The following is a 110,658-nucleotide window of genomic DNA, read 5'->3' on the forward strand; positions in this document are numbered from 1 at the left end:
CACCATCAACGCACTCGAAGCCGACGGCAACCGCGTCATCATCAACCGCCACAGCGGCACCGCCCTCACAGACGCCACCGTCATCGCCGTGCGACCCGGCCCCGAATTCACCAAGTGGGTCTGGGACGCCCAACGCGACGACCGCATCCAAGTCCCCGCCGGACGCACCTACTTCGTCGACGTCGAATAACGGACTGCAGAGGAATCGGGGCGCCCCGCGAGGGGCGCCCCTTTTTCGGTGTGGTGCTTCTGCTCTCGAATAGCACTGCACCGCGTACAGATTCGGCCAACCGTCGCTCAATTCCTGCCAGCGGAAATGAACGGCGGGATCGGCAGGTTTCACCCGTCAGATCAGTCAAGATCGACCACCACGCCAGAGGGGACAGGACAATGAAGACCTTCGTCACCACCGCCACCGTCGCCGCCGCTGCCGGCTTCTCCGCCGCCATCTTCGGCCTTGCCGCTCCCGCCGCTGCAGCCCCGTCGGGCTCCGGCGATGCCCACGCCACCATCAGCCAACTGGAAGCCGACGGCAACCGCGTCATCGTCACCCGCCACGGCAACACCGCCCTCAAGGACGCCACCGTGGTCGGAGTCCGGCCCGGCCCGGAGTTCACCAAGTGGGTCTGGGACGCTCAGCGTGACGACCGCATCCAGGTCCCCGCCGGACGCACCTACTACGTCACCATCAAGTAGCGCCACCGACCCGGAGAGGGGCGCCCCACTCGGGGCGCCCCTTTCTGGTTTTACAGGCCGCTGTCCCGCAGCACCGCGCACAACGCGGAAACCGCTGGAGCGAAGGCATGTTCGGCCGGTGCAGAGAATCCGACGATGAGCCCGTCGGTGGGTGCGGCGCCGGCGGCGGGGTGCCGCATGATCGACAGGCCTTCGAGCGCGATACCCGCCTGCGCAGCTCGACGCATGACTTCGGGTTCAGCACCGTCGGGCAGGCCCACCACCAGGTTGACACCGGCCGACAAGCCGGCCACCGACACATCGAATTCGGCGAGCGCCGACACCAACGCATCCCGACGGCGACGGTACCGCAGTCGCATGCGGCGGATGTGACGGTCGTAATGGCCTGCAGACAGGAACTCGGCGAAGGTCAGCTGACTGATCACATTGACGTAGAACTGTTGTCCGCCCGCAGTTTCCAGTACGGGTTCGATCAACTGATCCGGCAGGACCATCCAACCCAGTCGCAGCGCCGGCGACAAACTCTTACTGGTCGAACCGAGGTAAGCCACCTGCGACGGTGACAGCGCCTGCAGGGCGCCGACCGGTTGGCGGTCGTATCGGAACTCGCCATCGTAGTCGTCATCGAGGATGAATTTCCCTGTGCGTTGCGCCCATTCGATGACTGCGGTGCGGCGGGCGGGATGCAGTGCCATTCCGAGAGGCTGGTGATGTGCGGGCGTCAGGAGTGCCGCAGACACGTCGAGGGCGTCCAGTTCGGACACGCGGGCGCCGTGCTCGTCGACTTCGATGGGGATCGTCGGAATGCCGTAAGCGGCGATCGCATCCCGGAACAGGTGCAGCCCGAATGCTTCGAGCACAATCGGGCCGCCCAGCACACGCGCCAACAACTCCACGGCATGCCGTACTCCGGCGCAGATGACGATCGACTCCGGCGACGCACGCACTCCGCGGGCCCGCGCCAGGTACTCGGCCAGGGCCGCGCGTAGTTCGGGCCGGCCTCGCGGATCGCTGAGGTGCAATGCCTCGTTCGGTGCGGTCGTCAGGGCGCGCCGGGTGGCCGCTACCCACTGGGTGCGGGGGAACTGCGAGACGTCCGGGGAGCCGGGCATCAGGTTGTGTGCCGGTCGGATCCCCGAACCGCGCGGGCGGACCGGCGATGCGGAGCGCGCGACGTTGACGACCCAGGTGCCCGCGCCCTGCCTGGAACCCAGCCATCCCTCCGCGACCAGGTCCGCATACGCGTCGGCGACGGTGTTGCGGGCCAGTCCGAGGTCGGCCGACAGGGTGCGTGACGGCGGGAGCCGGGTTCCAGGCGGTAGGCGACCCGACCGGACGGCGTCCCGTAGCGCGTTGACCAGGGCGTCCTTCGCGCCGCGGGTACCCGGGGCCAGGGTCGGTGCCAGGTCGAGATGAAGGTCCCAGCTACCCGGATTGGCCCATGAATCCACTCGTATATTGAACCATCGTTGCGGGACATTCGGGATTACCGTCGGTCATATGACACAGACACTCAGCGAACCCAGATTCAAGATGTACAAGGCCTCGCCGGAGCTCTACCAGGCGATGATGGCGCTGGAGACGGCATCGCGGAAGGACCTCGAACCGGACCTCGCCGAACTGATCAAAACCCGTGCGTCGCAGATCAATCGGTGCGCGCTATGCCTGGACATGCACATTCGCGACGCCCGCAAGCACGGGGTCGACGAGCAGAAGCTCGATCTGCTTCCTGCCTGGGAGGAAGCAGGCGACATCTTCACCCCGCGGGAGCAGGCGGCGCTCGCACTCACCGAGGCGATTACGGTACTGGGGCACGGCGGCGTCACCGACGAGGTCTACCGGCGGGCAGTCGCCGAGTTCAGCGAGCGGGAACTCGGCCAGGTGGTCGCGATGGCGGTGACGATCAACGCGTGGAACCGCATCAACGCTTTCGCGCAGACTCCGCCGCCCAAGCGCGACAACCAAGTGCCATAGGACCCTAGCTGCCGGACCGGCCGGCGCTGACGATTGAGGCATGGACGCTTCAATCACATCCGACGCACCGGTCACCGAGCTGACCGAGTCCGAGAGTTGGCAGTTGCTGGGCGGCGTGTCACTGGGCCGACTGGTCACCACGGTCAACGGTTGGACCGAGATCTTCCCGGTCAACTTCGTCGTGCAGGACAAGACGATTCTGTTCCGCACTGCCGAGGGCACCAAGCTGCTGACCACCGTGCTCAATGAGAACGTGTTGTTCGAAGCCGACGACCACAGCCTCGTCGAGGGATGGAGTGTGGTGGTTCGCGGCAGGGCCAAGCTGGTCGCCGGCTCGAACGACACCGTCAAAGCTCAGCGGGCCGGGCTCTACCCGTGGGTCGCCACACCGAAGTCGAGGTTCGTCCGGATCACACCGCAGTCGTTGACCGGCCGGCGATTCGTGTTCGGACCCGAGCCCGACTCCGACGGCTTGAGCAGCTGACCCTCGTCACACCCAGTAGGGCACGCGGGCGCGGTACTGGCGCATTGCGAAAGCGGCGAATGTCCAGCCGATGAGCGTCAGCGCGATCACGACCAGCCAGTGCCGCAGTTCCTGCTCGGCACCCAGCAGCGGTGCGCGCACGATGTCCAGGTAGTGCAGCAGCGGGTTGAGCTCGACGATCTTGGCCCAGCCGCCCGCACCTTGGGCCTGCAGGGTGGACTCGTTCCAAATGATGGGCGTCATGAAAAACAGCAACTGGACCAGGCTGGCCAGTAACGGGCTGATGTCGCGGTAGCGGGTGGCCAGAATGCCGAAACACAAAGCCACCCAGACACAGTTGGCCGCGATCAACGCAAGCGCCGGGATGAACGTCAGGTCCGCCCAACTCCACGGTTTGGGGTAGATGATCGCGATGATGACGAAGATGATGATGTTGTGCGCGAACAACAGCATCTGCCGCCAAACCAGACGGTAGACGTGCACCGACAGCGGTGTCGGTAGCTGTTTGATCAGGCCCTCGTTGGCGACGAAGACGTCGGCGCCCTCCAGGATCGACGCGTTGATCAGGTTCCAGACGATCAGCCCGAGTGTGACGTAGGGAAGGTGTTCGGACAGTTCGAGTTTGAACAACATCGAGTACAGGCCACCCATGGCGACCGCGGTGGTGCCGGTGGCGATGGTGATCCAGAACGGGCCGAGCACCGAACGGCGGTACCGCTGCTTGATGTCCTGCCAGCCCAGGTGTAGCCACAGTTCCCGTTTGCCGTAGCCGTCGACCAGATCGCGCCACGCCCGCGCGAAGGTCCGGGACTGCGCCGCGGCGTCCATGATCGTCATCTTTTGGTCCCGAACCTTTCGCGGCGGCCCAACCGCCGCAACCTCATCCACTCCCGCAGGCCAGCGGGGTCACGTCTGGTGATCAGGAAGTACCAACCGAAGCGCAGCCATTCCTGGGGGAGCAGCTTGCGCATGCCCGGCTGGGACTGCAGGTATCCGCGGTTGCGGTAGGTGTAGAACCGCTTGGCCTCGTTGTCGGGGTACTGCGTGTGCATCCGCCCGCCGAGGATGGGGCGGAACTCGTCGCCACCCTGCGGATGGAGGTACACCGCGGTCAAGCACGTCCCGAAAGGCAGCCCGCTGCGCTGCAGTCGGCGATGGATCTCGGTCTCGTCGCCGCGCATGAACAGTCGCAAGTCGGGCACCCCGACCGCCTCCAGCGTCTCCGCGCGGAACAACGCGCCGTTGAACAGGTGCGAGATACCCGGCATGAAGTCGGGAAGCGTGGCGTCGGTCCGCAGTTCGCTGACATGGCGACGCCACACCAGGCCGCGGCGCAACGGGAACGCCAGCCGGTCGGGATCGTCGAGATCGCAGATCATCGGCGACACCTCAGCCAACCCGTGTTTCTCCGCGCAGTCCAGCAGGGTCGCCAGAACCTCGGAGTCCTGGGGCCGTCCGTCGTCGTCGGCGAGCCAGACCCAGTCGGCGCCGAGTGCGAGCGCATGCAGGATGCCGAGCGCGAAACCACCTGCGCCACCGAGGTTGCGGCGCGAACCGAGGTAGGTGGTCGGCAACGGCTGGCCGGTCACCAGATCCCGCACCCGTCCGTCCCCGTCGTCGGAGAAGTCGTTGTCGACGACGATCAGATGGTCGGGACGACGGCTCTGCGCGGAGATCGCGTCCAACGACTTGGCCAGCTCGTCGGGGCGGCGGTGGGTGACGACGACCGTGCAGATGCGCTCAGGTGCCACATGGTCTTCGCGCAAGCGCTCATCTGCCACATGGTCTTCGCGCAAGCGCTCATCCACGCGCCGTCTCCTCGAGTACCTCGCGAACGTGCCGAGCCGCGTCCTCACCCTCGTAGGCGCGCACGACGTCCTCGATGCCACCCTCCATCTTGATGGTGCCGTGGTCGATCCACATGGCCGTGTTGCACAGCCGAGCCAGGAACTCGTTGGAATGGCTTGCGAACACCAGGATCCCGGACCGGGCGACCAGATCCGACAGTCTGCTCTGCGCCTTCTTCAGGAACTCCGCGTCCACCGCGCCGATGCCCTCGTCGAGCAGCAGGATCTCGGGATCGATACTGGTGACCACACCCATGGCGAGCCGGACGCGCATACCCGTGGAGTAGGTGCGCAGCGGCATCGACAGGTAGTCGCCCAGTTCGGTGAACTCGGCGATCTCGTCGATCTTGCCCAGCATCTGCTTGCGGGTCTGCCCCAGGAACAGTCCGCGGATGAGGATGTTCTCGAATCCGGAGATCTCCGGGTCCATGCCGACGCCGAGGTCGAAGACGGGTGCGACGCGGCCCCGTACCGTGGCCACGCCGCGCGTCGGCTCGTAGATGCCCGAGAGCAGACGCAGCAGGGTCGACTTCCCGGCCCCGTTGTGGCCGACCAACCCGACGCGGTCGCCCATCTTCAGGGACATGGTGATGTCGCGGAGCGCCTCGATGACCACGACGTTGGACTCGTTGCGTCCGATGGCCCCGCCGGCCTTGCCGAGGAAGGCCTTCTTCAACGACCGCGTCTTGGCGTCGAAGATCGGGAACTCGACCCACGCGTTGCGGGTCTCGATGAAGGGTTCGGAAGGACCGCCCACGCCCGGTCTCACAAATACTGGCCGGTGCCGGGGTGGCCCGGGGTTCCGCGTTGGCCGGGCATGCCCGCGCCGGGTGGCAGCGCACCTTGGCGCATCTGCTCGAGTTGTTGACGCGCGGCCATCTGCTGGGCGAACAACGCGGTCTGGATGCCGTGGAAGAGGCCCTCGAGCCATCCGACGAGCTGAGCTTGGGCGATGCGCAGCTCGGCGTCCGACGGCACGGTTTCGTCGGTGAACGGCAGTGTCAGACGTTCGAGTTCCTCGCGCAGTTCGGGGGCCAGCCCTTCTTCGAGCTCGGTGATGCTGGTGCGGTGGATGTCGCGCAACCGGCCGCGGCTGGCCTCGTCGAGCGGGGCGGCCCGGACTTCCTCCAGGAGCTGTTTGATCATGGTGCCGATCCGCATCACCTTGGCCGGCTGTTCGACGAGGTCGGTCAGCGAGCGGTTGTCCGACCCGGCCTCATCGGCGCCGTCACCGCCGATGATCTCGATGTTGTCGTCATCGGTGTTGCTAGTCATGGTCCTAGAGTGCCTCAGTATCCGGTGATCTCTGCGATCGGCCCGCCTGCCGCGTTCGGTCGGTCAGGTCGCCCCGGGGTTCGCCCCGTCATATTCTGCCGTCGCCGCCCCGGATCGCCGCAACGAGCCTGGCGTGAATCGGGCGCCGACGACCTGGGTGGATCGAGGGCGGGGCGATGAGCAGCAACAATACGCCGAGTAGCGCACCGGAGCGTCGGAGCGCTGGAGTAGTATGGCTGCCCAGATGACCCGGTCCGGGCAGGACTGGCTCCCGACAGCGACGTCAGGGCCTCGCGATTCTGCCGGTAATCGGAAGGTTCAACAGCATTCCTCAACGCACTAAGGTGGGCTGACATGGCATACGACGTCGCCCGGGTGCGAGGTCTGCACCCGTCGTTGGGCGATGGCTGGGTGCACCTGGACGCCCAGAACGGCATGTTGCTGCCGGACACGGTCGCGCGTGCGGTGTCCACGGCGTTCCGGGGATCGATGCCGACCGTGGACAGCCCTCATCCGGGCTCACGCCGCAGCTCGGCGGTACTCGCGGCCGCACGCCAGGCCATCGCGGACCTCGTCCACGCCGACCCCGCCGGGGTGGTGCTCGGCGCCGACCGGGCGCTGCTGCTGACCGCGCTGGCCGACGCCGCGTCCACCCGGGTCGGTCTCGGCTACGAGCTGGTCGTGAGCCGACTGGACGACGAAGCCAACATCGCTCCGTGGTTGCGCGCAGCCAACCGGTTCGGCGCGAAGGTGAAGTGGGCCGAGGTCGACATCGAGACCGGCGAACTGCCCACTTGGCAGTGGGAGGACCTGATCACGCGGCCCACCCGACTGGTCGCCGTGGCATCGGCGTCGTCGACGTTGGGCACCGTGACCGACCTCCGCGAGGTCACCAAGCTCGTCCACGAGGTCGGTGGACTGGTGATCGTCGACCACTCGGCTGCCGCGCCGTACCGGCTCTTCGATCTCGAGGACATCGACGCCGACGTCGTGGCGGTCAACACGTTGGCCTGGGGCGGGCCGCCCATCGGTGCGCTGGCCTTCAAGGATCCGTCCCTGCTCGACGTGCTCGGCTCGATCTCCCTGAACCCGGATGCCACAGGGCCGGCGCGGCTGGAGGTCGGTGCACACCAGTTCGGTCTTCTCGGCGGGGTGGTCGCCAGCGTCGAATATCTTGCCGCCCTGGATGATTCGGCACAGGGCTCGCGTCGCGAGCGGCTGGAGATCTCGATGCGTTCGGCGGGACGCTACCTCGAGGTGGTCTTCGACTATCTGCTCAGCTCGCTGCGTTCTCTGCCCACGGTGGTGGTGATCGGTGACCCCGAGGTTCGTATCCCGCTCGTCAGCTTCGTGGTCGAAAACGTGCCCGCCGATCGAGTGGTGCAGCGATTGGCCGACAACGGCATCCTGGCCATTCCGAACGCGAACTCACGCGTCCTGGATCTCATCGGCGTCAACGACATCGGCGGTGCGGTGACCATCGGTCTGGCGCACTACACCACCACCGCCGAGGTGGATCAGCTGGTGCGGGCGCTGGCCTCGCTGGGCTGACCTTCCGTCAATGATCAACGCGGAGAAGGATTTTGCCCGACACATCGCCTGAGTCGAGCAGTTCGTGGGCGGCTTGCGCCTCGGAGACGGGGAACTCGGCTCCGATCACCGGACGCACCTGACCGTCGCTGATCATCGGCCACACCCGATCCCGCACCTCGGCCACGATGCCGGCTTTCCCGGCCTCCCCGTCGAGTGGGCGCGCACGCAGCGCGGTGGCGAACACGCCGCCGCGCTTGGCCAGCAGCTTGGCGATGTTGAGTTCCGCCTTGGCGCCGCCCTGCATTCCGATGATCACCAGTCGGCCGTCATGAGCCAGGGCGTCGACGTTGCGGGCCAGATAGGCGGCGCCGATGATGTCGAGGATCACATCGGCGCCGCCGTGCTCGCGCACGACGTCGACGAAGTCCTCGTTGTGGTAGTCGATGGTGATCTCGGCGCCGAGTTCGGCGCACAGATCGAGTTTGTTGCGCGATCCCGCGGTGACCGCGACGCGACAGCCCAGAGCGCGGGCGACCTGGATCGCGTGGGTGCCGATACCGCTTGCGCCACCGTGCAACAGGACCAGTTGCGGGGCGCGCAGTCCCGCCGTCATCACCAGGTTCGACCACACCGTGCACGCCACCTCGGGCAGTCCGGCCGCGTGGTCGAGGTCAACACCGTCGGGCACGGGAAGAACCTGCCCGGCAGGCACACACACGTACTCGGCGTAACCGCCGCCGGCGAGCAGGGCGCAGACCTCCTGTCCCGGTGACCAGTCGGTGACACCGTCCCCGGTGGCCGCGATGGTTCCGGAAACCTCGAGGCCGATGATCTCGCTGGCGCCCGGCGGCGGCGGATACTTCCCGGCGGCTTGCATCAGGTCGGCCCGGTTCACCCCGGCGGAACTGACCCTGATCAACACCTCCCCGGCCCCCGGTGACACGTCGGGTACCGTCTGCCAGCTAAGTCGGCCGCCGTCGGCCACGATCGCGTGCATTCTTCAGACGCTACTACGCAGGAAAAAGTCCGGCCGAATCTGTCGTCAGCAATTACTCTGGGCCTACTATGTGCTGGTTAGGGGGTAATTATGGGGGGGACCATCGCGGGGCGAACCGCCAGTGACACGCCGGGACTCGACATCGCCGAGCAGAAGGCGTGGCAGAACTTCTTGGACGCGGCTCTGCGGCTGTACGCCACGATGAATCGGTCGTTGACCGATCAGCATGGGCTCACGCTCAACGATGTGCGTCTACTCGACCTTCTCGCGAAGTCGGTCACGGGTTCGGCCCGGATGGGGGATCTGGCCGAATCCCTGATGTCACTGCCGAGCCGGGTGACGAGGCAGATCCATCGCTTGGAGGTGCAGAAGCTGGTGGTGCGCGGCGCCAGCCCCGACGACGGGCGGGGGGTGCTGGCCAGCATCACGCCCGAGGGCCGGGCTGCGCTGGAGACAGCGCTGGAAACCTATGGTGCCGCGGTGCGGGCGCACTTTCTCGGACCGCTGTCACGCCCGCAGGTGGTCGCGATGGGGGAGAACTGTCGCCGAATCAGCGCCGGCCTGAAGTCCGGGGGTCCGACCCCGAAGCTGGGCCGCGTCTAGACTGTCCCGCGGTGGCGTGGCAGAGCGGCCTAATGCACTCGCCTTGAAAGCGAGAGACGGCTAACACCGTCCGGGGGTTCAAATCCCTCCGCCACCGCCACATGAATAGCTTCGAGTCGGGCTGGGGGGACCGGAACGAGCGATGGTTGAGTTTCTGCCGTAGAACTACTCCCCGGTGAAGTTCGGCGGCCGCTTCTCGAACATCGCCTTGATGCCCTCGGTGAGGTCGTTCGACGGCAGGAACGCCGAGTTCCAGGCAGCCACGTAGCGCAGGCTCGCGGCGACCGCCGCGGTGCGCTGCTCGTCGAGTACGTCCTTGATGCCGTGCACGGTGTGCGGCGGGTTGGCCGCGATCTCTGCCGCGGTGGCGCGCGCGGCGGTCAGGGATGCCTCGGCGTCCGGGTAGACGTCGTTGACCAGGCCGATCTTCTCCGCGCGGGCGGCGTCGATGTCCTTACCGGTCAGCGCCAGCTCGCGCAGATGGCCGTCGGTCAGGATGTACGGCAGCCGGGCGAGCGAGCCGACATCGGCGACGATGGCGAGCTTGACCTCACGCACCGAGAACTTCGCGTCGGCGCTGGCGTAGCGGATGTCCACTGCCGAGATCAGGTCGACGCCGCCGCCGATGCACCAGCCGTGCACCGAGGCGATGGTCGGGGTGCGGCAGTCGGCGACCGCGCTGATCGAGTGCTGCATCGTCTTGAGGCGCTTGTGGAAGTCGGCACGCGGCTTGGACGAGGTTCCCTCCCGCATCGCCGATCCGAGGGTGTCGCCCATCGCGGCCACATCCAGGCCGTAGCTGAAGTTGCGGCCCGAGCCGGTCAGCACGATCGCGCGCACGTCCGGATTCGCGTCGAGCTCCTCGAACACCACCGGCAGTTCCGCCCAGAAGGCCGGGCCCATCGCATTTCCCTTGCCGGGGCCGATCAGCGTCACCTCGGCGATGTGATCGGAGACGTCGACGGTGACCGATTCGTAAGTGCTGCTCATGCTCGAAAGGCTAACCACTCAGCCCGGCGGGGACCCCAGCAGGACCTCACTGACTTTCGCGTTGGGCATCAGCTGGCAGCCGGTGTCGGCGAGGATCTCCTCGATGAAGGAGCCGTCGTCACCGAACACCGTGCCGTTCTCCTCGATGATCGCCCGCACGACGGCGCGTTTGGTGGCGTCGTCGAGGTCGATGAATTCCTTGCAGGTCATCGACGTGGAATTCGCGGGGGCGGGCACTTCCGGCAGATCCGGTCCGCCGGTGGGCAGGGGGATGTTCGGGATCGTGAAGTCCGGGAGTCCCGGTATCGACGGGCTGTCCGGGATGCCGGGTCCGGGCGCCGAGGTCAGGGGCGGGCCCGGCTGGGTCGTCTGCGCGACCGCGCCGTCGGTGGTGCGGGTGCACGCGGTGGTCAGACCGAGCGCGAGCGTCAGACCGAGTAGTGCCGCCGCGGTGACCCGTGCGTGCGAAGTCATCCCGTCACGATAGGCGGCTATCGCCGTTCCAGATAGAAGTACAGGTGACGAGGCATGGCGATGGTCATGCGGCTCCGATCCAGCGCCGCGCGAACTCGAGGAAGACGTCGTTCTCCTGCGGGCTGGCGACCGTGACGCGGACGCCATCCTCCCCGTAGGGCCGCACGATGACGCGGTTGTTCGCTGCGTCGGCGGCGAACTGTTGGGCGCGTCCGACCAGCGGCAGCCAGACGAAGTTGGCCTGTGACGGCGGCAGGTCGTACCCGGCGTCACGCAGAGCCGCCGAGACACGACCGCGTTCGGCGACCACGGCGTCGGTGCGCTCGAGCAGTTCGTCGGCGGCGTCCAGACACGCGATCGCGGCCGCCTGCGACACGCTGGTCGCGGTGAACGGTACGTAGACCTTCGACAGCGCCGAGACGATCTCCGGATCCGCCACCGCGTAGCCGATCCGCAGGCCGGCCAACCCGTAGGCCTTGGAGAACGTGCGCAGCACAACGACATTCGGATGTGCGCGGACCAACCCGAAACTGTCGGGCACCAGTCCGTCGCGGATGTACTCGATGTAGGCCTCGTCGAGGACGACCAGGATGTGCGGTGGCACCGCCTCGACGAAGCGGGCCAACGCGTCCGGGTCGACGACCGTGCTGGTCGGGTTGTTGGGGTTGCACACGAAGATCAGCCGCGTGCGTTCGGTGACCGCGGCCAGCATCGCGTCCAGGTCGAAGGTGTGGTCGGTCAGCGGGACCTGGACCGGCGTCGCCCCGGCGGTGCGGACCTGCAGCGGATAGATCTCGAAGCTGCGCCAGCCGAACAGCACCTCGTCGCCGACGGTGCTGGTGATCTGGATGAGCTGCTGACACAGGCTGACCGACCCGCAACCGACCGAGATGTGCTCGGGTGCGAACCCGACGTGCTTGGCCAGACGCTCCTTGAGCTCGACGTACCCGTTGTCCGGGTAGCGGTTGATCCCCTCGATCGCCTGCTCGATCGCGGCCCGCACGCTGGGCAGCGGACCGTGCACGGTTTCGTTGCTGGCGATCTTGATGGCGCCCGGCACGGTCTTGCCCGGCGCGTAGGCGGGGAGGTCGGCCAGTTCGGGACGTAGACGTGCGGACACCCGGACAGTTTAGGGCTGCGGTGGAGGTGCTTTGCTTCCCGAGGCAGGGGCTGTGTACGCTCTTGGCTCGGCGGTAAACGTCAGGAGGCGTGCCAGAGCGGCCGAATGGGGCTCACTGCTAATGAGTTGTCCACCTCAAAGTGGACCGGAGGTTCAAATCCTCTCGCCTCCGCGCGAAGCCGCCGGCTTCGGCCGGTGGTGGACAACTGAAGAACTGAACATGCGCCCGTAGCTCAACGGATAGAGCATCTGACTACGGATCAGAAGGTTAGGGGTTCGAATCCCTTCGGGCGCGCTTTCTACCAGCGACAACGACCCCTGCGGCGCAAGCAACACGCCCGGTAGCCGCTACTTTCCCGACACATTCACTCGCGGACGCCGGTGTACTCATCCAACACCGAACGGACATCCGGCCCCTCGGTGTGACGTTGCAGATAGTGCTTCTCCGTCGTCGCCAACTTCGCGTGCGACAACTGCTGCTGCGCCTTCTCCGGCCCGAGCGCGTCCCGGACAACCGTCGCTACAGCCCGCCGGAACGTGTGCGGAGTGATCGTCTCCCGGAGATCCTCGGGGAGTGCGGCTCGCAGCGACCGGCGCATGTTGGCCAGCGACACCCACCCTCCGTCGCGATTGGCGAAAACCGGACCCTCCCCGGCCGCGTGGTTCTTCAGTTCCTCCAAGGCATCCACGCCGATGCGGGGCAGCACCACCGTGTGCTCCGGGGCGTCACCCTTCCGGCGGTCCTGGCGATGCAGCGGCTTCCCCACGATTCGGCCATGGTCGATCAACGTGCCCCGAATCGTCACCGTCGGGGCATCGCCGCCCAGGTCGCAATCAGACCACCGCAGCGCCAACACCTCGTTCGGTCGCGCTCCGGTCGCCACCAACAGATCGACGAACGCCGGGAGGAGCCGCCCAGGCCGCGGGCCCGGTCCCTCGCGGTCGGCATACCTTCGCACCGCCTGGCGGACACGCGCCAAGTCATCCGGGTTGATCTTTCGCACGACGTGCTTGGCAGCCGCCTTGGTCGGTTTGGTCTCCCGAATCGGGTTGACCGGTATGACCCCGAATCGAACCGCCATCGAGAACATCCCCAGGAGAATCATCCGCAGGCGCTTCGCCTGTGTCGTGGCGCCCATCGCCTGCACGTGACGGTGAGCCCTGGTCGTGTCCACCTCGCGGATGCGCAACGCCCCCAGGTGATTCAGGCCGTGCTTCGCCCAGACCTGACGGTACTGATCGGCCGTCTGAGACGACACACCGTCCTCAGCGGCCTTCGCCACAATCCACACGTCGAATAGTTCCGCCAACGTGGTCCTGTCCGTGACCTCTTGCTTCGTGACAGGTGGTCGACGGTCCTTCAAATGTCGCTGCAACAGCCGGCGGGCGTCCTCGGCGGACTTGTCGCTAGATCGCTCCACGCGCCGTCGTTTTCCATCCAAATCACGGAAGTACGTTGCTGCATAGAACTTTCCGTTGTTGAAACGCTCCGTGATCCGGCCGTGTTCACCCGGCTGCATACGCTGCCTAGGCATTCGATTCCATCTCGGCGATCTCCTTGGCCAGTTCCCGAATGCGTTGGTTGTATACCTCGATCAGTTTGCTATCACTGGGATCGTCGGCCTCAATTAAGGTGCGCATGGTCATCGACGCATCAAAATGCTCGCGTGATCGTCGCAGCAGGCGCGTATTCTTCTCCGCGAGTTCGGAGTTGGCCCGCTCGATGTCGGTCAATTTCGCTGATTCGAGCCTCCAGTCAATATTCGCCGAGAACCATTCCACAGCTATCATTTCTGGCACTTCAACGCCCGGAAGTAACTCGACCATCTTCGCGTACGGGCCGGGGTATACCAGTGCCACCGGAGATGTGTTCAGCGCCGCCGCAATCACCAACAACTCGACAATGTCAAGGCTCTGCTTCCGGCCGCTCTCATAGTTGGCGATCTGCGCCCTGGTGATCGGGTAGTTCAACTCGGCCGTGCGGTCTGCGAGCCATTGCGCGGACCTCTTGCCGCGAGCCTTCCTGATCGCCGCCGCGATCCGGCGATGCGTCTCTCCGCTCCATTGTGTCATGGGGACACAGGATACTTTGGTATTGCGTCAGTGGGAATCAACGGGTATATATTGACTCGGTACGACACGGATTCACTCGAATGAGTGCAGCCACGACACAACCAGAAAGGACGACTGTGAACGATTGGAGAGCTGTCGCAACGAAGCTCAGCGTCGGTAGAAGCACGGTGTTTGCCCTCTGGGCATCCGGGGAGTTGGCCTCGGTGCGGATCAAGTCGCGCCGGTTCTCCACCGATAAGCAGATCGCTGAATACATCAGTCGGTTAGAGGGAGCGGCCTGATGCGGGTGTTGCCGCAGCAGGAGCACTGCGACTTGGGGTTGGTCGACGACGACCGCACCCCGGATATGCGAAAGGCCCCGGTTGCAGCCGAGGCCTCTCGTGTTCAGAACCACCCACGTAGTCACCACAACCACACCGAGGAGTTCTAGAACCATGATGACAGACAACCGGTACCCCGTCGACAGCACGTACTACCCGTGCTGCAACGCGATCGGTCGCCACGCCCCTGACTGCTCGACGGTGCAGGCCGCGAACGCACCACAGATCCTCAACGATGCGGTCAACAGGATTGACGTGATCCGGGCCGACGCCAACACCGTCCTGCATTCCATCACCAAGTCCGCGCCTCTGTTCGCCACCGTCGATCTGGTGGTCGGACTCGGGCATCTGCGGCAGGCCGCGCTCTTGCTCGACGGGGTGGCCGACGCGCTCGAGTCTGAGGCAGTGCGGCGATGAGTGATCGACTGATGCAAGCACTGTGCTGTGTGTGCGGAAACCTGCGGACGTGCCGGCGGCCCAGAAACTACCGGCGGGAAAATTACTGGCTGTCGGGGCCAATTGACCGCGACTGGCACCGCGAGACGGGCGACCTGAAGTGCGCCGAGTGCGGCAGGGTGACATCCCACGCGATCCTTCACCCGGAACAAGACTCGTTCCGGGACCACGCCGAGCGCATCACCAACATCGCGTTGGGGATGGGCGATCCTGTCGCCCCACGTGTCTGCGAGGAAATTCGAATGCGATACCGCCAAAACGATTTTCCGAAGAACCCACTGATGAATCACCGTTGGTGGAAGTCAGTGGAGAACGAGGCGCGGGCGGCCGGCCAGAAGCGGTTCCCGGCGATGTGCGGCGAACTCGTCGACATGCCCGAGCAGGTGCGGGAGAACGGCAGAGACATCACCGAGATGGAGGCGCCCACCCACCTGACCGACCCGAAGCGGGCCGACTGGGATTGGTTGGACGTCGAAACCGGACTGACCTGGACCTACTACGGCGAATGCGTGAACTGCCTCCGCGTGCGCAATACCTGGCTACTGGAGCAGCGCCGCAAGAACGTCGCGGCCCAGCTGATCAAGATCGCAGCCGTCATCGACGAAGTCGACGGCAACGTAATCGAGCAACTCGCCGAAATGGTGGCGGCTGCGATTCCCGGTGGCAGCCAGCAATGATCCGCAACAACAGCGAGGAGGCCCGCCCCAACACGGGGGCGGGCAGTTCCCGCGCAGTCACGTTCTACCCCGTCTATCAGATGCTTTCGCCTCTGCTCGGAGACCCTGGTCTGATCCCGGGCACTCCGGTGTGGTGCCAGCTCGACGACACCGACCCGGCCAAGTGGCAGGCGGTGCTGTGGGCCGCAGTGTGGTGGGCGCTGAACGAGGACTGCCGGCAGGACGCCATTTCCGAGGCAGGCGCGGATATATCGGCCGCCGAAGACTGGTCCGCGGTCGCCCGACAGGTGCAGCGGCGCCGCCAGATCGACGCACTCCGGGAGGCATCGTGAGCAACGACCACTGGGGGCCGGCGGAGGAGTTCTTCCTCGACTCCGACAGCCCGCAATTGGAGAAGATCTATTTGTGGGCGCGTGCCCGCTACGCCGCGCCGTGGGCGGTGTTCTTCGCCGTCCTGCTGCGGGTGGCGGCCAGCGTGGGGCCTCACGTGCAACTGCCGGGAGTGATCGGTGGGCGCGCGTCGCTGAACTTGCTGTGTGCGTTCGTCTCTCCGTCCGGGGGCGGCAAGGGCATATCCGACAAGGTAGGCAGACTCGCTTGGCCCGTGCCGATCCTCGAGCTTCCCATCGGCAGCGGTGAAGGCATTGCCGAAACGTTCACCCTGCGCGGCAAGGAGTCCGAGGACAACGAACGCGTCACCGCAGCGATATTTAACTGCTCGGAGATCGACATTCTCACCGGGCTGGATTCACGACAAGGGTCCACGACCCTGGGCACGCTCAAAGCGTTCGCCATGGGCGAGCAATTCGGGTCAACCAACGCATCGAAGGCCAACAGCCGCAATGTCCCCGCGCATTCTTACCGCGGATGCTTGTCGGTCGGTGCCCAGCCGGGCCACACCGGGGTCATCTTCAACGACACGAGCGGAGGAACGCCGCAGCGGTTCTTGTGGGCGCTCACCATCGACCCGCACATGCCCGCCGACGCTGTGCGAGACCCCGACCCGCTCGACACGACGATGCCAACGTGGGAGCCCGGACCCGACGGCGTCGTCGAGATCGTCTACGGCCACGAGGAGATCACCGAGACGATCATCGCGGCGCACCTGGCCCGCCAGCGCGGGGAAGCTGACGCCCTCGACGGACACGCCATGTTGACCCGCTGCAAAGTCGCAGCAGTGCTGGCGATCATGCACGGCAGGTCCGTTGTCGGCGAATGGGACTGGCAGCGCTCGGGCGACGTGATGGCGGTGTCCAACAGCACCCGCGATTGGATACTCGCCGAGGCTCAGAAAGCGGCGCGGGCAAAGGTACGTGCCCGGGCTCTCGACCGGGCAGCCGGTGAGGAGTTCTACGACGCCAGCCGCCTGGAAACCGTGAAGCGCAGCCTGCTGCGGATGCTCGAACGCGACGGTGAACAAGCCGGCGGTGATCTACGGCGCCGTCTCGGAAAGCGAGAGAAGAGGGAGCTGTTCGACCAGGCCGTTGGTTTGCTGGAAGCTGAAGGTTTGGTATCTGTCCGCTCCGGCGAGCATGGCAGTGTCAGATACCGGATCGGGTCACCCGTGACCACAGAGGTCACCCCCCGAAAGTCCAGTTCAGAAGGGGTGACCAGCCCGGTCACCCGTGACCAACCTGCCACTGTCACAGACCTGGATTCCCGCAGGTCGCATGAGACTGAGCGTCCGAAGCTGTCATGTCAGAAGTGGCTGAACCAACACATCGAACAACTTGTCCAGCAAGGCCACACCACTGTCGAGTCGTTTGCTGTCATCGAAGCCGGACAGGCCAAGGGCTACACCAAAGGCTCAATCCACCAAGCCGTGAGCGCCCACCCAGACATGCGCACTGTCTCCCGGAAACGCGGCCGCGCGATCTGGTCGATCACCCCCGAACACAAACCACCGCGGTATGAATCCGCGGCGGCCTGGCTCGACAAATGGCTCGACCAGCAAGAGACCAACACCGTCACCCCCGACGACGCCAAGAGAGCCGGAACCGCGGCCGGCCACCCCTGGGACTCCGTGCGCCGCGCCGCCGGGCTATCCACACGCATCGAGTCCATCCCTGCCCACGGCGACTCGAAGACCGAACGGGTCTGGCGCATCACAGGCACAGAAGACGTCGGAGCGTGATGTGGTGGTGTGGAAAAACTTCGGAGAGAGATTCAAGCCTGGGCCGGGGTCTAGAACGGGCACATCGTCCGCGCCTTCGACCCGCCCCGGGGGGCGGATCACGCATCGCGCAAGTCAAAGGCCCAGGTGGGACCGCCAATGCGGAACCGTGTCCCTCCCCCGAGGTGTGCTGCACGGATATAACAATGGATAGCCGCTTTGAACTGCGGAAACGGTTTCCGTATGTGTGCACCAAGAAAGGACTCGTACCCATGACCAGTCAATCTCCCAGCGATCTCGTTCAGCAGGGTCGCGCCATCCGACTTCTGCTCGCCACTCTCGACGGCGATGAGGACCGGGCGGACGCCGTGCTCGATGAGGACGCCACGATCAGTCCCCGCACCCGCGCACTGACTAAAGACAATGCAGTCGAGCTTGCGAAGCGGCTCGAAGCTGATAGCGGCCGGGATGCGGCGCGCGAGGCTTTGGAGCGCGCACTGCTGGGGATCCAATCTGACCAGGAAGAACATCGTGACCCGATCGGCCACACATGGTTCGTATCTGTCTTCGCCGAACCGGCCGAGGGTGATGGGGAGTTCCGGCCCGACGATGACCGGTAGTGTCAACATCGCTTGCCGTTTCGGCAAAACGGGCGTTACGCTGAATACCAGCTCGGTATCTGCGAGACGCCGGGAGCCTCAGGGCAGGCCAACCCGCGCTATCCCGGTCACCATGCGAGACCGCAATTCTGCGTGCGCATAGAAGGTGATCCGTTGTCTACCATCCTGTTTCGCTCCGCCGAACTCACACCCGGTAAGGGCCGCACGGTGTACGGCACCGTCGTCCCGTACGGTCAGATCGCCGAAGTCAGCGACGGCGGCCGCCCCTATCGGGAACGGTTTGAGTTCGGGGCGTTCGACCGCTCGATCCGTGAACGCGGCAACAAGGTGAGGCTGTTCGACAGCCACAACACCCGACGGCTGCCCCTCGGCCGCGCTACCGAACTCCAGGAACACCAGGAGGGTTTGCACGCGGCGTTCGAGATCGCTGCCACCCGAGACGGAGACGACGCCCTGGAGCTGGTGCGCTCCGGCACCGTGGACGCCTTCAGCATCGGGTTCCGCGGCATCCGGGAACGCCTCGACGGTGATGTCGTGGTGCGCACCGAAGTCGCGCTGATGGAAGTCAGCCTCGTCGGGCTGCCTGCCTACGCCGGTGCTGCTGTCGCCGGAGTGCGGTCGCAATCCCTTGTCATCCCCCGGTCAGTCGCTGAAGCGCGGCTGTCCCTTCTCGATTGGTGAACCCATGACTGATACCGACATCTCCACGTTGACCCTTGAGCAGACCCGTGCCGCTGCGCGGGAACTGCTCGACTCCACCACCGGCGACCTCGCCGGAGCCGACGCCGAACGATTCCAGGAGTTGCAGCGCCACGCTGAGCAACTGCGCGACGGTGCGCAGCAGCGCGCCACCGCGGCCCGCGACATGGTCCAGCGGTTCGCCTCCGGGGAACTGCGCACCGAGCGGGGCAGCAGCGACGCCACCGTCGACGACCAGGACCGCCCGCCCGCCCTGCAGCAGCGCGATACCGCGATGCGGGTGCTGGAGCGCACCGTCAAGGACGAACGCCTCGACGCCCGCGGCGCCGAACTCGTCGAGGACTTGATGAGCACCGGCCCGGTGATCTCGCAGACCTGGACGCAGCGCTGGGCCGCCGCTACCGGCAGCGAGCACTACGAACGTGCCTTCGCCAAGAAGCTCGCCGACCCCGACAACGGTCAGCTCACCTGGACCGCCGAGGAAGCCGACGCCTGGCGAGCGGTGTCCGCGGTCCAGGCCGAGCAGCGCGCAATGTCGTTGACCGACAGCGCCGGCGGATTCATGGTCCCGCTGACCCTCGATCCGGCGGTGCTGCTCACCTCCAACGGCAGCATCAACCCGCTGCGCCAGATCGCCCGCGTAGTGCAGACCGCCACCGATGCATGGTCTGGTGTCACCAGTGCGGGTGTGACCGCTGAGTGGACCGCTGAGGCCGCCGAGGTGGCCGACGCCAGCCCCACCCTGGCGAGCCCGTCGATCCCGGTGCACAAGGGTGATGCGTTCGTGCCGTTCAGCTTCGAAGTCCAGGGCGACGCGGTGAACTTCCTCGGGGAGCTGTCCAAGCTCCTCGTCGACGGAGCCGAACAGCTCAACGCCACGGCCTACACCACCGGTTCGGGCAGCGGCCAGCCGAAGGGCATCATCACCGCCCTCGTCGCGGCCGCCGGCACCGTCCCGCTGGTCAGCCCCGCCACCGCCGAGACGCTGGCTGCGGGCGACGTGTACGCGGTGCAGAACGCGCTGCCGCCGCGGTTCCAACCCAACGCACAATGGTGCGCCCACCTGGCCATCATCAACACCCTTCGCCAGTTCGAGACCACCAACGGCGCACTGAAGTTCCCCACACTGCAGGACAACCCGCCCCGCCTGCTCGGCCGCACCATGAACGAGCTGTCCAACATGGACGGCACGATCAACGCCTCCGCGACGGAGAACAACTACCCGCTGCTCTACGGCGACTTCGCCCGCGGCATGGTCATCGTCGACCGTGTCGGCTCCACCCTGGAACTGGTGCCGCACCTGTTCGGCGCCAACCGCCGGCCCACCGGTCAGCGCGGCGCGCTTCTGTGGTTCCGCACCGGCGCCGACGTCGTCATCCCCAACGCGTTCCGCCTGCTGTCCATCCCGACCACGGCCTGACCAGGAGGGGTGGGGTGTCCCGCGCAACGGGCGCCCCACCCCGAGACCCCTGCCCAGGCATGCGCGCACCGTCTCAACCCCGAGGGGTTTTTTCGGGCCACTAGTTTTGCGAGTCGACTCCCCACAGCACGCGACGCAGTCGCTTCCTCCAGCCCTGCCGAGGCCTATGTTGTGGCTCGGCAGACCAGATCGAGGCCGCAGCGCTGTGGTAGGCATGGTGCGTTTCGTAAGCAAGCAGGCCGTGGATGCCCTCGGGACGATGCCGATCGAGGAACTCTTTTAGGTCCTTGTCTGACGCGCCAGCCGCCAGCATCTCGGTGATCTCTCGGTGGAAAAGAAGTGGCATCCCCCCGACGTGATCGACTCGTTGACCGAGCCACAGTCTGCGATAAACACGCAGATCCGGTGGCGGAGGCGTTAGATCGCTGAACCAGGAGGTCGCCCCAGCCGGGAAACGCCACGCTGATCGCCGTGACGAGCGAGTCGCCTTACGGCCTACGGCCGTGGCGGACCCTCGGACCACGAGATTGCGGTTACCGCGATGGGCGCGAGTTTGGGACCCTGCGAGCGCGGGCCATAGGTGATAAGCGGCTGTGACGTTGGCACCCACCTCGATCCGGTGCGGGGATTGTGAATCGAAATTGCTTTCAGTGTCGGTGTCGGGGTCCTGAAAGCTCGCGGGGATTATGGTGGAGCGCCCAAGTCGCCACCACTTGAGTCGTCCGAGATCGAAGGAGATGTTCTCGACCGATACCGGTGTGCGCCCGATGTTCGTGACTCGAACCAGGCCGTATTCAATGCCGTAGTAGAGGCCGTCGTGTCGTTTCCTTAAGTCGGCGAAGGTCGGTGTCCGTCGGCCGGGGCCTCGTAGAGTGACGGTCATTCCGAAGTCCGTGAGGTAGCAGAACGCGATCTCGACTTTCAAGCGTGACCCCTGGAGCTTGTAGAGCGTCAGTTGCCATACGAGGCCGAAGAGGGTGACTGTCGCGCTGCAGATGGATACGACGAGGGCGGCAATCGCGAGCGGGTCCGGGCCTTGTGGATCGGGGGGCACGAAGGTCACGTTAGGGCCGGCCGATGACGTCGCCCGGGAATGTCGGCGGCGCGTTTCATGCCGTTGCGGTCCTCGCCAAGCGAGAAGTTCGCCTCAATCGGCCGGCCCGCATCGCGAGCTGACACCCTGGTCCAGGGTGGTCAACTCTCCACTTTCCCGATACAAACGCCGCCAGCTTTGCCCGGACGATGATGGACAACGGCAGCCCGGCGAAGACCATCGCCACTGCTAGAAGCCAATTTCTGCGAATGATCTCGTACCTCAGCGGACGGCTGGCTCACGCCAGAAGGTTAGGGGTTCGAATCCCTTCGGGCGCGCTTTTCATCGGCGATATTCGTGCGCGAGGCCAGGGTGCCGCGCCGATACGATTTCCGGGTGACGTCGGAGCCCCTGCGGCAGGCCCAGGAAAGTATGCGGTCCAAGGACTACCCGGGCGCCGCGGCCGCCGCGTCGGCGGCGCTGTCCACCGAACCCACCAACGAGCACGCCATGCGTCTGTACACGCTGGCGTTGCACGGGCTCGGTCGGGCAGACGAAGCCCTGTCGATGGCGTGGCAGACGGTCGGCGCGCACCCGCAGTCGTATCTCGCGCAGTACACCTATGCCAGCCTGCTGCACGAATCGGGTCAGGCCCAGCAGGCACTGGTGGTGGTCAACGAAGCACTCCGGCTGAACCCCGCATCGGCGGACTCGCTGGTGCTGCTCGGCGACATCCACCGCTCCCTGGGCAGCGCCCCGGCCGCCGAGGCGGCCTATCAGGCAGCGCTACAGCAGGAGCCGACCCACGCTGTGGCCGTCCACAACCTGTCCGTGAGCCGGTTGCGCTGGGGCACGCTGACCGAGGCGGTGCGCGGCCTGCTCGAGGTGGGTCGGTTGAATCCGGCGCTGGCGCCGTTGGCTCTGCAGAACCTCGCCCTCGCGGTGACGCGGGTGCTGCGGATGACGACGGCGGGGGTGATACTTCTCGCGGTCGCGCTCATCGTGGTGTCGGCCGCACACGATGACGGCTGGCCGACGCTGATTCCCAGGATCGCCGTGGCCGCGCTGAGTGTTCCGCTGGTGGTCGGGATCGCGTGGGTGGTGCGCACCGTGCCCGGTCCGACATTGAAGACGATCCTGGCGCAACGCTTCTCGCTGTTACTGCGTCTCGGCTTCGTAAGCCTCGCGGTAGTGGTCGGACTGGTGACCGCGGCGCTCGGACCGAACCCCGTCTCCGACGTGGCCGGGCCGCTGCTCCTGCTCGGTATGGTGGGGCTGACCGTGCTGGGGTGGATCCGGAACGGCTGAAGGTCGGCGGGGAGCCTGCGGTCGCTCAGGCTCCGATATCAGCCTTCTCCTGATGGACCCGTCGGGAGTCCGTCCGTCAGTCGCCTATCAAGGTCGTCGTAAGACATTGTGAGCAGCCAGTTTGTCCACGAAATACCGCCTGCGCCCGTGACGAAGTAGGTGTCAGGACTGTTTCGTAGCTGGTACTTCGCATGTCTCTCGTCGATCGGGACCTTCTCCTCCACATCGGGGCTCATTCCCGCGTCGCGAAAAGTCCACGAGATCGGGTCGAGACGGCATTCGATCCGGAGGAAGTCGCCGATGTTGTAGATGATGTAATTGCCGGCCTCCCGAACGGACGAGAAGGTTGTATCCACACCTTCAGTCGGCGTGTTTTGGTGTTCTGTCGAGACGTTCAACACCGCGTACCGTTCGTCCACATCCTTCGAAATCGCGAAGCCGTACCAGTCGGGATGAGGGTGACCCCGCCGGAAGTGCAACGTGTCCGCGTCAAGATCAGGGCTGTCCCACGGTGGCACGCCGGCCCTCATGTAGATGTCTCTCCAGCGGCTGTAGCGAGCGAGAAGCTCGACTACGTCGGGATGGTCCGACAACGAGGCCATGCAATCACCAACTCGTCACTACTGAACACCGAAAAGCGGTGATCCATCGGGACTTTCATAGGACCGTCGGATATCTGAAAGCGAGGATTCGAGCAGGTGGGACAGGCGGACGAACGTACTGATGCTGCCTACCTCACCGAGGGCACGTGCAGCGAGTTCACCTGAGGGGTAGAACAATTCCCAGTACCCTTCTTGATCGCCCGGAGCAATCGCATATCCAGGCGCAAGTTCATCGAGACCCTTCAAGGGTCGCAACCTCTGCAGCTGGTTCTTTGACCGGTACCGGTAACCGAATAGCCCCATCAGATGGCGTTCCATAGAGCGCATCGATGTCGCGTGCAACTCGAACTGTTCTGCCGAAGCCCGCTGTGCGGACGTGAGGGTAAGACCACCGTCCGGCGCGACTCGTATGTAGTAGCGCACCTCGCCGCCAGGTTTCGACGCAAATAGTGCTGCGCCGGTGACACTGTCGGGAGTGACGGTGTAGCCGGACGCGCGCGCCCAGTCCGCGAGGTGGTCAGAAATCGGTACCGCAGTCACCCGATAATGATGCTGCAAAGACCGCCTGCGCTCTAGCCCCATCGTGACATCAGGGGCGAACCGGATCTGCTTGTGAAGGACTCTTCGAGTTCCCTTACCGTCATCCGGAGAAAATGAGACAGCGGAACCAAAGTCAGTAGGCTCAGGGTTTCTTCACGTGCGACCGCGACCGGTCCAGCATCAACGCAGCTCAGCGTCCTGAATTGGTCGGCTGACATCGCGCTGACGGTGAAACCCTCGGCTAAGTCGCAGGGCTGGTGGGGGATTCGCAAGGAGGGCAGACCGAGATCGTCGCGAATGATGATGCCCAATGCGGCGAACAGATGCCGCTCGAGCGTATCCATCGTCTTGGCGCGCAGCTTGAATCGCGGCTTCCCTACACGACTCGCCTGGTCCAGCTCGAACCAGTCATCTTGGCGCTGACGAACGTAGTATCGGTGCTCTCCCCCAGCCGAGTACAGCAGGGCGCCAACAGCATCAGCAGTAGCGGCATAGCCCGCGCGCCGTGCCCAAGACACAAGATCCATCGACAGGTGGGGAGTTGTCATCCGATTAAGTCTTGTCCTGAATTCCGAAAAGTGGTGACCCGTCTTCACTCTCATAGGATCGTCGGATAACCGAAAGGGAGGATTCGAGTAGGTGGGACAGACGAACGAATGTGCTGATGCTGGATAACTTGCCGTGCGCCCGCGCAATAAGCGCACCTGATCGGTCGCGCAGCTCGAAGGACCCCTCTGGGTCTCCCGCAACGATTGTGTATCCGGGCGCAAGGTCATCCTGGGTCCGGAAGGTTGGCAACCTCTGCAATTGGTGCCCTGATCGGTAGAGCCGGCCGAACCACGCCATCAGATGGCGCTCCATCACTGACATCGATGTCGCGTGCAACTCAAACTGTTCTGCCGAAGCCCGTTGTGCGGACGTGAGGGTAAAACCACCGTCCGGCGCAGCTCGTAGGTAGTACCGCACTTCACCTCCGGGCCCGGAGGAGAACAGCGCCGCGCCAGTGCTGCTGTTAGGCGTTAGGGCAAAACCGTTCACGCGCGACCATTCCGCGAGCTGGTCGGAAATTGGTGGCGCAGTCATTGCGACAGCTGATTCTCGACACCGCGGACATTCGCCAGGCGCGAGGTGTCGACGATGATCTCGTAGGTTCCGGGCTCGATCAGTCCCGCGCCGACGCGTTGGGCCTCTATTGGGTCGTCGGTGAGGAGCAGTACCTCGGCAGTTGTGCCTGACGTTCGTATGAGGCGAACGGGTACCTGGTCCAGGTCTGCGGTGAAGACTCGTTCGAACACTTCGGTTTCAGACGCCGGAACTGTTGCCGACCATACGCCGCGGTGTACCTGTTCGAACCCGCCGGGGTCCTGCTCGGCTATGGCGGTCAGCATGACGGAGTCGCCAATGGTGTCGGCGAAGAACTCATTGCCGCGCCAACGCGCTAGCGTGCCGACCATCGGACTGGGCCGACGCCATTGTTTGGCATTGGCCCAACCGCGGGCAGCACCTTCGTAACGTGAAAGGCACTTCTGTTCGCCATCGGCGCGAATACGCCAGTACTCGGCGCCGTAGGTATACCGAGTGCGGCTCATACTCCATATCTGCGCCAGGGAGTCACCGCGCAGGAAGCCATTCGGAAAGGTGGGCCACGGACGCGGCGCATCGGTCGGTGCGTTGAAAGTGGCCAGTCGGGGTTGCTCGAAGCGGACGACGTCGACGAAATGCGGTGCCGCATCGACGCCGTAAGCGGCAAGAAGCTGAGCCGGTGTGTTCAAGGTGGCCACGGCAGAGGCCTCCGTGACGTAACCCCCCACCTGATCGTCGCCCGTATCGACGATGGCGGTAGCCACCGCTGTGGTGAGCAACTTCTGCAGAACCAGGCGCTCATTCATGAGTAATCTCTCCTACTGAAGCTGTCCGAAGTCCTGTGGCGAAAACCCCGCGGTGCCAGAGGGGGAAGGGGCCATCCGCGGACTGGTCTGGGTCACTTGTCTCACGTCTCCTCAACACGGATGTCTTCGAGCTCCTCAGGGGCGAAGATGCCGGACCATCCCATGTACTGGTCGCCCTTCATTCCGAGTTCTCGCGCGACACTCGGGGGACCGATGAACTCCACCACTACTCGACCGTCAGGCAGCTGCTGTTCCAGCGACACAGTGTGCCCACGAAGCCTTGCTCGTGCGCGCACGCAGATGATGCCGTCGATTGTTGATCGCGGTACTTTCACCCACGGTCTGCGGTGTCCGAAGCCGCTCGGTGAGTCACCAGAGGCAAAGCTGTCCGGAATGTCGTCTGTGGGTTCGGCGCGTAGCGCCACCCATTCATCGGAGCTGAATGCGATCGGATAGCGCTTGCCGCGATACTCGGCGATCGCCCCAGTAATTGGCATTTCGGTCATCAGTTTCCCTGCGGAATCCATTCGCTGTTCCGCAGAACCGCGACCAGCCGTTGGGTCCCATCGTCGAGGACCTCCCACATCTCAGCGCCCTCCCGCATCGTGATTTGATCGGCGATATATTCCGGAATGACATCGTCACCCGACTTCGTGAAACCGTTACCGGTAAATGGATCCTCCCACGCGTCGAAGGCCCCATCACCTCCCATATTGGAGTTGCGTGGCACCGTATACGAGGCTCCCTCCTCATCAGCCTGAAACCGAATGAGGTGGGTGCCTGGGTCATGCCGCCCGAAGTGGGAATCTGAATAGTCGAGGCGCAGGGCGTCGTGGAGGCCTGCCGGTGTCGAAAGATGCGAAGTGTCTCCGGCCACGGTAACGGATCCACGTACCCGCTCCGGATCTATACCACTCCCCATCAGATAGTCGTCCGCACGGCTTTGAACAAAATTGCCGTCAGCATCGAAAAAGCCGGGAGGGATTACCTTCTGCATGACGGTGTCCCTAGTCGGTGCCGGCAACTCGTCGCGCACCGCGTTGATCAGTTGACGTTCCTCGGGTGTGAGGGTGTCGATAGGTTTGTTGATCAGATCGATGAATTCACTCTTGCTGACACCGTGGGCGGCGAGCGCGTGGTCGACACGTTGGTTGTCGGGGAGCTGTTCCGGCGCGAACGACGCTGTGTGCGAACTACCGTCCATCATCGAGTAGACACGCGACATGTCCTCGGGTGGCTCGTCGCTGAAGTCTGGTGTGCGAGCGCCTCCATCGGAGGACCCGGGTTCCACAGGTCCTGGGTGATGACCGCTGGGGCCTCCGCTGCTGGGGTGGTCGCCCCCTCCAGGCGGGATGGATCCGGGCCGGTCGGCAGGGGGAGAGGCTTGACCGTTCGACGAGTTCGCAGTGGGGGCTGGGGCTTCGGGCGTCCGTGACGGTTCTGGCCGCGGCGCCGATGTGTCAGATCCGCGACCGGGTGGCTCGACCGGTGCGCGTTGCCCGGACCCGGCTTCAGGGCTCGGCCGTGACGGCCCCGCGCCCGGCGAGGACGGAGCGGGTTCTCCAACGCGTCCCGGGCCGGCGCCGGTGGGTGCATCCGGCCGGGGCGACGGTGGGACCGCGCCCGGCCGGACGGGTGGGATCTCCGGAAGTCGGGGTGGCGCACCGACATTGGGGGTACCGCGCGTCCAGGCGCCCACCTCCGACAGCTGCGGCAACCGTCCCTCGTCCAGCACGCGGCGGGACAGAGTCAGACCCTTGGCGATACTGCCCGTCTTCGACAAGGCGCCACCCGGGACGAACAGCGATCCGATGTTGAAGGCGGCTTCGCCCGCAGCCCGGCCGGGGTGATCGCTCGACCACTTGTCCCACGCCACGAATTCCTTGCCCATGTTGGCCAGCACGCCCGGCAACGTCGAGGGATCCCGCGCCACCGACACCGCGAGCTCGGCCATGCCCTTCCACGTGTCGAAATCGGCCAGCGCCACCAGGCCCGACACCGTGTTGATCAGCCCGGTGGTCAAGCCGACGGAGAAGTCGGTACGCACTTGCACTGCGTCGGCGAGGAAGCCGCCCACACCCTCACCGAAATGTTCGACCAGGATGGGACGAATCCACTTCTGGAAGGCGGTGGCCGCATCGCCGATCACGATGACGAGCTCTTCGAGGAGCCCGACGATGCCTTTGACCTGCTGCTGGAAATTCTCGAGCACGGTGCCGACGTCGCGGGCCACCTCGCGCAGGATGTCGTCGCCCTCGCCGGTGAGCAATCCCGTCACGGTGTCCCACAGACCGCCGAACGACAGTCGGTCCAGGAGCCGTCGGATGGCCTCCTGGGTCTCCTGCACATCGGTGGCGAAATCCGAAACCGATTGGGCTACCGAGGAAGCCACCTCCGCCAGTGCCGAGATGGCCTGCCCGAGGCTGTCGAGAGCGGACAGGATGGTGGCACGCTCGGGAATCGACTGAGCTCCGACGGCGGTCTTGACCCCGGTCAACTGCGGTTCGATCGCGGCGAAGCCGGTGGAGAAGTTGCGCCACTGGGTGGCGGTCAGCCGCATCAGCGCGGCGTTGCCCGACGGCCAGGTCATCGCCGCGCCGGCCAAGAGTCCCACTCCGGGCAGCATCCGCAACAGTGGCTGAACCAGGTGCCACTTCGCCGGTGGTGGAACCGTCGACCCGTTGGGGCCTATCGGCACGTGGGCCGGCGCCGCCTTGTCGGGTTCACCGCTGACCCCGCCGGAGGGGCCCGGCCCGCCGATCGTGGATGCGGCATCGGCGTTCTTGTAGTTGTATCCCGTTGCCTCCAAAAGAAGTCCGACGGCACTGAACGCGTTCGCCGCGTCGGCGATGGCGTTGGTGAACTCCTGGGCTTGACGGCCGTATTTCATGCCGAAGTTCAGGCCGGCCGGGTCCACGCCGGAGGCGATGCCCCCGCCGAGTGCCGCACCCAGCGCGTCGGAGAGCATCCGCAGCTGCGAACCCATCGATCCCATGTGTTGACCGGCCGCGACCAACGCGTCCGGTTCAACCTCGATGCGCATGTGTGATCAGGCCTGCCACATCTGGCCGTTCTTGTCGACCGCGTCCGAATAGTTCCGTTCAGCGGCCTGGGCAATCTGCTGCAACGCCGTCAGTGCAGCCTGCATCTGCTCGGCGCCCTCCTGCCATTGCTGCTGCGCCTGCGCTTGGGCGTCGGATCCTGCGCCGCCCCACGAGGAGCGCAGAACGGCCATGGCCTGCTCGACGTCTTCGAGGCATGCGGACACCTCCTGCCCGAACTCCTCCATATGCCTGATCGCCCCGCGCAGCTGCGCGAAGTCCACCACCAGCATGGCCATCGCGTCCTACTCCGCCCGCGGTGATTCGTCGGCGGGCGGCCTCTGGGCGTCGCCGGGCGCGGACTCGGCGGCTGATTGCGTGGCCTGCGCGACCACCTCACCCGCCGCCTGAACCGCCTGCTGCGCTGCGCCGGACGCGATCTGGGCGGCCTGTGCCGCACCGTCGGCCACTTGGCCCGGTAGCTGGTCCACCGGTGAGCTGCTCGGCTGCGACGGTTCGAGGCCCATCTGGTCGGCCAGAGTGGACTCGTGCGTAACGGGTGCCTGGCCACCGGCGCCCGGGGGAGGGGGGCTACCGCCGGAGCCAACACCCGAACCCTCCACCTGCATCGTGGAGTCCAGCATCTGGCCGGACTGCTCGTCGGTCTTCGCGTACTCCTTGCCCGCGATGGTCAGCAGCTCGGACATGGTCTGCAGGCCGCGAATCACCTGGCCTGCCCCGCCGTGCCATTGATCCCACGCCGTGCCGTATGCGGTGGCGGCGTCGCCCTTCCACCCCGAACCCAGTAGCTGACGCGTCTCCAGGTCCACCGCAGACAGCCCGTCCTGCAGCCGTTGCCCAGCCTCCCGCAAGCGCTCGGAGGCGGTGAACATCTCCGACACCACGACTTCAACCGAGCGTCCCGTCACGCCACCACCCTATTTCCGGTGAGCGGGGGTCCCGTGCACCAATTGGGCCGGACGCTCACCCCTACTCTGGAGAGCGTGCGCCTTCTGCTGATCGCCGACACGCACCTGCCCAAGCGTGCGAAGGACCTGCCCGCGCAGGTCTGGGCCGAGGTCGACCGAGCGGATGTGGTCATCCATGCCGGTGACTGGGTCGAGCCCGACCTGCTCGACGCACTGGAGTCCCGAGCCAAGCGCCTGATCGCCTGCTGGGGGAACAACGACGGTCCCGAGCTGCGCCGCCGGCTGCCCGAACGTGCCGACGTCGAGCTGGACGGGTTGCGGTTCACCGTCGTACACGAGACCGGGGCAGCCGCCGGCCGCGACGCCCGGATGGCGCGCGAGTACCCCGACACCGATGTGCTGGTGTTCGGCCACAGCCACATCCCCTGGGACACCACGGCGGAGACCGGACTGCGTCTGCTCAATCCGGGATCCCCGACCGATCGGCGCCGTCAGCCGTACTGCACGTACATGACCGCGACGCTGCGCGCCGGCACCCTGCGCGACGTCGAGCTGCACCGGTTGAAGCGGCGCTCCTAAGGCCGACTGACCTTCTCGTGGTGCGCGCCGCACACGAACAGCGCCAGTCGCGCCGGCGTGTCACCGCCGTTGTGCCAGCGATGCCGGGTGCCGTTCTGCACCACGGTGTCGCCCGGGTGCAAAGTCACCGTGGCGCCGTCGTCGAGTTCGAGGACCACGGTGCCCTCGATCACGACCTCGAAATCAACGGTGTCGGTGGTGTGCATGCCCGGATCTTCCGGTTCCATGTAACCGAGCAGTCCGGGCAGCTGTGTCTCGGTCTCGGAGACCACATCCTCGGCCTCGAGCTGCGACAGATCCGGCGTCGCAGAACCCCGTGGCGGAATGGTGAACATCGAGAAGCGGAAACCCCCCACGGGCGGGAAATAGGTGTGCCACTGCGGCATCGACCCGTCGTCGGGGAAGCGCGGGGCTTCGTCCCCGCCCCACAGCATCGTGAACTCGTAACCGCCCAGGAGGGCGGGCTTGCGCGGGCTGACCTTCTCGTCGCTGGCGAACACTGACTTCCCGGACTCATCGTGTCCGGTGACGACTCGGCGAACATCCATGGACCAAGTCAAGCACCGCGAGGGCGGCTCGCGTGGCACTCTCAGCGATATGGATAGCAAGCCCGCCGCCCCGACCATCGAAGCCGCACACCGGCAGCATCTGGCGACGCTGCCGTTCGACGACACCCGCGATTTCACCGACGCCGAGCGAGGCTTCGTCGCCGCCTTGGACCCGTGCGTGATCAGGGCTGCCGACGGACGCGTGGTGTGGGACAACGACGTCTACGCCTTCCTGGACGGGGACGCGCCGCCGACCGTGCACCCGAGCCTGTGGCGGCAATCGAAGCTGGTTGCGAAACAGGGACTCTACGAGGTGGTCAGGGCGAACGATGCGGGCATCTATCAGGTGCGCGGTTTCGATCTGTCGAACATCACCTTCGTCGAAGGGGACACCGGCATCATCGTGATCGACCCGTTGGTCTCCACGGAGGTGGCCGCGGCCGCGTTGGCGCTGTATCGCCGACATCGCGGGAATCGTGCGGTCACCGCAGTGATCTATACCCACAGCCACGTCGACCACTTCGGCGGCGTGCTGGGAGTGACGACGCAAGCCGACGTCGACGCCGGCAAGGTCGCAGTGCTCGCGCCCGAGGGCTTCACCGAACACGCCGTGCAGGAGAACATCTACGCCGGTACCGCCATGACGCGCCGCGCCGGCTACATGTACGGCACGGTGCTCGAGCGTGGCCCGCAGGGCCAGGTCGGTTGCGGTCTCGGCCAGACCCCGTCGACGGGGGAAGTGGCGATCATCGTGCCCACGATCGACATCCGCACCACCGGGGAGACCCACACCATCGACGGGGTCGAGATCGAGTTCCAGATGGCCCCGGGAACCGAGGCCCCGGCCGAAATGCACTTCTATTTCCGGCGTTTCCGCGCGTTGTGCATGGCCGAGAACGCCACGCACAATCTTCACAACCTGCTGACGCTGCGGGGCGCGCTGGTACGCGACCCGCACGGCTGGGCCGGCTACCTCACCGAGGCGATCGAGACGTTTGCCGACCGCGCCGACGTGGTGTTCGCCTCGCACCACTGGCCCACCTGGGGACGCGAACGCATCGTGGAATTCCTGTCGTTGCAACGGGATCTGTATGCCTACCTGCACGACCAGACCTTGCGTCAACTCAACCAGGGCTACACCGGAATCGAGATCGCCGAGAACTTCGCGATGCCGCCGGCCCTGGAACGAGCGTGGCATACACGCGGGTACTACGGCTCAGTCAGCCACAACGTCAAAGCCGTCTATCAGCGCTACATGGGCTGGTTCGACGGGAATCCCGCCCGGTTGTGGCCGCACCCGCCCGAGGCGATCGGACCACGCTACGTCGAGGCGATGGGCGGTATCGACCGTGTCGTCGAGCTGGCGCAGCAGGCCTTCGATGACGGTGACTTCCGCTGGGCTGCAACGTTGTTGGACCACGCGATGTTCACCGACGAGAACCACACGGCTGCCCGCGCACTGTACGCCGACACCCTCGAACAACTCGCCTACGGCGCGGAGACCGCGACGTGGCGCAACTTCTTCCTGGCCGGAGCCACCGAGTTGCGCGACGGCAACTTCGGCACCCCGGCGCAGACGAACTCGACCTCGATGGTCGGTCAGCTGACACCCGAGCAGATGTTCGACGTGCTGGCCATCAGCGTGAACGGCCCGCGCGCCTGGGATCTCGACCTGGCGGTCGACGTCACGTTCGCGGACTCCGGTCGGAACTTCCGCTTGACGCTGCGCAACGGCGTGCTGGTCTACCGTGAGGCCGCGGCGGAGGCCTCGACCGCGCAGACCACGCTCCGTCTGCAAAACAAGCTGCGTCTTCTCGCGCTGGCACTCGGCGACACCATGTCGGACGGACTCGACATCGACGGTGACGCAGGCGTTCTCACGGCGCTGCTGTCGGTGCTGGACCGCCCCAACCCCGACTTCAACATCGTCACCCCCTGAGCTACACGCTGCCTCCGTCGGCACGCACGATCGATCCCGACGTGAAACTCGACGCATCGGACATCAAAAACAATGCAGCCCCGATGATCTCGTGGGGTTCGCCGGCGCGCTTCAACGCGCTGCCGCCGAACGCCTCCGCGGTGTCGAAGTTCCACGCCTTGCTGATGTCGGTCAGGAACGGCCCCGGCATCAGTGTGTTGACCCGCACCGTCGGTCCGTAAGCCTGCGCCAAAGCCTCGGTCATCACGTTCAGCCCGGCTTTGGCCGCCGCGTACGGGATGAACGACGGATCCGGACGCAGCGATCCGTGGGTGCTGACGTTGATGATCGAGCCACCACCGTCGGCGACCATGCGCTCACCGACCAGCACCGACAACCGGAACGGGCCCTTGAGGTTCAGGTTCACCACCGAGTCGAACAACTTCTCGGTCACCGAACTCAACGAGTCGTACACCGGCGACATGCCGGCGTTGTTCACCAACACATCCACCCGGCCGAACCGCTCGTAAGCCGCGTCGACCAGCCCGTCGAGCTCGTCCCAGCGCCCCACGTGCACCTGGTGCGCCAGCGCCGCACGGCCGGTCTCGGCGGCGATCTCCTCGGCCGTGGCCACACACGCGTCGTACTTACGGCTAGCGACCACGACGTCGGCTCCGCAGCGTGCGGCCGCGAAGGCCATCTCGCGGCCCAGGCCGCGGCTGCCCCCGGTGACCAGCACCACGCGGTCGGTCAGGTCGAACAGGGAATCGGCAAATCCACCCACGCGCCCTATGGTGGCACGGTGCAACTGCTTCTGGTCCGACATGCGCTGCCGCTGCGCAGCGAGCCCGGTCAGGGCTCCGATCCCCGCCTGTCCCCCGAGGGCATCGAGCAAGCCCAGCGGCTGCCCGACGCGCTGTCCCGGTTCCCCATCACCCGCCTCGTCAGCAGCCCGCAGGTGCGCGCGATCGAGACGGCGCAGCCGCTGGCCGAGAAGCTGGGGCTGCAGGTCGAGGTCGACGACAGGCTCGCCGAGTACGACCGCGACCTTTCGCACTACATCCCGATCGAGCAGATCGCCGCCGAGCGGCCCGACGAGATGGCGCGGCTGATCAGCGGGCGTCTGCCCAGCGGCGTCGACGAAGCAGAATTCCTGGGCCGGGTCCGCGCCGCCGTCGACGACGTCGTCGCCGCTGCCGACCACGACGACACCGTCGCGCTGTTCAGCCACGGCGGCGTCATCAACGTGCTGCTGCACCAGATCCTCGGCACCGAGCGGCTGTTGTCGTTCAACGTGGACTATGCGTCGGTGACGCGGGTGTTGTCGTCGCGCAGCGGACGGCTGGCCGTGGCCGGGGTCAACGGCATCGAACACGTATGGGACTTACTGCCCCGAACCAGGCGGTGGTAGACACTTCCTCGTGAGCGACCTCGACGGACTCGACCTGACCGCCCTGGACCGACACCTGCGTGAGGTCGGCGTGCCCCGCACCGGCGACCTGCGCGCCGAGCTGATCTCCGGCGGACGGTCCAACCTCACCTTCCTGGTCGGCGACGACGCGTCGCAATGGGTGCTGCGGCGTCCGCCGCTGCACGGTCTCACCCCCTCGGCGCACGACATGGCCCGCGAGTACCGCGTCGTCGCCGCACTTGCCGACACCGCGGTGCCGGTCGCCCGCGCGGTGACGATGCGCAACGACGATTCCGTGCTCGGCGCACCGTTCCAGATGGTCGAGTACGTCGCGGGCCGGGTCGTGCGCCACACCGACCAGCTCGAGGCGCTCGGCGACGAGAAGACCATCCACCGCTGCGTCGACGCGCTGATCCAGGTGCTCGCCGACCTGCATGCCATCGACCCCGACGCCGTCGGCCTCGGCGACTTCGGCAAACCCACCGGCTACCTGGAGCGCCAGGTACGGCGCTGGGGCTCGCAGTGGGAACTGGTCCAGCGCCCCGACGACACCCGCGACGCCGATGTCAGGAAACTGCACGCACTGCTCGGCGAGAAGCTGCCCCCGCAGAGTCGCGCCTCGATCGTGCACGGGGACTACCGCATCGACAACACGATCCTCGACAACGACGACCCCACCAAGGTGATCGCGGTGCTGGACTGGGAGATGTCCACGCTGGGTGATCCCCTCAGCGACGCCGCGTTGATGTGCGTGTACCGGCACCCGATGTTCAACCTGGTCCACAACGACGCCGCGTGGGCGTCGCCGCTGATCCCGGACGCCGACGGGCTGGCCCAGAAGTACTCGCAGGCCGCCGGGCAACCCCTGGACCACTGGGACTTCTACATGGCGCTGGCGTACTTCAAGCTCGCGATCATCGCGGCGGGCATCGCCTACCGCGCGCGGGAGGGTGGCGTCACCGACGACACCGACAAGGTCGACGACGCCGTCGGTCCGCTGGTCGCAGCGGGGCTGCAACAGCTGTCATGACACGTCGCGGTGCAACCGCCACGCGACAGCCGTGAGGTAGAGCCACAACACCCCGCCGCCGATCCACACGGGCGCGTAGTTGAAGGTGCCGACCGTCGACGGCGCACTGGCACTCATGTAAACCGCCACCGCCAACACCGCTGCGGCCGCACCCCACGACCACCGCGCCCAGCCCGACCGGCGGACGGAACGGAAGTAGCGGGCGAAGGCCAGACAGGCGCACGTCACCGCAAAGAAGCCGGTCGAGCTTGCCACCGCGTGCACCTGAGCCGACGTGCTGGCCGAATGGAACCCCGGGGAGTCCGCCCGGGCGCCGGGTGGGAATCCGAACATCGGATCCGTGGGGAACAGACCCACGACCACCCCCGCCAGCAGTCCGTACAGACCCAGGCAGACGGCACCGATCCGGCCGCTTCTGTGGGAACCGATCACCCGCCACACCCCGGCGGCGAACGCCGTCACTAGCAGCCCGCTGACAATGAAGTTCGCGGTCTGGATCCAGCCCTGGTCACCGAGGGCCAGCTGGGAGTTGGCGTGCCGGGTCAGGTCGAATCCGGGTCGGGTCAGCGCCGCGCCCAAGGAAACGGACGTCAGCAGGGCACCCGCCAGCATTCCTGCTGCCAACAGGATTCTCGTGACGCGCAACGCGCTACGAGTGCGCCCGCAGGTTCTTCTTCGCGGCGCGCCGCAGTTGGAACATCCGCACGGCGCCGACGGCCACGGTGATCAGACCGCCGGCGACGGCGGCGAACAGGATCGCAACACCCAGCGGCAGGCTCCAGTGCCAGCCCAAAAACGCGAACTCCGTCGACTCGGTGTTCTGCGCGATGAAGATCAGCAGAACGATCAGGATGAGGAAGCCGAGCGTCAGCGCCGTCCAGAGCGCGGCGGCGCGTGTGCGATGTACCGCCGACTGCGGTGGCGGAGCGCTACCTGCAGGGGGAGTGGCCGGGACGTCGAACGACGACGGTTCCGGCACCGACGCGGACGGATCGCTGGTCATTGCTCCATCATTGCCCGATCCGGCTTCGAATGAAACCATTTCGGGTCTGGCGTAAGGTCGGCCGATGGGTCGCACCCGACGAACCAATTCTGTCGTCGTAGCTGTTCTCGCCGTGATCTCGGTGATGCTCGCCGCCTGCGGAAGTTCCAATCCGCTCGGCGGCGGCGAGATCTCCGGTGACCTGAAGTCCATCAAGGTCGGCTCAGCGGACTTCACCGAGTCGAAGATCCTCGCCGAGATCTACGCCCAGGCGCTCGAAGCCAACGGCTTCACCATCTCCCGTCAGTTCGGCATCGGCAGCCGCGAGACTTACATTCCTGCGGTGCAGGACCACTCCATCGATCTGATCCCGGAGTACACCGGAAACCTGCTGCAGTACTTCGACGCCGACAGTGCCGCCACGACTCCCGACGAGGTGCTGCTCGGTCTGGTCAAGGCGTTGCCGGGTTCGCTGTCCATCACCTACCCGTCACCGGCCGAGGACAAGGACACCCTGGCCGTCTCACAGGAGACCGCGCAGCGCTGGAACCTGAGGACCATCGGTGACCTCGCTGCGCGCTCACCGGAGGTGAAAATCGGTGCGCCCTCGGAGTTCCAGACCCGACAGACCGGTCTGGTCGGTCTGAAACAGAAGTACGGACTGGACATCGCGCCCGCCAACTTCATCGCGATCAGCGACGGCGGCGGGCCGGCGACGGTCAAGGCCCTCACCGACGGAACCGTCACCGCCGCCAATATTTTCAGTACGTCACCGGCGATCGAGCAGAGCAACCTGGTGGTGCTCGAAGATCCCGAGAACGCGTTCCTCGCCGCGAACGTCGTCCCACTGGTCGCGTCGCAGAAGATGTCCGACCAGCTCAAGATCGTGCTCGACGCGGTCAACGCGAAATTGACCACCGAAGCGCTGATCGAGATGAACACCTCCGTCGAGGGCAACCGCGGCATCGATCCCGACGAGGCCGCCCGAAAGTGGATCGTCGACAACGGATTCGACCAGCCGGTAGGGGAGTGAACATGATCACCTTCGACCACGTGACCAAGCGCTACCCCGACGGGACGGTGGCCGTCGACGACCTGTCTCTGGAAGTCCCCGAAGGCGCTCTCACGGTGTTCGTCGGGCCGTCGGGGTGCGGCAAGACCACATCGATGCGGATGATCAACCGGATGATCGACCCGACGTCGGGCACGCTGACCGTCGACGGCCGCGACGTCACCAAGGTCGACCCGGTGAAGCTGCGGCTCGGGATCGGCTACGTCATCCAGAGCGCCGGGCTGATGCCGCATATGCGCGTCGTCGACAACGTCGCCACCGTCCCGGTCCTGCGGGGCGAATCACGGCGCAGTGCGCGCAGATCGGCGCTCGCGGTGATGGAACGCGTCGGTCTGGACCCCACGCTGGCCGACCGGTACCCGGCCCAGCTGTCCGGCGGGCAGCAGCAGCGCGTCGGGGTCGCCCGCGCGCTGGCGGCCGACCCGCCGATCCTGCTGATGGACGAGCCCTTCAGCGCGGTCGACCCGGTGGTGCGCGAGGAACTGCAGACCGAGATCCTGCGCCTGCACTCCGAACTGCGCAAGACGATCGTGTTCGTCACCCACGACATCGACGAGGCGATCAAGCTGGGCGAGCGGGTCGCGGTGTTCGGCCGCGGAGGGGTGCTGCTCCAGTACGACGCCCCGGCGCGGCTGCTGTCCAACCCCGCCGACGACGCGGTCGCCGGGTTCGTCGGCGCCGACCGCGGCTACCGAGGCTTGCAGTTCTTCGGTGCGACCGGTCTCCCGCTCCACGACATCCACCACGTCCGAGAGAGCGAAATCGACTCGCTGGCAATGGGTCCCGAAGACTGGGTGCTGGTCACCCGCCCCGACGGCACCCCGTACGCCTGGATCAACGCCGACGGCGTCACGCTGTACCGCGGCGGGAGTTCCCTCTACGACAGCACCATCGCGGGCGGTTCCTTGTTCCGGCCCGACGGGACACTGCGGCAGGCGATGGACGCCGCGTTGTCCTCACCGTCCGGCCTGGGCGTCGCCGTCGACACCGACGGCCAGATCCTCGGCGGGGTCCGCGCCGAGGACGTGCTCGACGCGCTGGACCGGCAGCGCGCAACCCAACGAGCCGGGAGCTGAACCGGTGCGCTACCTGGTCACCCACCTCGACGACGCGTGGGCGTTGACGGTGATCCACCTGCGGCTGTCACTGATCCCGATCGTCCTTGGTCTGCTCATCGCGGTCCCCCTCGGCGCGCTGGTGCAGCGCACCACCGTGCTGCGGCGCATGACGACGATCACCGCCAGCATCGTCTTCACGATTCCGTCGCTGGCGTTGTTCGTGGTGCTGCCGCTGATCATCCCGACCCGAATCCTCGACGAGGCCAACGTGATCGTCGCGCTGACCCTCTACACGGTCGCGCTGCTGGTGCGCGCGGTACCCGAAGCGCTCGACGCGGTGTCCCCGGCGGTGATCGACGCGGCCACCGCCGTCGGCTACCGGCCACTGACGCGAATGCTGAAAGTCGAGCTCCCGCTGGCAATTCCGGTGCTGATCGCGAGCCTGCGGGTGGTCGCCGTCACCAACATCTCGATGGTTGCCGTCGGGTCGGTCATCGGCATCGGCGGGCTGGGCACGTGGTTCACCGAGGGCTACCAGGCCAACAAGAGCGACCAGATCGTCGCCGGCATCATCGCGATCTTCGTGCTGGCCATCATGATCGATACGTTGATCATGCTCATCGGCAAGCTGCTCACGCCGTGGACCAGGGCGGGCAGCAGTCCCAAGACCGCGGCAGGAGCACCGGCGTGAACTTCCTGCAGGACGCCCTGTCGTTCATCTTCACCGCGGCCAACTGGGGCGGGCCGGCCGGACTGGGTGCCCGCGTGGTCGAACACCTCGAGTACACCGGCATCGCCGTGTTCTTCTCGGCCCTGATCGCCGTGCCCCTGGGCATGGTCATCGGGCACACCGGACGGGGCACGCTGCTCGTCGTCACCGGAGTCAACGCGTTGCGCGCGCTGCCCACGCTGGGGGTGCTGTTGCTCGGGGTGCTGCTCTGGGGACTCGGACTGCTGGGGCCCACGGTGGCGCTGATGTTGCTCGGCATCCCGCCGCTGTTGGCCGGCACGTACTCGGGCATCGCGAACGTGGACCGCACCGTCGTCGACGCGGCCCGATCGATGGGGATGACCGAGCGCCGCATCCTGCTGCGGGTCGAGACGCCGATCGCCATGCCGCTGATCCTCGGCGGGCTGCGCACCGCAACGCTGCAGGTCGTCGCCACCGCGACGGTGGCGGCCTACGCCAGCCTGGGCGGCCTGGGCCGCTACCTGATCGACGGCATCAAGATCCGCGAGTTCCACGTGGCACTGGTGGGTGCCTTGATGGTGACCGCGCTGGCGCTGCTTCTCGATGCGGCTCTCGCGTTTGCGGTCTGGCTGTCGGTCCCGGGTACCGGCCGCTTCGGTCGGCTGCGTCGCATGCCGCAGCCGTTTCTCGGAGACGAGGTGCGACTGGACGCCTCGGAACCACCGTCGGGTGGATCCCGCCGCGCAGGCCCGAGGGCGTCGCCTACGGTAGAGGCATGAGTGAAGCCGATCGCTCTGGCGAACGCGAGGTGCAACGATCCGTTTTGACCTGGCGTGCCCACGACGAGCCCCGGATGGAGTCGACCCGGGTGCAACTGTCAGGCAGGCGCATCAAGGCCTACGGCCGCGTCGTCAACGCCGCCACCTCGACCCACCCCGCGTTCAGCGCGTCCTACGACCTGGTCACCGACGAGAACGGCGCCACGAAACGACTGTCGCTGACCGTGACGCTGGCCGAGCGGGAACGCCAACTCTCCATCGCCCGCGACGAGGAGAACATGTGGCTGGTGCAGGAGCACGCCGGCCAGACGCGCAGGTCGGACTTCGACGGCGCACTCGACGTCGATGTGCTGCTGAGTCCGTTCTTCAACTCGCTGCCGATCCGTCGCCTGGGCCTGCACGCCGGCGGGGCGTCGGCGGTCACGCTTCCCGTCGTCTACGTGCGTGTGCTGCCGGAACTGACGGTCGAGGTCGCCAACATGAGTTATTCGCCGGGGGCCGACGGGATCGATCTGCGCTCACCGGCGGCCGAGACCACCATCACAGTGGATTCCGAGGGCTTCATCCTCGACTATCCCGGGTTGGCAGAGCGAATCTGATCACCCCGCCCGCGCGGCCCGCGGCGGCCAGTTCGTCGCGCCACCCCTCTTCGCCGATCACCACGGTGACGATGTCGGGCCGGTCGAACCGCTCGTAGCGAATGCGCGCCGCGTGCCCCATCTCCACCAACTCGGCGACCGACCGGTGGTTGGCCAGGTGATCGCGGGCGTCGGTGAGCAACCGCAGCGTCTCGTCCAGCACGGGTAACAGCTGTGCGGCGTTGGCTTCGCACATGGCGCGCACCAGGTCCGGGGCGGTGGCCGCGACCCGGGTGCCGTCGCGGAACGAGCCGGCCGCCAACGCGAAGGCCAGCGGCACCTCTCCGGCAGTGACGGCCAGCGCCTCGGCGAGCAGATGGGGCAGGTGCGAGATGGTGGCCGCGGCGGTGTCGTGTTCGTCGGAGCGGGCCGGGACGACGACGGCTCCGCAGTCCAGAGCGAGCGTCATCACCTCCGCCCAGACTCCGGCGTCGACGTGGTCGTCGACGGCGACCACCCACGCCGCGTGGTGGAACAGACCGGCGTCACCGGCGGCCCAGCCCGAGTGCGCGGTCCCGGCCATCGGGTGCCCGCCGACGAACCGGTCCAGCAGCCCCACCTCGGCGACCTCGTCGAGCACCGCGCCCTTGACGCTGGTCACGTCGGTCAGCGGACAGTGCGGCGCGACGGCACTGATGTGACGCAGCATCGACGGCAGCGCCGGGACCGGCACCGCGAGCACGATCAGCGCATTCGTCTCGGCTGCCCGGCGGAGGGCCTCGTCGAGGTCGGCGGTCGCGTCGAACCCGTCGGCGCGGGCACCTTCGACACCTTCGATCGATCGGTTGTACCCGAACACCTCACGCCCGGCCCGCTGGGCCGCGCGCATCAGGGAGCCGCCGATCAGGCCCAGCCCCACCACGCATACCGGTGTCTTCGCCACGGTTTCCAGGTTGGCACACCGAGGACCGTCGGTGGAGGTCAGGAGGGGCGGACGCGCTGGTCAACGCCGTGACTCAGGACTACGGTTAGCTGCCATGGGAGCGCAGCGTGCACAGGCGCAGGAGCAGGCGGTGGACGTGCCTGACGGCTTCGGTGTGGCGGTCGTCCGCGAGGACGGCAAGTGGCGATGCAGCCCGATGCGGTCGGCGGCACTGACCAGCCTGAAGGCAGCCGAAACCGAACTTTGCGAATTGCGCAGCGCCGGAGCCGTTTTCGGGATCCTCGACATCGACGACGAGTTCTTCGTCATCGTGCGGCCGGCGCCGCGCGGTACGCGGCTGCTGCTGTCGGATGCGACGGCCGCACTGGACTACGACATCGCCGCCGAGGTGCTCGAACGGCTCGACGCCGACATCGACGACGACGAACTCGACGACTCCGACCCGTTCGAAGAGGGTGACCTCGGGGTGCTCTCCGACATCGGCCTGCCCGAGCCGGTGCTGTCGGTGATCCTGTCCGAGACCGATCTGTACGCCGACGAGCAGGTCGGACGGATCGCCCGCGAGATGGGCTTCGCCGACGAGCTGTCGGCGGTCCTGGACCGTCTGGACCGGTGAACCAGGAGTCGGTGAGTTCTGCCGACGAGGACCTGATCCGCGCGGCCCTGCAGGCGGCTTCGGCCGCTGGTGAGCGCGACGTGCCGATCGGGGCCGTCGTCGTCGCCGCGGACGGCACCGAGTTGGCGCGGGCAGCCAACGCACGCGAGGCGCTCGGCGACCCGACCGCACATGCGGAGATCCTGGCCTTGCGCGCGGCGGCCGCGGTGCTCGGAGACGGCTGGCGACTCGAGGACGCCACGCTGGCGGTGACCGTCGAGCCGTGCACCATGTGCGCCGGCGCGCTGGTCATGGCCCGGATCGGACGCTTGGTGTTCGGCGCCTGGGAGCCCAAGACCGGCGCGGTCGGTTCACTGTGGGATGTGGTGCGCGACCGGCGGTTGACGCATCGCCCGCAGGTGCGCGGCGGCGTGCTGGCCGACGAGTGCGCGCGCCCGCTGGAGGAGTTCTTCGCCCGGCAGCGTTGAGGTTGCTCGCCACCCTCGCCGAGTGTGCGCGCAGGGCGGGATTCGGGCCGATTTTCCGCCAACGATGCACGCTCGGCGAGCGCGCGGTTTGCGTCAGGTCGCCTGTGCTCGCAGAGTGTGCGCCTGTGGCGGTGACCCTCGCCGAGTGTGCGCTCAGGGCGGGATTCGGGCCGATTTTCCGCCGAGGATGCACGCTCGGCGAGAGCGGTTTGGGAACGCGGCGGTGCCCTTCGCCGAGTGTGCGCTCAGGGCGGGATTGCGGCCGATTTTCCGCCGAGGATGCACGCTCGGCGAGAGCGCGGTTTGGGAACGCGGCGGGTGGGTCGGTAAGCTGCCACACGGTGGCGTGTCCGAGCGGCCTAAGGAGCACGCCTCGAAAGCGTGTGACGGGTAACCCCCGTCCGAGGGTTCAAATCCCTCCGCCACCGCCATATGCAATCAGCCTGTCACCTTCGCGGATGACAGGCTGATCTGCTGTTGCGGCCTACTTCTTGAACGCGTCTTTGACCTTCTCGCCGGCGTCCTTGAGGCTGGACTTGGCCTGGTCGAACTTGCCTTCGTTCTCGGTGTCCTTGTCGCCGGTGAGCTTGCCGACACCTTCCTTGGCCTTGCCGCCGAGGTCGTCGATCTTGTTGCTGGCTTTGTCGTCTGCACCCATGGACGTTTCCTTCCGTCGTGCGTATGGCCCAGTTCGAGCCTCGGGAGGCTGGATACCTTCGCACTCGATTCTCGAAACGCATGGCAGGGTTACCGCATGCCGACCGAGCTCACCGCCGCCGACGCCGCCGCGCTGCTCGGCAGCTCCGACACTCTCGGGCTCCCGCTGGGCCCTGGTCAGCCACCCGCGTTGCTGCGCGCGCTCGGCGACCGCACCGATTGGACCGACCTGCGGGTCTACGGCGCACTGCTCGCGGTTGGGACGGAGCTGTTCACCCGTCCCGGGGTGCGCTACCTCTCCGGGTTCTACGGTCCGTTGGAACGGATGCTGCGCGACGCCGGGGCCGACATCGACTTCGTGCCCGCCGACTTCCGCCGTTTGGGCCCGTTGATGCAGCAGCAGTCACCGCGCGTCATGGTGACGGTGGCGACACCGCCGGACGCCGACGGCTGGTGCTCGCTGTCGCTGCACGCCGGCGGCACGGAAACCGAGCTGCACCGCGCCGGCGCCGACCCGGACAGGTTGCTCGTCGTCGAGGTGTCCGAGGCGTTCCCCCGCACGTTCGGGTGGGGCGAGCACCGGCACGCGCTGCACCTCGACGAGATCGACGTCCTGGTCCGCTCCGAGGACGCACCGCTGGCGCTGCCGTCCCCGCCGCCCACCGATGTCGACATCCAAATCGCCCGCCACGCCGTCGGTTTCATCCCGAGCGGCGCAACCCTGCAGACCGGAATCGGGTCCATCCCGAGTCAGATCGTGACGCTGTTGGCCGACGGGGACGGCGGTGACTACGGCCTGCACAGTGAGATGTTCACCGACGGATGCATGCAGCTGCACCGCGCCGGAAAGGTCACCAACACCGGCAAAGGACAGTACGACGCGGTGAGCATCACCACGTTCGCGTTCGGCTCGACGGAGCTCTACGCGTGGCTGGACGGCAACCATGACGTCGCGTTCCTGCCCGTCGAAATCGTGAACTCCCCGGAAGCCATCGCCGCGAACCACACCATGGTGTCGATCAACGGGGCGCTCGCGGTGGACATCTACGGGCAGGTGGTTGCCGACACCATCGACGGCAGCCAGTACAGCGGCATCGGTGGCGCCGAGGACTTCGTCGCCGGCGCCGGCCTGGAGCTCAGCGACCGATCGCTGATCTGCCTGCCTGCCACCTACGGGCAAGGGGACCAACTGAAGTCGCGGATCGTGCCGCATTTCGTGGCAGGCACGATCATCACCACACCGCGCCACCAGGTCGACGTCGTCGTCACCGAATACGGCGCCGCCGAACTGGAGGGCAAGACGACGCGGCAGCGGGGGCACGCGCTGGCCGAGATCGCGCACCCGAAGTTCCGCGACGAACTGCGCGCCGCGGCCGAGGCGACCTGACCCAGCGAACGCTCAGCTGATCCGCCGACGCGCGGCATCCAACGCGACCTCGGCATCCGTCCACGTCCGCCGGACGATCTCGGCGACGGGCTCCAGACCGGTGATGCGCGCCGACACCTGACCGGTGTTGGCGACGCTGGCGTCGAGGTCGCCTTCGAAGTACAGGTCGGTGATGCGGCCCAGCAGTTCGGCGCGCTCACCCCGATCGCTGAGCGTTGCGGCCAGCCCGGTGCGCAGTACCCGCATCGTCGGATTGCCTGGCACGCTGAGCATCACCGTGCCCGCATCGTCGGCGGCGACGATCGCGTCCTTGAAGTTCGTGTGCACCGCGGCCTCGACGCTGGCCAGCATGCGGGTGCCCATCTGCACGCCCTCGGCGCCCAGTACCACCGCCGCCGCGCATGAGCGAGCGTCGCACATCCCGCCGGCGCAGATGATCGGCAGGTCCACCCGCTCGGCCACCAGCGGCAGCAGCACCATCGTCGACGCGCCGAGTGCGGACTTGAAGCCGCCGCCCTCCACGCCCTCGACCACCAGCGCGTCCACTCCGGCGTCCGCGGCCTTCATGGCCGCCTTCAACGACCCCACCACGTGGACCACCGTCATCCCGGCATCGTGCAGCCGTGACGTGAACAGCGCGGGGTCGCCCGCCGAGGTGAAGACGTGGCGCACCCCGGCGGAGACCAACACGTCCACGATCGACGGATCACGTTTCCAGCCCTGGATCATCAGGTTCGCCGCGACCGGGCGATCGGTGAGGGTGCGGACCCGCACGAGGTCCTCGCGTCCCTGCGGGGTCAGCGTCTCGATCATCCCGAGCCCGCCGCCCTCGGACACCGCCGCAGCAAGTTCGGCTCGGGCGATGTAGGTCATCGGCGCCTGCACCACCGGGTAGCGGACGCCGAGCAATTCCTGAATGCGGTTGGTCACGCGGCCCATCCTGCTACGGTCCGGGCGTGTATCGGGTGATTCAGTGGGGCACGGGCGCGGTCGGCACCGAGATGATCACCACGATCTTGGACCGTCGGACCGATCTGCAGCTGGTCGGCGCCAAGGTCTACTCCGCAGACAAGGACGGCGCCGACGTCGGCGTCCTGGTCGGGCGCGAGCCGATCGGGGTCGCTGCGACCACCGATGCCGATGCATTGCTCGCCCTCGACGCCGATTGCGTGCTCTACACGCCTCGCATCGCACGCCTCGACGAGGTGTGCGCGATCCTCGCGAGCGGGAAAAACGTTGCCACTACCGCATTCCTGTTCCATCCGCGCAGGCTGGCCACCGCGGATGCGCAACGGTTGCAGCAGGCGTGCGAGGCCGGCAACAGCTCGGTGCACGGCAGCGGGCTCAACCCCGGAAACCTCTCTGCCGTACTGCCTCTCGCGCTGTCGGGGATGAGCCGCACCATCGAGAAAATCACCTTGCAGGAGCGTGCGGACTGGTCGGTGTACGAAAGCACCGCAATCACCTTCGACAACATGGGGTTCGGACGCCCGGTGGACCAGATCACACCCACCGCAACCGAATTCCTGGCCTTCAACAGCGGGCTGTTCACCGAACAGGTGTGGTTCATCGGCGACGAACTGGGCGCCGACCTGGACGAAGTGACGGCAACGGTGGAAGCCATACCCGCGCAACGGGATCACCAGATCTTCGACAACTTGCTGCCGGCCGGTATGACCGCGGGGCAACGCTGGCGCTGGATCGGGCTGCGCCAGAGCCGACCGCTGGTCGAGATCGAGACCCTGTGGACCGTCGGCGGCGAGTATCCCGCGCACTGGCCGACACCGCAGCACGGCTGGACGTTGACCATCGAGGGCGACCCGTCGATGCGCACCCACTTCATCTCGCTGGCGAGCTTCACCCGTGCCGCCGACATGGCCGAGCACGTCCGCTCCGCCAACGTCGCGACTGCGATGCAGGTGCTCAACGCGGTGCCGGCGGTGTGCGAGGCCGCACCGGGTTTCGCGACGGCGGCGTCGCTGCCGTTGATCCGGAACGCCGCGGCGTTCGCGGGTCAGCGGTAGAACGTACCGGTGTGATCGGCCGTCCACACCCCGTCGATGCACGCGAGCACGTAACCGTCGGGCGTCTGGGCCGCGGTCGACGGCTGGTCGCACGCGGAGCGCAGGGTGCGCACCCCGACCAACGGCGACCACGCGATCCACTTGCTGCGCGAACTGCACTGCAGGGTGTTGCCCGAGGCGTCGACGCCGAAGTTGAAGCGCGTCGACTGGTTGCAGCGCTCACCGGCCTGCACACCGCGTTTGACGTAGGGCACGCAGTCCAGACCGTCACACACGGTCGGCGTCGCCGACGCCGACGGCAAACCCGAACCGAACACGACCGACGGCGCGGTCAGCAGCGCACCGGCCAGCGCGGCCGCGGCGATCAACTTCATGATCCCCAGCCTAGGGTGATCCCGCGCAGCGTAAGGTCACATCCCATGAAGTCGCTGGTGGCGGTTCTATCTGCGGGGATGCTGTCTGCGGGCGCGCTGGCGTCGGCGCCCACGGCCGGCGCCGACGAGGTCGCGTACCTGGTCAACGTGCACGTGCGTCCGGGCTACAACTTCCCCAACGCCGACGCCGCACTCGGCTACGGGCGCACCGTCTGCGACCGGGTGGCCGCGCAGATGCCCTACGGCCAACTGGTCGACCAGGTGAAGGCCGACTTCCACAGCACCGACTACTACCAGGGCGCGTACCTGATCAATCAGGCCGTCAACGAGCTGTGCCCGGCGCAGATCTGGCAGCTGCGGCAGTCGGCCGCGGGCTACGTCCCCGCCTGATCCCGCGCTACGGGCAGGTCACCTCGATCTCGAACGGCTTGTTCACCGGCTGCATCGGGTTGGCCATGTCCATCCCGGTGGCGGTGCCGGAGATCTTGTAGGTGTTGCCGTCCTTCTCCACGGAGGCCTCGCCCTGGCCGGCGTCCCTGGCGTAGCCGAGGTTCATGCCGTCGACGTTGCCCAGCGCGACGGACACGACGGTGGGCGGATCACCCTCGGTGAGCACGGCGCCCATTCCGCCGCTGGGGTCGCCGATGGCGAGATTGATGTTGCCGCCCATCGTGGCGCAGGTGACGGTGCCGGTCACTTCGCGGTCCTGGCCGTCGATGGTGACGGTGCTCTTGCCTTCGGCGGAGGCGGCTGACGAGGTCTCGCCGGTGGTTTCTGATTTGTCGCCGTCGGAGGAACAGCCCGACAGTCCGGCGACAAGGATCGCTGCGCCGCCGACGGCGACGAGGACGGAACGCTTCACCTGGGTCTCCTTTGGTTGCGTGGCCCGTCGGGGGCGACGGGCCATCCACTGCAACATGCTGCGCCGATTTCGCGTGAACGGGGCATTTCTCAGGGAATCGTGATCAAGAGTTTGTCAACAGGCGATCTTGATCTGGAAGGACGCCGACGACCGGAAGCTCGGGTTGTCGGTCTGGAATCCGTCGGCGGTCCCGGTGATCTCGTAGGTGCGGTCGGTCAGTGTCGCCGACGCTTCGCCGCCCAGCCCGTCGTTGTAGCTGCCGGTGAATCCACCCAGGTCAGAGATGCTGACCTCCCGGACGATCAGTTCCTCGCGACTGTCGATGAGCACCGAGGTCCCCGACTCGTCGCTGCCCGTGCTGATCGACATCAACGACCCGGCGGGCTCGCACCGCACCGACTCGGTCGTCCCCGCGTCCTGGCCGTCGACCGTCACCTGCGCGGTGCCCGCCACCAGCGCGCCCGGCGGCGGGTTGTATTCCGGCGGCGGCGACGAACATCCGGCGAGGGCCAGCACGGCTGCGCCGGTCGATACGGCGGAAACCAGTCGAGATTTCACAGTGCAAGAATCTACGACGTGGCCGCCCCCGATATCCGTCATCCGTTTTTTCGGGTGGAGGCCGAACTTCCGGGACGCCAGGGCCGCACCGGGGTCATCCACACCCCGCACGGCGACATCCGCACCCCGGCGTTCATCGCCGTCGGCACCCAGGCCACCGTCAAAGCGGTACTGCCCGAGACGATGCAGCAACTCGGCGCGCAGGCGGTCCTGGCCAACGCCTACCACCTGTACCTGCAGCCGGGGCCCGACATCGTCGACGAAGCCGGGGGACTCGGCGCATTCATGAACTGGCCGGGCCCGACGTTCACCGACAGCGGCGGCTTCCAGGTGATGTCGCTGGGCGTCGGATTCAAGAAGGTGCTGGCGATGGACACCGACCGCCTGCAGGCCGACGACATCATCGCCGCGGGCAAGGAGCGGTTGGCCCATGTCGACGAGGACGGGGTGACGTTCCGTTCGCACCTCAACGGCTCGAAACACCGGTTCACCCCCGAGGTCTCCATCGGCATCCAGCACCAGCTGGGTGCCGACATCATCTTCGCGTTCGACGAACTGACGACGCTGGTCAACACCCGCGGCTATCAGGAGCGTTCGGTCGAGCGCACCCACCGGTGGGCGGTGCGCTGCCTGGCCGAGCACCGCCGGCTCTCCGAGGTGCGGTCGCACAAGCCGCCGCAGGCACTGTTCGGCGTGGTGCAGGGCGCACAGTACGAAGACCTGCGCCGCCAGGCCGCGCGCGACCTCGCGGCACTGGACTTCGACGGGTTCGGTATCGGCGGCGCGCTGGAGAAGCAGAACCTGGCGACGATCGTCGGCTGGGTGACCAGCGAGCTGCCCGACGACAAACCGCGTCACCTCCTGGGCATCAGCGAACCCGACGACCTGTTCGCCGCCGTCGCGGCCGGTGCAGACACTTTCGACTGTGTGTCACCGTCGCGGGTGGCGCGCAACGCCGCGGTGTACTCCGTCCACGGCCGCTACAACATCACCGGCTCGCGCTACCGCCGCGACTTCACCCCGATCGACGCCGAGTGCGACTGCTACACCTGCGCCCACTACACCCGGGCATACCTGCACCATCTGTTCAAGGCCAAGGAGATCCTGGCCTCGACGCTGTGCACGATCCACAACGAGCGGTTCATCATCCGGCTGGTCGACCAGATCCGCGAATCCATCCCGGAAGGGCGCTTCGACGATCTGCGCGAGCACGTCCTGGGGCGCTACTACGCGTCGCGGGCACAATCGGGGGTATGACGACCGCCGCGGATCCACAGTCGCTTCTGGTGACCCTGCTCGACCCGGCGCACCGGGCCGACCCCTACCCGATCTACCGACAGATCCGCGAGCACGGCCCCCTGCAGCTGCCCGAGCTCAACCTCACCGTGTTCACCTCCTACGCCGACTGCGATCAGGTGCTGCGCCACCCGGCGTCGGCCAGCGACCGCATGAAGTCGACGGTCACCCAGCGGATGGTCGCCGAAGGCGGTGAAGCCCGCCCCATCGGCACCCCAGGATTTCTGTTCCTGGACCCGCCCGACCACACCCGCCTGCGGGGACTGGTGAGCAAGGCCTTCGTCCCGAAGGTCGTCAGGAACCTCGAACCCGACATCGTGACGCTGGTCGACGACCTGCTCGACAGGGCCGAGGCGACGTTCGACGTCATCTCCGGGCTGGCCTATCCGCTCCCGGTGGCGGTCATCTGCCGCCTGCTCGGGGTACCGCTGGAGGACGAGCCCCAATTCAGCGACGCGTCAGGGCTTCTCGCGCAGTCGCTGGACCCGTTCATCACGGTGACGGGCGCAGCGGGCGATGGGTACGAGGATCGGGTCGCGGCCGGCCTGTGGTTGCGGGAGTATCTGCGCGCGCTGATCGCCGAACGTCGCCGCGATCCGGGCCAGGATCTGATGTCGGCGCTGGTCGGAGTCGAAGAGGCCGGTGACCAACTCAGCGAGGACGAGATCGTGGCGACCTGCACCCTGCTGCTGGTCGCGGGCCACGAGACGACGGTCAACCTGATCGCCAACGCAGCCTTGGCGCTGTTGCGCGAACCGACGCAGTGGCAGGCGCTGGGTGCCGATCCCGGCCGCGCGGCCGCGGTGATCGAGGAGACGCTGCGCCACGACCCGCCGGTGCAGCTGGTGGGGCGGGTCGCCGCCGAGGACATGACGATCGGCGGCGTCGAGGTGCCGAAGGGGGACAACATGCTGTTGTTGCTCGCCGCCGCGCACCGCGACCCGGCCGCCGCCGAGGACCCGGACCGGTTCGACCCCGACCGTGCGACCGTCCGTCATCTCGGCTTCGGCAAGGGCCCGCACTTCTGCCTCGGCGCGCCGCTGGCCCGGCTGGAAGCCACGGTGGCGCTGACCGCGTTGACGCGACGCTTCCCGAACGCAGCGCTGGCCGCGGAGCCCGGCTACAAGCCGAATGTCACGCTGCGGGGGATGTCGGAGTTGTCGATAAATCTTCGATGACGGCCAGGGCCGCGCGTTCGCCGGCTTCCACTGCGCCTTCCATGTAGGCGCTCCAGCGCGTGGCGGTGTCGGTGGACGCCCAGTGGATCGGCCCGATCGGCGCGGCCAGCGTGTGGCCGAAGGTGGTCCACACCAGCGGACCGAGGTTGGCGTTGTAGCAGCCGCGGGTCCACTGCCGCTGCGACCATTCGCCGTCGACGTAGCCCTGCGGCCGCGCGGCGCGATCACCGAAGTGCCGCACCAACTCGGCCGTCAGCGCCGCGCGCCGGTCGTCCGGCGGCAGCCGCCCGTAGGTGCGGGCCTGCTCGCCTTCGAGGAACAGCAGCAGCACGCCGTGGTCGTCGCCCGGCACGCAGCTGTCGTTGGACATGCGCGCAGGACCGACGCCGGAGATCAGCTGACCGTTGAGACCGTCTGCGCGCCAGAAGGGTTCGTCGTAGACGAAGAACGCTTTCATCGCCGACGCGTTCGGCGTGCGTTGGGTCAGCTGGTCGCGGTCACCGGGTAGCGGCGGGTCGTACATGATGCGTCCCGCCAGGGTCGGGGAGATCGCCACGATCACCCGCCGGGCCCGCGCCTCGCGCCCGCCGCGGCAGGTCACCGTCGCGCTGTCGCGGGTGTAGCTGATGGTCTGCACCGGCGCGTCGAGCACGAGATGCTCGGACATCTGCGCGGCCAGCCGGTTGGTGATCTCGCCGGTCCCGCCGACGAACCGGGTGGTCTGCGCTCCGCCTTCGGATTCGGCGAACAACTCGGCGGACACACCGCAGGTCTGCAGCGTGAACAGCAGATGCAGGAACGACACCTCGACGGTCGGGACCGCCAGGATGCCGACGGTGCAGATCTCCAGCAGCTCCCGCGCCACCGGCGCCAGTCCCTGGGCGTCGTACCAGGCGCCGGCGGTGATCGCGTCCCATTCGGCGGCGCGCGGCGCCGTCCACGGCGCCTCGGGCGCCACGGTGGCCGCCAGCTCGTCGAGGCGGTGCAGCACCGTCTGCAGTCCGGCGAGTTCGTCAGCGAACCGCTCGTGAAAGTCCTTCTGCCGCAACACACTCGACCCGCAGAGCTCATAGGACGTCTCTCCGTCGTCGAACTGCGGATAGGTGGCGACGCCGAGTTCGGCGGCCAGCGCGAACATCCGGTGGTGGGTGTCACCGATCCACTGCGCGCCGAGTTCGACGGGTAGTCCCGGCAGCACCTCCTCGGTGAGGATGCGTCCGCCGACCCGGTTGTCGGCTTCGAGTATCAGCGGCGTCAGGCCGGCCCGAGCCACGGTGCGGGCTGCGATCAGTCCGGAAAGCCCTGCGCCGACGACGACGACATCGGCCTCCTGGCGTGGCATGGCTCAAACGATCTCACGGCGATCCGCTCATCGGGGTCGGTATATCCACGCCGAGCGCGGCAACCGTCCCGGGTCGAACTCCGTCAGCATGTCCTCGGGTGTGCGCGCGGTGTAGCCGAGCGATTCGGCGATCTGTGCCAGCGCCGCATCCACCCCGATCTCGGCGAGCGTCACCGCGCCGTCTCGTTTGGCCAGCCGCGCACCGTCGGCGTTGAGCACCAGCGGCACGTGCGCGTACACGGGTGGGCGGTGGCCGAGCCACTCGGCAAGATAGGACTGCCGGGGTGACGACGACAGCAGGTCGTCGCCGCGAACCACCTGGTCGATGCCGGAGGCGGCGTCGTCGACCACGACGGCGAGGTTGTAGGCCGGTACGCCGTCACCGCGCCGCACCACGAAATCGTCGACCACGCCGGTGTACTCGCCGTGCAGGACGTCGTGCACCGTGTAGGACGTCACGTCGGTGCGCAGCCGAAGGGCCGGGGGCCGTCCCGTCTGTTCCCGGCGGGCGGCGCGCTCGGCCGCGGTGAGGTCGCGGCAGGTGCCGGGGTAGGCGCCCTCCGGGGCGTGCGGTGCGCGCGGCGCCGTCGCGATGTCCTTTCTGCTGCAATAGCATTCGAACAACCGGCCGTCGGCGGCGAGCTGGTCGACGACGGTGTCGTAGCGCTCGCGCTGCGTGCTCTGCCGCTCGGTGGGGCCGTCCCAGGTGATCCCCAACGCGGCCAGGTCGGCGAGTTGACGGTCGGCGATGTCGGTGTCGGTGCGGTCGTCGAGATCCTCCACGCGCATCAGGAACCGGCGACCTGTGGAGCGGGCGAAGAGCCACGCCAACAACGCGGTGCGCAGGTTGCCGATGTGCAGATCGGCCGACGGGCTCGGCGCGAACCGGCCCGCACCCGCGGGACTCGTCACGACCGTCAGATTAGCCGTGGGCCAGACTGAGGGGGATGTCCGGGATGCCAGCCGACCACCACCGCTTCGCGCGCGCGGCGCTGCCCGCCTATGCGCGCGCGGCCGACGCGCCGCTGCGGCTGCTCAGCCTGTCGGAGAACGCCACCTACCTCGTCGACGACGGGGAGCCCCTGGTGCTGCGGGTGCACCGCCCCGGTTACCACCCGATGGTGGCGATCCGCTCGGAACTGGCGTGGATGACCGCGTTGCGGCGCGAGACCGACGTCGTCACCCCGGCGTCGATCCCAGCGGCCGACGGACGCGACGTCGTCGCCACCACCGTCGGTGGGCGCACGCTGCACGTCGATGCGATGACCTTCGTCGACGGGTGCACGGCCGAGGAACGCCCCGACGCGGTGGGATACGACCAACTCGGCCGGCTGACCGCGCAGATGCACGACCACGCGACCCGGTGGGCCCCGCCGCCGTTCTTCACCCGATTCCGCTGGGACCTGCAAGCCACGCTGGGACCGGCCGCACGCTGGGGTGACTGGCGCGCAGCGTACGGGCGCCGTGACGGTGCCGTGGTCGTGGAGAAAGCCGCCGCGCAGGTCGCGTCGGCGCTGCAGGAATTCGGACAGGGGCCGGACCGGTTCGGGCTGATCCACGCGGATCTGCGGATGGCCAACCTCATGGTCGCCGCGTCGGGCCCCTCCGGCCTGACCGTCATCGACTTCGACGACAGCGGGTGGTCCTGGTATCTGGCCGATCTCGGCGCGGTCGTCTCGTTCATCGAGGACACCCCGCAGGCAGAGCAGATGATCACCGACTGGCTGCGTGGCTACCGACAGGTGCGTCGGCTGCCCTCGTCGCATCTGGCGATGGTGCCCACGTTCGTGATGTGGCGTCGGCTGATGCTCACGGCGTGGGTGGCCTCGCACCCCGAATCCGACGCCGCGGTCACCTTCGGCGACGGATTCGCCGACGGGACAGTCGCATTGGCGCAGCACTACCTCGAGGACCGCGGCTGGATGCGCTACGAGTAGACGCGCGTTGTTTGCAACCCCGCAGGTGTGGGTGAACATGACATATGGCCAACCGTCCCGTCCCCACGCAGACCCCCGGGCAAGGTCGGGAACCGTCGCAACGACCACCGAAGCCCTGGCGTACCGAGGGGCTGCCGCCCGAGGATGGGACGACCGAACCGCCACCTCCACGGCCGAGCTGGTGGCGTGTCCTGAGCTATCTGCTCGTCGGTTACCTGGTGGTGTTCGGACTGTTGTCCGTGCAGGACTCGATCGGCGGGCCCACCCACATCCCGTACACCGATTTCACCGCGCAGGTGGAGCAGCGCAACGTGGCAGAGGTGTTCTCCCGCGGCGACTCCATTCAAGGTGAACTGCGCGAGCCCCGGCCGGTGCCCGACGAGGACGGCTCGGCGGAGGACGCTGCGACCTACGAGCAGTTCACCACCGAGCGACCCGCCTTCGCCCAAGACGATCTGCTGGCAGCGCTGAAAGACAGCGGTGCCGTCGTGTCCGCGGAACCGCTGACCGAGGAGCGGGGGGTCCTGCTCAACCTCCTGATCTCGCTGGCGCCGATTCTTCTTCTGTTCGGCTTCTGGTATTGGCTGTTCAAACGCAGCCAGAAAGCCCTGGGGGCCGGCGCAGGCGGGATGTTCGGCGGTCTGGGCGGCGGTGACAAACGCAAACCGGTCGACCCCGAATCGGTGCGGACCACCTTCGCCGACGTCGCCGGCATCGACGAGGTCAAAGCCGAAATCAGTGAAATCGTCGACTATCTGCGCGATCCGGACAAGTACCGCAAGCTCGGCGCACGCGCCCCCAAAGGTGTGTTGTTGTCCGGGTCGCCCGGTACGGGGAAGACGCTGCTGGCGCGTGCGACCGCCGGAGAGGCCGATGTGCCGTTCTTCTCGGCCAGCGGTTCGGAGTTCATCGAGATGATCGTCGGCGTGGGTGCCAACCGGGTCCGTGAACTCTTCGGGGAGGCCCGTAAAGTCGCTCCGGCGATCATCTTCATCGACGAGATCGACACCATCGGCCGTGCCCGCAGCAGCGCCGCCACCGTCGGCGGACACGATGAACGCGAGCAGACCCTCAACCAGGTCCTCACCGAGATGGACGGTTTCACCGGCAACGAGGGCGTCGTGGTTCTCGCGGCCACCAACCGTCCGGACATCCTCGACCCGGCGCTGCTACGACCGGGACGCTTCGACCGGTCCATCGTCGTCAACCCGCCCGACCGCAAGGGGCGCGCCGACATCCTGCGGGTGCACACCCGCAGCGTGCCACTCGGCGACGACGTCGATCTCGAGCAACTCGCCGCGATGACACCCGGCATGACGGGGGCAGACCTGGCCAACCTCGTCAACGAGGCCGCACTGGCCGCGGCACGTGACGGCCAATCACACGTGAGCTTCCAGAATCTCGGCGACGCCCTGGAGAAGACCCAGTTGGGTACCGCCCGCAACGTGGTGCTCTCCGATGAGGAGCGCCGGCGCACCGCCTATCACGAAGGTGGGCACGCGCTTCTGGGCATGTTGCAGCCCGGCGCTGATCCGGTGCGCAAGGTGTCGATCATCCCGCGCGGCCACGCACTGGGTGTCACGCTGTCCACCCCGGAGGAGGACCGCTACGGCTACACCGCCGAGTACCTACGCGGACGCATCATCGGGGCACTCGGCGGCATGGCCGCCGAAGAAGAAGTCTTCGGCGTCGTCACCACCGGAGCGGAAAGCGATTTGGAGACCGGCACCAACATCGCGCGGGCGATGGTCGGCCGCTGGGGGATGTCCGAGCACGTCGGCCCGGTGTCGGTGCTGCCCAAGGAAGGTGACCCCCGCATGATGGGGGTCTCCGACGCCATGTTGGCCTCCGTCGACGACGAAGTGCGCCGGCTGATCGAGAGCTGCTACGCCGAAGCCCGGGAACTGCTGCGCGAGAACCGAAACCGACTCGACAATATCGCCGCAGAACTACTCGAACACGAGACGCTCGACGAAGCGCAGGTGTACGCAGCGGCCGGGATCACCAAGCTGCCGGTGTAGCGGCACGCGCTGATCAGCTGCGCGAGCCGATCGTCACCTCCAGTGCGACGCGGTCACGTCCCCGCATGACGACCAGGGGCTGACGCGAGTCCGGGGTGGTGCGGCGAAGCGCGCCGAGCAGGTCCTCCACCGACTCCACCTTCTCGCCGGCCAGTTCGACGATCACGTCGCCCGGTCGCACACCGGCCGCCGCAGCAGGACTACCGGGCTCCACGCCGCGCACCAGCGCGCCGCTCTCCACGGGCACCCGCAACTCCTGCCGGATGGCCGGAGTCAGGCGGCTGGTCGAGACCCCGAGGAACGGGTGCGTGGCGCGGCCGTCGGTGAGCAACTGTTCGGTGACGTCGAGCACGGTCGACGTCGGGATCGCGAATCCGAGCGACACCGCGCCGGCGGCCGGCGGGATGTAGGCCTCGTTGATACCGACCACGCGTCCCTGCGCATCGAGCAGCGCTCCGCCGGAGTTGCCGGGGGAGATCGACGCGTCGGTCTGGATCAGGTCGACCAGCGACGAGCTGGCCACCGCCGAGTCGGGGATGTTGCGGTTGAGCCCGGAGATGATGCCGGCTGTCGCGGTGTTCTCGAACCCCAGCGGACTGCCGATGGCGATGGCGATCTCGCCGGGGCGGGGCAGATCGCTGCGGTATTCCGGTACCGGGAGGTCGCCGCGCTCGGAGCGGACGACCGCGAGGTCGGTGACCTCGTCGGCGGCCAGTACCCGTCCGGTGGCGTTGACGCCGTCGGCGAAACCGATGGTGACTTCGCGGGCATTGCCCACCACATGCGCGTTGGTGACGATGATGTCGGGACGCAGGACCACTCCGCTGCCGACGCCGCCCGGAAGCTGGATCGTCACGACGCTGGGGCTGACCCGCTCCACCAGGTCGGCGAAACCGGTTGCCGGCGGCGGCGCCGGGGCTGGTGACGGGCTGGTTGTCTCGGTGGTAGGCGGAGGTGTCGTCGTGGTTTGCGAATCCTGCTGTGCGACTTGTCCACACGCGGTCAACGTCAACGCGACGGCTCCCGCGGCGGCAATCCGTGCCGGCCTCATCGGGCCAGACTACTCGGGGCCGTCAGCCACCGGGAGACACTTCGCGATACCGAGTGGGAGGCCGTGTTCGGCTTCTTCGAGGATCCGATGCCACTGTCGGGCATCGACGCGGTGGACGGCGTCGTCCTGAAACGCGCTGGAGATCACGACATCCGGGGTGACGTCGGCGAGCACGCCGAGGCTGGCTGCGATCGTCTCGGCATCGGCCGGTTGGTGGATGCCCTCGATGTACCCGGCGCGCCACCGCCCGTCGGCCAGGCGGAACAGGGTGTCACCGGTGAACAGGTAGCGGCCCTCCGCGCCGGGCACCAGGTAGCAGACCGCACCGGGTGAGTGGCCCGGTGTCGGGATGATCTCGACACCGAGGTCGTCGGTGTGCCGTCCCTCCAGCGCGACATCGACTCGTGTGTGTCTGCCGATGTCGGCGAGATCACCCGCCGGTGCGTGTAATGCGTTGTGGAACCGGTCTTTGATCGCGACGAGTGCGGGACCGGCTTCGTCGCGGTGCGAGAGGTATTGGCGGGCCACGCCGCCGAGCTCGGCCAGACCGTCGAAATCGGCGTCGGTCGCGGGGGAGTAGAACAACACCCGGTGCGGCGTCCAGAAATAGGCGTGCGTGGTCAGACCGGGGAACGGGGAATCGACCCGGGTCTCGTAGAGGTCGTCGAATATCTTGCGCATGCGTCCAGGCTGCAACCTCAAGTCCTGTTGAGGTCAATACCCGGTCGTGCCCAGTCCGGCGACGATGTCGCCCAGGCGGTAGGTGACCGGACGTTCGAGTTGGTCGAAGGTGCACGAGCGCGGATCGCGGTCCGGACGCCAACGATTGAACTGCGCGGTGTGACGGAACCTGCGGCCTTCCATGTGGTCGTAGCGGACCTCCACCACCCGCTCGGGACGCAGCGGCACGAACGACAGATCCTTGCCCGCATTCCACCGCGAACCGCCGCCGTAGCGGCGCGCCAGCTCCGGGTCGGCGGCGGCCTGCGCCGCCCAGTCCCACGGATGCTGATCGAACGTGGTCACCAGCGGCGCGAGTTCGGTCAGCAGTTCCCGCCGCCGGGCCATCGGGAACGCGCCGATGACACCGACCGATGCGAGCGAACCGTCGTCGTCGTAGAGCCCGAGCAACAGTGAACCCACCGCGTCGGGACCGGATTTGTGCGGACGGTATCCCGCGACCACGCAGTCGGCGGTGCGTTGATGCTTGAGCTTGAACATCACCCGCTTGTCCGGCTGATAGGTCAGGTCGCGGGGCTTGGCGATGACGCCGTCGAGGCCGGCGCCCTCGAAGTCGGTGAACCACCGCCGCGCCTTCGCGGGATCGTCGGTGGCCGGCGTGAGATGGATCGAGGTCCCCGCGCCGGCCAGTGCATCGACGAGCACCGCGCGGCGCTGCGCGAACGGCGCACCGGTGTAATCGGTGTCGCCGAGCGCCAACAGGTCGAACGCGATGAACGCCGCGGGCGTCTGTTCGGCCAGCATGCGCACCCGCGATGCGGCCGGGTGCAGCCGCAGCTGCAATGCCTCGAAGTCCAGCCGGTCGTCGGTGGCGATCACGATCTCTCCGTCCAGCACACAGCGGCTCGGCAACTCGGCGCGCGCAGCCTCGACCAGCTCGGGGAAGTAGCGAGTCATGGGCCGCTCCTTGCGGCTGCCCAGCTCGACCTCGTCGCCGTCACGGAACAGGATCGACCGGAACCCGTCCCACTTCGGCTCGTAGAGATAGTCGGTCGGGTCGCCGGGCACCTCGGACACCGGTTTGGCCAGCATCGGCGGTACCGGCGGCAGGACGGGCAGCCTCATGGTTTCCCATTGTGGTCCCTGTCGGCGCACGCGCAGGCGTACTATACGTCCGTACAGCGTCGACGAGAGGCGGATGCGGCAGTGACGAGCTACGACTACATCATCGCCGGGGCGGGATCTGCCGGCTGCGTCCTTGCCAACCGCTTGTCGGAGGACCCCCGCAACCGTGTGCTGCTGCTCGAGGCCGGTCCCGTGGACCGCAGCCTGTGGTTCCACATCCCCAAAGGCGCAGGCAAGGTCTTCGAGACCGAGAAGTACATGTGGCATTACGAGACCACGCCGTTCGGGCCGAAGCCACACGTCGAGCAGTGGATGCGCGGGAAGGTACTCGGCGGGTCCAGCGCGATCAACGGCCTGATCTACAACCGCGGCAACCGCGCCGACTACGACGGACTCGAACGCCTCGGCAACAAGGGCTGGGGGTGGGACGAGATCCTGCCGATCTTCAGAGGTTTCGAGAACAACGAATTCGGTCCCTCCGCCACCCGGGGTGTCGGCGGCCCGCTGAACATCTCGGTGCCGCGCGATGCAGATCCGCTGTGTGAGGAGATGATCGACGCCGCGACGCGCATCGGCATGTGGCGGGTCGAGGACATCAACGAATCCGACGGTGAGCGAGTGGGTTACGCGACCTCGACGATCCGCAAGGGGCGCCGGGTCAGTGCCGCCACGGCATTCCTCAAGCCGGCGCTGCGCAGGCCCAACCTGACGCTGCGGACCGGTGCGTTGGTCCGCCGCGTGCTGTTGGAGGGCGAGCGAGCCGTCGGCGTGGAGGTGGTAACGCCCAGCGGCGTCGAGCAACTGCGCGCACGGCGTGAGGTGATCGTGTCGATGGGCAGCCTGAACTCACCGAAGGTGCTGCAGCTCTCGGGCATCGGTCCCCGAGAGGTGTTGTCGGAGGCCGGTGTGGCGGTTCGGGTGGAGAGCGACCGTGTCGGTCGCGGCCTCCACGAACACCGGTGCGCCACTTTGCGGTTGGGGCTTAAGGAGGACCTCGGCTACAACAAGTACCTCGCCACGGCGATGGGCCAGGCCATGACAGGCATGAAGTACCTGGCCAATCGGCGCGGACCGTTGTCGGCGCCGTCCTTCGACGTCGTCGGTTTCGTCAAGGCGCAGCCCGGGGCCGAACGTCCCGACGGTCAGGTGATGATGGGGCCGTACACGCTACCGCCCTACAACGTCGGTGAGCCGGTCGCCATCCAACGCGAGGCCGGAGTGTCCTGCCTCGGCATGGTGTTGCGTCCCACCTCGACGGGACACCTCGAGATCACCTCGGCGGATCCGCTGGCCCCGGTGCGGATCAACCCGAATTACCTGACCAGCGACTACGACCGCGACACCGCCGCAAAGCTCATGCGCAAGATGCGCTCGATCTTCGAGCAGTCACCGATCGCCGATCGCCTCAGCGGGGAGACCTATCCGGGTCCGCAGGTACGCAGTGACGAGGAACTGGTCGACGCGGCGCTCGACGGCGGTTACTGCGGGTACCACGCTGTGGGCACGTGTGCGATGGGGCCCAGCGACCACGATGTCGTCGACAACCAGCTCCGGGTGCGTGGAGTGGACGGGCTGCGCGTGGTCGACTGCTCGGTGATGCCGACCATCGTCGCGGGCAACCTCAACGGGCCCATGATGGCCATGGCCTGGCGCGCCGCCGACTTCATCCTGCACGGCCGCTGAGCCACCCACCCCCGCGTGCCGAAATCACGCCAACCCCCGCCGAAATTGCGTTCCACGCGCGTCAAGTCGCCACTTGACGCGCGTGGAACGCAATTTCGGCGAGGCCCGCTACATCGCTACATCGCTACATCGCGGCGTTACCGGCGTCGACCGGTAGCGCGGTGCCGGTGATGTACCGCGCGCCGTCGCTGACGAGGAACAGCACGGCCGCGGTGACATCCTCGGGATCCACGTAGGGCACCGGCAGCAGGTTCCCACCCATTCCGGTGCCCTCCGGGTTTGCCGCGACCACATTGGCCATGTGCTCGTTGAAGATCATCGGCGTCGCGACGCCGGTCGGGTGGATCGAGTTCACCCGAATATTGTGCGACGCATAGGCATTGGCCGCCGAGCGCATCAGGCCGACGACGCCGTGCTTGGACGCGGCGTAGGCGAAGATCGCCGCGCTGCCGTCGCCGCCCCGGCCCACCAGGCCCTGCATCGAACTGACCAGCACCATGGACCCGCCTGTGCCGCGGCGGATCATCGACGGCGCGGTCGCGGCGATGGTGTGCCAGACACCGACCAGGTTGACGTCGAGGATGTCCCGGTACACCGCGGTATCGGTCGGGTCGGGCAGACCGATTCCGACCACGCCGGCATTGGCCACGACGATGTCCACGTCGCCGAATCGGGCGATTCCGCCGTCGATACCGGCTTGCAGAGCATCGAGGTCGCGGACGTCGGCGACGACGGTCTCGATCCGGCCACCGACGGCGCGCACCTGTTCGGCGGTCTCGGCGAGGTCGGCCTCGGTCGCCAGCGGGTACGGAATCGACTCGATATCGGCACACCGGTCGACGGCGATGATGTCGACCCCCTGCTGCGCCAACGCCACGGCGTGGCTTCGGCCCTGGCCCCGGGCGGCGCCCGTGATCACAGCGACGCGGCGTGGCGATTCCTGCGGCATGAACTCTCCTGACGGTCGGTTGTCGGAGAATATAGCCTGTGCTATACATCCGTACAGCGAAGGAGATGTGGTGACCCGAGTAGCAGTGGTGACCGGTGGCGCGTCGGGCCTCGGAGCGGCGATCTGTGCCGGCTTGGCTGAGGACGGTCACCGTGTCGCGGTACTGGACCTCGAACACGCGGCCGCCGAAGAGGTGGCGCAGCGGATCCGCGAGCGAGGCGGTGACGCGCTCGCCGTCGGTGTCGACGTCGCCGACGAGGAGTCGGTACAAGCCGCATTCGCCACGGTGCGTGAACAATTGGGACCGGTGCAGATCCTGGTGACCAGTGCCGCGATCGGTGGGTTCACCCGGTTCGACAAGATCACCCTCGACGAGTGGAACCGCTATCTGGCGGTCAACCTCACCGGAACGTTCCTCAGTATCCGGGCCGCGCTGACCGACATGGTTGACGCCAAGTGGGGCAGGGTCGTGACGATCTCCTCGGCCGCCGGCCAACAGGGCGCCCCGCGCCAAGGGCACTACTCGGCCACCAAAGGCGGGGTGATTGCCATGACCAAGACCGTCGCGCGTGACTACGCCAAACACGGCATCACCGCGAACTCCGTCCCGCCGTTCGCGATCGAGACGCCGATGCTGCGTCAACAACAGGCAGAGGGCAAGCTGCCGCCGGACGAGTACCTGACCCAGGCGATCCCCGCCGGGCGGGTCGGCGGCCCCGAGGACGTCGCCGCGGTCTGCTCGTTCCTGTGTACCGACGCCGCGGGCTATGTCACCGGACAGGTCATCGGGGTGAACGGCGGTGCGGTGGTATGACGACTCCGCAGTACTTCTTCGACCGGCACGCGCCGGACTATCGCGAACGGTTTCTCCACATCACCCACGAGATGCAGCAGCGATGCCCCTTGGCGTGGACGGACACCTACGACGGTCACTGGGTGGCGGCCGGCAGCGAGGAAGTCTTCGAACTGGCGCGGTGCCCGCACGTGTCCAACGACCACGATGTCAACCACGAACGACGCGGCTACAAGGGCATCTCGATTCCCACGATGATCGAGGCGGAGAATTTTCGCGGCGGCATGCTCGAGATGGACGACCCTGAGCATCGCATCTACCGCACGGTGTTGAACCCCTATCTATCGCCGGCCGCGGTCAAACGCTGGCAGCCTTTCATCGATGAGATCACCCGCGCGTGCCTCGACGACCACATCGAGTCAGGACGCATCGATTTCGTCGACGATCTGGCCAATGTGGTGCCGGCGGTGCTGACACTCGCGATGCTGGGGGTGCCGCTGGACAAATGGGAGATGTACAACGAGCCGGCCCACGCGTCGGTGTACACCCCACCGGATTCTCCGGACGCCGACCGGGTACGCGAGCTCTACCTCGCGATGGGTGTGGATCTGTTCACCAACCTGATCGAAATCCGCGACCATCCCCGGCCCGGAATCATCGACGCACTGGCCAGAATGCGCATCGACGGGCAGGCCCCGCCGGACATCGAGCTGATCGGGATGCTCAACCTGCTGATCGGTGGCGGATTCGACACCACCACAGCGCTGACCGCCCATGCGCTGGAATGGCTTTCGGAGCACACGGACGAGCGCGAGCGACTCTCCCGCGAGCGTGACACCCTGCTCGACCAGGCCACCGAAGAATTTCTGCACTACTTCACGCCCGCCCCCGGCGACGGCCGCACCATCGCCGAGGACATGAAGATCGGCGACATCGAATTACGTGAAGGGCAACGGTTGTGGCTGTCCTGGGCGATGGCCAACCGCGACCCCACCGTGTTCACCGAACCCGACGACATCGTGCTGGACCGGAAGGGCAACGGGCACTTCAGCTTCGGCCTCGGGGTCCATCGCTGCATCGGCTCGAACGTCGCACGCACGGTGTTCAAGTCGATGCTCACCGCCGTCCTGGATCGCATGCCCGACTACCGGTGTGATCCTGCCGGCACCGTGCACTACGACAGCATCGGCGTCATCCAGGGCATGCGCCACCTCCCGGCGGACTTCACACCGGGAGCACGGAAAGGACCGGGGCTCGCCGAGACGCTGCCGAAGCTGCAACGCATCTGCGACGAGCAGGGGTTGGCGCGACCGATCACCGAGTTCAGGGGCGAAGCCAGAATCGAGGACAACGTATGACTTCCGAGCCTCCCGTCGCCGTGGTGACCGGCGGCAGCCGAGGGGCCGGCGCCGGAATCGCGCATGCACTGGGCGCCCACGGTTGCACGGTGTACGTGACGGGCCGCACCGTGCACGGTGGGGAGTCTGCGCGGAAGGGCACGATCGAGGAGACCGCCGAGCGCGTCACCGCCGCCGGCGGCCGGGGCATCGCGGTCCGCGTCGACCACAGTGACGACGAACAGGTCGAGGCGTTCTTCGCTCAGGTCGCCGACGAACAGGGCCGCATCGACATCCTGGTCAACAACGCCGCGATCATCCGCGACGAGATGATGGGCCGCACCAAGTTCTGGGAAGAACCGATCAACGTCATCGACACCCTCGACGTCGGACTGCGCAGCAGCTATGTCTCCACCGTCTACGCAGCGCCACTGATGGTGCCGCACCGGCGCGGACTGGTGGTGTTCACCTCGTCCTCCGGTGCGGTGCACTACGCGTTCGGCCCGGCCTACGGCGTGCCCAAGGCCGGCACCGACAAGATGGCCGCCGACATGGCCCGCGATTTCGCCGATGTCGGCATCGCCGCTGTGTCGATCTGGATGGGGTCGCTGCTGACCGACCGGGTGCGCGGCATCATCGCGAGCAATCCGGAGAAGTTCGGCCACATCCTGGAGTCCGCCGAGACGCCGGAACTCACCGGCCACGTGATCTGGGCGCTCGCGCAGGACCCCGAACTCATGGAACTGAGCGGGCAGACGCTGATCGGCGCGGAACTGGCGGTCAGGTACGGCATCAAGGACGAAGGGGACCGCCAACCGCCGTCGTACCGCGAGCTTTTCGGGGTCCACCCGGTGCCGCAGCAGGCCCATGTGATGCGATGAGCGCATGCGGATCGGACTGACCGGCGGCGCCTCCACCGTCGACAAGATCGTCGATCAGGCCCAGCGGGCCGAGGCCGACGGCTTCACCTCGCTGTGGTACGCCAGTTCGGTCGCCGGGGATCCGCTGGTGGCGATGGCGCTCGCGGGTCGGGCCACCACAACGATCGAACTCGGGACCGCTGTCCTGCAGACCTATCCGTGCCATCCGCTGCTGCAGGCCAATCGCGTTGTCGCGGCGGCGAATGCGATGGGCAGACCGGGACTGACCCTCGGATTGGGACCCTCGCATGAACCGATTGTCCGCGATGTGCTCGGGCTGTCCTACGAAAAGCCGGCGCACAACACCCGCGAGTATCTCCAGATCCTGACCGCGCTGTTGTCCGGCGCAGACGTGGATTTCGACGGCACTCACTGGAGCACCCACAGCGAGGGACGGATGGTGGCGCCCGAGTATCCGGTGCCGGTGCTGTTGTCGGCACTGTCACCGAAGATGCTCGCGGTCGCCGCGGATCTGACCGACGGCGTGGTGCTGTGGATGGCCTCGGCGTCGGTGATCGGCGAACGAATCGCCCCGGCGTTGAGGGGTGCGACGCACGCGCCGGACAAACCGGCCCCGCGCATCGTGGCCGGACTTCCGGTCGCCGTGCATGACGACGTCGCCGAAGCCCACGCCGCCATCTCGGCAACGGCGGCAGGCTACGAGCGAATGGTGAACTATCAGAACGTCATCCGCGCAGGCGGCGGGACGACTGCCGCCGATGTCGGGATCGTCGGCGACGAAGACGCGGTCGCGCGGCAGCTCACCGAGCTGATCGACGCCGGCACCACCGACGTGTGGGCGCAGCCCGTGGCGGTCGGATCCGGGCGCGAGCAACTCAGATCCTCGTTGAAGCGGACCCGCAGGCTGCTACGCGACCTGCTCGACTAACCGCCGCCCCGCGGCCGGGCGCCGCGGCCGTAGGTGATGTCCGCACGGTCGGGATCCCAACGGTTGCGGAACACCACGTCGGTCAACGGACGGCGACGCACCGGACCGTGACGGCCGCGCGGCCAGCCCACCACCATGTGTCCGGCCAGAAACCACTCGTCGGGGATGCCCGTGGCGTCCCGCAACGCCTGCTCACCACCGTAGGACGCCCAGCTGGTGATGCACGCGCCCAGGCCCTGGGCACGTGCGGCGAGGTAGAAATTCTGCAAAGCAGGGTAGATCGAGCCGCCCTGCAGGAACTCCGAGGAGAACTCGTTCTTGTACGCGGTGAACAGCACCGAGGTGAACTCGCCTGCCCGGTCGTGCAATTCGTAGGTCGCGCGGTTGTTGCGGGCCGAGCGGCTGTCGTCGTCGGGGGCCGGCCGCGACATACCGTAGATCGACTCGATCGACTCCAACGCGATCTTGGCAGCGGTGGCCACTGCCGCCCGCTGTTCCGGCCCGTCGAGCACGATGAACCGCCACAGCTGGGCGTTGGCGCCGTTGGGCGCCCAGGTGGCGGCCTGCAGGCAGCGGTCCAGCGTCTCGTCATCGACGGGTTCGTCGGTGAACCTGCGTATCGATCTCGCGGTGGACAGCACTTCCCAGACATCGTCGGTCGGATGCGGCATGTCCATTGGTGTACTCGACGCAAGCAGGCTTGTCGAGAACCAGCGTGCTGTACAGTCGTACTGCACATCGGAGGCGGAGACAGGAGTAGCGCTGTGAGCGACAGGTTCTCGATGGAAGGGCGGGTCGCTGTCATCACCGGTGGCGGCACCGGGATCGGCCGGGCATCAGCACTCGTGCTGGCCGAACACGGCGCCGACATCGTCCTGGCCGGCCGGCGTGAGGAGCCGCTGAAGGCGACCGCGACCGAGATCGAGGCACTGGGCCGTCGCGCCCTGACCGTGCCCACCGACGTGACCAGCGCCGAGCAGTGCCAGGCGCTGATCGACACCACGGTCGGGGAGTTCGGCCGCGTCGACGTGCTACTCAACAACGCCGGTGGCGGCGAGACCAAGTCGCTGATGAAGTGGACCGACGAGGAATGGCATCAGGTGCTCGACCTGAACCTGTCCAGCGCGTGGTATCTGTCGCGGGCGGCCGCCAAGCCGATGATCGCCCAGGGCAAGGGTGCGATCGTCAACATCTCCTCCGGTGCGAGTCTGCTCGCCATGCCGCAGGCGGCCATCTACGGTGCGGCCAAGGCCGGACTGAACAATCTGACCGGATCGATGGCTGCGGCGTGGACCCGGAAAGGCGTGCGGGTCAACTGCATCGCCTGTGGGGCCATCCGGACGCCGGGACTTGAGGCCGACGCGAAACGGCAGGGCTTCGACATCGACATGATCGGTCAGACCAACGGGTCCGGACGGATCGCCGAGCCCGACGAGATCGGTTACGGTGTGCTGTTCTTCGCCTCCGACGCTTCGAGCTACTGCTCGGGGCAGACGCTGTACATGCACGGCGGTCCCGGCCCGGCGGGGGTGTGACGGTGAACGTCAGCCACATCGGCCTGCGGGTCCGCGACATCGAGAAATCCAAGCTGTTCTACGAGGCGCTGGGTTTCAGCGAGGTCAAGCGTCTCAAGGTGCCCGACCAGATGCGCAGGGCCTGTTGGGGCTGGAGCCGCCGATCGGGTTCGAGGCGGCCTATCTGCGCAACGACGGAGTGGTGCTGCAGCTGCTGACCTTCTCGGGCTATCCGGCTCCGGAGGAGTCGGAGCGTGGCATGGTCGGCGCCGGGTTGACCCACATCTCGATTGCAGTGGAGGACATGGGAGCCGCGCAGGCCGCGGTGACCGCTCACGGCGGCGGGGTGATCGCCGATCCGGGCGGCGGATACGCCTGCATGGTCCGTGACCCGGACGGTCAGCTGCTGGAACTGGTCAGCGAGAAGGTGCGGCCGGTTCCCTGAGGTCGGCGACCATCTCGGCGTACCGATCCAGGAACGACAGTGTGGTCGAGGGGTCCTGGCTGTCACGGCGGCCGCCGCCGATGACGACGCGGGTGAAGCCGAGGTCGCGGTAGCGGGCCAGCCGGTTGGGCGATGGGTCCCCCCAGGCCATGACTGTCAGGTCCAGCGTCGCGGGATCGCGGCCCGCCTCCTCCGCGCGGCGGCGGAAGTCCTCGACGGCGGCCGGCAGGTCGCGGAACGCGGTGTCGCCGGGCAGCCAGCCGTCGGCCCACGGTAAACACGCGCCGACCGCTTTGGGTCCTGTCGCGGCGGCCAGGATCGGTGGACCCGGCTGTTGGTGCGGCTTGGGGAACGACCACACCGGCCCGAAATCGTAATGATCGCCGTGATATTCGGCTTCGTCGGCAGTCCACAGTGCTCGTAGTGCGCCGACCAGCTCGGTCAGCGCCTGGTACCGCTGCGGCCAGGGGGTCGTGCTCGCGACCTCGAGTTCGGTGCGGACCCCGACACCGACGCCGAGGAGGAGCCGGCCGGCACTGAGCTGATCCAGTGTGGCGACCTGCTTGGCGAAGGTGAACAGTTCGTGTTCCAGCGGCAGCGCGACCGCGGTCCCCAGGCGCAACATGGTGGTCGATCGCGCGGCGAGCAGCAATGACATCAACGGATCCCACATCCGCTGTTGAGCATGCAGCAGGGACGCCGGCAGGGAACCGGCTGCCGCCACCGGGATCTGCGGATGCTCGCCCACCCACAACGACTCGAACCCCCGCTGCTCCAACTCGGAGGCGAGCACATCCGGCGCAAGGTCATCCGGGGTGTTCAGGCTGACGAAACCGATGTGCATGGATACTCCCTCGAGCGATCGGCGGTGCTGTACGATCGTACAGGTGAGCGCGTTGTATTACGACCCGTATGACGTCGAGATCGACCGGGACCCCTACCCCGTCTATCGGAGGCTGCGGGACGAGGCGCCCGTCTACTACAACGAGAAGTTCGACTTCTGGGGGCTGAGCCGGTTCTCCGACGTGGAGACCGCGCTGCGTGACGTGGAGAACCTCAGCTCGGCCAAAGGCGACATCCTCGAGGTCGTCAAAGCCGAACCCGTGATGCCCGACGGCGTGTTCATCAACGAGGACCCGCCGCTGCACACGGTGCACCGGTTGCTCGTGTCGCGGGCCTTCACGCCGCGGAAGATGAAGGCGATCGAAGAGCAGATCCGAACGTTCTGTGCCGCGTGCCTGGATCCGTTGCGCGACGGCGACCGGTTCGACTTCACGCTCGATCTCGGTGCCGAGATGCCGATGCGGGTCATCGGGATGTTGGTCGGCATGCCGGACTCGTTGCAGCGCAGCGTCCGCAAGGTCGCCGGTGCCCGGCTGCGCAACAAGGCCGGTGAACCGTTGCCGGTCAAGAAGGACAACTACTTCAACGGCAACATGTTCCGGGACTACGTCGCGTGGCGTAAGGACAATCCCGGCGACGATCTGGTGACCGAGTTGCTCAACGTGGAGTTCGACGACGTCGACGGGGTGCGCCGCAAGTTGCGCGACGAGGAACTGCTGGTGTTCCTCGGGGTGATCGCCAACGCCGGTACCGAAACGGTCGGGCGCCTGTTCGGCTGGCTGGGCAAGGTGCTCGCCGAACATCCGGATCAGCGACGCGAACTGGTCGCCGACCCGTCACTGATACCCGGTGCCGTCGAGGAGATCCTGCGCCTGGAGCCGCCGGTTCACCACATCGCCCGCTACGTCGCCAAAGACGTGCAGTACCAAGGTCAGACGATCCCGAAGGGTAGCGCGCTGCTGCTGATGGCCGGTGCGGCCAACCGCGACGAACGCCGCTTCGAGGATCCGGACACCTTCGACATCCGGCGCAACCCGAACCATCTGACCTTCGGGCGCGGTGCCCACTTCTGCCTCGGTGCCTCGCTGGCGCGCATCGAGGGCCGGGTCGCGCTGGAGGAGATCCTCAAGCGCTGGCCCGACTGGACGATCGACGAGGACAACAACGCCACCCGCGCGCCGACAGCCGCGGTGCGGGGCTGGGATTCGATGCCGGCGATCGTGGGTCAGTAGTCCCAGACGGCCGGCACGCACCGGAACACGTCGCCCTTCGTAGCCACGTTGCACACCGAAGGGAACGGCAGGTGGGTGGCGACGAGTGATTCACCCGTGCCCGCCAACTCGGTGAGCAGATCCACCCGTACCCGGACGGCCTCGTCGGGATCGTGCTCGAAACCGTTGTGCCAGCCCGGGTTGTCGAAACCGGGTGCGAACACCGCGTCGCCGGCGAAGGTCATCTGGTCGCCACCGGAGGCGAGGCGGACCACGCTGTGCCCGGGCGTGTGACCGCCGGTGCGACTGACCAGAACCCCGGGCGCGACCTCGTACTCTGATTCGAAAGTCCGCAGGCTGCTGCGGTATTCGGTCAAGAACCGCGATGCGGTCGCGCGCAGCACCGCAGGTACCGGTTGCGGCATGCAGGTGCGCGAGAAGTCGGGCGCCTCCCAGAACTCGGCTTCGCGGGCCGCCAGATGGACGCGGACATCCTTGCGCAGACGGGCTTTCACTCCGTCGGTGAGCAGACCGCCGACGTGGTCCATGTGCAGATGGGTGAGCACCACATCGGTCACCGACGCGAGATCGATCCCGGCGGCCTCCAGCCGCGCCACGGTCTGACCGGCTCGCGGAAGTCCGGGAACTCCACCCCGAGACCCGCGTCGACCAAGATCGTCCGGTCGCCGCTACGGACGACGACGACGTTCAACGGCCAGTCGAGCACATCCGGGGGCAGAAACATGTCGTGCAGCCAGCTCGACAGCGCTGCCGGTTCGGCGTTCGTTGCCAGCGTCGTCGCGGTGATGGGAAGTACACCGTCGCTGATCACCAGCACCTCGATGTCACCCACCGGCACCGCATAGCGCGACGGAACCAGTTCGCCGGAACGTGTATCGGTGATGCTCATGGTCGTTCTCCTTCGGTCGGCCGATGTATGTGCGGGCCAGAACGGCTTCCGGGGTGAAGAATCATCCCGACCCGGGATGATTTCTCGTCGCCGTGGCCGTTCTGGCGCTCGGAGGTGGCGGTCATGCCGCCTCGACCCAGCCCACAGAGAGGCCAATCATGAGGATCGTCGTCATCGGAGGTACCGGCCGGATCGGGTCGAAAGTGGTCGACGGATTGATCGAGCACGGGCACCAAGCCGTCGCTGCGGCACCGTCGACCGGAGTGAACGCCTTCACCGGCGAGGGGCTCGCCGCCGCGCTCACCGGCGCACAGGTGGTCGTCGACGTCACCAACTCACCGTCGTTCGAGGAGGCGCCCGCGCGGGAATTCTTCACCGTTGCGACCGGCAACCTGTTACGTGAGGAGACGCGGGCGGGCGTGACACACCACGTCGCACTGTCGGTCGTCGGCACCGACCGCATGGCACCCGAAAGTGGCTATTTCAAGGCGAAACTGGAGCAAGAGGCGTTGATCCGTGACGCCGGCGTGCCCTACACCATCGTGCGCGCCACACAGTTCTTCGAGTTCCTCGATGCGATCGCCGATTCGGCCACCGTGGACGGTGCGGTGCGGCTGCCGGACAAGCTGATCCAGCCGATGGCAAGCGCCGACGTCGCCGAGGCGGTGGGCATCGCCGCGGTGAACGCACCCGTCGCTGGCATCACCGAGGTGGGCGGGCCCGAGCGCTTCCGTCTCCCGGAGTTGATCCGCACCACGCTGACCGCTCGGGGCGATGCCCGTGAGGTCATCACCGATCCGAGCGCCACTTACTGGGGTGTCGCGATCGACGAGGACACCCTGGTCCCCGGACCCGGCGCGACACTGTTCGACACCCGCTTCAGTGATTGGCTCCTGGCCTCCGCAGCCCGGAAATGACCTGATCGGGCCTGGACCGCAACTGCGCCTACTCGTTACCATCCTCTCGGATCGGGGCCGCCGCGATCAGCCGGGCGACCACCAACTTCGACGCGGTGGTGCGATATGTCGAGCCATGGGCCGAGACGGCCACTGTTCGGCCGCGCCGCCGAGATCGCAGCACTCGACGACGTCCTGGCCACGGCGCGTTCCGGCAGCTCTCAGGTACTGGTCCTGCGAGGAGAGGCCGGTGTCGGTAAGACGGCACTGTGTAGCCACCTCATCGACCGGGCCGACGGGATGCGCTGTGTGCAGGTCTCCGGCGTGGAGTCGGACATGGAGTTGGCCTATGCCGGACTGCACCAATTGTGTGCACCGCTCCTGAGCCACCTCGGCGACCTGCCGCCGCCACAGCGGGACGCGCTGGGCATCGCCTTCGGCCAGGGAACAGGTGCACCGCCGGAACGCTTCCTCGTCGGTCTGGCGGTGTTGAGCCTGCTTGCCGCCGCGGTGCAAGAGCAGCCACTGCTGTGCGTCATCGACGACGCGCACTGGCTGGACCAGGTGTCGGTGCAGACCCTGGGATTCGTGGCGCGCCGGTTGATGGCCGAACCCGTGGCACTGGTGTTCGCCGCACGCGACGACGCCTGCGTCGCGTTGCGGGGCCTGCCCGAGTTGGCGGTGCGCGGAATGTCGGACGTCGACGCGCGAACGCTGCTCGACCAGATGGCGATGGGTGCCGTGGACCCCAGCGTGCGGGACCGCATGGTGGCCGAGACCCGTGGAAATCCGCTGGCCCTGCTCGAGATGCTCCGGACGTACTCGGCAGCAGAACTGACCGCGGGTTACTCGACTGCCACCGTGCACACCTCGCCCAGCCGCATCGAGGAGAACTACGTCCGTCGCATCCAGGCGCTGCCGCGACCCACCCGCCTGTTGCTGCTGATCGCCGCCGCCGAGCCCGTCGGGGACTCGGCGCTGTTCCTGCGAGCCGCAGCCCTTCTCGGCATCGCCGTCGACGCCCTTTCGCCCGCGGAGGCCGCAGGCATCATCGAATTCGGCCCTCGCATGCGCTTTCACCACCCCGTGATGCGCTCGGCCGCTTACCGCGCCGCCGATCTGACCGACCGGCGCACCATCCATGCCGCGCTGGCCGACGCGACCGAACCCGAGACGGATCCGGACCGGCGTGCTTGGCATGCGGCCAATGCAGTTGCGGGAACCGATGATTCAGTGGCCGAAGCGCTCGAGATCTCGGCCGTCCGCGCGCAGCGCCGCGGCGGCATCGCCGCGTCGGCGACCTTTCTGCAGCGGGCCGCGATCCTCACCGCCGACCCCGAGTTGCGGGGCAGCCGCGCGATGGCTGCCGCTCAGGCCCAGTGGGACGCCGCCGACACCGACGCCGCCTACGAGCTGTTGACCGTCGCCGAGATGTCTCCCCTGTCGGAGCTGCAGCGCGCCCGCGCGGCACGCCTGCGCGCCCAGATGGCGTTCGCCGGCAGCAGGGTGGGGGTAGCCGGCTCGCCCGTGGTCGGCGACACCGCCGAGGCACTGCTCGATGTGGCCAAGCAGCTCGAGGAGCTCGACGATTTCGCCTCCCGGGAGAGTTACCTCGAAGGATTCGCCGCCCTGATGTATGCGGGACGGTCCGGTCAGCCCGGCGCACTGCAGAGCGCCGCGGAAACCGCCCGTTCGGCACTGTCGCGGACGTCGCAGCTTCCCAGGGCGGTGGATCTGTTCTTCCGCGGGATGACCGAACGGATCAGCGGCGGGATCCAGAACGGGGCGCAACATCTGCGCACCGGATTGTCGGCGATGTGCGAACTGGCGACCGAGGAACCCGCCCAGGTGCTGCGCTGGCTGGTACCGGCTTTCCCGATCCTGCAGGAATCGGCGGGACACGAGTTGTGGGACGAACGCCTCATCGATGAACTGTCCGCTGCCGTGGTCGAACAGGCCCGCGCGGTCGGCGCCCTGGCCGGCCTACCGCAGGCGCTGGTGTATCGCTCCGGTGTGCATGTCCTGCTCGGGGAGTTCACCGCGGCGGCGGCGCTGATCGCTGAGGCACAGGCGATCACGGCGGCCACTGGGCACGGTAGCCCGGTCCGCTACCACTCGTTGAGCATCCTGGCGTGGCGGGGGAACCCCACCGAGGCGATGCGGGTCATCGACGCGGCTGTCGCCGAGGGCACCGAGCGCGGCGAGGGTCGATTGCTGGGTCTCACCGGATACGCGACCGCACTGCTCTACAACGGTTTGGGTCGCTACGCCGAGGCATTTGCCGCGGCACAAAGAGCATGCGAGTACGAGGATCTGGGCTTCTACAGCTGGAGTCTGCACGAGCTCACCGAAGCCGCCGTGCACATCGGGGAAAGGGACGCGGCGCGGTGGGCCGTCGAGCAGATCGCGGGACGCGCGGGTGTCAGCGGCACACCCTGGGGACTGGGTGCGCTGGCCAGTGCGAGCGCGCTGCTGGCCGATGACGCCGAAGCCGATCGGCTGTTCAGTGAAGCGCTGGACCATCTGGGCCGGTCGCGGGTGGCGGTACACCGGGCACGGACCCACCTGTCCTACGGGGAGTGGTTGCGGCGGGCGAACCGGCGTGCAGACGCCCGGCGTCATCTCGGTGCGGCCCATGAGATGTTCACCGCGATGGGCGCGCAGGGCTACGCCGAGCGCGCACGACGCGAGCTGGTCGCCGTCGGCGAGAAGGTCCGGAAACAGCCGCTGAGCTCTGGCGACGAGTTGACCGCGCAAGAAGCCCAGATCGCGCGCTTGGCCGCCGACGGCCACACCAACCAGGAGATCGGCGCGCAGCTGTTCATCAGCGTGCACACCGTCGAGTGGCACCTGCGCAAGGTGTTCGTGAAGTTGGGTATCTCGTCTCGTCGCCAGCTGCGGACCGTGGCGGGGTCACACTAGGGCACTCGGACCGCAGACCACGGGTGATCAAGGGTCCGCCCGCGCGTTGCGACGACGAGTCTGGTGGTACGCCCGAGCGGGCGCACACGTCAACCCGAGGTGATCCGTATGACCGTCGCATCCGTCCGCACCGCTGAACCCGATACCGAGCTGCAGTCCCGGTTCACCGCGCAAGTGGGGCCGATGGTCGACGTACTGGCGCGTGGTGCCCGCCGGCTCACCCGCAACGAGGCCGACGCCGAGGACCTGCTCCAAGAGACGCTGGCGCACGCCTATGCGGGCTTCCGGACGTTCCGGGCCGGCACGAACCTGCAGGCATGGTTGTTCCGGATCCAGTACAACCAGTGGGTCAACGCGTACCGCCGAAAAGACTGCCGCCCACACGAGGTGCTGTCCGACGACATCGACGAACGCCGGCTGCCGTCGACCCGGCAGTGCTCGGCGGAATCCGAGGTGCTCGACGCGTTGCCCGCCGCCGAACTCCGCGAGGCTCTGGCGAGCCTTTCCGACGGATTCCGCGCCGTCCTCTACTACGCCGACGTCGAGGGCTACACCTACGCGGAAACCGCGGCCCTGATGGGTATCCCGGCCGGCACCGTGATGTCGAGAGTGTTCCGCGCCCGTAAGCAACTGCGTCGCGCCTTGGTCAGCGGGGATCCTACGTACGTCACCGCCGACGCCGCCTGACCGTCAGCGTCTCCGCACCGGGACATTGAGTTTACTGTCCGGCCCGGGAACCGTGGCGAAGTCCATTGTCCACGGCGGCTTTCCGTGCTGAGCCACCCAGACCGACCCCGTCGCGTCGGCCGGTGCGTCGAGCGCGGCCATCACCGCACCGACGACGGCATCGGGCTCCATCACCGGAACCCCGATGCTCTCGACCAGTGAACGCCGGTCACCGAGGACGCCGGTTTCGGTGATGCCGGGGCAAATGGTATGGACCGCAATGCCTTCAGCGGCGAGGTTCGGTGCGATCGAGCGCATGAAGCCCACGACGGCGTGCTTGCCCAGCGAATACACGGCGTCGGGATGCCACGGCATCAGCCCGGCCAACGACGACGTCGCCAGGATCGCCCGGTCGCCGTCCCCGAGCATCCGCATGGCGCGGACCGCTGCACGTGCACCGAACACCACGCCGTCGACGTTCACCCCGGTCGAGCTTCGGTATTGAGCAAGGTCGAGGGAACCGATGTCACCGGTCCAGTGGATCGTGATGCCGGCGTTGAGGAACGCGATGTCGAGTCCGCCGAGTTCGTCGACACAGGTCGCGAAGGCGGTATCGATCTGCTCGGGATCGGTGACGTCACAGCGCAATCCGAGCCCGCCGATCTCGGCGGCGACGTGCGTGGCGGCGTCGTCGTCGATGTCGACGACGCACACCCGCGCTCCTTCGGCGGCCAGACGGACCGCGGTGGCGCGACCGATGCCGGACGCACCACCGGTGACCAGGGCAACCCGCCCAGCCGGCTTCACCTGGTCACCACCTGTCGACGGGATCGTCCAGCTTCAGCGGCCGGAGGTAGGACGCGTCGGTCTTGTCCCACTTGCCCTTGATGAAACCTTGGACCGCACCCTTGCCCAGGATCGACGAGTCGCCGCTGATCATCCATTCGATGGTGCAGCGGCGCAGCGCGATCTTCCAGACGCCGTCGCGGCGCTCCAGGCGGTCGATGTAGCGGCCGCCCATCAGCGAGACGATCTTGCCGCCCTTGACCCGCATGGCGCCCATGACGTAGCTCTCGGCGTGCGCCTCGTCACCGTTGATCTCGCAGGTGTGTGTGGTGATGTTGTGCAGATGGTCCTCGAACACCGCGGTGTGGGCCTCGTTGGCCCAGTCACCGTATTCCGGACCGGTTTTCACGGTCGGTCCGTGTTCGTCGATGCCGTCCTCGAAGTACACGCTGCCCATCAGTTCGGCGTCGTGCCGGTCATGCCCGCGGGCCTGGTTCATCACGCAATCGAGGATCGCGGTGCGGTCCTCGAGGTACTGGACGCGCCTGCGGAGGTCCTCGAGTTCGTCGAGATTCGTCATCGTTACCCTTTCCTGACTGATTGAGCTGTACGTTTGTATAGCACATCGTCGGAATGGGGAGCGTAGTGAACAAGCGAATGATCTTCACCCTGCTGGTCATGGACTCGGTCGGGCACAACTTCCACGGCAGTTGGCGACACCCAGAAGCCCGCAACCGGGAGTTCAAGAACTTCGACATGTGGGTCGATCTGGCGAAGAAAGCCGAGCAGGCGAAGGTCGACGCGTTCTTCTTCACCGACGTGATGGGTGTGCAGAGCGAGTACAACGGGTCGCGCGACATCATCTTCGAGCAGGCGATGAACGTCCCGATCGCGGACTGCACCATGCTCATCCCCGCGCTCGCGCAGCAGACGCGCGACATCGGCTTCCTCTATACGAGCTCGGTGATCTCGCATCACCCGTTCGTGTTCGCCCGTGCGGCCTCGACTCTGGATCAACTGTCCAACGGCCGCATCGGCTGGAACATCGTCACCTCGGCCAACGAGAAGGCGTTCCGCAATCTGGGCTTACCGGGGAACCTTTCGCACGACGAGCGCTACGCGTGGGCCAAGGAATACGTCGAGGTCACCTACAAACTGTGGGAGGGGTCCTGGGATGTCGACGCCATCGTCGACGACCCGGGCAAGGGTGTGTACGCCGACCCGTCCAAGGTGCACGACATCAACCACCGAGGCGAGCGCTACAGCGTCGAGGGCTTCAACCTGATGCAACCCTCCCCGCAGCGCACGCCGGTGCTGGCCCAGGCCGGCGGTTCACCGGCGGGTCTGGACTTCGCCGGCACCCACGCCGAGTTGATGTTCCTGTCCGCCTATTCGTTGGAAACCATTGCCCAACAGGTGGGTACCGTTCGTGAATTGGCCCGCGCCAAGGGCCGCCAGGACGGCGACATCTTGTTCCTGCAGGGCATGATGTTAGTGATCGGCTCCACCGACGAGGAGGCCTACCGCAAGTGGGGCGAGCTCGAGGAGTGGCGTAGCTCGGAGGCGCAGACCGCCTACTTCTCCAGCCTGAGCGGAATGGACCTGGGGCGCTTCGACCCCGCGACGCCGCTGGAGGACATCATCGACGAGATCCCGGGCATCCAGGGTGCCTTCCTCGCGGTGATCAACGCGTGGCCCGAGGGGTCCAAGCCGACGGTCAAGGATTTCCTGACGTCGCTGTCGTTGCCGCAGATGGTGGTCGGGTCACCGGAGAGCATCGCGGACCGGCTCCTGGAGTACCAGGGTGCGGGCGTCGACGGCGTGCAGGTGATGAATGCGCTGATGCCCAACAGCTACGAGGAGTTCTTCGAGCATCTGGTACCCGTGCTGCAGGACAAGGGCATCATGCAATGCGAGTACCGGGCGGGAACCTTGCGCCAGAAGCTGTTCGACACCGACTTCCCCGACGTCTCGACGCGGCACCCGGCCTTCGGGTACCGCGGCATGTTCTGCTGAGTCACTTCGACCGTTTGCGTACACCCTTGGTCTTGGCGGGCGGCTCGATGGAGTCCAGGTAGCGTTCGAAGGACTCGGTCAGTTCGGCGTGCGCGGTCTCGACCCCGACGCCCTTCTCGAGATTCAGGAACTTCGGCAGGCTGGAGATCAGCAACTGCAGCGCCGGCAGTGACAGATCTCCCCACGGACGGGCATCCTCGCCGAATTTCGCACTCAGCGCGTCGATCTGGACTTTTCGCATACTCTCGGTGACCGCGGCGATCTCGGTGCGGATGGACTTGCGGTGATTGGCCAGTGCGACGAACTCGGTCATCAGGGTCCCGGTGGCCTCGTCCCAGCTGTACTCCCACAGCGCCCGCAGCGGGTCGTCGGTGCGCTTCTGCAGAATCTTGTTGAGATAGGCGAGGTTTCGTTCCGAGTACCGGCGGATCGCGGCGATGAAGATCTCGTCGAGAGTGGGGAAGTAGTACTGCACCAAACTCGGTGTGACACCGGCCTTGGCCGCCAGTGCCCGATAGGTGACGCTCGCGTATCCCTCGTCGAGCATCATCTGCTCGACGGCATCGAGCAGGGTGTCGCGCGTCTTGGACGTTTCGGCGCCGACGCGCCGCGACGAAGTCGCCATGGGTGCATTCTGTCACCTGCCGGATTGACTCCGCCGGAACACGTCGCCAAGATTGCTCAGCATGCGCACCCACGGGTGGGGCGGAGCCACCCCCGCGAGTGACGAGGAAGCCGTCGAGCGCATCCTCGACGCCGCCAGCGCCGCCATCGACGAGCGCGGCGCGGCGATGCGGGTCGCTGATGTCGCACGTGCCCTCGAGGTGTCCCGCCAGACCGTCTACAACTACTTCCCCGGCAACACGTTGGTGCACGCCGTGGCCACCCGGTCGGGTATGCGGTTCATCGAACGACTCAAGACCCACGTCGCCGGGGTGACCGACCCGACCGAGGCGCTGGTCGAGAGCTTCGCGTTCACAGTGGAATGGCTGCCCGGCGACAAACCCGTGCAGCTGATGCTGGCCAACGACTTCGGCCGCACGTCGACCGGGGTCACCTCCGACATGGCCAAGCAGTTCGGCCACGGCATCCTCGCCGGTCTCGACGTCGACTGGGAGACGCTCGGGTTCGACGACGCGGCGATCGACGACCTGGTCGAATACATGTTGCGGATGCTGCAGTCGTTCATGGTCGATCCCGGCTCTCCACCGCGGGTCGGCGCCGCATTGCGTGTCTACGTCCGACGGTGGCTCGGCCCGGTCATCGCGTCGGAGATCGCCCGGCATCAGCGCTGATCGGCCGCCCGACCGAGCACCGTGATGGGAACGTCGTGCTCCCACGGTTGCCTGTCGACCACATCGGCTATCCGAAAGCGGCCGCGTTCGATCTCACCGGTGGCGGCGTCGACGATCCGATACTCCTGCCATTGCCGGTGGATGGCCTGACCGTCGAGCATCAGCACGCGCAGTTCTTCGGGCTCGAAATGACAGCGCCTCTGGAGAGCGGCCACCAGTTGTTCGTTGTGGAGGTGGCCGTCACCGAAACTCCACCCCACTGCGTATCCGGCCACGGGCTCACCATCGATGACCGTGTAATCGTTCTCGCGTCCCGGCGGTATCACGTGGTCCCACAGCGTCATCAGTGCGCGCCCGTGGGCATACATGGCCCGGAACGCATGTCCCAGTCCCAACGCCACCTCGGCGTTCTCGGGTGAGGACAGCTTCTGAATCTGCTTGTGCTGCACCAATCCGAGCCCGATACGATGCTCGGCCAGTTTGCGGCTGGCCTCCTCGGTGAAGAACCACTGGGAGGTATCCCAGTTGCCCGCGTAGTAGCGCATGCCCGGCAGGAACGACACCTTCGTCGGGTAGAAGTTCCCGATGATGATCGTCGCGACGATGGCGGCCAGCAGCGCGGCGACGAGCCACGGTTGGGTGAGGTCCCCGAGCCCGATGGCGGCCTTGTCGACGAACAGTGACGCGATACCGAAGAGCATGAACACATTCCATTCCAGCGGCACCCCCAGCGGGATCGCTGTCAGGATCACGAGGTGGAACACCACCATCACAGCGGCAGCGACGTACGTGGCGGTGCCGCCGGGTGAGAAGAACAGCACCAGCGGGACGCCGAACTCGATCAGGGTGCCGAAGTGGGCGAGGAACTGCGCGATGCGTCCGGGCCGCAGGTCATCGGGAAATCGCCGGTAGAAGAGCCGCTTCATCCATCTCGCCCGGACGAGCGGATTGTTGGCCATCATGGTCGCGACCACGAACGGAAAGTGCCGGTTCAGTTTCGACGTGGCCGCACCAAGCCAGATCGCGAGCATGACGAGTTTGGCGGCGACGATCATGTTCGCCCCCGCGAACAGAAACGTCACGGTCAGCGACCCGTACACCTCGCCGCGGGTGGCCAGGAAGATCACCTTGTCGCGCAGCCCGATCAGCGCCAGAAGGGCCAGTACCACGACGATCCGCTCCGGCGGGATCAGGCCGACCGTGGTGTCCAGCGCGGCGACGGGCCCGGTGCCGTCGGAGACCAGCGCGAACACCGTGGCGACCAGCAACGCCGCGTACAACAGCACGTCGAGCGCCGTCCGGCGGTCGCCACCGGTCAAGGGAATTCGGTTCGGCCACGGTGCAAGCCGGATGGTGCCAAGCCGCAGCCAGTACAGCGGCGAGCCCATCGGTGGTGCCACCTTGCCCGTCAGCGGACCGAATCCGCATCCGAGGCCGAGCACCTCGAACAGCAGCGACCACAGGACGACCTTCTGGAACACGATCGGTTCGGCCCACCACGATCCGATGTCAGCCCAACCGCCGATGCCGGAGGTGGTCATCGCGAAGCAGAGACCGCCGAGGACATACAGGCCGATCTTCACCGCGTAGAGCAGGTAGAAGACGTCCGGATTGCCCATGCCGCGCTCGGCGATATGGCGCGCCATCGGTTTGATCCGATCTGCCGGCGGAAGCGTGCGCCACTGCGCCACATCCAGGCGCGGCAGATCGGGCTCGAGAAATCCCACGGGGTTGACGGTATCGACAAACTGTCCAGCCGACACCCGATCGGAAGGACTGCGACGACCGTTGTCAGCCGTGCGGCGCGATGCTAGCGTCGGAATTGACACCTCAATGGTTGTGTCCAGTCGAGCGGGTAGGTCGATGACGGAAATTCAGGTGCGGCGGGTCCGGTTCGACTTCACCGGTGACGACGTGCCGTTCAACTGGCATCCCGCTCGCCCGGCGTTCGCCGTGCAGTGCAACCTGATCTCGTTCTTCGCGCCCGGTTTCGAGAAGTTCATCGTCGACGCCACTCGCCAGGCGATACCGCTGATCCGCGATCCCGACATCGCCGCCGAGGCGCAGGCATACCTGCGCCAGGAGGCGCAACACTCCGCCGCCCACGCCAGTCACGTCCGGGCGTTGACGCGGCGCTGGCCGATGTTGCGACAGGTGATGGACGACGTCACCGCATCGTTCGACCGCCTGACCGCGACGAAGCCACTGGCCTGGCGATTGGCGTACACCGCGGTCGTAGAGGCCACGTTCACCCCGTACTTCAAAGTGTTCCTCGACCATGAGGACAAACTGTTCGCCCCGGGCGACGAACGTGTCGCCTCGCTGTTCCTGTGGCACTTCGTCGAGGAGATCGAGCACCGCAGCTCGGCGCTGAAGGTCTACGACGCGGTCCACGACAGCTACCCCTACCGCCTGAAGACCATCGCGGGAGTGGCCAGGCACATCGACGAGGTCCTGCGGATCATCGTGCCCGGCTTCCGGGCAGCGGTTCCCGGACCCGACGGCGGGGATCTGGCCGCATTGCTGCCGGATCGGCTGTCGCCGAAGGCGCTTCTGGCCGCACAGCAAGCTGTGCGTAAACGGCCGGTAACAGAACAACCGACCTACGCCGGTGTCCCGCGACGCGAACTGTTCGACATGTGCGTCGGCCTGATCCGGTCACAGGGTCCCGGTCATGACCCTGAGTTCGAGAGTGTGCCCCCGTTCGCCGGGCGATGGTTCGAAAGATATGACAACGAACCGCGAAGTGCCGCACGCTGGTACAGCGTCGGCGCGGGCGGGTGAGTCGGATGGCCGACGAGCGGGTGTTTTCCTTCGAGTCCGCCGGCGGGCTGGACGACGTCCTGGCGCCGGTACGTCGTGCCGCCGAGACCGCCACCACCCGGCTACCTTTCGTGACTGCGATGACCCGCCGGGTGCTCGATCATCTCGACCACAACAGCCTGGACACCTCCGAGGCGGTCATCGCCGTACCGGCCGAGGTGTTCACCGATACCGAGCGTCACATCGCCGAGCGTGCGCTGATGAAGAGGGTTCCGCACGTCGTGGCGTGGGGCGGTGAGATCCCCGATCCGGGCGACTACACGACCAAAGACGTCATGGGCACCCCGATCCTCGTCGTCCGTGGCAAGGACGGTGCGCCAAGCGCTTTCGTCAATGTCTGCGCCCATCGGGGCGCCCAGGTGGCCGAGGGTTGCGGCCACGCCGCTCGCTTCACCTGCCCGTACCACGCCTGGAGCTACGACCTGGACGGTCGGCTGGCGAGTCTGCCGGGACGCCGGATGTTCGACGGTGTCGATCTGAGCGAGTTGGGTCTGCGTACCCTGCCCGCCGCGGAGCAGGCCGGGTTGATCGTCGTCGCGCTCGACCCCGCCGTGTCGGTGGACGGCTACCTCGGGACCGCCGAGCAGGACCTGGCCAGCTTCGGATTCGGCCGCTACGCCCATGCCCAGAGCGTCGATCTGCAGTTGCGCGCCAACTGGAAGCTGGCCGTCGACGTGAACTTCGAGGGCTACCACTTCCCGTTCCTACACAAGGACACCCTGGCGCCGATCGTCACCAACAACTCCGTGTTCGACACTTTCGGCCGACACTGCCGCTGGGCTTTCCCGTTCCGCAACATCGACGAACTCCGCGACGTCCCCGAGCAGGACTGGCCGGATCGGTTCAGCGGCTCCGTGGTCTACGGACTGTTCCCGAGTTGCGTGCTCGTGGAATCACCGGTGTCCACGTTGATGCTGCGGATCTACCCCGGCGATTCGCCGAACACCTGTGTGGTGCACATGGTCGGCGGTGCGCTCGGCCCGATCACCGAGGAAGCCGACCGCCTGCTCGCCCAGGCCGGATTCGACGGCGCCACCTCGGTGCTGCGCGACGAGGACTTTCCCGCCGCCGAAGCCTGCCAACGCGGCGCCGAGAACGGGCTCGAACGCATGCTCATCGGTCGCTCCGAGCCGCTGGTTGCGCACCTGCACCGGCAGTGGGACGCGGCGCTGGGCGACGACTGAGTCCGTTGGTTCTTGACGCGGGCGACCCGCCGTGACCGATGAGATTGTCTGGGTACCCGGATCTACGTGAGTATGAAAGCCAGGCGCCTGGACCTGCCAGGTCCGCCGCGACCGCACCTGCGCTGGACCACACGAGTTGAAAAGACCAACGCGAGCGACATTGTCGGCCACTTCATAGACGACCTCACCAACCTCCGACACTTTCGCTCGCGCTGGCCTTTCGGGAAGTCAGATGCGCCGCTCTGACTGCTCCCACTCGTCGTCGGCGACCATGGCTCTCTTCGACAAGGACGCAGTTGGCGACGGCGTTTGGAATACGGCCGCAGAACCTGTCGCGACGAAAATCGCCGCCCGCAGCGGTCTACATCGTGGCGCGAATCCGCGTCAGCGTGAGATCGATGGACGAGGATGGACACCGTGCAGCTGCCCGTGATGCCACCGCTGGAACCGATGCTGGCCAAAGCCCAGACCACGGTGCCCGACGACGCCGGCGTCTGGTCGTACGAACCCAAGTGGGACGGCTTCCGCGCACTGGTGTTCCGCGACGACGATGAGGTCGTGCTGCTCTCACGCAGCGGCAAGGACCTCGGCCGCTATTTCCCCGAGGTGCTCGACGCGGTGCGTGACGAACTCGCGTCGCGCTGTGTGCTCGACGGCGAGATCGTCGTGCCGCGCAAGATCGCCGCGAGGACACGGTTGGACTGGGAGTCGCTGAGCCAGCGCATTCACCCTGCTGCCAGCCGGATCACGATGCTCGCCGAGCAGACCCCCGCGCATTTGATCGGATTCGACGCTCTCGCCGTCGGAGACACGTCACTGTTGAAGGAACCGTTCCGCATCCGGCGTGCCGCGCTGGTCGACGCGGTGCACGAGAAGAGGCGGTGCCATGTCACCCGCACCACCGAGGATCCCGCACTGGCGACCCGATGGCTCGAAGAATTCGAAGGGGCAGGCCTGGACGGAGTGATCGCCAAGCGTCTCGACGGACCATACCTGCCCGGTAAACGCGAGATGGTGAAGGTCAAGCACCACCGCGACGCCGACTGCGTGGCCATGGGATATCGAATCCACAAGAGCGGCGAGGGAATCGGTTCGATCCTGCTGGGGCTCTACCGCGACGACGGAGAGCTGCAGATGGTCGGTGGCGCCGCGTCGTTCACCGCCAAGGCACGCCTGAAACTGTTGGCCGATCTGGAACCGCTGCGCCTCGGCGACGACCTGCGCGACGGCGAACCCAGCCGCTGGAACTCCGGCGCCGACAAACGCTGGATCCCGGTGCGTCCCGAGCTGGTGTGCGAGGTGGCTTACGACCAGATGGAAGGCGACAGGTTCCGTCATGCGGTGAAGTTCCTGCGCTGGCGACCGGACCGGGACCCGAAGAGTTGCACGTTCGACCAGCTCGATGTGCCGCTGACCTACGACCTCAACGACGTGCTGGAGTCACCTGATGGCTAGTACCGCAACCGAAATCGACGTCGACGGGATCAAGGTCCGGCTGACCAATCCCGACAAGCCGTACTTCCCGAAGCTGGGCAAAGACGGCACGAAGGGCAAGCTGGTCGACTACTACCTGGCGGTCGCCGACCGGATGGTCGCGCTGCTCCGTGACCGCCCCGTGCACCTGCAGCGGTTCCCCGACGGCATCGACGGCGAGGAGATCTACCAGAAACGGTTGCCGCAGAAGCGGCCTGACTACCTCGAGTCCTGCACGGTGACGTTCCCGTCCGGCCGCACCGCCGACGCGCTGAAGATCACCCATCCGGCCGCGATCGCGTGGGCCGCCCAGATGGGTTCTGTGACATTGCATCCCTGGCAGGTCCGCTGCCCGGACACCGAACATCCCGACGAACTGCGCATCGACCTGGACCCGCAGCCGGGCACCGGCTTCAAAGAAGCCCGCAGCGTCGCCGTCGACGTGCTCAAACCGCTGCTCGACGAACTGGGGCTGGTCGGCTACCCGAAGACCTCCGGCGGTCGCGGCGTGCACGTGTTCCTGCGCATCGCCACCGACTGGGACTTCATCGCGGTGCGCCGCGCCGGTATCGCGCTGGCGCGTGAGGTGGAACGGCGCGCTCCCGATGCGGTGACGACGTCGTGGTGGAAGGAAGAGCGGGGTAAGCGACTGTTCATCGACTACAACCAGAACGCGCGCGACCGCACGTTCGCCTCGGCCTACTCGGCGCGCAAGACCCCCATCGCGACGGTGTCCACGCCACTGTCGTGGGACGAACTCCGCGATGCCGATCCCGACGACTACACGATCCGCACCGTGCCGGACTTCCTGTCCGGCCGACCCGACCCGTGGGCCGACATCGACGACCGCGCCCAGTCGATCGGCAAGCTGTTGGAGATGGCCGAGGCAGACGCCGACCGCGGCCTCGGTGATCTGCCGTACCCACCGAACTATCCGAAGATGCCGGGCGAACCGCCGCGCGTGCAGCCGAGCAAGAAGGTCGCCGCGCACTGGGACGAAGAGGGTAACCGCGTAGCGGATTAGCGCCGCGACGATACCCTGCTGTGCATGCCGTCGCCTCAGGGGTGGAACACCATTCGCAAACTGCTCGCCGCACTGGCCATCTTCGGCATGATCGCCAGCGGTATCGGCATCGCCTCGGTGATGATCTTCTCCAGGCCCGACGATCAGCCCGTCGCCGCGCGCACACCCCCGCCCCCGCCGCCGCCGTCGGTGCCGACGGTCAAGGAGTTCCTCATCGGCGTCGCGGTCACAGCCACGGAATGCGACCCCGCGGGCCTGTGCCGGTACACCTACACGATCGACCCGAAATACGTCGGGCTGCACCCGTTCCCGGAGACGCCGTTCACCGTCCGCTACGAGGTGACCGGCGGCCACGCGCCGCAGCCCGGTGAGTTCACCGTAGAAGGCCAGCAGGCCCAGATCCTCAAGGACGTCGTGGTGGAGGGACCGCCGGGAGCGACACTGCAAGCCAAGGTCCTCGAGGTGATCGGGTAGACAGTCCGCTATGACATCAACGCCGGAGCGCAACCGCTGGATCCGTAACTTCGCTCCCGCCCCGGACGCCCGCATGCGGCTGGTGTGCTTCCCGCACGCCGGAGGGTCGGCCAGCTACTACTTCCCGCTGTCGCGCGCACTGTCGCCCGAGTTCGACGTCTACGCGGTGCAGTACCCCGGCCGCCAGGACCGCCATGCCGAACCATTCGTCGACAACATCGACGACCTCGCCGACCGGGTGACCGACGTGCTGGGCGACCTCACCGAATCACCGGTGGCGTTCTTCGGCCACAGCATGGGTGCGGTGCTGGCCTTCGAGGTGACGCGCCGGCTCGAGGAGTCGGGGCGCGGACCGTCGGTCGTCTTCGTGTCCGGGTCGCGCGCACCGAGCCGGTACGCCGACGAGGGCCGGGGCCGCACCGACACCGACCTGATCGAGGTCATGCGCGAACTCGGCGGCACCGACCCCCGCGTGCTGGGGGACCGGGATCTGCTGGAGACGTTCCTGCCGCCGTTCCGCAACGACTTCCGCGCGCTGGTCACCTACCGGCGCGGACCCGAGGTCGGCGTCCGCGCACCCCTGACGGTGCTGACCGCCACCGATGACCCGAAGACCAGTGAAGACGACGCACGCGCCTGGGAACTGCACACCTCCGGACCGGTGGAGGTGCACACCTTCACCGGAGGCCACTTCTACCTGGAGAAGCAGGCCCCTCGGGTCATCGATGTGGTCGCGCAGAAGCTGCGCACCCTCGGCTGAGCCGCAGCCCTCTCAGGAGGGCACCACACCCCGCGGGTTCGGCAGCGGCAGATCGTTGTAGGTCGCGATGCCCGGTGCGGCAGCCACGACGGCGGGGATCGCGTGGATCGGCGGCATCGCGGTCATGATGTGGCCGAGCACGAAGAAGTCCTCGATGGACTTGGCGTTCTCGATCATGTCCTGCGGCGGCAGGAACCCGACGCTCATGTTCACCGTCGGGCGGCCCTCGATGGTGATCTTCCAGCCGTCGCCGTCGAGCTGCCAGTCCGGATCCAGTGTCTGGCCTTTCTTCCACCGCACGTTGATGTCGATGACGGTGCGGCCCCGGTAGATGCCCTGCCAGCTGGAGTACACCCCGGCGACGTGACCGGCCGGGATCGTCCACGAGGCCATCACGAGGTCCTCGGTGGTCTGCGCGTATTCCGGCACGCACTTGATCTCGTCGAGCTCGATGCCCAGCGCATCGGCGACCAACTGGACGGCCTCGGCGAACACCGCGGTGCCCTTGGAAGCCATCGGCGCCAGGTTCGGGTCGTCGATCGCGGTGCCGAACCCGACGGGGCGCTCGGTGTCGGGGGAGTCGTAGAGGGTGGTGTCGGCGGATTCGGAGATGACGACCTTGTCGATCCGGTCGCAGGCCGTGCCGGCGACAATCGCCAGCAGCTCGGCGAAGCCCGGGCTCACACCCGAGCCGAACAACGTCGAGCCGCCCCGCTTGCACGCCTCGGCGAGCTTCTCGCGGTCGGCGCCCAGGTTGCCTCCGGTGATGAACGACGCCGAGGAGACGACGTTGACGCCGGCCTCGAGGATCCGGACCAGTTCGGCGACATCGATCCACATCGGGTTGTAGACGACGACGTCGGGCTTGAGCGCCAGCAGCGCGTCGACGTCGTTGGTCGCGGCGACACCGAGGGGCTCGATACCGACCAGCTCGCCGAGATCTCGACCGACCTTGTCCTGTGACCAGGCGTAACCGCCGATCAACTCGAGGTTCGGGTTCTTCGCGATCGCCGCGACGGAACTCTTGCCGACATTTCCCGTCGTCCATTGGACGACCCGATAAGTGACATTGTTGGGCACTCGCTCAGCATAGATATTTGCTTTGATGTGCTCAGCGAATTCGGCGAAATGTCACGGCCCGGCGGTCAGCGGCGCCTTGCCGGTCCGGGTCTGGCCCGCGCGGTCGATCCAGGTCACGTCGACCACGTCGCCGGGATAGTGCCGGTCGAGCACCATCGTCAGCGTCGTCGGCGAATCCAGGGTCACGCCGTCGAGAACCAGCAGCAGGTCACCGCCGCGCAGCCCGGCCTGTTCTGCGGGACCACCGCTCAGCACCTCCTGGACCACGACGCCCGGGGTGTCGCGCGGGGTGGTGCGCACCCCGACGCCGAGCAGAGTCGGGGGACCGATGTGCACGGTGTCGGACCGGATACCGGCACGGATCTGGTCGGCGATGACGACCGCGTCGTTGATCGGGATCGCGAAGCCCTTGCCACCCGGTCCCATCCGGAAGTTCACCGACGCCGCGGTGGTGATCCCCACGACCTGGCCGGCGCTGTTGACCAGCGGCCCGCCGGAGTCACCCGCGCGCACGGGGGCGGCGAACTCGATCAGGCCGGTCAGCTCGTCGGAGGTGCCCGTGAGGGTGTCCTCGGCCTGCACCGTGCGCCCGAACGCCGACACGGTGCCCTGTTCGCGGGTCAGCGGCCCGAAGGTGCCCTGTGCGTTCCCGAGCGCGACCACCGGCTCCCCGGGGACCAGCACGTTCGCGTCGCCGAGCGCCGCCACAGGCAGGCCGCTGGCGCCCAGCAACTGGATCAGCGCGACGTCACGCCCACGGTCGTAGCCCACCAGCTGGGCGGGGTACGGCTGGCCGTTCACGGTCGCGGTGATGCGGTCGGCGCCCTGCACGACGTGGAAGTTCGTCATCGCCAATCCGTTGGGGTCGATGACGAACGCGGTGCCCAACCCGAGCACTCCCTGGTAGTCCACCTCGGTGTCGATGCGCACCACCGCCGGTTCGACCTGTGCCGCCGCCGCGATCGGGTCGCTGGGCGCGGCCGCGGCGGGGGCCAGCGGCATCACCAGGGAGAGGATCGCGACCAGGGCGATCCACAGCAGTCTGGTCGAGCGAATCGGGCTCATACTCATCAATAGTGGCGGCGACGTGGGCTGCTGTCGACGCAGCCCCGCTGCTCAGTCCTCGACGGCCACGCCGCCGCGGGTCCGCCGACGGCGTCTCAGCAGCGCAGTCTTGCCGCTGGGCCGCTGATTCTGCAATTTGCCGTCCGCCGGCGGTTCGGTCTCCCCGGCCTTCTCGGCAGCCTCATCGGCATCACCGGTCCCAGTGTTCTCGGAGCTCTCGTCGGCGTCGGCCTCGGTTCCGGAGGCTTCGTCGGTCTCGGCGGTTTCGGAGGTCTCGGCGGCTTCCGGGGTCTCGGTCTCCTCGCCGGTCCCGGTGTCCTCGGTGGCGGTCTTGCCGCGCGAACGGCGCTGCTTGACCTTCACCGGCTTCGGCGGAGGCGGCGGCAGTTCGGCGACGAACGCAAGGTGGAAAGCCAACACGCCGAGCAGCGCGATGGCCGCGGCAGCCCCGTAGATGCCGAACAGCCACTGGCCTGCCGAGTCCACCGACAGCCAGATCTCGCTGATCGCGACACCGAGGATCAGCACCCCCGCCAGCACGTGCAGCGCGATGGACGTCGTACGCAGGTTCAACGCCAGCTGGGGCGTACCGAACTCGGGACGCCGTGTCCGCAGCAGGGTCAGGAGCACCGGCACCGCCGCCGTCCCGATCAGGACCGCGGTGACGACCCGCAACACCGTGCCGAGCGTGTGCGAGGTCTCCCCGAGCAACTCGAACGTGCGCGGCAGGACGAAGAAGAAGTAGAGGACACCGGCGGCGAGGGAGAACGACGCGTGCCAAATCACCGCGGCGGTGCGGCCCATACCCCTCCTCGATGGTGAGACCCGGGACGTGACCGCGGTGAACCCACCGGTCACGCCCCGGGCTGAGTGCGGAGGATGCGGGATTTGAACCCGCGAGGGCTATTAACCCAACCCGCGTTCCAGGCGAGCGCCATAGGCCACTAGGCGAATCCTCCGTCGGCCATGGTAGCCGACCGGCCCCGGCACTCCATAAATCCGTCGGAGGTGCTCCTGGGCGCGGCGCCGCCGGCCGCGGTATTACACTCGCCGTGGACCCCGCGTGGCGTCCATCCTGTGAACTCCCCCAGGGCCGGAAGGCAGCAAGGGTCAACGGGCTCTGGCGGGTGCGCGGGGTCCCCTCATCTGCACGGACACACGACAGCGAAAGGCGAGCGGTGTCTTTTCAGTCGCTGGGCCGAGACGAATTGCTCGCACAGCACGAACTTCAGCAGCGCAACTACGCAGAGTTGCAGGCCAAGGGACTGAAGCTGGATCTGACCCGCGGTAAGCCGTCGCCGGAACAACTCGACCTGTCCAACGGGCTGCTCAGCCTGCCCGGCGCCGACGCCTACCGCGACGCAGACGGCACCGACGCCCGCAACTACGGAGGTCTGCACGGCCTCCCGGAGCTGCGCTCCATCTTCGGTGAGCTGCTGGGCATCCCGGTGGCCAACCTGATCGCCGGCAACAACGCCAGCCTGGAATTCATGCACGACGTGATCGTGTTCTCCCTGCTGCACGGCGGCGTCGACTCGCCGCGGCCCTGGATCCGCGACATCCTCGACGGCACCGGGGTGAAGTTCCTGTGCCCGGCGCCGGGCTACGACCGGCACTTCGCGATCACCGAGACCCTGGGCATCGAGATGATCACCGTCCCGATGCTCGAAGACGGTCCCGATGTCGATCTGATCGAAGAGCTCGTCGCCGAGGATCCCACCATCAAGGGCATGTGGTGCGTGCCGGTGTTCGCCAATCCGACCGGCACCGTCTATTCCTGGGAAGCCACCCGACGGTTGGCCGGAATACGCACCGCGGCAACCGATTTCCGACTGATGTGGGACAACGCCTACGCGGTGCACACCCTGACCCACGAGTTCCCCCGGCCGATCGACGTGCTGGGCCTCGCCGAAGCCGCCAACCACGCCAACCGGCCGCTGGTCTTCGCGTCCACCTCGAAGATCACCTTCGCCGGCGCCGGAGTCAGCTTCCTGGGCGGTTCGCTGGGCAACATCGCCTGGTACCTGCAGCACGCCGGGAAGAAGTCGATCGGGCCGGACAAGCTCAACCAGTTGCGGCACCTGAAGTTCTTCGGCGACGCCGACGGGGTGCGGCTGCACATGCAGAAGCACCGGGAGCTGCTGGCGCCCAAGTTCGCGTTGGCGCTGCAGATCCTCGAGGACCGATTGGGCGAGTCGAAGATCGCGTCGTGGACCGAGCCCAAGGGCGGTTACTTCATCAGCCTCGACGTGCTGCCCGGCACCGCCAAGCGAACCGTCGCGCTGGCCAAGGACGCCGGCATCGCGGTCACCGAGGCCGGAGCGTCGTTCCCGTACCGAAAAGACCCGGACGACAAGAACATCCGCATCGCACCGACCTTCCCCGGCGCCGACGATCTGCGCGCGGCGATCGACGGTCTGGCCACCTGCGCACTGCTCTCGGCGACCGAACACCTGCTGGACGCCCCCTAGTCGGGGGCTGTCGGTAGCCTGCTTCCGTGGCGCTCTACCGCAAGTACCGACCGGCGACGTTCGCCGAGGTGGTCGGCCAGGAACACGTCACCGAGCCGCTGTCCACAGCGCTGAACTCGGGACGGATCAACCATGCCTACCTGTTCTCGGGTCCACGCGGCTGCGGCAAGACGTCCTCGGCGCGCATCCTGGCGCGCTCGCTCAACTGTGAGCAGGGTCCGACGGCCACGCCGTGCGGGGAATGCGATTCGTGCGTCGCGCTGGCACCCAACGGGCCGGGCAACATGGACGTCACCGAGCTCGACGCCGCCAGCCGCGGCGGTGTGGACGACACCCGCGAGCTGCGCGACCGAGCGTTCTACGCGCCCGCCCAGTCGCGGTACCGCATCTTCATCGTCGACGAAGCGCACATGGTCACCACGGCGGGCTTCAACGCTCTGCTCAAGATCGTCGAGGAACCGCCGGAACACCTGATCTTCGTGTTCGCCACCACCGAACCCGAGAAGGTGCTGCCGACCATCCGGTCGCGCACCCACCACTATCCGTTCCGGCTGCTGGCGCCGCGCACCATGCGCACTCTGATCGAGAAGATCGTCGCCTCGGAGAGCGTGGTCGTCGACGACGCGGTCTACCCGCTGGTCATCCGCGCCGGCGGCGGATCGCCGCGCGACACGCTCAGCGTGCTCGACCAGCTGCTGGCCGGTGCCGACGGCAACCACGTCACCTATCAGCGCGCGCTCGCGTTGCTCGGCGCCACCGACGTCGCGCTGATCGACGACGCGATCGACGCGCTGGCCGCCGGTGACGCGGCGGCGCTGTTCGGGGCAGTGGAGGGCGTCGTCGACGCCGGCCACGACCCGCGTCGGTTCGCCAGCGATCTGCTCGAACGATTCCGTGACCTCATCGTGCTGCAGGCGGTCCCGGACGCGGTGGCGCGCGGCGTCGTCGACGGCCCCGAGGACGAGCTGGAACGCATGCGCGAGCAGGCCACCCGTCTGGGTACTGCGACGCTGACCCGCTACGCCGAGGTCATGCACGCCGGACTCGGCGAGATGCGTGGCGCCACCGCGCCGCGCCTGCTGCTCGAGGTCGCCTGCGCTCGCCTGCTGCTGCCGTCGGCCAGCGACACCGAAGCGGCCCTGTTGCAGCGCGTGGAACGCATCGAGACGCGGCTGGACATGTCGATCCCGGCAGGCGAAGCAGGTGCGGGGTCGGCTCCGCGCAAGCAGTTCGTCCGCAAGAGCGAAGCCGCGCCCCAGTCCGAGGCGCCGACTGCACCGCCCGCCCCCGCCCCGCCCCAGCCGCCTGCTCCCGCCCCGCCCCAGCGGGCTGCACCGACTCCGCCGGCAGCACCTGAGCCGCCGGCCCCGCCGCCACCCCCGCGGCCGGCACCCACGCCCGCCGGACCCGAACCCGCATCACCGCCGCCGGTGCGCCCCCCGGCCGCGCCGGCAGTGGAGGCACCCGCGGCCACCCCGGCAGCCGCCGTCGCCGCCGGCCAGCCCAACGCGGCTGCGGTGCGCAGCATGTGGTCGACGGTCCGGGAGAAGGTCCGCGATCGCAGTCGCACCACCGAGGTCATGTTGTCCGGAGCGGTCGTGCGTGCGGTGGAAGACAACGTGCTGGTGCTCAGCCACGAGTCGGCACCACTGGCGCGGCGCCTCAGCGAACAGCGCAACGCCGACGTCATCCGGGAAGCACTCAAGGATGCGCTCGGCGTCAACTGGACCATCCGGTGCGAAGCCGGTCCGGCACCTGCCCCGGCCACGCCGCCGCAAGCCGAACCGCGCCGCACGCCCGCCGAGCCACCGCCACCGCCCGAAGAGGACGTCGAGGACATGCTGGCCGAGGCCAGCCACGAAGACCCCGCCCCGCGCCGGGATCCCGAGGAAGCGGCGTTGGAGCTGTTGCAGAACGAACTCGGGGCGCGTCGGATCGACGGTTAGGGCGTCCACCACGGGCGCAGCGGCAGGCCTCCGTCGCGGCCACGGTCGTCGAGTTTGGCGGCCAGCACCTGGTGCAGCTGAATCGCGTTCTGCTCGAAGCCGACCCGCGACGCCGCCATGTACAGACCCCACACCTTCGCGGTGGCCAGGCCGACCTCAGCGACGGCGTCGTCCCAGTGGGTCACGAGGTTGCGACTCCAGTCGCGCAGGGTCATCGCGTAGTGGTGGCGCAGGTTCTCCTCGTGCAGCACCTCCAGGCCCACGTCCTGCATCTCGGTGATGATGCGGCCCGAACCGGTCAACTCCCCGTCGGGGAACACATACCGGTCGATGAACCCGCCGGCAGATGCGTTGTGCCGGTTGTTGTTCCGGGTGATGCAATGGTTGAGCAGCAGGCCGCCGGCCCGCAGCCGGGACTTCAGGAACTCGAAGTACGCCGGGTAGTTGGCCACCCCGATGTGTTCGGTCAACCCGATCGAGGACACCGCGTCGAACTGGTCCTCCGCCACGTCGCGGTAGTCCATGTGGCGGACCTCAGCGAGCTCACTCAGCCCCTCTTCGGCGATCGCCTTCTGCGCCCACTCGGCCTGGTTCTTCGACAGCGTCACCCCGATGGCGCGCACGCCGTGGCGTGCGGCGTAGCGCACCATGCCGCCCCAACCGCACCCCACGTCGAGCAGCCGGGCGCCGGGCGCGAGGTGCAACTTCTCGAACACCAGCCGGTACTTGTTGTCCTGCGCCTCCTCGAGGGTGGCGTCGAGATGGGGGTAGGTGGCACACGTGTAGGTCATCGACGGTCCGAGCACCCACTCGTAGAACGTGTTCGACACGTCGTAGTGGTGGTGGATGACCTCCGCATCGCGAGTCTTGCTGTGCCGCAGCCCCTCCGCGACACGCCGCCACCTCGGCAGCGCCTCCTGCGGAGGCGGCGCGATGGGCTTGAGTCGTTCCAGCCCGATCGACCTGACGATGTTGGCCAGCACCCGCGCCGGCGGCCGTTTGAACTCCAGACGGTCGGTCAGGGCGCTGAGCACCGGATAGGGGTCTCCCGGATGCGCACCGTGCAGGTCCAGGTCACCGGAGATGTAGGCGCGCGCCAACCCGAGGTCGTTGGGCGCGGTGGCGAGATAGGTTGTGCCGCGCGGGGTCAACAACTCCAGTCCGAGCTCGGCGTCCGGCGCCCCGGCGGTGCTGCCGTCATAGGCGCTGAACCGCAGCGGCAGTCGTCCTCCGGCGAGCAACTCGAGGATCTCCGAGAGCGTGAGTTTCCCGCTCGTGTGATGCGCCGAATACGTCGAGCTCATCTGCGCCGCACCGCCTTCGCATACAGGTCGAGGAACCGGGAGTCCGGGTCGTAGGTCTTCTTCACCGTGTTGTACACCTCGCCGCCGTAGAGTTCGTCGAATTCCTCCCGCGAGTAGAACGCGTCCGAATACAGCGACTTGTGTCCGTCGAGCTCGCTGACCTTGCGTTCGATGATCTTGTTGGTGTGGCCTTCCTCGGGGCCGACCGGGACCGAGGACCAGAAGCCGACATTGACGTAGGTCTGCTGCGGCCGGATCGGGTACAGCGGCCAACCCGCTGAGTCGCGAAGTCGCAATGGGCACAACCAGATCGGTTCGATAGGGACATTGCCGAGGAACCAGCGCAGGAACTCCACCGTCCGGTCGATCGGCACCTCGATGTCCTGTACCACCCGTTCGCGCGGGGGACGCCCGTTGCGTTTCTCGATCCGGTCGGCGATGTCGAAGCGTCGGTCGTAGGCGATCAGCTTCCAGTAGAAGCTGCTACGCCGGTAGCGGCGCGGCCACCACCGGCGGATGCGTGGGTTCTGCGCGCCGAACGCCCGCGAGCACCAGAACCAGTCGGTGTCCCAGCGCCACAGGTAGTCGTGCATCGTGAGCCGGTCGTGCTTCTCCGTCCCGGTGTGTTGGATGGAGCGGTAGTAGATGTCGGCACCGGTGTAGTCGCTGACCGGACCCGGGGTGGAAGTCTGCACACCGAGGCACAGGTAGCTCTCGTCCGCGCTGAACACCACCCCGTCGACATAGTCGACGCGTTCTCCGTCCAGACCGCCGGTTTCGACGATCCCGTTCATCGTCTCTACCAGCGTGTCGAGATCACCGAAACGCAGGTGGCGCAACGCAACAAACGGGGTGGCCGGTTCCAGCTCGATACGCAGACGCACCGAATAGCCCAGCGTGCCATACGAGTTGGGGAACGCCCGGAACAGGTCGACGTTCTCGTCCGGCGCGGCGCGCACGATGTCGCCCGTGCCGGTCAGGATGTCCATCTCCAGCACCGACTCGTGCGGCAGACCGTTGCGAAACGATGCCGACTCGATCCCCAGCCCGGTGACCGCGCCACCGAGGGTGATGGTCTTGAGCTGCGGAACCACCAGTGGCGTAAGGCCGTACGGCAAGGTCGCGGCGACGAGGTCCTCGTAGGTGCACATTCCGGCGACCTCCGCGGTGCGGGTGGCGGGGTCGACGGCGATCACGTCGGTCAGGCCCGACACGTCCAGTCCCGGCGCGTCGGCTTCGGCGCGGGCGCGGAACAGGTTCGACGTCGGTTTGGCCAGACGGACCGTGGCATCGGCAGGGATGGCGCGATAGCTGTCCAGCAGCCGCGCCACCCCCTGCGCATGCCCAGCCCGTGCGGCGGTCCAGGCAGCAGGCACACATATACGCTAGTCCGCAGACGCATGGGATGCGACTGCATCCGCAACTGACGAGGGAGTGTGCACCGATGGGACAGGTCAGCGCGACGAGTTCGGTTCTGATCGACGCCGATCCGGCGACGGTGCTCAACGCGGTAGCCGACTACCAGGCGATGCGGCCGAAAATCCTCTCCGAGCACTACAGCGGCTACCAGGTGCTCGAGGGCGGTCAGGGCGCCGGCACCGTCGCCCAGTGGAAGCTGCAGGCCACCAAGTCGCGGTCGCGCGACGTCAAAGCCAGCGTCGACGTCGCCGGCCGCACCGTCATCGAGAAGGACGCGAACTCGTCGATGGTGACCAACTGGACCGTCGCGCCGGCCGGACCCGGATCGTCGGTGACGGTCAAGACGTCCTGGCAGGGTGCCGGTGGCATTGGCGGGTTCTTCGAGCGGACGTTCGCGCCGATCGGTCTGCGCAAGATCCAGACCGAGGTGCTCGGCAACCTCAAGCGAGAGGTCGAGGGCACGATCGGGATCGAAGGGACCCAGGGCTAGCTACCGCTGGGTGCTCAGGAACGCCACGATCCCGCGCACCACAGCGTCGGCGTACTTCTGCCGCCCTTCGGGCGTCTTCATCAGCGCCGAATCGGCCGGGTTCTTCATGTTGCCCAGCTCGACGAGGATCGACGGATACTGCGCGAGGTTCAGACCGGCGATGTCCGACCGCGGATTCAGACCCGAGGAACCGATGTAGGTCGCCGGCGGGATACCCGAGGCCTGCAGGTTGTCGCGCATCACCCGCGCGAACTGCACCGACGGCCCGGCCTGTGCGGTGTTCAGCGGCGGCGACGAGTACAGCACGTGGAAGCCGCGCCCCGTGGGCGGGCCGCCGTCGGCGTGGATGGAGACCACGGCGTTGGGCTGCAGCGCGTTGGCCATCGCGGCACGCTCGTCGACGCAGGGTCCGGCCCCGGTGTCGTCGCCGCGCGACATCGCGGTACGCACCCCCAGGCCGGTCAGCGCGTGGCGGATGCGCAGGGTGGTTTCCCAGGTGAAGGTGTGCTCGGCGAGGCCGTCGGCGGTAGAGGTACCGCTGGTCTGACAGTCCTTGGTGCCGCCGCGACCGGTGGGGACCTGGCGACTCAGACCGGCCATCGAGGCCTGATGGCCGGGATCGAGGAAGACGATCTTGCCGGCGACGGCGCTCGGGGCGGCGTGTGCGGGAACCGAGACGAAGGCGGCGGTGACGAGGGCGGCCACCGCCGTGGCCCCGACACGCAGGATTGCTGGCACAGGCACGGCGACACCGTAGCGCCGGTCGCGACTACGCTGGAAGCTCGAAGTGCCGCTTGTGGACGAGCGCAACCAAGTCGAGACCGATACGCAACCTACGCACACAGAGGATCAGTCATGCAGCCCGGTGGCCAACCAGATATGTCCGCGCTCCTCGCTCAGGCGCAGCAGGTGCAACAGCAACTCATGCAGGCGCAGGAGGCGTTGGCCAAGGCCGAGGTGCACGGCCAGGCCGGCGGCGGACTGGTGCAGGTGACCATGCGCGGCAGCGGCGAGGTGGTCGCGGTGTCGATCGACCCCAAGGTCGTCGACCCGTCCGACGTCGAGACGCTGCAGGACCTGATCGTCGGCGCCGTGGCCGACGCGGCCAAGCAGGTCACCATCCTCGCGCACGACCGTCTCGGTCCGCTGGCCGGCGGTATGGGCGACCTGGGCATCCCGGGGATGTGACTTTTTGTTCGAAGGACCTGTCCAGGATCTGATCGACGAGCTGGGCAAGCTGCCCGGGATCGGACCCAAGAGCGCGCAACGCATCGCGTTTCACCTGCTGTCGGTCGAGCCGCCCGACATCGACCGGCTGACCGCGGTGCTCAACCGCATCCGGGACGGCGTCACGTTCTGCGCGGTGTGCGGCAACGTCAGCGACGCCGAACGCTGCCGCATCTGCAGTGATTCGCGCCGTGACGCTTCGCTGGTGTGCGTGGTCGAAGAACCCAAGGACGTCCAGGCCGTCGAGCGCACCCGCGAGTTCCGCGGCCGCTACCACGTGCTCGGCGGAGCGTTGGACCCGCTGTCGGGCATCGGGCCCGACCAGCTGCGCATCCGCGAACTGCTCAACCGCATCGGTGAGCGTGTCGACGGCGTGGACGTCGCCGAGGTGATCATCGCGACCGACCCCAACACCGAGGGTGAGGCCACCGCGACCTACCTGGTGCGGATGCTGCGTGACATCCCGGGGCTGACGGTCACCCGCATCGCGTCCGGTCTGCCGATGGGCGGGGACCTGGAGTTCGCCGACGAACTGACGCTGGGCCGCGCGCTGGCGGGCCGCCGCGCGATGGCCTGATTCGCGGCTCGCCGCGGTGGCCTGATTCGCGGCTCGCCGTCACACCGACCGCACCGGTCACACATCTCGACGTTCTGCAGACCTCCACTCGAACTTTCTCTGCAGAACGTCGATTGGTGTGACGCACGGGACTTGTCGGTGCGCCTTGGCACGATGCCGGGCATGGGCGAAGTCATTCTGGGTGGTGAGGCGGTGAGGGCCGGTGTGGTCACCCGACATGAGCTGGCCCGCTGGTACCGGCCGCTGTATCGGGGCGTCTTCGTACCCGGGGACGCCGAGGTCACCCTGCGGGACCGTGCCGTCGGGGCATGGCTGGCGACCGGACGCAGGGGAGTGATCGCCGGTGTCGCGGCGTCGGCGTTGCACGGTGCCTCGTGGGTCGACGCGGACGTCCCGATCGAAGTCATGGGCGTTCGGCGGCGGTCCCAGACCGGCCTGATCGTGCGCGCCGACGAGGTCGCCGACGACGAGATCGTCCGTCGCGGTGGCCTTCCGGTCACCTCGCGCGTCAGGACGGCATTCGATCTCGGACGACGCCCGGGCCGCGCCGACGCGCTGGCGCGTCTGGATGCGTTGGCATGGAACCAGTCGTTCGACATCGACGAGGTCATGCGGCTGGCCGACCGGCGGCCAAGGGTGCGCGGGGTCGGTCAACTCCGCGATCTGCTGCCCCTCGTCGACGGCGGGGCGGCCTCACCGCCGGAGAGCAGGACGCGGCTGTGGCTCCTGGACTGCGGATTCCCGCGCCCACAGACCCAGCTCCCGGTGCTCGACGGCACACGGCCGGTCGCGTTCCTGGACATGGGCTGGCCCGAGTACAAGGTCGCAGTCGAATACGACGGCGACCACCATCGCAAGAAGCGCGCGCAGTACGTCAAGGACGTCAAGCGGCTGCGGATGCTCGAGGAGATGGGTTGGATCGTCATCCGGGTCATCGCCGAGGACCGTCCGGCGCAGTGGTTGGCCCGCGCCGAGGCTGCCTTGCTCAGCCGCGAGTGCCGGCTGGAGGCGACCGCCACCCAGCGGTGGGTCAGGACGCTGGCTGCCTAGCGGTGCCGACCTGTGCGGGCAACCGACGGTACCCGTGCAGGGTCACCAGCGGGCGGGGCTGCCCCGGCCCGCGGAGTCGCAGATCCGGGTAGCGGGTGAACAACTCGCGCAACGCCGTCACTCCCTCGCTGCGTGACAGTGCTGCGCCCAGGCAGACGTGGATGCCCGTGGCGAACGCCAAGTGGTCCTTGGCGTTCGGTCGGGTGATGTCGAAGGCCTCGGGACTGTCGAACACCCGGGGGTCCCGATTGGCTCCGCCCAGCAGCAGGACGATCACCTCGCCCTCGGAGATCCGGTGACCCGCGACCTCGGTGTCGTGCAGTGCCGCTCGCGCGGTGACCTGGACCGGGCTGTCCCACCGCAGGATCTCCTCCACGGCGGCGGGCCACAGGTCGGGGTTGTCGTGCAGCAGCGCCAACTGGTCGGGATGGTCGAAGAGCGCGGTGACGCCGTTGCCGATCAGGTTCACCGTCGTCTCGACCCCTGCACCGATCAGGAGCGCGGCGTTGGAGATCAGCTCGCGTTCGGACAGGCTCCCGTCCTGTGCGAGCCGGCGCAGCGGTGTCTCGTCGGGGCCCTCGGCGTGCATGCGCCGGAAATGGTCGCGCAGGTAGACATCGACGTCGACGAGTTCGTCGATCGCGGCGCGGAACGGACGCCACGCGATCCCGATGTCGAGCATCGCGGCGATCATGTTGCCCCACCGCAGGATTCGGTCCCTCTCCTGGTCTGGTACTCCGAGGATGTCCGAGATCACTGCGGCGGGCAACTGTGCGGCGTAATCGCCGATCAGGTCGACCGTGTCGCGCCGACCCAGGTCGTCGAGCAGCTCTGCGGTCCGTTCGGCGATCCGGGAGTCCAGCCTGGCGATCGCTCTCGGGCTGAAGCTGCGCGCCACCAGGTGCCGGACCTCACCGTGCTGCGGCGGGTCGAGCATCAACATCGACGGCGGCTCGACAGGGTTCGGCAATGCCGGGTCGAGACGGCGCACCACCTTGAGCAGCCAGCCGGGCAGCCCGGTCTCCGACGGGTCGGCTACCCCGAAAGCATTGTCCCGCAGCACCGTCCGGCAGATCTCGTGATCGGCGGTGGCCCACGCAACGGGCGTCCGCAACAGCGGACCGGCGGCGCGTACCTCCTCGGTCAGTGCCAGTCGTTCCCCTTGACCGAGCATGAGCCGGGCCAACGGCTCGCCGCGGCGCGCCCGCACCGTCAGGAAGGCCCGCGGTACCCCCTGAACAGTGGCCCAGCGGCACCAGATGGCCGGCCGCGACCTCATGCGACGGTCAAGCCGCCGGAGTGTGGGCCGGCGTAGTACGCGAGCATCTCCTGCTCGCTGTGGTCGAGGGCACGCACCCGCACGGACCTGCGGGCCGCCCGGTCCAGGATCGCCCGCAATCCGGGATTCGCCGCGGCCAGTGCGGCGCGGGCGTGTTCGGCGGGGATGTCCTCGAACGCGGCCTGGTCGAGCTTGGCGGCCAGCATCGTGACCCAGCGGTGCCGTAAGGCGAGCAGCAGTCCTTCCTCCCCGCCGAAGAGCCGGTGCAGCTCTGTCGAGCGGGCCGCCTTGTCGAGCGCCGCATCGGCGTCGGTGGCGGCGTGTTCAACCATGTCGGCCATGAAGGCCATGCGTTCGTGCAACTGTGACCATGACATGCTTCGACGTTAGGCGCCGCGGCCCGTCGAGTTCGTCGTCCCGCGGTCCGATCTTGATCTCCTACCGTGGTAGGAGGCCTGATGCCTACCTCGGTCTGATGCCGGCGCGGCCGCGGCGACCGTAGACTGACCCGATGCTGGCCGCGGTGAAGCGCCGTTTCCGGCGCTATGTGCGCCGCAAGAGCGAGACGATGCCCGGCGGCTTCTCCTGGCGCATCGTGGTGAGCGTCGACGTGACGCTGTGGACCGTTGCCGTGGTGGCGCTGCTGCAACGCCCCGCGTCGCAGTGGTGGATCGGGGTCGTCGGTCTGGTCGTCGCCTACGCGCCCTACATCGTGTTCTTCGTCCTGGACCTCACGGTGAGCCCCCGGACGGAGGCCGTCGGACTCGGCTTCGCTTGGATGCTGGCGATATCGATCTGGTTGTTCGGCATGTCGGGGCCGATCTCCGGTGACTTCGCGCCGGTGCTGCTCGGCCTCGTGACCGGGGTGATCGCATCGATGACGTCGCTGCGCGGCGGGATGGTGGCCGCCGGTACGGCGACGGGGATCCTCGGCCTCGGCGTAGCCACCGATCGCATCGACACCCCGTGGCTGTATCTGAGCTTCATCGGGATCGCCTGGCTGGTCGGGCATCTGATGTGTATCCAGCAGCAGCTGCTCGTCGAGCAACAGCAGGCCCACCAGAAACTCGCCGAACACGCCGCGGCCGACGAACGCCGGCGCATCGCTCGCGAAGTCCACGACGTCATCGCCCATTCCCTGAGCGTCACACTGCTGCATGTGACCGGCGCGCGGCGAGGTCTGCAGCAGGACCGCGACATCGACGAGGCCGTGGACGCGCTCGAGCAGGCCGAACGGCTGGGACGGCAGGCCATGGCCGACATCCGACGCACCGTCGGATTGCTGGACGGTGCGATCGGCAAGGTCGCACCCGAGCCCGGCGTGGCCGACATCCCGCTGCTGGTCGGAGATTTCGTGCGGGCGGGCCTGTCGGTGACCTTCGAATCCGACGGACCGTTGGAAACCATCTCGCCGGCGGCCGGTCTCGGCCTGTACCGCATCGCACAGGAATCACTGGCCAACATCGCCAAGCACGCCCCCGACGCGCGTGCCGACATGACGCTGACGATCTCGGGGACCGCGGCGACACTCACGGTAGCCAACAGGCTCCCGGTGCCGGTCACCGCGGTGAACACCTCCGGTGGCCGCGGGACGCTCGGAATGCGCCAGCGCGTCGAACAACTCGGCGGCACCATCACCGCAGGCCCGGATGGCGACCGCTGGCTGGTTCGCGTGACGATCCCGTTCGACGACGACGATCCGTGTCCGTTCCGGAGCTGCAGCACATGACCGGCGACGTGATCGGCGCACTGTTGGTCGACGACCAGGAACTGGTGCGCTCCGGACTGCGCCGGATCTTGCGCCGCAGGGACGGCATCATCGTGGTGGGGGAGTGCGCAGACGGCGACGAAGTCCCTGCCGCGGTCGCCGCGCATCGCCCCGACATCGTGGTGATGGATCTGCGGATGAAGCGTGTCAACGGGATCGAGGCGACGCGTCGTCTCACCGAGTCGGGCGGGCCGCCAGTGCTGGCGTTGACCACGTTCACCGACGACGAGCTGCTGTCCGGCGTGTTACGCGCGGGCGCAGCGGGTTTCGTCCTCAAGGACTCGCCGGCCGAAGAGCTGATCCGCGCGGTACACGCAGTGGCGCGCGGTGACGGTTTCCTCGACCCGTCGGTCACGGCGCGGGTACTCGACACCTACCGCAGTGTGGCCGAGGAGCCGGTTGCGGTTGCGGTCGACGACTTGACCCCGCGCGAGCTCGACGTGTTGCGGCTGATGGCCAAGGGCCGCAGCAACAGTGAGATCGCCGACGAACTGGTGATCTCGGGGGTGACCGTGAAGAGTCACATCGGCCGCATCTTCCTCAAGCTGCGGCTGCGTGACCGTGCCGCGGCGATCGTCTACGCCTATCAGCACGGCATCGTCGCGCCGCGCACCTGATCACACCCGCCGGGGTGCGGCCAGGCGCTCTTTCCGCAACTGTCTGACCTCGGGCAGGTCCAGTGGCGACAACGGGCCGACGACCTTCGTCAGCAGGTGATCGGCCAGTTCCGGATTGCGGGCCAGACAGCAGCCGTGCATGTACGTCGCGACCACCGATCCCTGCACGGCGCCGTCGAACCCGTCGCCGGCCCGGTTGCCCGCACCCTTGGTCACCCGTCCCAACGGACGCGCGTCTGCACCGAGAATCGTTCCGCCGCGGTGGTTCTCGAACCCGGTGAGCGTGTCTGTCAAACCGTCGATCAGCGGTGTGGCGGCGACCTCGCCGATGGTGCGTTCCGGCTGGGGCGAGGTGGTCACGTCCAGCACACCCACACCGTCGACACGCTCCCCGGCCGAGGTCTCATACCAGTGGCCGAGCACCTGGATGGCCGCACAGATGGCCAGCACCGGCGCGTTTCGCGAAACCGCTTGCTGCAGACCGGGATAGCGCGACAGGTGGCGCGTGGCCAGCCGCTGGGCATAGTCCTCGGCGCCGCCGAGGGCGTAGAGGTCCAGCTCGGCGGGCACTGGATCGTCGAGGGTGATCTCGACGATCTCGGCGTCGATTCCGCGCAGCCGCAGGCGTTGTCGCAGCACCAGCGCGTTGCCGCTGTCCCCGTAGGTGCCCATCACGTCGGGCAGCACCAGCCCGATCCGGACCGTCGACTCACGCATCGGGCAATCGCCTGTTCAGTTGCAGGAACGCGGTGTAGTTGGCCAGCACCTCGACGCGGCCGGGCGGGCACGACGCGATGGCCGCCATCGTGTCGTGGACGAGGGTGTGCTCGACCCCGGCGTACCCCAGCCGCACCGCCAGGTCGGTGCCGCGCTCCCCGGCAGCGACCACCGGAACGTTCTCGAAGTGCTCGAAGCGGACGTCCCACAACCAGGACAGGTCCTCACCGTCGGGGACCTGACCGTTGACCGCGATGACCACGCCCGCAGCGTCGCGGTCGAGCATCGACAGCGCCTCCTGCCAGCCGGCCGGGTTCTTGGCGAGCAGGATGCGCACCGTGTGGGGACCGATCCGCACGGTCCGGTAGCGGCCGGCGACCTCGTCGACGCCCGACACAGCGGCCACCGCCGCGGCCGGGTCGGCGCCCAACGTCACCGCGGCGGCCACCGCCTGCGCGGCGTTGCCGCGGTTGACCGCTCCGGGTAACCGCAGTGTCATCGGTAATTCGAGACCGTCGGGCCCGTACAGGTGAGTGTCGTCGAACCACCAGTCCGGGGCGGGCCGCTTGAAGTCACATCCGGTGGAATGCCAGTGCCGGCCCTCGCGGACGATCACCTCCCCGGAGCGGGGACAACTGACCGAATCACCGGCCCAGCCGCCACCGGCAGCCACCCACACGGTGTGCGGGCTGTCGTAGGCCGCCGAGGTCATCAGCACGTCGTCGCAGTTGGCCACCACGACCGCGGACGGATGACGGACCAGGCCTGCCCGCAAGGTGCGCTCGATGTGGTTGATCTCACCGACCCGGTCGAGTTGGTCGCGCGACAGGTTGAGCAGGACGAACGCCGACGGTGTCACCGCGTCGCTGACGTGCGGCACGTGCATCTCGTCGACCTCGAGCGCGGCCAGCTCCGCGTCCGGTGCCAGCGCCAGCGCGGCGACCAGCCCAGCGTCCATGTTGGCGCCCTCGGCGTTGGTGGCGACCGCACCCAGCGTGCCCAGCGCGGCGGCGGTCATCCGGGTGGTGGTGGATTTGCCGTTGGTGCCGGTGATGACCACCGTGCGACGCCCCTGGCCCAGTTGGCGCAAGATCGAGCGGTCCAGCGTCATCGCGACCAGCCCGCCGATCATCGCGCCCGCGCCGCGGCCGGTGACCCGGGAGGCCCAACGCGCCGCGGCACCTGCTGCGAGCGCGACCCGTCCGCGCGGTGTGACCATTCCCGGGAGTCTAGAGAAGGCGCCGACACGCGGCCTGATGGAGCACTGCTTGTCAGGGGCGCGTGCCATCCTCGGGGATGTGAGCTCACCTGTGGCGGCCCGCTGGGGCAGACCGGCAGACGAGCCCGGTTCCGGTTGGGCGGTGGTCGATGTCGAGACCAGCGGGTTCCGTCCGGGCCAGGCGCGGGTGGTCAGCATCGCCGCGCTCGCGCTCAGCGACGACGGCAACGTCGAGAACAGCCTCTACAGCCTGCTCGACCCGGGGGTGGATCCGGGTCCGACGCACGTTCATGGTCTGACCGCGGAGATGCTCGAGGGGCAGCCGACCTTCGGCGACATCGTCGGCGATCTCACCGAGTTGCTGCGCGGGCGCACCCTCGTCGCCCACAACGTGGGCTTCGACTACGCGTTCCTGGCTGCCGAAGCCGAACTGGTGCACGCCGAGTTACCGATCGACACGGTGATGTGCACGGTCGAGCTGGCGCGGCGCTGCGACCTGGGCCTGGACAACCTGCGGCTGGAGACGCTGGCCGCCCACTGGGGCGTCACGCAGATCCGGCCGCACGACGCGCTCGACGACGCGATGGTGCTCGCGCAGATCCTCAAACCCGTCCTGGTGCGCGCCCATGAGCGGCGCAAGTGGTTGCCGGTGCATCCGGTGACCCGGCGCCGGTGGCCCAACGGTCGCGTCACCCACGAGGACCTGCGCCCGCTGAAGGTGCTCGCGGCACGGATGCCGTGCCCGTACGCCAACCCGGGCCGATTCGTGGGCGGCCGGCCGCTGGTGCAGGGCATGCGGGTCGGTGTGGCCGCCGAGGTCGGCCACACCCACGAGGAACTCGTCGAGCGCATCGTGGCCGCCGGGTTGGCCTACACCGACGCCGTGGACGTGCACACGTCCCTGGTGATCTGTGATGATCCCGCGCCCGCGCAGGGACGCGGCTACCAGGCCGGCGAGCTCGGCGTCCCGTTGCTCGGCAGCGAGGAGTTCGTGTCCCTCGTCGGTTCGGCGATCGGTGGCACGGCCGTCGAGGAGTTCACCGAGCAGCCGCCCGCCGGCGACCAGTTCGCCCTGTTCTGAGGGCTCAGCGCTGCGCCGCGCGGTTGACCGCGGACACGACCGCCCGTAGCGATGCGGTGGTGATCGACGTCGCGATGCCGACACCCCAGACGGTCTTGCCGTCGATCTCGGTTTCCACGTAGGCGGCCGCCTGCGCTTCTTCGCCGGCCGACATCGCGTGCTCGGAGTAATCCAGCACGTTCACGGTGAACCCGACGGCTCCCAGAGCATCGACGAACGCGGCCAGCGGGCCGTTGCCGGCGCCGACGATCTCACGCTCGACGCCGTCGATCTTGACCACGGCGGTGATGGTGTCGGTTCCGCCGTCGACCTCGGCGGCGTCGACGCGCTGACGGATCCGCTCCAACGGACGTACCGGTGCCAGGTACTCCTCGTAGAACGCGTCCCACATCTCCTTGGGCGACACCTCGCCGCCCTCGCCGTCGGTGATCTTCTGAATCGCCTGCGAGAACTCGATCTGCAGGCGGCGCGGCAACGCCAGACCGTGATCGGCCTTCATGATGTAGGCCACGCCGCCCTTGCCGGACTGCGAGTTGACCCGGATGACCGCCTCGTAGGTACGGCCGACGTCCTTCGGGTCGATCGGCAGGTACGGAACCTGCCACAGGATGTCATCGACGTCTCTGTCCGCAGCATCAGCGTCGAACTTCATCGCGTCCAGGCCCTTGTTGATGGCGTCCTGGTGGCTGCCGGAGAACGCCGTGTACACCAGATCGCCACCGTAGGGGTGCCGCTCGGGGACGGGCAGCTGGTTGCAGTACTCGACGGTGCGGCGGATCTCGTCGATGTTGGAGAAGTCGATCTGCGGATCCACGCCGCGGGAGAACAGGTTCAGGCCCAGCGTCACCAGGCACACGTTGCCGGTGCGCTCACCGTTGCCGAACAGGCAGCCCTCGATGCGGTCCGCGCCGGCGGCATAGCCCAATTCCGCTGCGGCGACGGCTGTTCCGCGGTCGTTGTGCGGATGCAGGCTCAAGATGATGGAGTCCCGCGGGGTCAGGTGCCGGTGCATCCACTCGATCGAGTCGGCGTAGACGTTGGGGGTGGCCATCTCGACGGTGGCGGGCAGGTTCACGATCAACGGCCACTCGGGCGTGGGCTGCACCACCTCGGCCACGGCGTTGCACACGTCGACGGCGTACTCCAGCTCGGTGCCGGTATAGGACTCGGGCGAATACTCGAAGCGCCACAGGGTGTCCGGGTACTTCTTGGCCTCTTCGACGCACATGCGCGCGCCGTCGGTGGCGATCTTCTTCACGGCCTCGCGGTCGGCGCGGAACACCACGCGGCGCTGCAGGATCGACGTCGAGTTGTAGAAGTGCACGATCGCGCGCGGTGCGCCCTTGCAGGCCTCGAAGGTGCGCTCGATCAGTTCTGGGCGGCACTGCGTCAGCACCTGGATGGTGACGTCGTCGGGGATCGCGCCGTCCTCGATGATCTCGCGCACGAAGTCGTAGTCGGTCTGGCTGGCCGAGGGGAAGCCGACCTCGATCTCCTTGTAGCCCATCCGGACCAGCAGGTCGAACATGCGGCGCTTGCGCTGCGGGCTCATCGGGTCGATCAGGGCCTGGTTGCCGTCGCGCAGGTCGACCGCGGCCCACATCGGTGCGGTGTCGATGACCTTGTCGGGCCAGGTGCGGTCCGGCAGCCGGATGGCCTCGACTTCTTCGTCGAAGCTGCGGTACCGGTGCACCGGCATCGACGAGCCGCGCTGGGTGTTCCAGGAGGGCTGGCCGGGATTCGGTGCTCCGGCGGGTTGGGTGATGGTGCGTACCGAGCTGTAGGCGTCGGTGCTCGGATTGAAGTTCTCAGTCATGTCGGTGCTCCGGGGGTTAGAGAAGGACTTCAGACCGGCGCATCGCGAACACCCGCGACGGGAGGCCGGTCTGGATCAGACCCCGTCGCGGCGTCCGAGAAGGAGCACCCGCTGCACCCGAAACACTGTACTCGCGTGTCGGCGCGCATCAAAACCGCTCCGAACAGGTCACACCTGCGAGTCCGGGAACGCGATCACCGACAGGAAGCGGATCGGTACCTCGACGAGGTCGACCGGGCCGTGCGCGCCCTCGCCGTCGATCTGCAGGGAGTCGCCGGGATGCAGCCGGTACACCGACCGGCTGTGGCTGTAGTCCATGACGCCTTCGAGCATGTAGATGAACTCGGTTCCGGGATGCTGGAACAGCGGGTAGGTCTGGCTCTTGCCCGACAGCGTGACCTCCAGGCACTCGAGTCGTTTGTGCTCGCCGCGCAGAGACCCCAGCAACTGATATTCATGCCCCTCCCGGGTGCCCTCCCGAACGATGCGGGCCCCGGTTCCTGCCTTGGTGAACGCGGCCGGCCGCTCCACGTCGGCGCCGCGGAACAGGCTGGTCACCGGCACGTCGAAGCCCTTGGCCAGCAGCGCCAGCGTCGACAGGCTGCACGAGGTCTGGGCGTTCTCGATCTTGCTCATCATCGCCTTGGAGATGCCGACCCGCGCCGCGGTTTCGGCGACGGTCAGTCCCTGCTGCTGACGCAACAGCCGCACGTTGCGGCCGATGGCCGCCTCGATCTCGAGCTCCTCGACCGGTGCGGCGGGGTCGCGGTCGCGCGCGGTGCCGGAGGTGTTGCGCAGCAGGTCGTCAGGTTTCTCGCGAGGGGCCACGGTCTCTGTCTAACGCATCTGCCCGGCGCCGACGTACGGGTAGGGCGTGGTCAGGAGGTTCCCGTCGGCGAAGCGCGTCAGCGCGAAATCGGACGCGGGGATGCGCGGGTCCCGGCTGTACCCGTCGACGACCAGGTCGGCGACCAGCCGGCCGACCGCGGGAGCGATCTTGAAGCCGTGCCCACTGAACCCGGCCGCGACGATGAGGTTGTCCAGTGGGGCGGCCGAGATCACCGGGTTCCAGTCGGGGGTGACGTCGTAGCAGCCGGCGTAGCTGCTCGAGATCGCCGCGTCGGCGAAGCCGGGGAAGCGGGTGCCCACCTTGTCGACGGTGAGGTCGACGAAGTCGTCGGTGGACCGGTTGAGGTAGTCGTCCGGGTCCGCTTCGGTGAGGTCGCCGTAGGCGGGGAGGTCGCTGTTGCCGAACAGCACCTGCGTGCCCTCGGGACGTACGTACTGCAGGCTGACCAGATCGGAGAACACCGGGAGCCGACCGACGGCGGCTGCGTCGATCCCGGGGTCGATCAGCACGATCTGCTCGCGCATCACTCGGATCGGCACGTCGACGCCGTACGGCGCCAAGAAGGGTCGCGTCCATGCCCCGGTCGCGACCACGACGGCGCCCGCGTGGACCTCGGTCCCGTCGGCCAGCTGCACCCCGGTGACCCGGTCGCCGTCCACCAGCAGTCCGGCCACCGTGGTGCCCTGACGCACGGTGGCGCCCGCGGCGCGCGCGGACGCCGAGAATGCCTGCGCGGTCCGGTAGGCGTCGCCGAAGCCGCCGCGCGGCTCCCAGCCGAACGCCGCGAACGGCGTCAGATCGGCGTACGGCCACATCCGCGCCACCGCGGATTCGTCGATCTCCTCGGTGTCGACCCCGACCGCCCGTTGCGCGGCAAGGCTTTTGCGCAGCGCGTCGACGTTGGGCTCGCCGACGCCCACGACGTAGCCGGTCTGGCGGAAACCGATGTCGGTGCCGAAGTGCTCGTCGGCCTGCTCGAAGACCTCCAGCCCGACGGCGGCCATCGCGGCCAGGGTGCTGACCCCGTAGTGGCAGCGCACGATGCCGCTGGACTTGCCGGTCATCCCGGAGCCGACGGTGTGGCGTTCGGCGACGAACACGTCGGTGACACCGCGTTCGGCCAGCGCCCACGCCGCTGCGCATCCCTCGAGCCCCGCGCCGACGATGACGACGTCGGCGGTGGTCACGGTCGCATTCCGGGAATCCAGCCGGTACCCGCCAGCGGCACCCGCGCCATGGCGGCGGCCTCGATGCTGACGGCGACCAGGTCGTCGGGCTCCAGATGGCAGACGTGCGACTTGCCGCACGCCCGCGCGATGGTCTGCGCCTCCATGGTCAGCACGCGCAGGTAGTTGGCCAGGCGCCGTCCACCCTCGATCGGGTCGAACCGCGCCGCCAGCTCGGGGTCCTGGGTGCTGATGCCCGCGGGGTCACGGCCGTCCTGGTAGTCGTCGAAGAATCCGGCTGCGCTGCCGAGCTTTTCGTACTCTGCCGCGTAGCGTGGGTGGTTGTCGCCCAGTGCGATCAGCGCTGCGGTGCCGATGGAAACCGCGTCGGCGCCCAGGGCAAGGGCCTTGGCGACGTCAGCGCCGTTGCGGATCCCGCCGGAGACGATGAGCTGCACTCCCTTTTGTCCCGTCGCTCCGCTCGCCCCGGCCCGATGCACCCCGAGCTCCTGCAACGCCTGCACCGCCTGCGGGATCGCCGCCAGCGTCGGAACGCCGACGTGCTCGATGAACACCTCCTGCGTGGCGGCGGTACCGCCCTGCATGCCGTCGACCACCACCACGTCGGCGCCCGCGTGCACGGCAAGCTTCACGTCGTAGTAGGTGCGGGTTGCGCCGACCTTCACATAGATCGGCTTCTCCCAGTCGGTGATCTCGCGGAGCTCGTTGATCTTGATGGTCAGATCGTCGGGTCCGGTCCAGTCCGGGTGGCGGCAGGCGCTGCGCTGGTCGATTCCCTCGGGCAGGGTGCGCATCGCGGCCACT

At 67.4% G+C, this 110,658-nt stretch carries 115 protein-coding genes, 5 tRNA genes, 1 other RNA gene and 3 pseudogenes (1 of these 124 only partly in view); 65 read left to right on the forward strand and 59 right to left on the reverse strand.

The features are described from left to right. Positions 1–190, forward strand: a pseudogene (locus ACAG25_RS16150) (hypothetical protein); the annotation flags it as partial. A gap of 200 nt (positions 191–390) precedes the next feature. Continuing rightward, entirely contained in the window at positions 391–696 is a 306-nt protein-coding gene (locus ACAG25_RS16155; protein ID WP_370489486.1) for a hypothetical protein, read from the forward strand. Positions 697–746: 50 nt separating this feature from the next. Here the strand turns inward: ACAG25_RS16155 and ACAG25_RS16160 are convergent, their stop codons facing one another. Next, complete coding sequence (locus ACAG25_RS16160; protein ID WP_370489487.1) at positions 747–2,147, reverse strand: PLP-dependent aminotransferase family protein; 1,401 nt, start codon at positions 2,145–2,147, stop codon at positions 747–749. A gap of 49 nt (positions 2,148–2,196) precedes the next feature. On the opposite strand from ACAG25_RS16160, the gene ACAG25_RS16165 reads away from it, so the two are divergent. Beyond that, positions 2,197–2,670 (forward strand): carboxymuconolactone decarboxylase family protein, encoded by a 474-nt coding sequence (locus tag ACAG25_RS16165; RefSeq protein WP_370489488.1) that lies wholly within the window; start codon positions 2,197–2,199, stop codon positions 2,668–2,670. 40 nt (positions 2,671–2,710) lie between these two features. Continuing rightward, positions 2,711–3,154, forward strand: a complete 444-nt coding sequence (locus ACAG25_RS16170; protein WP_370489489.1) for a pyridoxamine 5'-phosphate oxidase family protein — start codon at positions 2,711–2,713, stop codon at positions 3,152–3,154. Positions 3,155–3,160: 6 nt separating this feature from the next. On the opposite strand, the gene ACAG25_RS16175 is transcribed toward ACAG25_RS16170, so the two are convergent. Genes ACAG25_RS16175 through ACAG25_RS16190 form a run of 4 tightly spaced genes read right to left on the reverse strand, consistent with a single transcriptional unit; the run spans position 3,161 to position 6,276 of the window. Next, positions 3,161–3,991 (reverse strand): ABC transporter permease, encoded by an 831-nt coding sequence (locus ACAG25_RS16175; protein WP_370489490.1) that lies wholly within the window; start codon positions 3,989–3,991, stop codon positions 3,161–3,163. Continuing rightward, complete coding sequence (locus ACAG25_RS16180; protein WP_370489682.1) at positions 3,988–4,905, reverse strand: glycosyltransferase; 918 nt, start codon at positions 4,903–4,905, stop codon at positions 3,988–3,990. The genes ACAG25_RS16175 and ACAG25_RS16180 overlap by 4 nt, the downstream gene beginning before the upstream one ends. A gap of 49 nt (positions 4,906–4,954) precedes the next feature. Next, on the reverse strand, positions 4,955–5,758 hold the full coding sequence (locus ACAG25_RS16185; protein WP_370489491.1) for an ABC transporter ATP-binding protein: 804 nt from the start codon (positions 5,756–5,758) through the stop codon (positions 4,955–4,957). Positions 5,759–5,766: 8 nt separating this feature from the next. Next, positions 5,767–6,276, reverse strand: a complete 510-nt coding sequence (locus ACAG25_RS16190; protein ID WP_370489492.1) for a bacterial proteasome activator family protein — start codon at positions 6,274–6,276, stop codon at positions 5,767–5,769. A 354-nt stretch (positions 6,277–6,630) separates the two neighbouring features. Here ACAG25_RS16190 and ACAG25_RS16195 point away from each other — a divergent pair, with 354 nt between their 5' ends. Further along, complete coding sequence (locus ACAG25_RS16195; RefSeq protein ID WP_370489493.1) at positions 6,631–7,827, forward strand: cysteine desulfurase-like protein; 1,197 nt, start codon at positions 6,631–6,633, stop codon at positions 7,825–7,827. A gap of 7 nt (positions 7,828–7,834) precedes the next feature. On the opposite strand, the gene ACAG25_RS16200 is transcribed toward ACAG25_RS16195, so the two are convergent. After that, the gene (locus tag ACAG25_RS16200; protein WP_370489494.1) at positions 7,835–8,806 is read right to left on the reverse strand and encodes an NAD(P)H-quinone oxidoreductase; all 972 of its coding nucleotides are present in this window, start codon (positions 8,804–8,806) and stop codon (positions 7,835–7,837) included. A gap of 90 nt (positions 8,807–8,896) precedes the next feature. Here ACAG25_RS16200 and ACAG25_RS16205 point away from each other — a divergent pair, with 90 nt between their 5' ends. Continuing rightward, complete coding sequence (locus ACAG25_RS16205; RefSeq protein WP_370489495.1) at positions 8,897–9,409, forward strand: MarR family winged helix-turn-helix transcriptional regulator; 513 nt, start codon at positions 8,897–8,899, stop codon at positions 9,407–9,409. Between the two features lie 10 nt (positions 9,410–9,419). Further along, positions 9,420–9,509 (forward strand) — tRNA-Ser (locus tag ACAG25_RS16210). 65 nt (positions 9,510–9,574) lie between these two features. Here the strand turns inward: ACAG25_RS16210 and ACAG25_RS16215 are convergent. From ACAG25_RS16215 to hisC, 3 genes are all read right to left on the reverse strand, one after another. After that, positions 9,575–10,399 carry a crotonase/enoyl-CoA hydratase family protein gene (locus ACAG25_RS16215; protein ID WP_370489496.1) on the reverse strand — a complete coding sequence of 275 codons (825 nt, stop codon included), beginning with the start codon at positions 10,397–10,399 and terminating at the stop codon, positions 9,575–9,577. 18 nt (positions 10,400–10,417) lie between these two features. Then, positions 10,418–10,873, reverse strand: a complete 456-nt coding sequence (locus ACAG25_RS16220) for a hypothetical protein (RefSeq protein ID WP_370489497.1) — start codon at positions 10,871–10,873, stop codon at positions 10,418–10,420. A gap of 64 nt (positions 10,874–10,937) precedes the next feature. After that, complete coding sequence (gene hisC, locus ACAG25_RS16225) at positions 10,938–11,993, reverse strand: histidinol-phosphate transaminase (protein WP_370489498.1); 1,056 nt, start codon at positions 11,991–11,993, stop codon at positions 10,938–10,940. An 83-nt stretch (positions 11,994–12,076) separates the two neighbouring features. Between hisC and ACAG25_RS16230 the strand changes: the two genes are divergently transcribed. Both ACAG25_RS16230 and ACAG25_RS16235 read left to right on the forward strand, forming a co-directional pair. Then, a tRNA-Ser gene (locus ACAG25_RS16230) sits at positions 12,077–12,165 on the forward strand. A gap of 50 nt (positions 12,166–12,215) precedes the next feature. Next, positions 12,216–12,288, forward strand: a tRNA-Arg gene (locus ACAG25_RS16235). Positions 12,289–12,358: 70 nt separating this feature from the next. On the opposite strand, the gene ACAG25_RS16240 is transcribed toward ACAG25_RS16235, so the two are convergent. Both ACAG25_RS16240 and ACAG25_RS16245 read right to left on the reverse strand, forming a co-directional pair. Beyond that, the gene (locus tag ACAG25_RS16240; protein ID WP_370489499.1) at positions 12,359–13,528 is read right to left on the reverse strand and encodes a tyrosine-type recombinase/integrase; all 1,170 of its coding nucleotides are present in this window, start codon (positions 13,526–13,528) and stop codon (positions 12,359–12,361) included. After that, positions 13,521–14,066 carry a hypothetical protein gene (locus ACAG25_RS16245; RefSeq protein WP_370489500.1) on the reverse strand — a complete coding sequence of 182 codons (546 nt, stop codon included), beginning with the start codon at positions 14,064–14,066 and terminating at the stop codon, positions 13,521–13,523. Before ACAG25_RS16245 ends, ACAG25_RS16240 begins: the two co-directional genes overlap by 8 nt. Before the next feature lie 434 nt (positions 14,067–14,500). On the opposite strand from ACAG25_RS16245, the gene ACAG25_RS16250 reads away from it, so the two are divergent. The 7 genes from ACAG25_RS16250 to ACAG25_RS16280 all read left to right on the forward strand — a co-directional run bounded on the left by ACAG25_RS16250 (position 14,501) and on the right by ACAG25_RS16280 (position 20,371). Then, positions 14,501–14,803, forward strand: coding sequence for a hypothetical protein (locus tag ACAG25_RS16250; RefSeq protein WP_370489501.1), 303 nt, complete (start codon positions 14,501–14,503; stop codon positions 14,801–14,803). Then, complete coding sequence (locus tag ACAG25_RS16255) at positions 14,800–15,519, forward strand: hypothetical protein (protein ID WP_370489502.1); 720 nt, start codon at positions 14,800–14,802, stop codon at positions 15,517–15,519. Before ACAG25_RS16250 ends, ACAG25_RS16255 begins: the two co-directional genes overlap by 4 nt. Beyond that, positions 15,516–15,851: a DUF2742 domain-containing protein gene (locus ACAG25_RS16260; RefSeq protein WP_370489503.1), complete on the forward strand. Its 336-nt coding sequence runs from the start codon at positions 15,516–15,518 to the stop codon at positions 15,849–15,851. Before ACAG25_RS16255 ends, ACAG25_RS16260 begins: the two co-directional genes overlap by 4 nt. Further along, positions 15,848–17,653, forward strand: a complete 1,806-nt coding sequence (locus ACAG25_RS16265) for a hypothetical protein (protein WP_370489504.1) — start codon at positions 15,848–15,850, stop codon at positions 17,651–17,653. The genes ACAG25_RS16260 and ACAG25_RS16265 overlap by 4 nt, the downstream gene beginning before the upstream one ends. A 251-nt stretch (positions 17,654–17,904) precedes the next feature. Then, positions 17,905–18,252 (forward strand): hypothetical protein, encoded by a 348-nt coding sequence (locus ACAG25_RS16270; protein WP_370489505.1) that lies wholly within the window; start codon positions 17,905–17,907, stop codon positions 18,250–18,252. Between the two features lie 153 nt (positions 18,253–18,405). Then, positions 18,406–18,933, forward strand: a complete 528-nt coding sequence (locus ACAG25_RS16275; protein WP_370489506.1) for an HK97 family phage prohead protease — start codon at positions 18,406–18,408, stop codon at positions 18,931–18,933. 4 nt (positions 18,934–18,937) lie between these two features. Then, the gene (locus ACAG25_RS16280) at positions 18,938–20,371 is read left to right on the forward strand and encodes a phage major capsid protein (protein WP_370489507.1); all 1,434 of its coding nucleotides are present in this window, start codon (positions 18,938–18,940) and stop codon (positions 20,369–20,371) included. Positions 20,372–20,471: 100 nt separating this feature from the next. Here ACAG25_RS16280 and ACAG25_RS16285 read toward each other — a convergent pair whose 3' ends face one another. After that, positions 20,472–21,425: a hypothetical protein gene (locus ACAG25_RS16285; protein WP_370489508.1), complete on the reverse strand. Its 954-nt coding sequence runs from the start codon at positions 21,423–21,425 to the stop codon at positions 20,472–20,474. Positions 21,426–21,800: 375 nt separating this feature from the next. Here ACAG25_RS16285 and ACAG25_RS16290 point away from each other — a divergent pair, with 375 nt between their 5' ends. Then, complete coding sequence (locus tag ACAG25_RS16290) at positions 21,801–22,712, forward strand: tetratricopeptide repeat protein (RefSeq protein WP_370489509.1); 912 nt, start codon at positions 21,801–21,803, stop codon at positions 22,710–22,712. A 38-nt stretch (positions 22,713–22,750) separates the two neighbouring features. Here ACAG25_RS16290 and ACAG25_RS16295 read toward each other — a convergent pair whose 3' ends face one another. The 9 genes from ACAG25_RS16295 to ACAG25_RS16335 all read right to left on the reverse strand — a co-directional run bounded on the left by ACAG25_RS16295 (position 22,751) and on the right by ACAG25_RS16335 (position 29,713). Continuing rightward, entirely contained in the window at positions 22,751–23,314 is a 564-nt protein-coding gene (locus ACAG25_RS16295) for a hypothetical protein (RefSeq protein ID WP_370489510.1), read from the reverse strand. 18 nt (positions 23,315–23,332) lie between these two features. After that, the gene (locus ACAG25_RS16300; protein ID WP_370489511.1) at positions 23,333–23,854 is read right to left on the reverse strand and encodes an Imm61 family immunity protein; all 522 of its coding nucleotides are present in this window, start codon (positions 23,852–23,854) and stop codon (positions 23,333–23,335) included. A gap of 32 nt (positions 23,855–23,886) precedes the next feature. Continuing rightward, on the reverse strand, positions 23,887–24,402 hold the full coding sequence (locus tag ACAG25_RS16305; protein WP_370489512.1) for an Imm61 family immunity protein: 516 nt from the start codon (positions 24,400–24,402) through the stop codon (positions 23,887–23,889). Between the two features lie 4 nt (positions 24,403–24,406). Further along, the gene (locus ACAG25_RS16310; protein ID WP_370489513.1) at positions 24,407–24,937 is read right to left on the reverse strand and encodes an Imm61 family immunity protein; all 531 of its coding nucleotides are present in this window, start codon (positions 24,935–24,937) and stop codon (positions 24,407–24,409) included. Continuing rightward, on the reverse strand, positions 24,934–25,743 hold the full coding sequence (locus ACAG25_RS16315; RefSeq protein ID WP_370489514.1) for a hypothetical protein: 810 nt from the start codon (positions 25,741–25,743) through the stop codon (positions 24,934–24,936). The genes ACAG25_RS16310 and ACAG25_RS16315 overlap by 4 nt, the downstream gene beginning before the upstream one ends. A 101-nt stretch (positions 25,744–25,844) precedes the next feature. Beyond that, positions 25,845–26,249, reverse strand: a complete 405-nt coding sequence (locus tag ACAG25_RS16320) for a hypothetical protein (RefSeq protein ID WP_370489515.1) — start codon at positions 26,247–26,249, stop codon at positions 25,845–25,847. After that, positions 26,249–28,786, reverse strand: a complete 2,538-nt coding sequence (locus ACAG25_RS16325; protein ID WP_370489516.1) for a hypothetical protein — start codon at positions 28,784–28,786, stop codon at positions 26,249–26,251. Before ACAG25_RS16325 ends, ACAG25_RS16320 begins: the two co-directional genes overlap by 1 nt. Before the next feature lie 6 nt (positions 28,787–28,792). Beyond that, complete coding sequence (locus ACAG25_RS16330) at positions 28,793–29,083, reverse strand: WXG100 family type VII secretion target (protein ID WP_370489517.1); 291 nt, start codon at positions 29,081–29,083, stop codon at positions 28,793–28,795. 6 nt (positions 29,084–29,089) lie between these two features. Next, positions 29,090–29,713: a WXG100 family type VII secretion target gene (locus ACAG25_RS16335; protein WP_370489518.1), complete on the reverse strand. Its 624-nt coding sequence runs from the start codon at positions 29,711–29,713 to the stop codon at positions 29,090–29,092. 75 nt (positions 29,714–29,788) lie between these two features. On the opposite strand from ACAG25_RS16335, the gene ACAG25_RS16340 reads away from it, so the two are divergent. Beyond that, the gene (locus ACAG25_RS16340; RefSeq protein WP_370489519.1) at positions 29,789–30,292 is read left to right on the forward strand and encodes a metallophosphoesterase; all 504 of its coding nucleotides are present in this window, start codon (positions 29,789–29,791) and stop codon (positions 30,290–30,292) included. Here the strand turns inward: ACAG25_RS16340 and ACAG25_RS16345 are convergent. After that, a complete protein-coding gene (locus ACAG25_RS16345) occupies positions 30,289–30,840 on the reverse strand; it encodes a cupin domain-containing protein (RefSeq protein ID WP_370489520.1) in 552 nt (183 codons plus the stop codon). The genes ACAG25_RS16340 and ACAG25_RS16345 overlap by 4 nt on opposite strands. Before the next feature lie 49 nt (positions 30,841–30,889). On the opposite strand from ACAG25_RS16345, the gene ACAG25_RS16350 reads away from it, so the two are divergent. Continuing rightward, on the forward strand, positions 30,890–32,779 hold the full coding sequence (locus ACAG25_RS16350; RefSeq protein ID WP_370489521.1) for an alkyl/aryl-sulfatase: 1,890 nt from the start codon (positions 30,890–30,892) through the stop codon (positions 32,777–32,779). A gap of 1 nt (position 32,780) precedes the next feature. On the opposite strand, the gene ACAG25_RS16355 is transcribed toward ACAG25_RS16350, so the two are convergent. Continuing rightward, positions 32,781–33,584: an SDR family NAD(P)-dependent oxidoreductase gene (locus ACAG25_RS16355; protein WP_370489522.1), complete on the reverse strand. Its 804-nt coding sequence runs from the start codon at positions 33,582–33,584 to the stop codon at positions 32,781–32,783. Between ACAG25_RS16355 and ACAG25_RS16360 the strand changes: the two genes are divergently transcribed. Together ACAG25_RS16360 and ACAG25_RS16365 are read left to right on the forward strand one after the other, a co-directional pair. Continuing rightward, on the forward strand, positions 33,561–34,169 hold the full coding sequence (locus tag ACAG25_RS16360; RefSeq protein WP_370489523.1) for a histidine phosphatase family protein: 609 nt from the start codon (positions 33,561–33,563) through the stop codon (positions 34,167–34,169). The two genes, ACAG25_RS16355 and ACAG25_RS16360, sit on opposite strands and share 24 nt — an antisense overlap. A 10-nt stretch (positions 34,170–34,179) precedes the next feature. After that, entirely contained in the window at positions 34,180–35,199 is a 1,020-nt protein-coding gene (locus ACAG25_RS16365; protein ID WP_370489524.1) for a phosphotransferase family protein, read from the forward strand. Here ACAG25_RS16365 and ACAG25_RS16370 read toward each other — a convergent pair. Then, positions 35,194–35,811 (reverse strand): DUF998 domain-containing protein, encoded by a 618-nt coding sequence (locus ACAG25_RS16370; protein ID WP_370489525.1) that lies wholly within the window; start codon positions 35,809–35,811, stop codon positions 35,194–35,196. The two genes, ACAG25_RS16365 and ACAG25_RS16370, sit on opposite strands and share 6 nt — an antisense overlap. Positions 35,812–35,848: 37 nt before the next feature. Beyond that, entirely contained in the window at positions 35,849–36,202 is a 354-nt protein-coding gene (locus tag ACAG25_RS16375) for a lipopolysaccharide assembly LapA domain-containing protein (RefSeq protein WP_370489526.1), read from the reverse strand. 64 nt (positions 36,203–36,266) lie between these two features. Between ACAG25_RS16375 and ACAG25_RS16380 the strand changes: the two genes are divergently transcribed. The 5 genes from ACAG25_RS16380 to ACAG25_RS16400 are packed head-to-tail and all read left to right on the forward strand — an operon-like array spanning position 36,267 to position 40,380. Beyond that, positions 36,267–37,214 carry an ABC transporter substrate-binding protein gene (locus ACAG25_RS16380; protein ID WP_370489527.1) on the forward strand — a complete coding sequence of 316 codons (948 nt, stop codon included), beginning with the start codon at positions 36,267–36,269 and terminating at the stop codon, positions 37,212–37,214. A gap of 2 nt (positions 37,215–37,216) precedes the next feature. Next, positions 37,217–38,329 (forward strand): ABC transporter ATP-binding protein, encoded by a 1,113-nt coding sequence (locus ACAG25_RS16385; RefSeq protein WP_370489528.1) that lies wholly within the window; start codon positions 37,217–37,219, stop codon positions 38,327–38,329. A gap of 4 nt (positions 38,330–38,333) precedes the next feature. Next, on the forward strand, positions 38,334–39,002 hold the full coding sequence (locus tag ACAG25_RS16390) for an ABC transporter permease (RefSeq protein ID WP_370489529.1): 669 nt from the start codon (positions 38,334–38,336) through the stop codon (positions 39,000–39,002). Continuing rightward, positions 38,999–39,781, forward strand: coding sequence for an ABC transporter permease (locus ACAG25_RS16395; RefSeq protein ID WP_370489530.1), 783 nt, complete (start codon positions 38,999–39,001; stop codon positions 39,779–39,781). Before ACAG25_RS16390 ends, ACAG25_RS16395 begins: the two co-directional genes overlap by 4 nt. Continuing rightward, positions 39,778–40,380: a putative glycolipid-binding domain-containing protein gene (locus ACAG25_RS16400; protein WP_370489531.1), complete on the forward strand. Its 603-nt coding sequence runs from the start codon at positions 39,778–39,780 to the stop codon at positions 40,378–40,380. The genes ACAG25_RS16395 and ACAG25_RS16400 overlap by 4 nt, the downstream gene beginning before the upstream one ends. Here the strand turns inward: ACAG25_RS16400 and ACAG25_RS16405 are convergent. Beyond that, positions 40,343–41,302 carry a prephenate dehydrogenase gene (locus tag ACAG25_RS16405; RefSeq protein WP_370489532.1) on the reverse strand — a complete coding sequence of 320 codons (960 nt, stop codon included), beginning with the start codon at positions 41,300–41,302 and terminating at the stop codon, positions 40,343–40,345. The genes ACAG25_RS16400 and ACAG25_RS16405 overlap by 38 nt on opposite strands. 94 nt (positions 41,303–41,396) lie before the next feature. On the opposite strand from ACAG25_RS16405, the gene ACAG25_RS16410 reads away from it, so the two are divergent. The 3 genes from ACAG25_RS16410 (at position 41,397) to ACAG25_RS16420 (ending at position 42,816) form a co-directional block, all read left to right on the forward strand. After that, the gene (locus ACAG25_RS16410; RefSeq protein WP_370489533.1) at positions 41,397–41,918 is read left to right on the forward strand and encodes a tRNA adenosine deaminase-associated protein; all 522 of its coding nucleotides are present in this window, start codon (positions 41,397–41,399) and stop codon (positions 41,916–41,918) included. Positions 41,919–41,929: 11 nt separating this feature from the next. Continuing rightward, positions 41,930–42,385 (forward strand): nucleoside deaminase, encoded by a 456-nt coding sequence (locus tag ACAG25_RS16415; RefSeq protein WP_370489534.1) that lies wholly within the window; start codon positions 41,930–41,932, stop codon positions 42,383–42,385. 340 nt (positions 42,386–42,725) lie between these two features. Next, positions 42,726–42,816: transfer RNA gene (locus ACAG25_RS16420), tRNA-Ser, on the forward strand. Positions 42,817–42,869: 53 nt separating this feature from the next. Here the strand turns inward: ACAG25_RS16420 and ACAG25_RS16425 are convergent. Further along, positions 42,870–43,043, reverse strand: coding sequence for a CsbD family protein (locus ACAG25_RS16425; protein WP_370489535.1), 174 nt, complete (start codon positions 43,041–43,043; stop codon positions 42,870–42,872). Positions 43,044–43,139: 96 nt separating this feature from the next. Here ACAG25_RS16425 and ACAG25_RS16430 point away from each other — a divergent pair, with 96 nt between their 5' ends. Continuing rightward, positions 43,140–44,429, forward strand: coding sequence for an acetyl-CoA hydrolase/transferase family protein (locus ACAG25_RS16430; protein WP_370489536.1), 1,290 nt, complete (start codon positions 43,140–43,142; stop codon positions 44,427–44,429). Positions 44,430–44,441: 12 nt separating this feature from the next. Here ACAG25_RS16430 and ACAG25_RS16435 read toward each other — a convergent pair whose 3' ends face one another. Further along, positions 44,442–45,359 carry an NAD(P)H-dependent flavin oxidoreductase gene (locus tag ACAG25_RS16435; protein ID WP_370489537.1) on the reverse strand — a complete coding sequence of 306 codons (918 nt, stop codon included), beginning with the start codon at positions 45,357–45,359 and terminating at the stop codon, positions 44,442–44,444. Positions 45,360–45,430: 71 nt separating this feature from the next. Between ACAG25_RS16435 and ACAG25_RS16440 the strand changes: the two genes are divergently transcribed. Next, positions 45,431–46,453, forward strand: a complete 1,023-nt coding sequence (locus ACAG25_RS16440) for a dihydrodipicolinate reductase (protein ID WP_370489683.1) — start codon at positions 45,431–45,433, stop codon at positions 46,451–46,453. Here ACAG25_RS16440 and ACAG25_RS16445 read toward each other — a convergent pair. After that, the gene (locus ACAG25_RS16445; RefSeq protein WP_370489538.1) at positions 46,444–46,827 is read right to left on the reverse strand and encodes a hypothetical protein; all 384 of its coding nucleotides are present in this window, start codon (positions 46,825–46,827) and stop codon (positions 46,444–46,446) included. The genes ACAG25_RS16440 and ACAG25_RS16445 overlap by 10 nt on opposite strands. A 45-nt stretch (positions 46,828–46,872) precedes the next feature. Here ACAG25_RS16445 and ACAG25_RS16450 point away from each other — a divergent pair, with 45 nt between their 5' ends. Beyond that, positions 46,873–47,217: a DUF732 domain-containing protein gene (locus tag ACAG25_RS16450; RefSeq protein ID WP_370489539.1), complete on the forward strand. Its 345-nt coding sequence runs from the start codon at positions 46,873–46,875 to the stop codon at positions 47,215–47,217. A gap of 7 nt (positions 47,218–47,224) precedes the next feature. Here ACAG25_RS16450 and ACAG25_RS16455 read toward each other — a convergent pair whose 3' ends face one another. Both ACAG25_RS16455 and ACAG25_RS16460 read right to left on the reverse strand, forming a co-directional pair. Next, a complete protein-coding gene (locus tag ACAG25_RS16455) occupies positions 47,225–47,689 on the reverse strand; it encodes a lipoprotein LpqH (protein ID WP_370489540.1) in 465 nt (154 codons plus the stop codon). Positions 47,690–47,803: 114 nt separating this feature from the next. Further along, positions 47,804–48,247 carry a lipoprotein LpqH gene (locus tag ACAG25_RS16460; RefSeq protein WP_370489541.1) on the reverse strand — a complete coding sequence of 148 codons (444 nt, stop codon included), beginning with the start codon at positions 48,245–48,247 and terminating at the stop codon, positions 47,804–47,806. Between the two features lie 54 nt (positions 48,248–48,301). On the opposite strand from ACAG25_RS16460, the gene tgt reads away from it, so the two are divergent. Both tgt and ACAG25_RS16470 read left to right on the forward strand, forming a co-directional pair. After that, complete coding sequence (tgt, locus tag ACAG25_RS16465; protein WP_370489684.1) at positions 48,302–49,504, forward strand: tRNA guanosine(34) transglycosylase Tgt; 1,203 nt, start codon at positions 48,302–48,304, stop codon at positions 49,502–49,504. After that, the gene (locus ACAG25_RS16470; protein WP_370489542.1) at positions 49,501–50,721 is read left to right on the forward strand and encodes a cytochrome P450; all 1,221 of its coding nucleotides are present in this window, start codon (positions 49,501–49,503) and stop codon (positions 50,719–50,721) included. The genes tgt and ACAG25_RS16470 overlap by 4 nt, the downstream gene beginning before the upstream one ends. On the opposite strand, the gene ACAG25_RS16475 is transcribed toward ACAG25_RS16470, so the two are convergent. Both ACAG25_RS16475 and gluQRS read right to left on the reverse strand, forming a co-directional pair. Then, complete coding sequence (locus ACAG25_RS16475) at positions 50,678–52,063, reverse strand: flavin monoamine oxidase family protein (protein WP_370489543.1); 1,386 nt, start codon at positions 52,061–52,063, stop codon at positions 50,678–50,680. The two genes, ACAG25_RS16470 and ACAG25_RS16475, sit on opposite strands and share 44 nt — an antisense overlap. A gap of 27 nt (positions 52,064–52,090) precedes the next feature. After that, positions 52,091–52,975 carry a tRNA glutamyl-Q(34) synthetase GluQRS gene (gluQRS, locus tag ACAG25_RS16480; RefSeq protein WP_370489544.1) on the reverse strand — a complete coding sequence of 295 codons (885 nt, stop codon included), beginning with the start codon at positions 52,973–52,975 and terminating at the stop codon, positions 52,091–52,093. A 35-nt stretch (positions 52,976–53,010) separates the two neighbouring features. On the opposite strand from gluQRS, the gene ACAG25_RS16485 reads away from it, so the two are divergent. Both ACAG25_RS16485 and ftsH read left to right on the forward strand, forming a co-directional pair. Then, positions 53,011–54,000, forward strand: coding sequence for a phosphotransferase enzyme family protein (locus tag ACAG25_RS16485; protein ID WP_370489545.1), 990 nt, complete (start codon positions 53,011–53,013; stop codon positions 53,998–54,000). A gap of 44 nt (positions 54,001–54,044) precedes the next feature. Beyond that, the gene (gene ftsH / locus ACAG25_RS16490) at positions 54,045–56,021 is read left to right on the forward strand and encodes an ATP-dependent zinc metalloprotease FtsH (RefSeq protein ID WP_370489546.1); all 1,977 of its coding nucleotides are present in this window, start codon (positions 54,045–54,047) and stop codon (positions 56,019–56,021) included. A 13-nt stretch (positions 56,022–56,034) separates the two neighbouring features. Here ftsH and ACAG25_RS16495 read toward each other — a convergent pair whose 3' ends face one another. From ACAG25_RS16495 to ACAG25_RS16505, 3 genes are read right to left on the reverse strand one after another with little or no spacing between them, the layout of a single operon-like run. Beyond that, a complete protein-coding gene (locus ACAG25_RS16495; protein WP_370489547.1) occupies positions 56,035–57,072 on the reverse strand; it encodes a S1C family serine protease in 1,038 nt (345 codons plus the stop codon). A 9-nt stretch (positions 57,073–57,081) separates the two neighbouring features. Next, the gene (locus tag ACAG25_RS16500) at positions 57,082–57,753 is read right to left on the reverse strand and encodes an MBL fold metallo-hydrolase (RefSeq protein ID WP_370489548.1); all 672 of its coding nucleotides are present in this window, start codon (positions 57,751–57,753) and stop codon (positions 57,082–57,084) included. Positions 57,754–57,786: 33 nt separating this feature from the next. Beyond that, the gene (locus ACAG25_RS16505) at positions 57,787–58,878 is read right to left on the reverse strand and encodes an ATP-dependent DNA ligase (protein ID WP_370489549.1); all 1,092 of its coding nucleotides are present in this window, start codon (positions 58,876–58,878) and stop codon (positions 57,787–57,789) included. An 81-nt stretch (positions 58,879–58,959) separates the two neighbouring features. Here ACAG25_RS16505 and ACAG25_RS16510 point away from each other — a divergent pair, with 81 nt between their 5' ends. Beyond that, the gene (locus tag ACAG25_RS16510) at positions 58,960–60,561 is read left to right on the forward strand and encodes a GMC family oxidoreductase (RefSeq protein ID WP_370489550.1); all 1,602 of its coding nucleotides are present in this window, start codon (positions 58,960–58,962) and stop codon (positions 60,559–60,561) included. Positions 60,562–60,685: 124 nt separating this feature from the next. Here the strand turns inward: ACAG25_RS16510 and ACAG25_RS16515 are convergent, their stop codons facing one another. Beyond that, positions 60,686–61,510 (reverse strand): mycofactocin-coupled SDR family oxidoreductase, encoded by an 825-nt coding sequence (locus tag ACAG25_RS16515; protein WP_370489551.1) that lies wholly within the window; start codon positions 61,508–61,510, stop codon positions 60,686–60,688. A 70-nt stretch (positions 61,511–61,580) separates the two neighbouring features. Between ACAG25_RS16515 and ACAG25_RS16520 the strand changes: the two genes are divergently transcribed. The 4 genes from ACAG25_RS16520 to ACAG25_RS16535 are packed head-to-tail and all read left to right on the forward strand — an operon-like array spanning position 61,581 to position 65,449. After that, the gene (locus ACAG25_RS16520) at positions 61,581–62,324 is read left to right on the forward strand and encodes an SDR family NAD(P)-dependent oxidoreductase (protein WP_370489552.1); all 744 of its coding nucleotides are present in this window, start codon (positions 61,581–61,583) and stop codon (positions 62,322–62,324) included. Continuing rightward, positions 62,321–63,661 carry a cytochrome P450 gene (locus tag ACAG25_RS16525; protein ID WP_370489553.1) on the forward strand — a complete coding sequence of 447 codons (1,341 nt, stop codon included), beginning with the start codon at positions 62,321–62,323 and terminating at the stop codon, positions 63,659–63,661. The genes ACAG25_RS16520 and ACAG25_RS16525 overlap by 4 nt, the downstream gene beginning before the upstream one ends. Beyond that, positions 63,658–64,521, forward strand: a complete 864-nt coding sequence (locus ACAG25_RS16530) for an SDR family NAD(P)-dependent oxidoreductase (protein ID WP_370489554.1) — start codon at positions 63,658–63,660, stop codon at positions 64,519–64,521. Before ACAG25_RS16525 ends, ACAG25_RS16530 begins: the two co-directional genes overlap by 4 nt. A 4-nt stretch (positions 64,522–64,525) precedes the next feature. After that, positions 64,526–65,449 (forward strand): TIGR03564 family F420-dependent LLM class oxidoreductase, encoded by a 924-nt coding sequence (locus ACAG25_RS16535; RefSeq protein WP_370489555.1) that lies wholly within the window; start codon positions 64,526–64,528, stop codon positions 65,447–65,449. Here ACAG25_RS16535 and ACAG25_RS16540 read toward each other — a convergent pair. Beyond that, positions 65,446–66,126, reverse strand: a complete 681-nt coding sequence (locus ACAG25_RS16540) for a nitroreductase family protein (RefSeq protein WP_370489556.1) — start codon at positions 66,124–66,126, stop codon at positions 65,446–65,448. The two genes, ACAG25_RS16535 and ACAG25_RS16540, sit on opposite strands and share 4 nt — an antisense overlap. An 87-nt stretch (positions 66,127–66,213) precedes the next feature. On the opposite strand from ACAG25_RS16540, the gene ACAG25_RS16545 reads away from it, so the two are divergent. After that, positions 66,214–66,984, forward strand: coding sequence for an SDR family NAD(P)-dependent oxidoreductase (locus ACAG25_RS16545; protein WP_370489557.1), 771 nt, complete (start codon positions 66,214–66,216; stop codon positions 66,982–66,984). 2 nt (positions 66,985–66,986) lie between these two features. After that, a pseudogene (locus ACAG25_RS16550) lies at positions 66,987–67,408 on the forward strand (VOC family protein). On the opposite strand, the gene ACAG25_RS16555 reads toward ACAG25_RS16550, so the two are convergent. After that, a complete protein-coding gene (locus ACAG25_RS16555; RefSeq protein WP_370489558.1) occupies positions 67,380–68,252 on the reverse strand; it encodes a TIGR03619 family F420-dependent LLM class oxidoreductase in 873 nt (290 codons plus the stop codon). The pseudogene ACAG25_RS16550 and the gene ACAG25_RS16555 sit on opposite strands and share 29 nt — an antisense overlap. A gap of 43 nt (positions 68,253–68,295) precedes the next feature. On the opposite strand from ACAG25_RS16555, the gene ACAG25_RS16560 reads away from it, so the two are divergent. Further along, complete coding sequence (locus ACAG25_RS16560; RefSeq protein WP_370489559.1) at positions 68,296–69,483, forward strand: cytochrome P450; 1,188 nt, start codon at positions 68,296–68,298, stop codon at positions 69,481–69,483. Here the strand turns inward: ACAG25_RS16560 and ACAG25_RS16565 are convergent. Further along, positions 69,477–70,372, reverse strand: a pseudogene (locus ACAG25_RS16565) (MBL fold metallo-hydrolase). The gene ACAG25_RS16560 and the pseudogene ACAG25_RS16565 overlap by 7 nt on opposite strands. 158 nt (positions 70,373–70,530) lie before the next feature. Here ACAG25_RS16565 and ACAG25_RS16570 point away from each other — a divergent pair. From ACAG25_RS16570 to ACAG25_RS16580, 3 genes are all read left to right on the forward strand, one after another. Next, the gene (locus ACAG25_RS16570; RefSeq protein ID WP_370489560.1) at positions 70,531–71,289 is read left to right on the forward strand and encodes an SDR family oxidoreductase; all 759 of its coding nucleotides are present in this window, start codon (positions 70,531–70,533) and stop codon (positions 71,287–71,289) included. Between the two features lie 105 nt (positions 71,290–71,394). After that, a complete protein-coding gene (locus tag ACAG25_RS16575; protein WP_370489561.1) occupies positions 71,395–74,190 on the forward strand; it encodes an AAA family ATPase in 2,796 nt (931 codons plus the stop codon). Between the two features lie 108 nt (positions 74,191–74,298). Further along, positions 74,299–74,877, forward strand: a complete 579-nt coding sequence (locus ACAG25_RS16580; RefSeq protein WP_370489562.1) for a sigma-70 family RNA polymerase sigma factor — start codon at positions 74,299–74,301, stop codon at positions 74,875–74,877. Between the two features lie 3 nt (positions 74,878–74,880). Here the strand turns inward: ACAG25_RS16580 and ACAG25_RS16585 are convergent, their stop codons facing one another. Together ACAG25_RS16585 and ACAG25_RS16590 are read right to left on the reverse strand one after the other, a co-directional pair. Continuing rightward, on the reverse strand, positions 74,881–75,663 hold the full coding sequence (locus tag ACAG25_RS16585) for an SDR family oxidoreductase (RefSeq protein WP_370489563.1): 783 nt from the start codon (positions 75,661–75,663) through the stop codon (positions 74,881–74,883). A 4-nt stretch (positions 75,664–75,667) separates the two neighbouring features. Further along, positions 75,668–76,222: a nuclear transport factor 2 family protein gene (locus ACAG25_RS16590; protein WP_370489564.1), complete on the reverse strand. Its 555-nt coding sequence runs from the start codon at positions 76,220–76,222 to the stop codon at positions 75,668–75,670. Positions 76,223–76,287: 65 nt separating this feature from the next. Between ACAG25_RS16590 and ACAG25_RS16595 the strand changes: the two genes are divergently transcribed. After that, positions 76,288–77,658 (forward strand): LLM class flavin-dependent oxidoreductase, encoded by a 1,371-nt coding sequence (locus ACAG25_RS16595; protein ID WP_370489565.1) that lies wholly within the window; start codon positions 76,288–76,290, stop codon positions 77,656–77,658. A gap of 1 nt (position 77,659) precedes the next feature. On the opposite strand, the gene ACAG25_RS16600 is transcribed toward ACAG25_RS16595, so the two are convergent. Then, positions 77,660–78,283, reverse strand: a complete 624-nt coding sequence (locus ACAG25_RS16600; RefSeq protein WP_370489566.1) for a TetR/AcrR family transcriptional regulator — start codon at positions 78,281–78,283, stop codon at positions 77,660–77,662. Between the two features lie 61 nt (positions 78,284–78,344). Between ACAG25_RS16600 and ACAG25_RS16605 the strand changes: the two genes are divergently transcribed. After that, positions 78,345–78,953: a TetR/AcrR family transcriptional regulator gene (locus ACAG25_RS16605; RefSeq protein ID WP_370489567.1), complete on the forward strand. Its 609-nt coding sequence runs from the start codon at positions 78,345–78,347 to the stop codon at positions 78,951–78,953. Here the strand turns inward: ACAG25_RS16605 and ACAG25_RS16610 are convergent. Beyond that, positions 78,944–80,680 carry a DUF3556 domain-containing protein gene (locus ACAG25_RS16610; RefSeq protein WP_370489568.1) on the reverse strand — a complete coding sequence of 579 codons (1,737 nt, stop codon included), beginning with the start codon at positions 80,678–80,680 and terminating at the stop codon, positions 78,944–78,946. The two genes, ACAG25_RS16605 and ACAG25_RS16610, sit on opposite strands and share 10 nt — an antisense overlap. Positions 80,681–80,816: 136 nt before the next feature. On the opposite strand from ACAG25_RS16610, the gene ACAG25_RS16615 reads away from it, so the two are divergent. From ACAG25_RS16615 to ACAG25_RS16640, 6 genes are all read left to right on the forward strand, one after another. Beyond that, complete coding sequence (locus ACAG25_RS16615) at positions 80,817–81,737, forward strand: metal-dependent hydrolase (RefSeq protein WP_370489569.1); 921 nt, start codon at positions 80,817–80,819, stop codon at positions 81,735–81,737. 5 nt (positions 81,738–81,742) lie between these two features. Beyond that, the gene (locus ACAG25_RS16620) at positions 81,743–82,960 is read left to right on the forward strand and encodes an aromatic ring-hydroxylating dioxygenase subunit alpha (RefSeq protein WP_370489570.1); all 1,218 of its coding nucleotides are present in this window, start codon (positions 81,743–81,745) and stop codon (positions 82,958–82,960) included. A gap of 408 nt (positions 82,961–83,368) precedes the next feature. Further along, positions 83,369–84,415 carry an ATP-dependent DNA ligase gene (locus ACAG25_RS16625; RefSeq protein ID WP_370489571.1) on the forward strand — a complete coding sequence of 349 codons (1,047 nt, stop codon included), beginning with the start codon at positions 83,369–83,371 and terminating at the stop codon, positions 84,413–84,415. After that, entirely contained in the window at positions 84,408–85,457 is a 1,050-nt protein-coding gene (gene ligD / locus ACAG25_RS16630; protein WP_370489572.1) for a non-homologous end-joining DNA ligase, read from the forward strand. The genes ACAG25_RS16625 and ligD overlap by 8 nt, the downstream gene beginning before the upstream one ends. Positions 85,458–85,481: 24 nt before the next feature. Then, positions 85,482–85,931: a hypothetical protein gene (locus ACAG25_RS16635; protein WP_370489573.1), complete on the forward strand. Its 450-nt coding sequence runs from the start codon at positions 85,482–85,484 to the stop codon at positions 85,929–85,931. A gap of 10 nt (positions 85,932–85,941) precedes the next feature. After that, positions 85,942–86,691: a thioesterase II family protein gene (locus ACAG25_RS16640; protein WP_370489574.1), complete on the forward strand. Its 750-nt coding sequence runs from the start codon at positions 85,942–85,944 to the stop codon at positions 86,689–86,691. Positions 86,692–86,703: 12 nt separating this feature from the next. Here the strand turns inward: ACAG25_RS16640 and ACAG25_RS16645 are convergent, their stop codons facing one another. From ACAG25_RS16645 to ACAG25_RS16660, 4 genes are all read right to left on the reverse strand, one after another. Beyond that, positions 86,704–87,771 (reverse strand): dihydrodipicolinate reductase, encoded by a 1,068-nt coding sequence (locus ACAG25_RS16645; protein WP_370489575.1) that lies wholly within the window; start codon positions 87,769–87,771, stop codon positions 86,704–86,706. A 51-nt stretch (positions 87,772–87,822) separates the two neighbouring features. Further along, positions 87,823–88,842, reverse strand: coding sequence for a S1C family serine protease (locus ACAG25_RS16650; protein WP_370489576.1), 1,020 nt, complete (start codon positions 88,840–88,842; stop codon positions 87,823–87,825). Between the two features lie 45 nt (positions 88,843–88,887). After that, complete coding sequence (locus tag ACAG25_RS16655) at positions 88,888–89,640, reverse strand: hypothetical protein (protein ID WP_370489577.1); 753 nt, start codon at positions 89,638–89,640, stop codon at positions 88,888–88,890. A gap of 69 nt (positions 89,641–89,709) precedes the next feature. After that, a tRNA-Ser gene (locus ACAG25_RS16660) sits at positions 89,710–89,795 on the reverse strand. Positions 89,796–89,887: 92 nt separating this feature from the next. On the opposite strand from ACAG25_RS16660, the gene ffs reads away from it, so the two are divergent. The 3 genes from ffs (at position 89,888) to ACAG25_RS16675 (ending at position 93,253) form a co-directional block, all read left to right on the forward strand. Further along, an RNA gene (gene ffs / locus ACAG25_RS16665) (signal recognition particle sRNA small type) lies at positions 89,888–89,982 on the forward strand. 32 nt (positions 89,983–90,014) lie between these two features. Beyond that, positions 90,015–91,307, forward strand: coding sequence for an aminotransferase class I/II-fold pyridoxal phosphate-dependent enzyme (locus tag ACAG25_RS16670; protein ID WP_370489578.1), 1,293 nt, complete (start codon positions 90,015–90,017; stop codon positions 91,305–91,307). 26 nt (positions 91,308–91,333) lie between these two features. Then, the gene (locus tag ACAG25_RS16675; protein WP_370489579.1) at positions 91,334–93,253 is read left to right on the forward strand and encodes a DNA polymerase III subunits gamma/tau; all 1,920 of its coding nucleotides are present in this window, start codon (positions 91,334–91,336) and stop codon (positions 93,251–93,253) included. Here the strand turns inward: ACAG25_RS16675 and ACAG25_RS16680 are convergent. Continuing rightward, the gene (locus tag ACAG25_RS16680) at positions 93,250–94,557 is read right to left on the reverse strand and encodes a class I SAM-dependent methyltransferase (RefSeq protein WP_370489580.1); all 1,308 of its coding nucleotides are present in this window, start codon (positions 94,555–94,557) and stop codon (positions 93,250–93,252) included. The two genes, ACAG25_RS16675 and ACAG25_RS16680, sit on opposite strands and share 4 nt — an antisense overlap. Continuing rightward, positions 94,554–95,933: an FAD-binding oxidoreductase gene (locus tag ACAG25_RS16685; protein WP_370489581.1), complete on the reverse strand. Its 1,380-nt coding sequence runs from the start codon at positions 95,931–95,933 to the stop codon at positions 94,554–94,556. The genes ACAG25_RS16680 and ACAG25_RS16685 overlap by 4 nt, the downstream gene beginning before the upstream one ends. Positions 95,934–96,001: 68 nt before the next feature. Here ACAG25_RS16685 and ACAG25_RS16690 point away from each other — a divergent pair, with 68 nt between their 5' ends. After that, positions 96,002–96,466, forward strand: coding sequence for an SRPBCC family protein (locus ACAG25_RS16690; protein WP_370489582.1), 465 nt, complete (start codon positions 96,002–96,004; stop codon positions 96,464–96,466). Here ACAG25_RS16690 and ACAG25_RS16695 read toward each other — a convergent pair whose 3' ends face one another. Beyond that, the gene (locus ACAG25_RS16695) at positions 96,467–97,204 is read right to left on the reverse strand and encodes an Rv3717 family N-acetylmuramoyl-L-alanine amidase (protein WP_370489685.1); all 738 of its coding nucleotides are present in this window, start codon (positions 97,202–97,204) and stop codon (positions 96,467–96,469) included. A 117-nt stretch (positions 97,205–97,321) separates the two neighbouring features. Here ACAG25_RS16695 and ACAG25_RS16700 point away from each other — a divergent pair, with 117 nt between their 5' ends. The 3 genes from ACAG25_RS16700 to ACAG25_RS16710 all read left to right on the forward strand — a co-directional run bounded on the left by ACAG25_RS16700 (position 97,322) and on the right by ACAG25_RS16710 (position 99,320). Continuing rightward, positions 97,322–97,654: a YbaB/EbfC family nucleoid-associated protein gene (locus tag ACAG25_RS16700; RefSeq protein ID WP_370489583.1), complete on the forward strand. Its 333-nt coding sequence runs from the start codon at positions 97,322–97,324 to the stop codon at positions 97,652–97,654. A 4-nt stretch (positions 97,655–97,658) separates the two neighbouring features. Beyond that, positions 97,659–98,270 (forward strand): recombination mediator RecR, encoded by a 612-nt coding sequence (gene recR / locus ACAG25_RS16705; RefSeq protein WP_370489584.1) that lies wholly within the window; start codon positions 97,659–97,661, stop codon positions 98,268–98,270. Positions 98,271–98,432: 162 nt separating this feature from the next. Continuing rightward, complete coding sequence (locus ACAG25_RS16710) at positions 98,433–99,320, forward strand: DUF559 domain-containing protein (protein ID WP_370489585.1); 888 nt, start codon at positions 98,433–98,435, stop codon at positions 99,318–99,320. Here ACAG25_RS16710 and ACAG25_RS16715 read toward each other — a convergent pair. Then, complete coding sequence (locus ACAG25_RS16715) at positions 99,301–100,599, reverse strand: cytochrome P450 (RefSeq protein ID WP_370489586.1); 1,299 nt, start codon at positions 100,597–100,599, stop codon at positions 99,301–99,303. The two genes, ACAG25_RS16710 and ACAG25_RS16715, sit on opposite strands and share 20 nt — an antisense overlap. Next, positions 100,596–100,976, reverse strand: a complete 381-nt coding sequence (locus ACAG25_RS16720) for a hypothetical protein (RefSeq protein WP_370489587.1) — start codon at positions 100,974–100,976, stop codon at positions 100,596–100,598. Before ACAG25_RS16720 ends, ACAG25_RS16715 begins: the two co-directional genes overlap by 4 nt. A 134-nt stretch (positions 100,977–101,110) precedes the next feature. Between ACAG25_RS16720 and ACAG25_RS16725 the strand changes: the two genes are divergently transcribed. After that, positions 101,111–102,328 (forward strand): sensor histidine kinase, encoded by a 1,218-nt coding sequence (locus ACAG25_RS16725; protein WP_370489588.1) that lies wholly within the window; start codon positions 101,111–101,113, stop codon positions 102,326–102,328. Continuing rightward, positions 102,325–102,984, forward strand: coding sequence for a response regulator (locus ACAG25_RS16730; protein ID WP_370489686.1), 660 nt, complete (start codon positions 102,325–102,327; stop codon positions 102,982–102,984). The genes ACAG25_RS16725 and ACAG25_RS16730 overlap by 4 nt, the downstream gene beginning before the upstream one ends. Here ACAG25_RS16730 and ACAG25_RS16735 read toward each other — a convergent pair whose 3' ends face one another. Continuing rightward, positions 102,985–103,701: a type 1 glutamine amidotransferase gene (locus ACAG25_RS16735; RefSeq protein WP_370489589.1), complete on the reverse strand. Its 717-nt coding sequence runs from the start codon at positions 103,699–103,701 to the stop codon at positions 102,985–102,987. It abuts the gene before it with no gap. Then, complete coding sequence (locus tag ACAG25_RS16740; protein WP_370489590.1) at positions 103,694–104,920, reverse strand: MurT ligase domain-containing protein; 1,227 nt, start codon at positions 104,918–104,920, stop codon at positions 103,694–103,696. Before ACAG25_RS16740 ends, ACAG25_RS16735 begins: the two co-directional genes overlap by 8 nt. Before the next feature lie 37 nt (positions 104,921–104,957). Here ACAG25_RS16740 and ACAG25_RS16745 point away from each other — a divergent pair, with 37 nt between their 5' ends. Further along, positions 104,958–106,001: a DEDDh family exonuclease gene (locus tag ACAG25_RS16745; RefSeq protein WP_370489591.1), complete on the forward strand. Its 1,044-nt coding sequence runs from the start codon at positions 104,958–104,960 to the stop codon at positions 105,999–106,001. Between the two features lie 4 nt (positions 106,002–106,005). On the opposite strand, the gene leuA is transcribed toward ACAG25_RS16745, so the two are convergent. The 4 genes from leuA to ACAG25_RS16765 all read right to left on the reverse strand — a co-directional run. Then, the gene (gene leuA / locus ACAG25_RS16750) at positions 106,006–107,817 is read right to left on the reverse strand and encodes a 2-isopropylmalate synthase (protein ID WP_370489592.1); all 1,812 of its coding nucleotides are present in this window, start codon (positions 107,815–107,817) and stop codon (positions 106,006–106,008) included. 168 nt (positions 107,818–107,985) lie between these two features. After that, complete coding sequence (locus ACAG25_RS16755) at positions 107,986–108,645, reverse strand: helix-turn-helix domain-containing protein (protein WP_370489593.1); 660 nt, start codon at positions 108,643–108,645, stop codon at positions 107,986–107,988. Between the two features lie 9 nt (positions 108,646–108,654). Further along, entirely contained in the window at positions 108,655–109,854 is a 1,200-nt protein-coding gene (locus ACAG25_RS16760; RefSeq protein WP_370489594.1) for an NAD(P)/FAD-dependent oxidoreductase, read from the reverse strand. Further along, positions 109,851–110,658: the 3' portion of an FMN-binding glutamate synthase family protein gene (locus ACAG25_RS16765; protein WP_370489595.1), read on the reverse strand. Its footprint extends 557 nt past the window's final position; the window shows 808 of its 1,365 coding nt (coding positions 558–1,365); its start codon lies beyond the right edge, outside the window — the gene reads right to left on this strand; the stop codon is at positions 109,851–109,853. The genes ACAG25_RS16760 and ACAG25_RS16765 overlap by 4 nt, the downstream gene beginning before the upstream one ends.

It is taken from the genome of Mycobacterium sp. pV006 (genome assembly GCF_041287115.1).
GTDB lineage: Bacteria > Actinomycetota > Actinomycetes > Mycobacteriales > Mycobacteriaceae > Mycobacterium.

Excerpts from the sequence above, each read along its gene's own strand:
- ACAG25_RS16170 (WP_370489489.1), top strand. The coding sequence starts at position 2,711 with ATGGACGCTTCAATCACATCCGACGCACCGGTCACCGAGCTGACCGAG.
- ACAG25_RS16330 (WP_370489517.1), bottom strand. The coding sequence starts at position 29,083 with ATGGCCATGCTGGTGGTGGACTTCGCGCAGCTGCGCGGGGCGATCAGG.
- ACAG25_RS16375 (WP_370489526.1), bottom strand. The coding sequence starts at position 36,202 with ATGACCAGCGATCCGTCCGCGTCGGTGCCGGAACCGTCGTCGTTCGAC.
- ACAG25_RS16720 (WP_370489587.1), bottom strand. The coding sequence starts at position 100,976 with ATGTCATGGTCACAGTTGCACGAACGCATGGCCTTCATGGCCGACATG.
- ACAG25_RS16410 (WP_370489533.1), top strand. The coding sequence starts at position 41,397 with ATGGGAGCGCAGCGTGCACAGGCGCAGGAGCAGGCGGTGGACGTGCCT.
- ACAG25_RS16715 (WP_370489586.1), bottom strand. The coding sequence starts at position 100,599 with ATGAGGTCGCGGCCGGCCATCTGGTGCCGCTGGGCCACTGTTCAGGGG.
- ACAG25_RS16250 (WP_370489501.1), top strand. The coding sequence starts at position 14,501 with ATGATGACAGACAACCGGTACCCCGTCGACAGCACGTACTACCCGTGC.
- ACAG25_RS16155 (WP_370489486.1), top strand. The coding sequence starts at position 391 with ATGAAGACCTTCGTCACCACCGCCACCGTCGCCGCCGCTGCCGGCTTC.
- ACAG25_RS16320 (WP_370489515.1), bottom strand. The coding sequence starts at position 26,249 with ATGACCGAAATGCCAATTACTGGGGCGATCGCCGAGTATCGCGGCAAG.
- ACAG25_RS16220 (WP_370489497.1), bottom strand. The coding sequence starts at position 10,873 with ATGACTTCGCACGCACGGGTCACCGCGGCGGCACTACTCGGTCTGACG.
- ACAG25_RS16445 (WP_370489538.1), bottom strand. The coding sequence starts at position 46,827 with ATGAAGTTGATCGCCGCGGCCGCGCTGGCCGGTGCGCTGCTGACCGCG.
- ACAG25_RS16655 (WP_370489577.1), bottom strand. The coding sequence starts at position 89,640 with ATGGGCCGCACCGCCGCGGTGATTTGGCACGCGTCGTTCTCCCTCGCC.
- ACAG25_RS16690 (WP_370489582.1), top strand. The coding sequence starts at position 96,002 with ATGGGACAGGTCAGCGCGACGAGTTCGGTTCTGATCGACGCCGATCCG.
- ACAG25_RS16515 (WP_370489551.1), bottom strand. The coding sequence starts at position 61,510 with ATGCCGCAGGAATCGCCACGCCGCGTCGCTGTGATCACGGGCGCCGCC.
- ACAG25_RS16635 (WP_370489573.1), top strand. The coding sequence starts at position 85,482 with ATGCCGTCGCCTCAGGGGTGGAACACCATTCGCAAACTGCTCGCCGCA.
- ACAG25_RS16310 (WP_370489513.1), bottom strand. The coding sequence starts at position 24,937 with ATGACTGCGCCACCAATTTCCGACCAGCTCGCGGAATGGTCGCGCGTG.
- ACAG25_RS16615 (WP_370489569.1), top strand. The coding sequence starts at position 80,817 with ATGACGGAAATTCAGGTGCGGCGGGTCCGGTTCGACTTCACCGGTGAC.
- ACAG25_RS16205 (WP_370489495.1), top strand. The coding sequence starts at position 8,897 with ATGGGGGGGACCATCGCGGGGCGAACCGCCAGTGACACGCCGGGACTC.
- ACAG25_RS16425 (WP_370489535.1), bottom strand. The coding sequence starts at position 43,043 with ATGGGTGCAGACGACAAAGCCAGCAACAAGATCGACGACCTCGGCGGC.
- ACAG25_RS16620 (WP_370489570.1), top strand. The coding sequence starts at position 81,743 with ATGGCCGACGAGCGGGTGTTTTCCTTCGAGTCCGCCGGCGGGCTGGAC.
- ACAG25_RS16260 (WP_370489503.1), top strand. The coding sequence starts at position 15,516 with ATGATCCGCAACAACAGCGAGGAGGCCCGCCCCAACACGGGGGCGGGC.
- ACAG25_RS16740 (WP_370489590.1), bottom strand. The coding sequence starts at position 104,920 with ATGGTCACACCGCGCGGACGGGTCGCGCTCGCAGCAGGTGCCGCGGCG.
- ACAG25_RS16640 (WP_370489574.1), top strand. The coding sequence starts at position 85,942 with ATGACATCAACGCCGGAGCGCAACCGCTGGATCCGTAACTTCGCTCCC.
- ACAG25_RS16570 (WP_370489560.1), top strand. The coding sequence starts at position 70,531 with ATGAGGATCGTCGTCATCGGAGGTACCGGCCGGATCGGGTCGAAAGTG.
- ACAG25_RS16325 (WP_370489516.1), bottom strand. The coding sequence starts at position 28,786 with ATGCGCATCGAGGTTGAACCGGACGCGTTGGTCGCGGCCGGTCAACAC.
- ACAG25_RS16380 (WP_370489527.1), top strand. The coding sequence starts at position 36,267 with ATGGGTCGCACCCGACGAACCAATTCTGTCGTCGTAGCTGTTCTCGCC.
- ACAG25_RS16680 (WP_370489580.1), bottom strand. The coding sequence starts at position 94,557 with ATGAGCTCGACGTATTCGGCGCATCACACGAGCGGGAAACTCACGCTC.
- ACAG25_RS16530 (WP_370489554.1), top strand. The coding sequence starts at position 63,658 with ATGACTTCCGAGCCTCCCGTCGCCGTGGTGACCGGCGGCAGCCGAGGG.
- ACAG25_RS16600 (WP_370489566.1), bottom strand. The coding sequence starts at position 78,283 with ATGGCGACTTCGTCGCGGCGCGTCGGCGCCGAAACGTCCAAGACGCGC.
- ACAG25_RS16355 (WP_370489522.1), bottom strand. The coding sequence starts at position 33,584 with ATGTCGGACCAGAAGCAGTTGCACCGTGCCACCATAGGGCGCGTGGGT.
- ACAG25_RS16555 (WP_370489558.1), bottom strand. The coding sequence starts at position 68,252 with ATGCACATCGGTTTCGTCAGCCTGAACACCCCGGATGACCTTGCGCCG.
- ACAG25_RS16575 (WP_370489561.1), top strand. The coding sequence starts at position 71,395 with ATGTCGAGCCATGGGCCGAGACGGCCACTGTTCGGCCGCGCCGCCGAG.
- ACAG25_RS16745 (WP_370489591.1), top strand. The coding sequence starts at position 104,958 with ATGGAGCACTGCTTGTCAGGGGCGCGTGCCATCCTCGGGGATGTGAGC.
- ACAG25_RS16305 (WP_370489512.1), bottom strand. The coding sequence starts at position 24,402 with ATGACAACTCCCCACCTGTCGATGGATCTTGTGTCTTGGGCACGGCGC.
- ACAG25_RS16710 (WP_370489585.1), top strand. The coding sequence starts at position 98,433 with ATGGGCGAAGTCATTCTGGGTGGTGAGGCGGTGAGGGCCGGTGTGGTC.
- ACAG25_RS16485 (WP_370489545.1), top strand. The coding sequence starts at position 53,011 with ATGTCCGGGATGCCAGCCGACCACCACCGCTTCGCGCGCGCGGCGCTG.
- ACAG25_RS16345 (WP_370489520.1), bottom strand. The coding sequence starts at position 30,840 with ATGGATGTTCGCCGAGTCGTCACCGGACACGATGAGTCCGGGAAGTCA.
- ACAG25_RS16475 (WP_370489543.1), bottom strand. The coding sequence starts at position 52,063 with ATGCCACGCCAGGAGGCCGATGTCGTCGTCGTCGGCGCAGGGCTTTCC.
- ACAG25_RS16500 (WP_370489548.1), bottom strand. The coding sequence starts at position 57,753 with ATGCGCAAGATATTCGACGACCTCTACGAGACCCGGGTCGATTCCCCG.
- ACAG25_RS16525 (WP_370489553.1), top strand. The coding sequence starts at position 62,321 with ATGACGACTCCGCAGTACTTCTTCGACCGGCACGCGCCGGACTATCGC.
- ACAG25_RS16370 (WP_370489525.1), bottom strand. The coding sequence starts at position 35,811 with ATGCTGGCGGGTGCCCTGCTGACGTCCGTTTCCTTGGGCGCGGCGCTG.
- ACAG25_RS16240 (WP_370489499.1), bottom strand. The coding sequence starts at position 13,528 with ATGCCTAGGCAGCGTATGCAGCCGGGTGAACACGGCCGGATCACGGAG.
- ACAG25_RS16625 (WP_370489571.1), top strand. The coding sequence starts at position 83,369 with ATGGACACCGTGCAGCTGCCCGTGATGCCACCGCTGGAACCGATGCTG.
- ftsH (WP_370489546.1), top strand. The coding sequence starts at position 54,045 with ATGGCCAACCGTCCCGTCCCCACGCAGACCCCCGGGCAAGGTCGGGAA.
- ACAG25_RS16590 (WP_370489564.1), bottom strand. The coding sequence starts at position 76,222 with ATGACGAATCTCGACGAACTCGAGGACCTCCGCAGGCGCGTCCAGTAC.
- ACAG25_RS16430 (WP_370489536.1), top strand. The coding sequence starts at position 43,140 with ATGCCGACCGAGCTCACCGCCGCCGACGCCGCCGCGCTGCTCGGCAGC.
- ACAG25_RS16350 (WP_370489521.1), top strand. The coding sequence starts at position 30,890 with ATGGATAGCAAGCCCGCCGCCCCGACCATCGAAGCCGCACACCGGCAG.
- ACAG25_RS16735 (WP_370489589.1), bottom strand. The coding sequence starts at position 103,701 with ATGCGTGAGTCGACGGTCCGGATCGGGCTGGTGCTGCCCGACGTGATG.
- ACAG25_RS16190 (WP_370489492.1), bottom strand. The coding sequence starts at position 6,276 with ATGACTAGCAACACCGATGACGACAACATCGAGATCATCGGCGGTGAC.
- ACAG25_RS16725 (WP_370489588.1), top strand. The coding sequence starts at position 101,111 with ATGCTGGCCGCGGTGAAGCGCCGTTTCCGGCGCTATGTGCGCCGCAAG.
- ACAG25_RS16440 (WP_370489683.1), top strand. The coding sequence starts at position 45,431 with ATGATCACCACGATCTTGGACCGTCGGACCGATCTGCAGCTGGTCGGC.
- ACAG25_RS16650 (WP_370489576.1), bottom strand. The coding sequence starts at position 88,842 with ATGAGTATGAGCCCGATTCGCTCGACCAGACTGCTGTGGATCGCCCTG.
- ACAG25_RS16195 (WP_370489493.1), top strand. The coding sequence starts at position 6,631 with ATGGCATACGACGTCGCCCGGGTGCGAGGTCTGCACCCGTCGTTGGGC.
- ACAG25_RS16605 (WP_370489567.1), top strand. The coding sequence starts at position 78,345 with ATGCGCACCCACGGGTGGGGCGGAGCCACCCCCGCGAGTGACGAGGAA.
- leuA (WP_370489592.1), bottom strand. The coding sequence starts at position 107,817 with ATGACTGAGAACTTCAATCCGAGCACCGACGCCTACAGCTCGGTACGC.
- ACAG25_RS16505 (WP_370489549.1), bottom strand. The coding sequence starts at position 58,878 with ATGAGGCTGCCCGTCCTGCCGCCGGTACCGCCGATGCTGGCCAAACCG.
- ACAG25_RS16215 (WP_370489496.1), bottom strand. The coding sequence starts at position 10,399 with ATGAGCAGCACTTACGAATCGGTCACCGTCGACGTCTCCGATCACATC.
- ACAG25_RS16315 (WP_370489514.1), bottom strand. The coding sequence starts at position 25,743 with ATGAATGAGCGCCTGGTTCTGCAGAAGTTGCTCACCACAGCGGTGGCT.
- ACAG25_RS16200 (WP_370489494.1), bottom strand. The coding sequence starts at position 8,806 with ATGCACGCGATCGTGGCCGACGGCGGCCGACTTAGCTGGCAGACGGTA.
- ACAG25_RS16580 (WP_370489562.1), top strand. The coding sequence starts at position 74,299 with ATGACCGTCGCATCCGTCCGCACCGCTGAACCCGATACCGAGCTGCAG.
- ACAG25_RS16295 (WP_370489510.1), bottom strand. The coding sequence starts at position 23,314 with ATGGCCTCGTTGTCGGACCATCCCGACGTAGTCGAGCTTCTCGCTCGC.
- ACAG25_RS16400 (WP_370489531.1), top strand. The coding sequence starts at position 39,778 with ATGAGTGAAGCCGATCGCTCTGGCGAACGCGAGGTGCAACGATCCGTT.
- ACAG25_RS16535 (WP_370489555.1), top strand. The coding sequence starts at position 64,526 with ATGCGGATCGGACTGACCGGCGGCGCCTCCACCGTCGACAAGATCGTC.
- ACAG25_RS16270 (WP_370489505.1), top strand. The coding sequence starts at position 17,905 with ATGACCAGTCAATCTCCCAGCGATCTCGTTCAGCAGGGTCGCGCCATC.
- ACAG25_RS16385 (WP_370489528.1), top strand. The coding sequence starts at position 37,217 with ATGATCACCTTCGACCACGTGACCAAGCGCTACCCCGACGGGACGGTG.
- ACAG25_RS16245 (WP_370489500.1), bottom strand. The coding sequence starts at position 14,066 with ATGACACAATGGAGCGGAGAGACGCATCGCCGGATCGCGGCGGCGATC.
- ACAG25_RS16730 (WP_370489686.1), top strand. The coding sequence starts at position 102,325 with ATGACCGGCGACGTGATCGGCGCACTGTTGGTCGACGACCAGGAACTG.
- ACAG25_RS16450 (WP_370489539.1), top strand. The coding sequence starts at position 46,873 with ATGAAGTCGCTGGTGGCGGTTCTATCTGCGGGGATGCTGTCTGCGGGC.
- ACAG25_RS16700 (WP_370489583.1), top strand. The coding sequence starts at position 97,322 with ATGCAGCCCGGTGGCCAACCAGATATGTCCGCGCTCCTCGCTCAGGCG.
- ACAG25_RS16280 (WP_370489507.1), top strand. The coding sequence starts at position 18,938 with ATGACTGATACCGACATCTCCACGTTGACCCTTGAGCAGACCCGTGCC.
- ACAG25_RS16165 (WP_370489488.1), top strand. The coding sequence starts at position 2,197 with ATGACACAGACACTCAGCGAACCCAGATTCAAGATGTACAAGGCCTCG.
- ACAG25_RS16540 (WP_370489556.1), bottom strand. The coding sequence starts at position 66,126 with ATGGACATGCCGCATCCGACCGACGATGTCTGGGAAGTGCTGTCCACC.
- ACAG25_RS16495 (WP_370489547.1), bottom strand. The coding sequence starts at position 57,072 with ATGAGGCCGGCACGGATTGCCGCCGCGGGAGCCGTCGCGTTGACGTTG.
- ACAG25_RS16470 (WP_370489542.1), top strand. The coding sequence starts at position 49,501 with ATGACGACCGCCGCGGATCCACAGTCGCTTCTGGTGACCCTGCTCGAC.
- ligD (WP_370489572.1), top strand. The coding sequence starts at position 84,408 with ATGGCTAGTACCGCAACCGAAATCGACGTCGACGGGATCAAGGTCCGG.
- ACAG25_RS16255 (WP_370489502.1), top strand. The coding sequence starts at position 14,800 with ATGAGTGATCGACTGATGCAAGCACTGTGCTGTGTGTGCGGAAACCTG.
- ACAG25_RS16175 (WP_370489490.1), bottom strand. The coding sequence starts at position 3,991 with ATGACGATCATGGACGCCGCGGCGCAGTCCCGGACCTTCGCGCGGGCG.